Origin of the sequence: Mongoliibacter ruber (assembly GCF_003003005.1) — a bacterium.
GTDB classification, from domain to species: domain Bacteria; phylum Bacteroidota; class Bacteroidia; order Cytophagales; family Cyclobacteriaceae; genus Mongoliibacter; species Mongoliibacter ruber.
This window is the reverse complement of the sequence record NZ_PVTR01000005.1, coordinates 173,015-288,357: the sequence shown is the minus strand read 5'-3', so window position 1 is coordinate 288,357 and position 115,343 is coordinate 173,015. Positions and strand designations below refer to the sequence as shown.

The following is a 115,343-nucleotide window of genomic DNA, read 5'->3' as shown; positions in this document are numbered from 1 at the left end:
TATTTTTCCCTTAAACCCTTCCTTGACTAGTTTAGGTAAATATCCGGAATGGTCAATATGGGCATGAGTAATCACTACAGCGTCTATTTCAGAAGGGCTGAGGGGAAATGGTTCCCAGTTTCTTGTCCTGTAATCCTTTAAACCTTGAAAAAGGCCGCAATCTACCAGGACTTTATAGTATCCAGCATAAATGAGGTACCTGGAGCCGGTCACGGTTTTGGCACCTCCTAAAAATTTGATTTTTACTTGCATAGTAATTTTGGGTTAGACCTAAAAATAGCTTTAAATTATGAAAGGCTTTAAGCAGTTCTGATAAAAAAAATAAAAAAAAGCCCGGCTGGCCGAGCTCTTAGGTAGTTGGTTTAGTTTTCATCCGGATTGTCCATGAGATGTGCTGATAGAAAGCATTTTATTTTTGAGATGATTATTTTTCTTTTTCCTGGTTTTAGAATATTTTTCTTTGCAACTCTTTTGAGGATATAGGTTATAAACATAAAAAATGTAAGATAATGTTTGAATAATAATAATAATAATAATATTGAGGCTAATAAAATTTTAAACCTTAATGTATTAGATTAAGAAAAAGTTTTCTTTCATGCTTGTTTCTCTAATGATTACATCATTCAGTGTATCTGTTTTTGCTAATGAATCATTTTGTGGTCATGATCCAGTCAGTGGTGCATATATCTGTATTGATGATGATGGCTTTGTTGTAAATTCATCACCTACTCCTAGTGGTGCATGTGCTGGGTCACCTACTACTTGCAATGGCCAAGTGATATACTGAATTGTCAAGGTGAGGATTGTGAAAGATAATTGTACTTATAATTAGTTTAGCTACAAATGATAAACTTCCTCACCTTTATAATTTTAATGCTAACAAAGAAGTAACTGAAATCCAATCATTGGACTTCGAAGACAATTATAAAAATTAAAACAATCTTGAAATTTATTGTGGTGCGAGTATTGTCAGTTTGGTTCTTTTTCCTTCTTGGTTGTAGTAATCCTGAAACCAATTTTCCGATTGAAAATGCAAAAAGCTATTTAATAAAAACTGTAAATGTAAAATTGGATTCTGTTTCAACCTATGAGATGTTTGATTTTGAATTAGTTAGAGAAAATGAGAATGATGAATTGTTTTTTGTATTGAATAAAGTAAATAATTCATTAGACGTATACGATTTAGATCTTGGAGGGTTAATTGATAGGTTTTCTCTGAAAAACCAATCTGAAATTAAAAATTTTCGTGCCTATTCCATGGTTGCTCATAATTTAGATTCTATATTCTTTCTTCAGCAATACAATTTAGATCGAATTATTTCATTCAATTATAATAATAAAAAATTTGAATTGATTTCCAACCGAATAAATAAGTCAGCCCCTGAAATTATAAACCATGTATCTAACCCTTCAAGCCCTACTTATTTCTTCAAGAACTCTTTTTTCGTTACCAATTGGACATTTGAATCTGGTATCAAACCGAGTGGACTTCCTTCTAATTTTATTTCACAATACAAATACAATTTAGAAACAGGTGAACTAAATGGTTTTGCCGAAACAGGTTATCCCTATTCAATGGTTGGACTTACCTTTCCTACTCTACTCACCTTAAATTACAGGGTAGCTGATAGTGAAGGCAATTGGATTTTTTCTTGGCCAGCCTCAGATTCAATTTTTGTTTATAATTCAGAATTCAAATTCAAAGAAAAATTCCTAGCAAAAAGTTCATTTTCAAATGGATTCAAACCTATTATTCCAAACGCTTCATATCAAATTGAAATGGATTACTTTATCAAAAACACAAACTATGGAAGGGTTTATTATGATAAATTTAGGAATGTATATTACAGAATCACATTGATTGGAAGAAAGCCAGATGATAAAGAAAGAATTGAAATGAATAGTTTTCAAAAAAATGACTTTTCGATAATTATGTTAGGTGATGATTTTAGTGTTATTAAAGAAATAGTTTTTGAAGGGAAGGTCTACAATCCGTTTTTATTTTTTGTAGGCAGAGAAGGCATATATTTTCCAAAAACCAATATAGATTATCAAAATCTTTCCGATGACAATATTTCTTTAGATTTATATAATTTTTCATGAAAATCGATATTAAATTTCTTTTACTTCTTATCACCTTAAGTTGCAAATTACCCGAAAAGAACGAATTCGATTTATGTAAGAGATTAGGTGTTATTGAAGAAAATTTAAATGTTGAAAAAAGTGGCTTTTACATGTTTGTAGACTTTGATAATTGCCCGAATTGCTCGGAATTACTAAAAAGCCGCATCACTTGGTTTTTAAAGGATTACGATGGTTCTGTTATAGTATCGGTTAGAAACAAAAAGAAAGCTAAACTTATCTTAGGGGATAGTCTGTTCAATAAAGTGAATTTTGATATTGTTGGAATTTCAAAAGATCTCAATCTTATTAATGATACACCTGTAATTTACCAAATGAAGGAGGGAGAATGCGATTCTTTTATCATAAATTTATTTAATTAAAATAAATTTATGATAAAATACACAATTCTTAGCCTTCTAGTTCTTATAATGGTTATCGGCTGTAATCAATCAAAAAATCAGCGTCCGGCTAATTTTAATAAGCCGATTGATATTACCTTGCTGGATAGTTTAATTACAAAAGAGTATGGTAAGTTTGCCAGAAAAAGAGCATATTTTTATGTTGATGTTGATTTTATTTATTTAGTTACTCCTAATTCTGGTCAGGTCTTTAAATTTACTCTAAATGGAAAAGAAGTTTGGAGAAGACAATTGTTTGAACAAAAAAAAATCTCAGCAAAAGAAATTCAATATAGTGGCTTCCTTCAAAGCATAAATCAGATTGGAAATAAACTTATTTTTTATCTAAATTCAGCACAGGGTCCTATATTAAAATTCATGGGGACAGACGGGGAAACCTCCGAAAGCATTCCTCTTAAAATACCATTTTCATTGCCTGGAGCTGAAATATTCCCTTTGGATAAAAAAAAAATTGGGGTTACTTGGATAGAAAGAATTGGAGATAAAAAAAATATTGTAATATATCTTTTGGAATTAGAAACAAAAAAAATTATGGAATTGACTAGCTTCCATATAAGTACGCATGTTAACAAACCTGTACTATTAAGTTCTCATGACGAGAATATTTACATTTTTAATCAGGAAAGCCAAATTTTGTATTGTTATACTGTGGATCAAAAATTGATAAAAAAATGGAATCTTGTTTATGATTTAGTTCATTCTAATAATAACTTATCTGAAAAGGAATCTTTGCTTAATGAAAACTATATTCCTATGAATGATCCGAATGCATCTTATTTTGATTATTTAAAAGTATATAAAAATCAATTTCTACTTGTATTGAAAATGAATAGTGATGAAAATCCACGCAACATAATTTTCAAATTTAATAATAAAGGGGAAATTATTGATCAAACTGATCAACCAGTAGTACTAAATATCGCTAATCAAGAATACTTTTATGAGTTATTAGAAATAGGTAATAGGAAAATAATAACATTTAAATCAACTAATGACTTATTTTGATTTTCAATTAAAAAGGAACTGTCGCCAAAAATCTATGATAAACTTTGAGCGATAGTTCGGATGATTTGTTAATAATTCTTATACTTAATACCAATAATTTTTTGTGGGTAAAGCAATTATTCTTCCACCGGACTGCCCATTAAATGTTCAGATTCAAATTTACTTAGGGAGAGGCTGTCAGCTTTCGAAAGATCTTTTGTTGCTGTGCAATTCAGACAGAATAAGCCATCCTCATTAAATACCCAGTGATTCTTGGTGTTGACATCCCTGGTCCTGTAACCGTTTCTGTAGAGGGTATTGCGGATGATAGGCAGGATCGACTTGTCCATAATAAATGGCCTGTCATAAGGTATCTCCAAAGTAAGTTTGAGATTTTGGCCTCTAAATCTGTCCAACTTATTGAGATCGATGCCTCTGTCTAATGTCAGGATGCTGTCCAAGACTGAATAGTTGTAAGTGATCTGCTTAGCATTGTTGATTGCATCATCATAACTTTTGCCCTTGGATTTGAAATCCTGAATCAAGACTACTTTATTTCCATCCGTACCGTTGAGCTGCAGATTGACCATTTCGAAGATGCCCCTGTCAGAAGTATAGCCTTCAGACTTGAGTACCAAAGTGCCCTCACTCAGTTCCAGTGGACTATCCATTGTGAAAGTAGCTTCATTCTTGAACTGTGAGATTGTGCTTGGCAACTGGAACGCCGCTATACCTATACTCAATAGCCATATGCCCAATACGATCAATCCAAATCTACCTTCGATCAGGCTTTTCTTGATGATGACGCTGATGCCAAGAAGCAATATTACTATCCCAGGGATCATGATGGCAAAACCTGTGGATATTGCCAACCAAACCGGCAGTATGTCAGTAATCCATTGGGCAGGAATATCATCCAATACGATTTGATTGCCGGCAAAAGGCAGTAGGTCGAAATAAACACCCAATAAGACCAAAGGTGTGATCGTTATTGACATTCCTATCAGGAATATGATCAAGCCAAATATCACTCGCACTACGGAAAGTAAAAACTTCCCAAAAGGCCCTAAAGCCATACCTATGCCTTCGATTATTTTACCCAAAACCCGAAATGGTGTCAAGAGAATTCTCCTTCCTTGGCTTTCTTCCTTTGGGGGCAAAGGGTTCATATTTTCCTTGATAGTTGTTTCTATATTGTCCAAAGTAATGGCACCGCCTTTCATCTGAATGCGCTCAGTGATTGACTTGGCTTGAGGAGTAATGATCCACAAGATAAGGTAGATGACAAAGCCTGATCCTCCGGCAAATATCAAACCCACAAAGAGTAACCTTACCCAGAGGACTTCTATTTTGAAATAGGCAGCTAAGCCACTGGCAACCCCACCTATTGTCCTGTCATCTGGGTTTCGATATAATTTTTTGATGTGTTTGTCTTCTGGTTCTTCATAAGACACAGGTAAAATCACCCACAATACAATATAAGCTACCAAAGCCCATGCTCCCATGGAGAAGTGGAATTTGAAATCCCATGGCATAAAATCCCAGCCTGGTCTTCCAAAATTGATTCTACCACTAAACAAAAGCAGAATGGCCACGAGCCTGGTCCATAAGGGATCGATGGCCAGATAGTTTGCCATACCGGCACATACACCTCCAAGGATTTTCCGGTTTTCAAGACGGGTAAGTTTTTTATAACCTTTTGGATTTTCCCCTGGAGGAGTGATGTATTTATAGAAGTCATTGTTTTCCTCCGAAGATTTTTTCTCCTCTTCTTTTACAAACTCTTCCTCTTCTATGGCTTTGAAATCAGCAATAGTCCCCATTTTTTCAATCAGGGAACTGACGTTCTCAGCTGTAATGACCTGCTTATTGTTTTTCAGATTGCTTAAGAAAATTTCTGCAATACGGTTTTCTATATCAGAAATGATCTCCTGATTGTCTTCGTAATGGGAAAAATGCCTGTTGATAGCTTCCAGGTATTTTTTTAAGGTAGCGTAGCCATCCTCTTCGATGTGAAAAAGGATTCCGCTGATGTTGATGCTTATAGTCTTTTTCATTGGATTATTGCTTTGAGGTGATCATTTGGGTGGAACTTACCAGTGAAGACCAAGTGTCGTTGAGGGATTCCAAAAACTCCGTTCCTTCCGCTGTGATGGAATAATATTTTCTTGGAGGGCCCGATTCGGATTCTACCCATTTGTAAGTAACCAGCGAAGCTTTTTTCAGTCTTTGGAGAAGTGGATAGAGTGTGCCTTCTACAACTATCATTTTGGCTCCAGTCAATTCTTCCAACATATCAGAGGCATACACTTCGCCTCTTGCAATGATGTGGAGAATGCAGAATTCCAAAATTCCCTTTCTCATTTGTATTTGGGTGTTTGAAGCATTCATTTCTTTCTAGATATTATGGTTTGCGAGCGGTGATTATCATGTGATAAATTACCTCTTGTGCCAGTAATAGAGAAAAATTGTACCAAAGTAGAGAAGATCTTTTAGGGAATACCTACTACTTGGTTATAAAAGGTACTGTTTTTTGTATTGAGAGTAAAAAAATCCTCTTTTAATTTAAAATAAAGCGGTTTTGGATTTTTTTGGACAAAGTTGAAAAATCTAAGAGTGAGTTACAGATTTTGCTTTTGGAAAAAGAGAATGTCAGCTAACTGGACAGAAAAGTGTACGGAAATGTACATTTCGGCAAGGTTTGGAAGCTTTTGATTTTTTGAGATTTACCTTTTTACTAAAGTATTTATTTTTACTTTGCACTGGTAATTCCCACAAAAAACATGAGTGTTTTGCGACCCTTCGTTTGTATTCTCCTTTTTGCATTCTGTACTGAGATAAGTGCACAGTCGATTGCACCCAAATACTCCAACGAGTTCATGAACATCGGGATAGGAGCGCGGGCTTTGGCGATGGGTGGCGCACAAGTGTCCTCAGTAAGGGATGTGACAGCGGCTTATTGGAATCCTGCTGGGCTGATCGGTATCAAGCATGAACATGAGTTCTCTTTGATGCATGCTGAATACTTTGCAGGGATTGCCAAGTTTGATTATATGGGGTATAGCACAGCGATAGATGCGGATAATCAGATAGCTATTTCAGTGATAAGGTTTGGTGTGGATGACATACCGGATACCAGGTTTTTGTATGATGCCAACGGAGCCTTAAACTACAACAATATACAGTTTTTCAATGCTGCGGATTATGCCTTATTGCTTTCTTATGCCCGAGATGTCAGTGATAACTTCAAAATAGGAGGAAATGCCAAGATCATACATAGAAATGTTGGCAAATTTGCTCAAGCATGGGGTTTTGGGTTGGATTTAGGGGGGATTTACCTCATGGATAAGTGGAGGTTCGGTGTCATGCTTCGTGATGTTACCTCTACATTTAATGCGTGGTTTCATAATGCTGATATGGTCAGGGACATCTATTCTCAGACCAATAATGAAATTCCAGTCAACAGTTTGGAGCTAACCTTGCCGAGGGCAATTTTCAGTGTTACAAGAGACGTAGAAATCAATGATGATTTTAAAGTCCAAGGGGTTTTGGATCTTGACTTTACTTTTGATGGAATGAGAAATACGGTCTTGCGGACCAACCTGGTAAGTTTTGATCCTAGGGCAGGAGTAGAGGCAAGTTACAGAAATATGGTGTTTTTGAGAGCTGGCGGTAGCAATGTGCAGAGGATAAAGGATTTTGACGAGACTTTTTATACCTCCTGGAAACCGAGCTTTGGACTGGGGTTATTTCTCAATGAAAAGTTTTATATTGACTATGCATTGACTGATATTGGCGGAATCTCCCAAACACCCTACTCTCATATAATCAGTGTAAAAGTGAGCTTAAAAGAACATGGCAATAGGTTTAGATTGCATAAAGGTTGGAATGATTGATGCGTAAATTATTCGTTTTTATAGCGTTATGTGTGTTGCTTTCGGCGGTGGGCTTTGCCCAATCCAGCTGGATCAACTATGGGCAGACGTATTACAAAATTGCCACTTCAGAAGATGGCATCCATAGAATTACCTTTACGTCTTTATCCGCTTCTGGAATTAATCCAAGCAATATAGATCCTAGAAATATCAGCTTGTATCATAGAGGGCAAGAGGTTGCCATCTACGTGCAGGGTGAACAAAATGGACGCTTTGATCCAAATGATTTCATAGATTTCTATGGGAAAAGAAATGATGGGGAATTGGACAAAAATCTTTTTTCCAATCCTGCACATTTGGGAAATGTGATGTACAACCAACACAATGACTCTACAGCCTTTTTTCTTACAATAGGAAATACTCCGGGGAAAAGGATGGCAAGCAGGCCAAATCCTACTGCATCTAATCCTGATTTGGTTACTTATCAGACCAGTAAAATGGAGATTTTTGCCAATCAGTATAACTTGGGCCGGACGTATAATCCTGGTGTGAGATTGGCGGCGTTTGAAGAAGGACAAGGCTGGATGAGTGCTCCTATCCCTAAAAACACACCCTTCAATTTTACTTTCAATGAACTTGGAAGGATAGCAAGTTCGGGAGCTGCCACATTGGAGATAGGCTTGGCAGGGCGCTCAGAAACCCAGCATTTGACAGCTATATCCGTAGGGCCAACCATTGGAACTGTTAGAGAAATTGGAAGGATTGAATACGAGGGCTTTAATGTCAGAAATGAAAGTTTAAGCCTAAATGCTTCTGATTTCAATCCAGACGGAACGCTAAGTGTGCGCATTACTTCATTGGGAAGTGGTAATGTGGACAATGTATCTGTAGCTTATATCAGAATTACATACCCCAAGGAAGTCCAAAATGGGGACTTTGATTCTGAAGTGATTGTGCCTGAGCCCATAAATTCTGTTTTTAGGATAGGAGATGCACTTTCCAATTACGTGGCTTATGATATCCTTGACCACCTAAATCCAGTAAGAATCCCTGTAAGTAAGACTGGCAATCAAATCAGTTTATCAGCTGGAATTCAAGGGCAATCTTCTAAGGTATTGGTGCAGAATCAGCTCGAGGTAAGGGAAATCAATATCATGCCTAGGGTGAATTTTAGGGATTTGTTAAACAGAAAAGCCGACTACATCATCCTTACCCATAAGGCATTGAGGAGACCAACTTCCTCTTATGCAGATCCTGTCAGGGCTTATGCCGCCCACCGTGCCTCCCCGGATGGTGGAGGGTATGATACTTTGGTGGTCAATATGGATGAGTTGTATGACCAATTCACTTTTGGAGAAAAAACTCCTTTGGCTGTTTATGAATTTTTGAGGGAGTATTACCCTAGGCATAAACCAGAATATATGTTCCTCATAGGTCGTGCCATGGGGATGTTTACTACTGCGAGGCAAAATAACGTCACTTATTTCTATAGGCAAAGACCTTCAATTTTCAATTTTCAAGACCTGGTGCCGCCTGCCGGATATCCATATGCAGACAATAATTTCTCCATAGGTTTAGATCCGGAGAATCCATTTGTACAAGCAGTGCCCACAGGTCGGATTCCGGCGAGGGTTCCTGAGGACGTTGCCAATTACCTGGAAAAAGTAAAAGAAAAAGATGCTTTAGGGACTTCTGAAGACTGGATGAAAGAAATCATTCACCTCAGTGGGGGAGTTTCTGCTTTTGAACTGACGAGATATTTTAATTTTCTCAATGGCTTCAAGACCATCGCTGAAGGGCCATTTTTGGGTGGTAATGTCACCACCTACAGAAAAAGATCCAACTCCACTATTGAATTAATTGACATTTCAAAAGATTTAAATCGAGGCACCAATCTGATTACCTTCTTCGGCCATGGAGCTCCTTCTGTAATTGATATTGAAATTGGGTTTGCATCTGATCCTACAATGGGGTATAACAACAGAGGCAAGTACCCCATGCTTTTGCTCAATGGTTGCGACGCAGGGAATGCTTTTGGGAATGCCTACACCTTTGGAGAGGATTGGGTATTGACGCCGTCTAAAGGAGCTACCAATTTTATGGCCCATGCAAGTATTGGAGTTGATGTCTATTTGAGGAGATATTCGGAGTCATTTTACACCATAGCTTTTTCTGATTCTTCCAATATCTACAAGCCAGTGGGAACAGTGATCAAGGAAACAGAAAAATTGTTTTTCCAGCGTTTTGGGACTTCAGCTGTCAATAGGGCGCATGCGGAACAATTGATCATGCTGGGTGATCCAGCAATAAGGCTTTTCCCTGCCGATAAAGCTGATTATTCCATTGAATCTTCTGATGTGACTTTAGAGGGTTTTGAAGGAGAGACTTTCAACGCTCTTTCTGATTCTTTGAAATTGTCCTTTGTGGTGAAAAACCTGGGTAGGGTAGACATGGACTCAGTTAGCCTGAGGGTTGGCAGAAGGCTTCCAGATGGTACAAGTGTGACATACCCTATTAAAACATTGGCACCTATTTCCAGAAAGGACACATTGGTTTTTTCTGTCCCCAATACTGGGATAGCTGCATTTGGTGAAAATATATTCACAATAGAAGTCAACCACGACAGGTCAGTTCCAGAGATGACCTTTGCCAACAATGCAGTCACGGTTACTACTTTTGTCCCTTTAAGTGGCACCATGCATATACTTCCTGCCGAGTTTGGTATAGTCAATACCAGGGAAGTGGAACTTTTAGGTCAAATACCAGGAAAAAATGTCGAGCCTAGAAATGTAATTCTACAAGTGGATACCTCCCCTAATTTCTCTTCTGCAAACAGAAGAGAAAGCAGGATAACTACTTCTAACCTGATCAGGTGGAATCTTGATTTATTCCAAAATACCAGCCCAAGAGATTCTGTGACCTTTTACTGGAGGTCAAGATTTTCAGAGCCAAGAGAAGGGGAATCTGATGATTGGACGGTGACATCTTTCAGTTACATCAATGATGGACCTGAGGGCTGGACGCAGCGAACCTTATCTCAATTGGAAAGCAACCTTCTGAATAACCTGGAAATCGATCAATCCCAGCGGGTGTGGAAATATCCGGACACGAACCTAAATGTTGAAGTTTTTACTTTTGGGAACCAAACAGATAGTCTCACATTCAGAAATACACAGTTCTACTTAGATGGTGTTCCTTACATTATTGACAATGTCAACAATGTCAACAGCCGACTCTGTCCTGATGGGTCTTTGGGTTTGGTAGCTTTCGAACAACGATCTCTGACCCCCTATCTAGTCATACCAGTCCCTGGTTTTGATATTTTGGATGGAAGGAGTTGTGGAAGAGTGCCTCAAGTGATTCAGAGTATCAGAAATCCTTGGATAACCCAGCCTGGGCAGTCTATTTTGATCGATTATATAGATGGATTGAAGGATGGTGATTATGTTGTTATTTTCTCTGTTGGGAATGTGACTTTTGAGCAATGGCCTGATTTGGCCTTTGAAAAAATGAAAGAAGTAGGTGCGAATGAAGCTTTACTTCGTAATCTTAAGTCTGGTGACCCTTATATTCTTTACGGAAGGAAGGGGATGAGGCCAGGAGAAGCTATCGAGATAGTGGCCCAAAAGGATTTGGAACTGGAGAGCAATCAGCAAATTGTGCAATTTGAAACAGACCTTGAAGGGTATTTCACTTCTGGAAGTATCGTAACACCTAGAATTGGACCAGCTTCAGAGTGGAAGCTCTTTTTCAACAAAGTAAATGAAAGGGATTGGTTCAATGAAGAATTGGCAGCCTTTGACATCATAGGGGTAAGGCCAAACGGAGAGGAGCAGGTGCTGTTTACGAATCTCAGAGATCAAAATTTCAATTTGGAAACGGTAAACCCAAATGCATACCCTTATATCAGGCTCAGGTACGCAATGAACGACCAAGAATCCACCGCGCCTTCTCAATTGGATAAGTGGCAAGTCAATTATACCGGAGTTCCAGAGGGTGTGCTGGTTTTTAAAAACAGAGAAGATAAAGTCACCCTTCAGGAAGGAGAGGATGCAGTGCTGAATTTTGAGTTTGTAAACCTCTCGAAATATGATTTCTTGGATTCCATTACCGTGGAATGGTCTTTCAACAATACCACCCAGCGAAGGAGTGAGACATTTTCCAAGAAAATACCTGCCCTGCCTGCCGGTGAAAGTCATGAATTCCAGATAGATTTCACCTCTATAGGTAGAGGTGGGAACGTAGAAGTGGAAGTCTTTGCCAATCCAAGAATTCAGATGGAGCAGACTTTCAGGAATAACCTGATAGATTTGGGTCAGTATTTTATTGTGATTCCTGACAACAGTACAGCTATATTGGATGTCAACTTTGATGGGATTTACATCATGGATGGCGATATCGTATCTCCTTCTGTGATGATCAACAGTTTACTCAAAAATGAGCAAACCCTGATTTTCAAGAAGGACACCATAGGCATCGACTTATTCTTGAAAAAACAATGTGAAGGCTGTCAGTTTGAGCGTGTGAGTTTCAGTAGTCAAAAGGTGAATTGGACTGAGGCCACTGAAGATTCTGACTTCAAAATAGAATTGAAGCCAGGTCCACTTGAAGACGGCATGTATACTTTCCGAGTAGTGACTGAGGATTTGGGTGTAGATAAGCCTTATGAGATCAACTTTGAAGTGATCAATGAAGCTACGATCACTAATTTTTATCCCTATCCCAACCCCTTCAGCAGTTCGGTGAGGTTTGTCTTTACGGTGACCGGATCGGAAATTCCCGATCAGATCAAAATACAGATCATGACAGTGACCGGTCGCGTGGTCCGTGAAATCCTTCAGGATGAATTGGGCCCAATAAGAATCGGAAATAACATTTCAGAATACGCATGGGATGGTAGGGACGAATTCGGAGATCAATTGGCCAATGGCGTTTATATCTATCGTACATTAGTACGTAAAAACGGTGTCTTTGTAGAGCCTAGAGCCACAGCTGGTGATAAGGCATTCAAACAAGGGTACGGGAAAATGTATTTGCTTAGGTAGCATCATGGATAATTTGTTAGAAACAGAAAGGCTGAGCATCAGGCTGCTCAATTTGCAGGATAGTCCGTTTATTCTGGAACTACTGACTTCAAAAACATGGCTGGAATATATTGGGGACAGGGGGGTGAAAGACGAAACTACAGCTGCTGACTATATTTTGAACGGTCCTATGGCCAGTTATTCTTCCAATGGCTATGGGCTGTTTTTGGTTGTCGAAAAATCAAGCCAGGAAAAAGTTGGCTTGGCAGGCTTCCTGAAAAGAGATGAGTTGCCTTTGGCCGATTTAGGTTTTGCAATGCTCGAGCGATTTGAAGGGAAGGGTTTAGCAAAAGAAGCCTCAAAGGCCCTTTTGGCTTTTGGAAAAGAAAAATGGGGTTTTGAAAAAGTATGTGCCATTACGACCAAGACGAATCAACGCTCAAACAAACTGTTAAGCAGTTTGGGATTTCAACACGTGGGCAATTTTTCTTTTTATGGCAGATTAGAAATGATGGACTTGTATGAATATGAATATTAGTCTTTAAGTATTGGTGGGATCAGTAGAATTGAAATAAAGACCTGCTCAATTTGTTACTACGATATCAATTGCCATTAGATATTTGCTGATACTTTTATCAAACAACCATTGAATTTAACATACAGCCATAATTGGCATTGCAGCATTAAATCATTTTAATTTTTCTTGGTGAAAAATCTCCAAATCCCCCAAATGCTTAAAAGCAATAAAAAGATAAAAATAACATAATTAGAAATACCTTCACCCTGACGTATAGCACCGTAAATGCTTGAAGCCAAAGTACCTGACACAAACACCAAAGTAGTCCTTGGCAGCATTCCCAATGTACCGAAAACCACCAGCTTCCAGTAGCCAGAACGCATCAGGGCGAATAATAAGTTGGATAAAGCAAAAGGAATTACAGGGCTAATTCTGACAAAGAATATCAACTCACCAAGTTGACCTTGTTTTTTTCTGATGAGGTTTTCTGCCTTGGGATACCTTGCCAAAATCAACGGAAGACTGTCACCACCAACCTTTTTGCCCCAAGCATATCCAAGGACCGTAGCCAAAGTGTAGCCCAAGACCAACCAAGGGAAAACAGTCCAGCCTAGGAAGAAACCAGATAAGCCTGCGAGCATGGTGGTAGGCATAAGTGCTAGACCCATTAGAAGAATGGAAACCAAAAGAGCTCCGGAAATGGTTATAGGATTGTGAAAGTTTAATTGCATCAACCAATCAGCGCGGGAAATTGTCCATGGGACCAAAACAAGACTTCCGATGGAAGGCATAAAAGTCACCCAAAGCATGGCAGAAGCCACATAAGGATTAATCCTTGCTGCTTGTCTGAAATCCTTGAAAATGCTTCCCTTTTTTGTCATCTTTGGTCTGCTCGTTCACAAAGGAAAAAAATAAACTAAAGAAACCCATTTAATTTTAGAATTAGATTTTATGAAATTCGGAACAAAAGCAATCCACGCAGGTATAGAGCCTGACCCATCCACAGGCGCCATCATGACGCCGATTTTTCAGACTTCTACCTATGTGCAAAAATCCCCGGGAGACCACAAAGGCTTTGAGTATTCCAGGACACATAACCCCACCAGAACGGCACTTCAAAACAATTTGGCAGCTTTGGAAAATGGCAAGCACGGGCTTTGTTTTTCTTCCGGACTTGGCGCAATAGACGCCATCATCAAGTTGCTCCACCCAGGAGATGAAGTGATCAGCACCAATGACATTTATGGAGGTTCTTACAGGATATTCACCAAAGTTTTTGAGAAATATGGCATCAAATTCCATTTCATCTCCATGGAAGAGCCTCAGAATATTGAAAAATATATCAATGAGAAGACCAAGTTGATTTGGGCGGAAACTCCAACCAATCCCATGATGAACATCATTGATATAGAAGAAATTGGAAAAGTGGCTAAAAAGCATAAAATCCTTTTTGGAGTGGACAATACCTTTGCCACTCCTTTTCTTCAAAATCCGCTTGACTTGGGTGCTGACCTAGTGATGCACTCCGTCACCAAATACCTTGGAGGACATTCTGACGTGGTGATGGGTGCCCTTGTGGTGAATGATGACCAACTAGCCGGTCAGCTGGCATTTATTCAAAATGCCTGTGGTGCCACCCCAGGACCACAAGACTGTTTTCTGGTACTCAGAGGTATCAAGACTTTACACATCAGAATGGAGAGGCATTGCCAAAACGGTAAAGCAATCGCTGAATTTTTGAAAACTCAGGAAAAAGTGGATAAAGTCTTTTGGCCTGGCTTTGAAGACCACCCCAACCATGACATTGCCAAAAAGCAAATGAGAGATTTCGGCGGCATGATTTCTTTTACTATCAAAGGAAACAAAATAGAAGATGCTACCAAGGTATTGGAAAACCTTCATTACTTCTCCCTTGCGGAGTCACTTGGTGGGGTAGAATCACTCTGTGGTCATCCCGCTTCGATGACACATGCCAGTATTCCAAAGGAAGAAAGGGAAAAAGTAGGCTTGGTCGATTCTTTGATCCGGTTAAGTGTGGGTATTGAGGACGTGGAAGATCTTAAATCAGATTTGGCTGCAGCTTTGAGCAAAATCAAGTAAGCTATAATTTTCATGATGAAATCTAATGATGCTGGAATACAGCATAGGCCTATTGTAGATGTGCTTATTCCTGCATTTAACGAAGAGAACTCCGTGGGGCTGGTTGTCAAAGATATACCTGACTTTGTACGGAATATTATTGTGGTCAATAACAACTCCAATGACGACACTGTAAAAGTAGCTAAAGCTGCCGGTGCGATTGTACTTGATGAACCCCAGAAAGGGTATGGGAAAGCCTGTTTGACTGGTATGGCATTTATTGCTTCATTGCCTATTCCTCCTGATATCCTTGTGTTTTTAGACGCTGATTACAGCGACTATCCCGAACAGTTGACTGACTTGATCACTCCAATCGAAAATAATCAAATAGACATGGTCATTGGTTCCAGGGCCAAAGGGGAGAAAGAATCCGGTTCAATGACCATTCCTCAGGTATTCGGTAATTGGTTGGCTACAAGCTTGATGCGGTGGATCTATAAGACTGACTATTCTGATTTGGGACCCTTTAGAGCAATTAAATGGGATAAATTGAGCGCTTTGGAAATGGTGGATGAGGATTATGGGTGGACCATTGAGATGCAGATCAAAGCTGCAAAAAATAATTACAAGACCACCGAAATTCCAGTCAATTACCGCAAGCGTATAGGAGTGTCCAAAGTAAGTGGTACGGTAAAGGGTGTCTTTGGTGCCGGGTACAAGATTCTTTGGACCATTTGGAAATATTGGTAATTAGTGAGGCTCTTTTTGTGTGAATGAGGATGGGTTCTGTATTTTTGAACCAACAATCAACCCCAACACAAATGACCAAAAAAGCCCTAAGCCTCATTGCTTTTTTCCTTTTTGCATCACAGATAAGCCTTTTTGCACAAACCAAGTTTGTGATGGCAGGTCTTACCCACGGACATTCCCACTGGATTTTTCAAAAATCATTTCAGGGAAACTTCGAATTGGCTGGGATCTATGAAGAAAATCAGGATGTTGTTCGACAATTCATAAAGTCCTATAATCTTGATGAAAGCCTATTTTATAAAGATTATGAAGAGATGCTTGATGAAGTTCAACCTGATGGTGTCCTCGCTTTTGGGCCTGTGTCACAGCACTTGGATATTGTGAAAAAAGCTGCTCCTAGAGGAATTCATGTCATGGTGGAAAAACCACTGGCTTTTAGTGCCAAAGAAGCTGCTGAAATGGAGAAATTAGCAGCAGATAACAGCATCCATTTATTGGTCAATTACGAAACTTCCTGGTATCCAAGTACAGATGCCTTGATTCACAAATCAAAAGTAGAGGAGGATAATTTTGGAAAACTTAGAAAAGCTGTGTTCCATCATGGGCACAAAGGCCCCAAGGAAATTGGGGTCGGAAACGAGTTTTTGGACTGGTTGACAGATCCTGAGCAAAATGGTGCAGGAGCATTGGTAGATTTTGGTTGCTATGGTGTCAATATTATGACACTATTGACAGATGGAGAGATGCCTGAGTCTGTTACCGCAGTCACCCAGACACACAAACCTGATATTTATACCGAGGTGGAGGACGAAGCAACGATCATTCTGACCTATTCAGGCGCTCAAGCCATTATCCAAGCCTCTTGGAATTGGCCTTTCGACAGAAAAGACATGGATGTTTACATGGAAAAAGGTTATCTTAAAGCTCCTGAAAAAGAAAGGTTGGATTTTAGATACGGAAATCAATCCGATGATACAGTCCAATTTGTAGACAAGGAAATGACAGGGACCTATGCTAACCCATTTCAATATTTTTCAGATGTAATCGAGGGCAGAATCAATTTGCCACCATATGGGTTATATACTTTGGAGAACAATGTCATTGTAGCAAAAATACTTGATGCTGCGATAGAATCTTCTAAAACAGGAAAGACTGTTGCACTGCAACCTTAACCATAAAGACATGTTGAAACAAACAATTTTTGGAATTTTAGTCCTGGCAATTGCTGCAAGTTGTAGTCAGCCTCAAAGGGAGAATATAGATTTTGATGCCTGGGGAAAGTACTGGTTTCAAGGCAAAGCGGAGCTCAGTAGTTTTGAGCTGACACAATACAGATATGGGGAAGCAAGAGAGGGTGAGGCAGTATTGATTTTTGTGACAGAGGATTTTTCCAGAAAAAATCAGGTCAAGCTTGACAATCCCAACGAAGCGGGTAGAGACAAACTTTCGGTCATCAAAATGAATCAGACCAGAGATTTTGTCACAGGAATTTATCCCTACCACATGATGCTTTCTGCTTTTACCCCCACCAAAGAACAATCTAATGGCGTCAAGTTCACCTCTTCTGTTCAAGAATGGTGCGGCCAATCATTTTCACAGCTGAATCTGAAAAGCGGAAACAGCTATTCTGGCAAGCTATTCAGCTATTTTGAAAAAGAAGGAGATCAAAGTTTTTCGGTCAGCGGTCTGGCTGAAGATGATATTTGGAACCTGATCCGTATCAATCCCAATCAGGTGCCTACGGGAAGTGTACAGATGTTGCCTTCCTTATTCTATCAGAGATTTACCCACAAGGCATTAGAAAGTCAGGAAGCTTTTGTAAGGGTTCAGTCCATAAGCGAAAATAGAAGTCAGGTGGAAGTGACCTACAGTACGGGAAGCCGGGTTTTGAAAATTGATTATGAAAATGAGTTTCCACACCAAATTATGGGTTGGGAAGAAACAGATACCCGCTCTGACGGTACCCAAGAAGTCACCAAAGCTACGCGCAAAGGCCTAAAAGTAGTAGATTACTGGACCAAGAATAAGGTAGAGGATGAATTCCTGAGAAGGGAATTGAATTTGAAATACTGATGCTGCTTTTTGATTCAAGGTGAAAAAAGTCCTATTGCTCATACCTGTTTTCATGGCGCTTGCTATGATGAACTATACCTTCGAAAGGAGTGATTTTGTTTGGCAGTTGGGCCTTTACATCTTTTTGTTTGCGCTCTACTATATCAGCATTTACCAAGGAAAAATAAAATTTGGCCTAAAAGAAGGTTTAATTGCGGCAATTGCGTTGCGATTATTGCTTTTGCCAGCGGTTCCTGTTCTTTCTGACGATTTTTACCGCTTTATTTTTGATGGACAGTTGATTGCAAATGGCCTGAATCCTTATGCATTTCTGCCAGTAGATGCGGTGGACAAAATTCAGGGGCAGCAAGTGCACGAGTACTGGGGCCATTTACTTTCTCAAATGAATTCACCGGAGTATTACTCGGTCTATCCCCCCCTGCATCAATTGTTTTTTTGGATTTCTGCTTTGGTAGGAGAGCGCTTGATTTGGAATGTTGTGTTGTTGAGGCTTGCCATCCTTTTCTCAGAATCACTCAATTTTTTATTATTATATAAGATTATCAAGTTAAAGAATCTTCCTATAAAACCACTCTGGCTTTATGCCTTTAACCCATTGGTGATTTTGGAGCTGACAGGCAACCTACATTTTGAAGGTTTTGTACTTACCGGACTCCTTTTTGGGTTTTATTTTTGGGAGAAAAAAAAGGTTTACCCATCTGCTTTGGGTTGGTCTTTGGCTTCGGGGCTTAAATTGACACCCTTGATTTTGGGTCCTCTATGGTTGAAAGTATGGCCAGAAAATAAAGTAGTTAAGTTTCTATTGGTTTCAGCAATACTGATTGCTATATTTTTGATGCCATTGTTTTTCGGAAATGGTTATCTGGGGTTTTTAGAAAGTTTCCGTCTTTATCAGAGTAAGTTTGAGTTCAATGCCTCCATTTATTTTGTGATAAGGGAGATCTGGGCAGGCATGGTAGGGTATAATCCGCTCATCTACTTAGGGCCAATATTGAGTATGGTGACTTTGGTGTCCATTGTGGTTTTTTCCTATTTCTGGAAAACGGAGTCTTTTTCCCGGTTGGTGCAGGGAGCGGTCTGGATTTACCTGATTTACCTTCTATTACAGCCGGTAGTTCATCCATGGTACTTGATTCCTGCTTTCGGTATTGGTGTTTTGATTCAAAACAGAATTTTCCTATTCTGGACGGGTTTGGTGTTCTTGTCCTATGGTGCTTATAGCGGAGTGGAAGTGGAGGAGAATTTTGTTTTGATTATGATTGAGTATTTTATTCTGTTTTTTGTTATAATTTCGGCTTTCAAAAACTTAAAACCCTTTTCAGTCTCACCAAATGCGTAAACTTAACTTCCTCTTCATAAGTGTTTTGGCACTTCTTTTTTCCTGCTCCAAAGAGGATAAAAAGGCAGTTGAGCTGATCCAAAAGTCTATAGAGGCCCATGGAGGACAAAAGACCTGGGACTCAGCTGAGGAGCTTTCTTTTCAAAAACAAACTAGCCTTTTTTTAGAAAATGGAGATGAAGAAAGCGAGTCCACACAACAGATTTCATTTAGGCTTAAACCCTATTTTGAAGCGAAGATTTCTTACGAAAAGGATGGGTTGGTACATAGAATATACTTTGACGGTGCCAACACCAAGTATCATATGGGAGAGAATGAAATCAAGAATGAGGGCTTTCTTCAAAGCAAAAAGAAAGAAATTGATGCGGCTTTTTATGTTATCAATAAGCCTTTTGATCTTTTGACAGGAGCTAAACTGGTAACCTATCAGGGATTACAGACTTTGCCCGATGGCTCAGAAGTAGAGACCATTCAAGTAATTGATGGCGATCCGAATGATCCAAAAACCGATATTTGGTGGTATTACTTTGACTTAGAGACCTTCCTTATTGTGGCATATAAGACAAAAACTTCAGATCATTTCAGCTTGGTTTATAATTTGAGCTGGGACCAAAGAAGTGCAATGGTTTTTCCTGCCACGAGAGAAAGTTACAGGGTAGATAGTCTGGGAAACCACCTTTACCTCAGAGCCAAATACCATTATTCTGATTTTCAGATCAGCAAGTAATGCCAACACTTTCAAGTTATCCCTTTACGCTACTTATGAATTATATTTCTAAAAATATTCTTGTTGCCTCTTTAATCTGTGGCTTGTTCCTTATCATGGCAGCTTGTCAAACTGAGTCTGAAGCCCAGAAAATCATCAATAGGGCTATTGATGCCCATGGAGGCGAGCAATTTCAAAAAGCTAAGATCAGTTTTGATTTCAGGGACAAGCATTATAAGATTTTTAAATCGCCGGATGCATTTGAATATGTAAGAGAATTCACTGACTCGCTTGGATTTGTGAGAGATGTTCTAATCAATGAGGGTTTTGAGAGGTCTATAGATGGGAACCCTGTATCACTTGAGGAAAAATGGATCAGGGCCTACTCCAACTCTGTCAATTCGGTTGCTTATTTTGCGTTTTTGCCCTATGGTCTCAACGATGCAGCTGTTCAGAAAACACTTTTGGAAGAAACACAGCTTGAAGGTCAAAAATACCACTTGGTCAAAGTCACTTTTGAAGAAGATGGAGGAGGTGAAGATTTTGATGATGAGTTTTTGTATTGGATCAATCAAGAAACTAATCTGATAGATTATTTAGCGTATTCTTATCACACCGATGGTGGAGGTGTTCGCTTCAGAAAAGCAACCAAAAGGCATCTTTTGGAAGGATTGACACTACAAGATTATGAAAATTACCAACCAAAAGAGAAGGAGACCTCATTGATGGATCTTGAGTCTTTATTTGTAGCGGGTGAATTGGAGTTGCTATCTGAGATTGAGTTGGAGAATGTAGAGGTGACGTTTAAATAATATCATTCCAAGGTCTTCTTATTGATAATCCGATAAAGCTGTATCAATTCTTCTTCGAGGACTTCCCTTTCTTTTAAGTTCTTATCCAATTTCTTTTTGAGGGTTTTCATTTGGTAGTTTTTTAAAGTAAGTATCCTGTAGAAAAACCCAGCAAAGAATAATCCTTGTCTGGCTTTCATCAGCAAACCACGAAGTTTGTAACCTCTTGCCAATTGAGAAAGTCGCGCTACTTTGATGATCCTCATCGTCCGTACAAATGCGATAAAAGGCAATAAGATGATCAAAAGGTCAATCCAGTTTTTTTGAATGTACTCTATTTTTTCCCTGCTTACCGAAACCATCAGAATAAATTCAAAAGCAAATGCCAGCCAGATAAAGCCCTGAGTCAGGTCAAGCACAAAGGACAAATCGGTTTGCAGGTAATTTTCCACCTCTTCATAAAACTTCCATTCAATAATCAAAACAGGTAGTATCAAAAGAGCGATCACTACCATAGGAATGGAGAATTTTTCTTTAAGGAATTTCAACATCCCTTCATTTCTGTAAGACCATCCTAAAAACGGGATCCACTGCAGATCAGGCGCAAGTAAATTTCTGGCCCCCATTCTTACGGGAGGAAAAAGCAAAGCTTGTGCCCTTCCCAATAGCAGCGTTTTACTGATACTGACTTTGCTTCTTTTTTTCACAATTAGCATCAATACAAATTCCAGCAAAAATATGATCCACAGTATGAGGTAAAGGGCAGCAACCTTACTTTGAAATATTGCAACAGTGATATTTTCGCCTTCATTGGCCATAAGGTTGATCAAGGCTGCTGCCAACACCAGCATAAATAGTCCCAAGCCATACATGATTGGCGTCATTATATTTTCGTACTTGGCCAATATAGAATCAGCTGGAGTTCGTTCCTTGGTATTGATGCTCATGTCTCTGGGGACATCATCTTCCAGAAACATAGGGAAGTCCTTTGCTATGGCATTCATCTCTTCCAAATGCTTCTCCCTCTGAAGGATTTTATTCACCTGAAACAGGATATAAGGATTGGAACAGCTCTTTAAGCTTTCAAGCAGTTTGTTTTTATCTGTAGGGATGGTGTCTATCATTTGAGTTCACTTTATAAAAAAGTAACTGGGCTCTATTGAGAATACGAAGTTAGATAAATTCAAAGCAACTGATAATAATTTCAGGAAAACCAAAAATAATGTTGAATAAAAAAGGATATATGAATCATTTTTCTGTTTTATGGGGTTCTCTTTAAGAAGTAAAACAAACAGCATGAATTTCAGGAAACCCAGAAAAATCATCAAACGTTTTCTCAAACAGGGGCTTAAACCTAGAGAATTGGCTTTATGCCTGGCCTTGACTATATACATCAGTGTTTTTCCAATTCTGGGGACCATTACAGCGCTTTTGACCTTTGTGATGCTACAGCTAAGGTTAAACCTTCCCTTGGCCATCAGTGTAAGTTACCTACTTACTCCTGTGCAATTGCTTTGCATGATTCCGTTTCTGCGCATAGGAGAGACCATTTATGGCGTTGATCCTTATCCATTGGACATAGATCAATTGCAGGCTTCGTTTTCAGAAGGTATTCTGGAAATGCTATCACTCTTTTCCGGTAGGATGCTATTGGCAATCTTGGGTTGGCTTATTGTGGCCACGCCGATCTGTCTGATATTGTATGTCATACTGTTTAAATTGGCGAAAATCAGAAAACGCAACAAACTGCGAGAGGAAAGAAAATCTTTTAATCTTAAAAATAATTAAAATGAAAGCAATCTGGAACAATCAAATTATCGCTGAAAGTGATAAAACCATCCAAATCGAAGGAAATCACTACTTCCCTGCGGATACTATCAAAAAGGAGTTTTTCAAGTCCTCAGAAACCCATACCACCTGCCCTTGGAAAGGTGTGGCTTCTTATTATCATGTGGAAGTGGATGGTGAAGTGAATAAAGATGCAGCATGGTTCTATCCTGAGCCCAAACCTGCTGCTAAAGAAATCAAGGACTGTGTAGCCTTTTGGAGAGGTGTGAAAGTGGAAAACTAAGCATAACGAAAAAGGACTTACCTTAGGACATGATTTTTAGACCGCTAAAAAATTCGGTACAAGCCACCAACTCAATAGTTGGGGGCTTTTGCCTTTTGTTTTTGGTCATTTCATTTTTGTTTTCAGATAAATTTGACAGTTTATTGGGGTATTGGACTTTTCAATTGCTAAATACATTTGGATATTTTTACTTGATTTTAGGGCTGTTCTCTGTGGTTTTGCTTTTGTTTTTGGCATTTTCCAGATGGGGAAAAATAAAGCTTGGTGAAGGTGAAGTGGAATATGGCTGGTTTTCTTGGATTGCCATGTTGTATAGTACAGGGATGGGGGCTGGCTTGTTGCTCAGGGCTGTGCAGGAGCCTGTTTATTTCTTTCAGTATGCCCCTAGAACTTCCACACTTTCCCCTGCTGGATTTGCACTGGAGTACACTTTTTTTCACTGGGGGCTTACCCCATGGGCTTTTTATGGACTTTTTGGATTAGTCATAGGTTATGTCATTTACGTAAAAAAAGAGAAGGTCTCAAGTGCCTCTCTCTTACCCAAAGGCATTCAGAAATCCATTCTAGGGGTTCTGATGAATGTGTTGACGATAATCTGTACCCTCCTGGGAGTGGTAGCTGCATTAGGATTGGGAGGGAGACAATTTCTTGAGGCCTTGGGCTTTTTGACAAATAGCAATTTTATCCCTATTCAAGTTATTATAGTAGTTGTGGTTATTTCAATCACCGCGACAGGTTCAGCCTTGTTTGGTTTAAAAAGGGGAATTCGAAACCTATCCAATTTCAATATTGGAGTAGCGACTGCTTTACTTTTGGTTGTAGCATGTTTTGGGGTTCTAAATGGAATACCATTCAGTTTTTTTGATGTTTTAGGAACATATATTTTAGAGTTTGTTCCAATGAGTCTCAATCTTGGGAAATATCAGGTTTCAGATGATTTCCTAAAAGATTGGACCTATTTCTATTGGGCGTTTTGGTTGGCTTGGGCTCCCTTTACAGGAGTATTTATTGCGAGAATTTCTAAAGGAAGAAGTATAAGAGAATTTACATTGGCAGTATTGATCATTCCTGCATTTGGCACATTTATTTGGTTTAGCACTTTCGGGCAGAATGCTTTTTTTCTTTTGGAAAAAGGTCTGGTTGAAGGAGATGCTTTTGAGTCTATTTACACTGGGATTTTTATGTTTTTGGAACAATATCCATTTTCGATAGTCACCCAAACTATGACGCTGCTTTTGGTGTTTACATTTTTGATTACTTCTGTGGATTCGGCGATTTTTGTGTTGAGCATGTTTAGTGACAATGGAGAATCAGAACCTCGAAGGAGGTTTAGATGGATTTGGGGGCTTTTAATTGCCCTTTTTACGATTGCTGTAATTGTCATAGGAAAGGAATCATTATTGGAGTCAGTATCTCAGTTATTGATCGTTTTTGCTTTTCCTTTTAGCCTTATGTTTTTGGGTATGGCAATATATTTTATTAGATTATTGTTTTTACATCATGTTACCAATGGAGAGAATCACATTACTAAAAGATAAATTTGAGCAGACCCGAAAGCGATCAGAAGCGATCTGTGCACCACTAGAGATAGAGGATTACGTGCCTCAGCCCATTATAGATGTTTCTCCTCCCAAATGGCATTTGGGACATACCACGTGGTTTTTTGAAGCATTTGTTTTGCAACCACACGCAAGAGACTATCAAGTCTATGATGAGGATTTCGCCTTTTTATTCAATAGCTATTACAACAATGCCGGAGAAAGGGTGCTGCGTCCAAACCGTGGATTGATGAGTAGGCCTCCTGTAAGGGATGTGATTTCTTACAGAGAATATGTTACAGAAAAGTGCTTGGAATTTTTGGAGACTGAGCTTTCTAAAGAGGTACTTGATGTTTTGGAAATAGGGATCAACCATGAGCAACAGCATCAGGAATTGTTGGTCTATGATATCAAATACATTTTGGGCAACCAACCGACTTTCCCCGTCTATGGGCCTGAGTTTTTGGTAAGGGAAGAGAAATCCACTGGATTTTCATCCATCAAAGGAGGTATTTTTGAAATTGGAGCAGATGGGAAAAGCTTTTGTTACGACAATGAACTCAACAGGCATCAAGTGTACCTTCAGGATTTTGAGATCTCAGAAAATCTCGTCACAAACGGAGAATACCTCGAATTTATGGAAGATGGTGGATATACTGATTTTAACCTATGGCTCTCAGAAGGTTGGGATTTTGTGCAAAAGGAACAGCTCAATGCACCTTTGTATTGGTATGAGAAAAATGGTGAGTGGTACAATTATAGCCTCAAGGGGTTTGAAAAAGTAGATATGTCATTGCCGGTGCAGCATGTGAGTTTCTATGAGGCATATGCCTATGCAGAATGGAAAGGAATGCGCTTGCCCACAGAGTTTGAATGGGAAGTAGCATCGGATACATTCAAGTGGGGGCAGTTGTGGGAGTGGACCTACAGTGCCTACCTTCCCTATCCCGGGTTTCAAAAAGCTCCCGGTGCACTGGGAGAATACAATGGCAAATTTATGAGCAACCAAAATGTGCTCAGAGGTGCTTCAGTAGCCAGCCCAAAAGGGCATAGCCGCAAAACATACCGAAACTTCTTTCATGCCTCCTCAAGGTGGCTTTTTTCAGGAATAAGACTAGCTAAGTAAAAAATGAATCAATTTCTTAAGGATGTTATCAAGGGCTTAACATCAGACCAAAAAACGTTGCCTTCTAAATATTTTTACGATGAAAAAGGGTCTAGAATATTTCAGGAAATCATGGCTGCAGAAGAGTATTATCTTCCTGAATGTGAAGTGGAGATACTGCAAAATAGCTCTAAGGCAATCTTGTCAGAAATATCTGCTCATGAATTGGATATCGTTGAACTAGGCGCTGGAGATGGATCGAAGACGGTTATTTTTCTAAAAGAGGCATTTAAGACAGGAAAGTCCTTGACCTATATCCCTATGGATATTTCTCCTGAGATATTGGACGTCAATCAGAATTTGGTTCATGCCCAAATCCCTGATTTGCTGATCAACCCAATTCCCGGTGATTATTCGGTAACCTCAGAATTGCTCAAGGAGAGGAATAAGCCAAAGCTCATACTTTTTATGGGGAGCAACATAGGGAATTTTCCCGGTGAAAAGGCTGTCGAGTTTATTCAGTTTGTCAATGGGCTGATGCAAGAAGGAGATTTCTTTCTGATGGGAGTGGACTTGAAAAAAAATCCACATGTCATCCGAGCAGCATACAATGATAAGGAGGGTGTGACCAAAAGGTTCAATCTCAATCTTTTAGAAAGGATCAATAGGGAGCTTTCAGGTGATTTCGATCTTTCTGCTTTTGAGCATTATGGTGTGTACAATCCTCTGACAGGATCCGCGTTGAGTTTTTTGGTGAGTATAAAAGCGCAAACCGTACATATCAGCGGTCAAGAAATAGAATTTGAAAAATTCGAAACCATCCATACAGAAATTTCTCAGAAATACAGTTTGAAAGAGTTAGACAAAATAGGATCTCAAACCGGATTCATTTGGGATAAGCATTTTACGGATAGCAGGGAGTTTTTTAGCTTGAGTTTGTTTAGGAAGTGAAATACCGGGAAATAGTACTTTGGTAGTATTTTTTAAGCTCAGTCGTTAATTTATTTTTATGAAAGTGCTTTCAAAAGGGTAACAATATCGCTTTTTAAGTATCTGTAGAAAAGTAACTTTCAACTTAAACACTTTAATTATGTCAGTTTTTAAATTATCAAATCATAAAGGGAATTGGTTTCCTATGGCTATGTCCCTTTTATTGATGGTGTTTTCATGCCAGGAAGTCGATGTAGATAGTCCTCAAATAGGAGAGGAAGTGGATTATAATAGTTTATCCTCGAATGTGGTTCCGGGAAGGTATATTGTTACCCTTCATGATAATGCCACTAACTTTCGGAGAAGCGATCGATATGAGGATGTACAAATAGGTGTGAGAAACCTAGGTCATGAGATGTTGAGCAGAAACAACATTTCCAGAGAAAAATTGAAAGCTGTTTACGGGCATGTTATTACTGGCTTTACATTGGAATTGACATCTGAAGAACTTAGTGTATTAAGAAGAGACTCAAGAGTGAGAAGGATAGAGCCGGACGTTTTTATACCTAATGAATACAACTTAAGAAAGACACCTCCAGGCCAGGACAAACCAAAAGAGGACGAAGGAGGGAATGAAGAACCAGAAGTTAAAGATCCGGAACCAGGAACAGGAGGTACAGTTCAAAATGAAGCACCTAAATACCTGGACAGGATAGATCAGAGACAATTACCGCTAAATGAAACCTATATCTTTACTGCTACTGGAAAAGGGGTAAATGCTTATTTTCCTCCAGGTTTGATTTGGGAGGATTACCCTGAAGAATTTGAAGATAGAGTATTTAACATTGATTCTATTGGTATTGAGGATCATAGGATTAGTACTTCAACCACAATGGCGCTAGTAGCAGGAGGGAGGACATTTGGGTCTGCAAAGGATCTTAACTTATTTGGAGTCAGGACTTACCACTCAAAGACTGATTTGGATAATGAAATTTATATTTCCTCTTTGATAGAAGCATACGATTGGATTGTTGCAAATGGAGTAAGGCCTGGAATTGTTCAGATTAATCTTGTGGGACCGATCGAAAATCAGGCCTATTTTTCGGCACTTGAAAATCTATATCATGCAGGGTTTTCATTGTTTTCTAGTTCAGGCGCCTGGATGGAAAATGCTTGTACATGGAGTAACAACTACAAACCTTACGTTTTTACTGTAGGAATGGCAGATCTTGAGGATAGAAAACAAAGGGAAAGTAATTATGGGAAATGTATAGATTTATTTGCCCCGAGTACATCTTGGCAGAGAGAACCATATGGGTATCAAGAAGAGTGGGAGAATGGCTTTACAATGAACCCCAATTTTGTTGCTTCCGGGCTTGTTGTGGGTGTTGCCGCCAAGTTTTTGGAAAACAACCCTTTGGCTTCACCAGATGAAGTATATCATTTTCTAAGAAGTACTTCTACAAAAAACATTGTCCAATTATCCAATAGCGTAAATAACCATTTGTTGTTTAGCGGCATGACTGTGAATGGAGCGGGAAATATTGATCCTGAAAGGGCGAATTTTTACTTGGACCTAATTGGAAGCAGTACAAAATTAAGAGGAAGTAATTACCAGGTTTATTTAAAATGGAATCCAGCCAAGCATCCCTCTGGAGAAGTGGATATTTATGAAAATGGTCAAAAAATCGCCACCTCATATGGAGGAGATTCTCATAATGGAGGTAATTGGTTGTATGAAGTTAGCGGTCGAAATCTTCCACCTAAGACTTATAAAATCTGTCTTTCTGGAACAAACAAATGTTCCAACGAGGTTACTATCACTTTTTAAGCAACAAAAATTTTTTTCGACACCCTGATCCTAAAAGGTAAGGGTGTTTTTTTACTTATATAAAATCAGCGGGATGAATAGTTTATTTTTCACTCCGATTTTTAATCATTTTTTGACTTTTTATAAGCCTGAATTGATAGCAATGGAATGAGAATGGAATTTTGCCTTATATTGAAATCACAATTGTAAACCCCAAATGTATTTCTATGAGCAATAATAGAAGAGACTTTATAAAATTGGCAGGCCTAGGATTGGTAGGATCTGCCATTCCACAATTTGCCAAGGCTGAATCTCAGGAACTTTTGTATCAAAGGAGCCAGAAGCAATACCAACAAATATTTAATATGAGCGGCTATGCTGCCCCTAAATTGGAAACGGTCAGGGTGGGTGTGATAGGATTAGGTCAAAGAGGGCCTGGAGCAGTGGATCGTTTGAGTAAAATTGAAGGAGTAGAGATCAAAGCCCTTTGTGATTTGATTCCTGAAAGGGTAGACAAAATGCAGGAAAAGCTCAAAGGTACCAAACATAATCCTGAAGGATTTTCTGGTTCTGTATATGCATGGAAAAAGCTTGTAGATCGAAATGATCTAGACCTGATTTATATTGTGACTCCTTGGGATTGGCACACTCCGATGGCAGTATATGCTATGGAAAACGGGAAACATGCCGCAGTAGAAGTGCCGGCCGCCAAGACATTGGAAGAATGCTGGCAATTGGTAGAAACGTCGGAAAAAACCAAAAAGCATTGTATGATGCTGGAAAACTGCTGTTATGACTTCTTTGAATTGATGACTTTGAGCATGGCAAGGGATGGCTTTTTTGGAGAAATCATTCATACAGAAGGTGCTTACATTCACGACCTGCTTTGGTTGAATTTTATGAAAGAAGGCGATGGAGGCTATCAGGATATGTGGAGGTTGAAGGAGAACTACAGAGATGGAAATCTATATGCTACACATGGCTTGGGGCCAATATGTCAAATCATGGACATCAATCGTGGTGATCAAATGGATTACCTGACTTCCCTTTCCAGTGCAGATTTTCATATGGCTGACAAAGCAAGAGAGTTGGCTGAACAAGATAATTTCTTTGGGTCATTTGCAGAGAAACAGTTTGGAGGCAATATGAACACTACCATAGTCAAGACCAAAAAAGGCAGGTCTATGATGATTCAGCATGATGTGACTTCGCCTAGACCATACAGTAGGCTGCATGCCATCAGTGGTACAAAGGCATTTGCACAAAAATATCCGGTTCAGAAAATTTCAAAGGAACACAGTTGGTTAAAGGAAGATGAAATCAAAGTCATTGAGGAAAAGTACACACCGGAAATTGTCAAAAAAGTCGGTGAACTGGCCAAGCAGATTGGAGGACATGGAGGTATGGATTTTATGATGGACTGGAGGTTGATCGATTGTCTGAGAAATGGCTTGCCTTTAGATCAGGATGTGTATGATGCAGCATTGTGGTCAGCGATTTCTCCTTTGAGCGAATGGTCTGTGGCCCATAGATCCAATTCCATTGATGTGCCTGATTTTACGGGAGGAAGCTGGAAGGAAAATAAGCCTGTGGAGATTACATTGAAAGGTGGGGGAACGACTAAGGTGATTGTGTAAGGTGGAGGAAAAACCATCGAGGTCAAAAGAAAGACCTCAAAGGTTTAGGAAGTTGACCTTTGGGGTTTTGAAAACCCCAAAGGTTTTCTTTTTTTTAGTAAGATTTAATGCGTTTTTTGAGATAGCAGTCTGAAGACTGCAAAGGTTGGAGTCCAGGACTAAGTCTTGAACTAGACGAGGCTGTGGATTATGGTCCAAGACTAAGTCTTGAACCAACTGAGTTTAAAAATCCTCAAATGCAGGTTTGATATTAGACCAAAAAGCGTCCAATGCGATAATTCTGGGTTTAAGGAAACTGATGATCTTAGGCCAGTCATTTTTGTCCATCACATTTACTGGCTGGAGTACAATTTGGACTCTGGAAATAATGGCACCTGATTCATCAAATTGGTGCAGCTCCCAATCCCAGGATTCTTCAAGCTCTATTTCCAATAATTTCCTGAATTCCACAAACTGACCAAATACCAACTCCTGTAGTTCTTCATCCTTATGGTTCAATTCAATTCCAATGGAAGCAAAGCCACGCTCTGCTTTCATTCGAAAAAATATATTCTTGACCCCTGTTTTGTAGTTTTGCCAGTTGGTTCTATAGCCTTCTGCACTGGGTATAGGTTTCATATAGAGTCCAAATGCTGTCCAAAAATCTTTTCGGATTTTAGCTGTTTCGGCTCGGGAATACATCTCAGTAACTTTTTGGACTATCAGCTGGAACTACAATTATAAAATCAGCTGATTTCAGTTGTTTTTCATCTAGGGTTTGATCGTCTTCCAATTCTACTGTATTGATAGTAAGGAGATTAATATCTGGATAAGCTTGCTTGATATACCAAACAATTCCCTCGTAATTGTTGGAATGGTAAGAACCGTTGATATGGAGGATGTTGTGTCCTTCACCAATATACTCAAAAAGTGAATAGGCCATCGTTGCATCTTTCAAAGCCTGTGCTTCTATCATGAAATCCACATTCATACTTGAGCCATGCATCATCTCCTTCATCCCCACATATCCAGGTAATTCTTTGTCTACATGAATCGGAAGAGGAGGGAAGTTGGATTTTGCTTCGATACTTAATGAATCCAAAGCTTTCAAACCCTCTCGGCTGACCAAAGAGGCGTATTTACGGGGTACATTGCTGGCTATAAATGGGAGGTCATTTTTTTTGGCATAAAGCATCAAAGGCTTATAATCTGTACTGTAATTATTCCACAGTTTGGCTTCAGCTTCAAAGTTTTTATCCGTGATTTTTCCGGAAAACCACTCATCTATATTCAATTGATCATCTCGCTCAAAAAACTCTCCCGCCAAGATTATAGACTGCTCGGTTTGGTGTAAGCCTTTCAACAGTCTTAGCTGTAGCCAATGCGCAATACTGTTGTTGTGCAACTCACCGAAAAAAACTATTTCGGCCTGAGAAGACTCTTCTGCAAGTTGCTCAAAACTCACCTCTTCACCGTTTTTATCAAAAATTTTGAATGCTTTTACTTGTGCATGACTTATGGTAAATACAAGAAGCAAAACTATTGTAATAAGAAATCCTTTATGCATAATCTTCTGGGTAATTGACTGTTACTACCGAATAATTGACTACTCCTCCCAGTGCAGGATTGTGTTTTTTGATCGTGATACTTACTGATATCAATTCTGGGTATACTTTTAGAATATCAGTAATCATCAAATGTCCCAAATGCTCCAGAAGTTTAACTGGTTCTAACATGTGGGATTTTGCGATATTATAAAGTTTGCCATAATCAACAGTATTCTTGAGACTGTCTTCAAGCATTGCTTTTTTGAAATCGGTATCCACATGGATATCTACCGTAAATCGGTTGCCTAATTTTGTTTCTTCCTTGAATACACCGTGGTACGCATGAAACTCAATACCTTCTAACGCTACTTTTCCCATCAGTCAAATTGGTCAAAGAAAGAACCTCCTTTATCCTCTGCCTTTTTCTTTTGTTCCGATTCAGGGTTTTCAATTTTCCATTCTACTGATTTCTGATTTTCAGTATTGACATGTTCACTTTCTTTGATCTCCTCCTTGGCTTCAGGCTCTTTGATCTCGGAAATTTCTTGCTCATTTACAGCCGAAGACTTTTTATTTTCTTCTTCTAGTTGAGACCTTTCTGCTTCAATGTCTTCGGGTTGTTCTTGCTTCTTGGCTTCTGGCTTTGATTCATGTTGCTCTACTTCAGCAATTTTGGGTTTTGAAAATGCATCGGACTTGCTCAGCTTCTCAATCATTTGAGCATGGACGTCTACATTGATTTTTTTGAAGGCCTCAAGAGATACTGAAATATTGTCGTTGATGTCTTCTGATAATGCTTTTAAATTTTTGAGAACGACATCTCTTTGGGCCAAAAGGGATGAATAATCTTCTACCAGCCCGATGACATCAGACTTCAAACCCTCCATTATTTGCTGGCTTTTTTGCTCAGCACTTAAAAGTATACTTTGTGCTTGCCTTTCTGCATCTTCCACAATGGCAGTCGCATTTTTATTGGCTTCATTCATGATTTCTTCGGAGGATTTTGAAGCTTCCTCAATCATCGCGGCACCTGTGTCTTCCGCTGTCTTCAAGGTCCTGAAGAGTGATTCTTCAACCTGCCTTAATTTATTAGATTCTTTTTCGGAAGTTTCTAACCTTCTGGCCAATTCCTCTTTTTCCTTGGTCAAGGCTTCAAATTCGAGACTTATGAATTTCAAAAAATCATTAACTTCATCTTTATCATAGCCTCTAAAGTTTTTTTCGAAGTCTTTATCACGTATTTCTGAAGGAGTTATTCTCATGGTTTTTATAGTTGAAGTTCCCAAATGGATATTTTTCTGTCGTCGCTGACAGAGACAATTTGATGGTTGTAGCTACTCCACAACACCTTGTTGATGGAGGTGCCGTGTCCGGCATAGCGGGATTTGTCAATTACCTTTAGAAGTTTGTAGGTTTCGCTGTCCCAAACTTTGATGGACTTGTCCATACTACAAGTAACAAAGTACTTGCCATCTTCTCTGAAAGAGAGGTAATTGATAGCAAACATATGTGCTACGATAGATTCTTGTAGGGAATAGGCATTCGAATCCCAAATATTGAGGTAAGCATCTCTTCCACCGCTTACCAAGATAGGCTTATTAGGAGCGTAACCTAAGGCAAAGACAGAATTATTGTGCGCTTCCAGATTGTGTATAGGGCTGTGATCACTCAAATTAAAGATTTTGATGGAATTGTCACTGAGACCAATGGCAAGCTGCCTTTTGCTTGGATCAATAGACAGTACCCTTACGCTCTTTTTACCGATTTTGATATGTTTTTTGATCGTCTTGTTTTCAATGTCAATGATGATAATGACGCCATCTCCGGTACCAACATACAGTTCATTTCCTATTGCTTTGATATCAAAAATTGACTGATCGGTAACTTTTATGGACCATAATTCCTTACTGTTTTCAAGGTCAATTACATGTATTCCTTCAAAATTGTGACCAATAAAAAGTAGGTTTCTCTCTTTGTCGACCTCAAGTGCATAGACAGAGTGGGCGACTTTGGCCATTAACTTCCCGTCTTTTGGATTATCCATATCCCACTCTACAACCATGCCATCCCCAGAAGCTGTGTAAAAAAACCTTGGATCCGGCCCTTCCACTAATGCGTAGATACAATCATTGTGACCTGTTAGAGTGTGAAGTTTATTGACTTGGATTTTTATCATATATTGCGTGGATTAGCAAACAAACCCGTAAAGGGCCTATGCAAACAAAAATAGAAAAAATTAGTCCTTTATCAGCCTTGGCTGTAAATATTATTGAAGAGGTTCCTGAATCTGTCATTGATTTTTTGAGCTTCAGAGAAAAACTTTCCTTTTCGAATATTTCCAGACCTGAAAAGAGAGTGGAATGGATTAGTGCAAGGTTGGCGATCAAAAAAGCTTTGGATTGTATTTCATTGCCTTACCCAGGGTTTTTTAAGGATGAAAACGGGAAATCTCATCCTATGGACGGTTATGGGCACGTTTCTTTGACACATACTAGAGGGATAGCTGCAGCTATTTTTCATAAGGATATGGCGGTAGGAATAGACTTGGATTATATCAGGGAAAAGGTAGTTCGCTTAGGTCCCAAATTTCTGGATGTTTCTGAAATGGATTTTTTGGACAATGATCCCGAACTGCACACAACCGCTTGGTCTGCCAAGGAATCCATATTTAAATGTCAGGGAAAAAGAGGGGTGAGTTTAAAGGACAATATCATTCTTGAGCCTTTTTCCGTCAATGACAAGGTGATCAAAGGGAGGATATATGGGACTGAATTTTCAGATCACCACTATACGGTGAAAGTAGAAAAGGAAAAGGATATAGTAATGACCTATACGATTTGGTAAACTCTTTGCTATATTGATTTAACCTTAAAAAAATACCAGATATATGAAAAAATTGCTCTTCTCAATTTTTGTTCTTGTTGGTTTTTCACACACTCTTTTCGCCCAGAGAGTCGAAAATTTCAAGCTTCAGGATATCATCACAGGGAAGGAGTTTGAGCTTAATTCAAAGTCAAATCAAAAGGCTGTGATCATTATTTTCAGTAGCCTGAACTGTCCTTTTTCAAGACTTTATGAAGAGAGAATTGTGGATCTTCACAAAACCTATTCCGATCAAGGATATACCTTTGTCATGGTCAATCCTCATTTTAATATGGAAGAAGGAGAGTCTAAAGATGACCACATAGCAAGATCAAAATCCCGTGGAATAATCTTCCCGATTTTAGATGATTCCCAACAAGTGGTCGCAAGGTTGTTCCAGGCGAGTAAATTACCGGAGGTGGTTGTCATTACCCCAAGTCAGACTGGTTTTTCTGTAGTCTACAAAGGTGCCATTGATAACAACCCTCAAGTGGCAGCCAATGCCAATATCAAATACTTGGACAGTGCATTACAGGCCATTCAAAACAGGCGGAACCCAAGCCCTTCTTCAAGCAGACCCGTAGGTTGTAATATCAGGTTGACTAAAAATAACTAGCTCAATCGCCTTCGAGGATCTCCAGAAGCTCTTTGACTTCATTTACCTTTTCTACTTCTCCTAATTTTTCAAAAGCTACAATCAGGTTTCGCATTGACCGAATGACAATGTCTTTGTGAGAGCAAGGTTGGAAAAATGCATCTCTGGATTCAATTTTTAAATGTTCAAGGTAATTGTTGATGTCCTGCTTGCTGAAAATAAGCCCTTTGTTAAATGCATTGATGTAAAACGAAACATCCTTTGTTTTATAGGTCAAAACAAAAAGATTAGGAAGGTTTACTCCGTAAATCGGAAGTCCCAGCTTCTGTCCTACCAATAAATAAATACCACAAAGGCTAATGGGGTTTCCTTTTTTTGTTTCCAATACACTGCTGAGCATGGAATTGGCAGGAGAGTGAAAATTTTTGGTATTTGCCGAAAACTTCAACTGGTTGAACAGTACACTATTGATGATCCTTACTTGTTCGTATGGCATCAGGTCATTTTTGAAAGCAGTCCAGACATCAAAGTATATCTGATGCATATCTGCATTCAGCTTTTCAAAATCAAGATCAGGATACTGATAAGTATTCAATATCCATAAACCGGTCAACAAGTCTTGTTCCTCACTGTTTTTCCATTCCTTAAGTCTCTCTTTTAGCTGAGAAAATTGAAGGGTATGCACAAGCTCTTCGATTTCTTTTTGAATCTCAGGATTGAAACTTTCTTCCCATTTTTTTTCTAAGAAAGGTATCACTTCATGACCAAAAGAAGCAAGTTTTTCCCATACATGATTTTTCACCTCTTGGTCAGTGTCGTCGAGGAGTGATACCAGGGCATGAAGTTCTTTGTCTGTAAGTTTTTCCTTTGTCATGTCAATATCAAGATAGTGATAAATCCCCTTATTCAAAACCTCAAAATTTGCTGATTTAATTTAGCTTTAAAACAAAAAAGGCTTTGTTGATCTACCAGCAAAGCCTTTTTGTTTTTTAGGTTTGAATGACACCCACATTGAATCGTTCTGTGATGGGAGCATGGTTGGCAGCTTCTATCCCCATGCTGATCACTTTACGGGTTTCCAATGGATCTATGACCCCATCCACCCATAGCCGTGCAGCAGCATAATAAGGGCTCAATTCCTCATTGTATTTGTCAGTAATTTCTTTGAGAAGCTTTGCTTCATCCTCAGGTGTGATTTCCTTTCCGGATTTTTTGAGCGATGCCACTTTTATTTGAAGCAAGGTCTTGGCCGCTGAGGCGCCACTCATGACAGCCATCTGCGCAGAAGGCCAAGAATATATCAATCTGGGATCGTAGGCTTTGCCACACATGGCATAATTGCCCGCTCCGTAAGAATTCCCCATGACGATAGTAAACTTTGGTACCACGGAATTGGCCATGGTATTGACCATTTTTGCACCATCTTTGATGATGCCACCATGTTCTGCTTTAGAACCCACCATAAATCCACTTACATCTTGAAGAAAAACCAACGGGATTTTGCGCTGGTTGCAGTTCATGATAAATCTTGCAGCCTTGTCTGCAGAATCCGAGTAGATCACGCCGCCCATCTGCATTTCACCTTTTTTGTTCTTGACTACTTTACGCTGATTAGCGACGATACCCACAGCCCAGCCATCGATTCTGGCAGTCCCGCATAGTAGGGTTTTGCCATAGTCTTTTTTGTATTCCTCAAAATCAGAATCATCGACCAGGTGCTTGATGACCTCTCCCATATCATAAGGTTTTACCCTGTCGTATGGAAACACGCCGTAGAGGTCCTCCATATTCAATTTTGGAAGCTTTGGCTCTTTGCGGTCAAAGCCTGCTTTATCACTTTCTCCTATTTTGTCGAAGATTTTTCTGATGGCATCCAGACATTCTTGGTCGTTATCGTATTTGTTATCGGTTACCCCTGAAATTTCGCAATGGGTGGTGGCTCCTCCCAAAGTTTCATTGTCCACGCTTTCTCCTATTGCAGCTTTGACCAAATAAGATCCTGCAAGAAAAATAGAACCAGTCTTGTCAACAATCATTGCCTCATCAGACATGATGGGAAGGTAAGCTCCTCCTGCAACACAGCTGCCCATAATGGCTGCCACTTGGATAATACCCATGGCAGACATTTTGGCGTTGTTACGGAATTGACGTCCAAAGTGCTCCTTATCAGGGAAGATTTCATTTTGTTTGGGTAAAAACACACCGGCACTATCTACCAGATAGATCACAGGAAGATGGTTTTCCATGGCAATTTCCTGTGCCCTAAGATTTTTCTTTGCGGTCATTGGAAACCATGCGCCCGCCTTGACCGTGGCATCATTGGCCACAATCATACACATCCTGCCGTGAACGTAACCCATACCGGTGATCACTCCGGCAGAAGGACATCCGCCTTCCTCTTCATACATGCCATCTGCTGCCAGTGCGCCTACTTCCAGGAATTCAGAGTCATTATCTATGAGGTAATCTATTCTTTCCCTAGCGGTGAGTTTTCCTTTTTGGTGTTCTTTTTCTATTCTGGCTTTCCCACCACCAAGTTTGACGGTTTCCAGTCTTTTTTTTAATTGAAAAAGTAATTGTTTGTTCTGGTCTTCATTCTTGTTGAACTCAATATCCATAAAGTCTTTTGGGTTTAGTATTCTAAAAGCTAAAATAACCTCTTTTAGGAGTAAGTATCAAATGTAGGGGGAGGTAAATGCATTAAATCTTCGTTTCCGATTTTTATTCAGTAGGGTTTAAATCTATAGTCTGGATAAAGTTTGGCAGGTAGACTGAATGTAACACTTCTAAGGTGAGAAATTCTTTAGTAGTTAAAAAGAAGTCATATCTTAATAATTAGTATCGATTTGAATTAAAAAGCAGGCATCTCATTTACATTTCATCTATCTCCTCTTTGTAAGCCTTGATGGCTCTGTAGATAGCAGATGCCAAGTACGTCTGTCCTTCTTTACTGTTGAGAAAACGCTCTTCGTTGGCATTGGAAATAAAGCCTAATTCCACCAAAACAGAAGGCATGTAGGTGGTCCACAGCACATACAAAGGTGCTTGCTTTACGCCGCGGCTGTGTCTGTTGACCCGTGTCCTGAAATCATCTTCTACCTTTGCAGCCAGTGAAATGCTATTGGACAAATAAGCCTTTTGGGTCAGGTTGAACATCATGTAAGACTCTGGTGAACTGGGGTCGAAGCCTTCATAGTTTTCCTCATAATTGTCTTCGAGTAAGATTACAGCATTTTCTCTCTTGACAATGTCAAAGTTGGCTTCAAAGTTTTTGGTTCCCATGACAAAAGTTTCAGTACCATAGGCAGACCTATTGCCTGCCGCGTTGCAGTGAATGGAAATAAAAAGATCAGCTTTGTTTCTGTTGGCGATGTTGGATCTTTCCTTCAATTCCAAAAAAGTATCGGTTTTACGTGTATAAATAACCTCCACACCAGGCAGTAATTCTTCCACATATTTACCCACTTGCAGCGCTACGATGAGGGCTATGTCTTTTTCTTTGGAATAAGAACCTACTGCTCCGGGATCCTTGCCACCATGACCGGCGTCAATAACTACCCTTTTCACCCTTTCGGAGCGAATTTCTTTGGGGCCGGCTGATGAATATCCACCAAGTAGAAAGAAGAATGTTAAAAATGGTATAATCAGAATATTTTTCACTTTGAATCGTTTCATGCGTAATGAATCCTATTAACTTTGCTCGGGCAAAATTTATACATTTTTAATTAAATTTGAATCAATTAGTGCGGAATTACTGGTTTTATTTGCTCGGAATGATTCTTCTTTGGGTTTTGCCCGAATCAGGATTTTCGCAGCAGCGTGATCCTGAGAGGACTGTTTCCGCACCAGACTCTATACTCAATCCCAACGCGCTTCAGTTTCCTGATATTGATAATTTGCTGGACTCCCTTCATATGTCCTTAAGTGACACAATTCCTGATCCAGATGCTGTGGATCCTGACGAGCCACAAGGAGATATTCAGACCACTATCAATTATTACGCCGAAGATAGTATCATAACGGATTTCACTCAAAATAAGGTATACCTGTACAATGATGCCTGGTTTGAGTACGGAAATATCAGGTTGGATGCAGACCTGATCATCATCGATTGGGATAAAAGTGAGCTATTTGCTTCGGGAATCACCGATTCTCTCGGTAACGTGCAGGGGAATCCCATTTTTAAAGAAGGGCAGACAACTTATGAAATCCGCAAAGAAATGCGGTATAATTTCAAAAGCCAGAAAGCCATTATCAAAGATGTGGTTACTGAACAGCAAGATGGTCTACTGAGGGGTCAAACTATCAAAAAAGATCAGGATGGAAGTATTTATATGGACAAGGGTTTCTACACTACCTGTAACCTTGCCGAACCACATTGGCATATCAATGCTGCGAAAATCAAATCTATAAGAGGCAATAAAGTAGTGACAGGGCCTTTCAACCTGTATTTCAACAATATTCCCACACCGGCAGGACTTCCTTTTGGGATCATTCCTGATACTCCAGATGAAAAAGCCTCAGGTATTGTATTTCCTTCTTATGGACAGGAACAAGTAAGGGGCTTTTTCCTTAGAAATTTTGGCTATTACTTTGCCTTCAACGATTACATTCATACCCGTGTCACAGGCGATGTCTACACACAAGGAGGTTATGGAGCCAAAGCGGCTACGGTTTACAAGAAGCGCTACCGGTACAGCGGAGCATTCAACCTTGACTACCAAAGGTTCCAAAGTCCAGAAACTGAACTCCCTGAAAGAGCACAGGATTATAATACCATCTGGATCAATTGGAACCATGCGCCAGAAACCAGAGGTACATCGAGGTTCTCAGCATCCGTGAATGCAGGTACCACCAATTACAACAATGTAGTAATTCAACAAGGGAATTTTGCAAATAATGTCAACTCCGAATTTTCATCCAATGTCTCTTTCAGTAAAACATTTGCAGGGACTCCTTTCAGTATGTCTGCCAATTTGAGGCATTCGCAAAATATTCAGACGGATGAAGTGAATTTGATATTGCCTGATGTGGCCATCAACATGAACCGACAGAACCCATTCCAGAATGTTAGGTTTGAGCCTTTGAAGACATTAAATATTGCCTGGAATTTCAACTTGCAGAATTCCATCAACAACAGGATCACACCAACATTTGGAGTACCAAACCAGGCATTACAGCAATCTCAAGGTAATTTGGATATTCCAGAGCAGGATGTGTTGGCCTTTACATTTGCCAATTTGCCTCAATTATTAAGGGACGCTGACAATGGGGCAAGGAATACGATTCCGATTACTTCAAACTTCACTCTTTTCAAATATTTCACAGGTACCGCTTCTGTAAACTACACAGAACTGTGGTACACCGAGAGCATTAATTTCTTCTATAATCCTGTAGAAAATAGGGTAGATAGAATTTTGGAGAGTGGTTTTGACAGGGTAAGTTTTTATAACACTTCCTTTGCTTTGAATACCAACGTTTATGGCTTCTATAATTTTAAGAATAATAAAAAAATCGAAGCCATTCGTCATCACATGCAGCCTTCATTTGGTTTCAATTTGACACCTGATTTCTCAGATCCAAAATTTGGATTTTATCAACAAGTTCAGGTTGATGAAGAGGGTAGAACACAGTTGTTTTCCCGTCACCAAGGGTTTTTGTTTGGGGGGGCACCACTCGGCGAACAACGTTCTTTGAGTATGAATATCCGGAATGTGGTGGAGGCGAAGCTGAAAACCAATTCAGACGATGAGGAAGCGACAACCAAAAAAATTCCACTACTTCAATCATTGAATATTTCTTCGAATTATAATTTCGCAGCGGATTCTTTTAACCTATCGCCGATCAACTTCAATACCAGGACTTCATTTTTTGACAATAAACTATCTGTCAACCTTTCGGGTAACTTGGATCCCTATGCAACCCGCACCACTAACAATCTTCAGACAGGTCAAGAAATCACTAGGAGGATCAATCAGTTTGCTTGGCAGGCTGGACAGGGTGTGGGAACCCTGAGATCTGCGCAGATGAATATCAATGGGAACATCAATCCCAGCGGTCAAAGATCACCTGGTGAAATGAGGGAGGATATGACCAATGATTTCTTGCAGCAAGGTGGACAAATGAACGAATTTGTAGAAGAGGAGATCAATAGGGTGGTCAATGATCCTTCAAGGTATATTGACTGGGATATTCCATGGAACCTTGGCTTTGGTTACAATATCGCTTACAATAGAAGGCAAGATGGTCAGGTTAACGTCACCTCAGCATTGAACATCAACGGGAATGTAAGTATTTCTGAAAAATGGAAAATCAATTTCAGTGGGGGATATGATTTTATGACTGCGCAAATTACCCAAACCATGCTCGGTATAGACAGGGATTTACACTGTTGGCAGATGGGAGTCAACTGGATTCCTTTTGGGAGATTTACTTCCTACAACGTAGATATCAGGGTGAAATCCTCAATCCTTCAGGACCTTAAAGTCAGTAGAAGAAGGTCGTTCTTTGATAGATAGAAAAGAGACAAGAACAAAGATGCAAGAGAGGGCAGAAATGAGGTTTAGGTGATGGCTAGGTCCTCCTAATTCGTCCTTCGTAAATCGTGAATTTTAAAGAATCAAGATCCAAGAGATCCGGCGAAATCTAAATTCTACAATCTAAAATCTACAATCCTAAATCTTCGACCTACTGATAGGCATGGTCATACACCTAGGTCCGCCAAGGCCTCTAGATAATTCGGATGAAGGAATTTCCAACACTTCCACGCCCATATTCCTTAAGGCATTGTTGGTGTGTTTGTTTCGGTTGTAGGAGATTACCCTTCTTGGACCGATTGCAAATACATTTGCCCCGTCAAACCACTGTTCGCGCATAGAATAATCAGGGTTTCCGTCGGCGGTATGTAAAATTTCCAAATGCGGAATTTCCCGCTCAAGCACAGTAAGCAGAGATTCTTGAAGAACCTGTCTTTTGATATGGACTTTGTCTTCCTGTATTTCTTTTAAAGTGTAAAGAGAAGTTTGCAGCACTGAATTAAGTGCATCTGGATAAGTCAATACCAGATTTTCGTCAAGGATGGTGAAAACTGTGTCCAGGTGCATATAGTTTCTCCTTTCGGGGAGATGCACCTCGTAAACCCTTTCTACAGTACCTTCTGCCAATAGCGCTTTTGCCACCTGATAAATGGCTTTTGCATCTGTGCGCTCAGAATTCCCAATTGCCACCGCTTTTTTTGATAGGATGATGATATCTCCACCTTCAATATTAGGAGGTGTTGATTGACCATTTAAAGGAAACAACTGATTGACTTGACTCTTAAAATCAGGGTGGTTTTCAAAAATGGCTTTCAGAATATTGGCTTCCCTTTGCCTACCCTCCATTTTCATACTCGAGAAAATTATCCCACCAGGCGTGATGGCCATGGGGTCTCTTTGAAAATATAGATTTGGACTTGGTGGGATGATAAAGGCATAGTCCATCAACTCATTGGTCGATAAGTTTGGAATTTTTCTTTTCAACTCATGTACTTTTATTCCAGCAGTAAGGGCAATAGCACATTCTGCAGTGGATAGCCTGTCAAGAATTTGATCTTTGTAATGCGTCAGGTTGTTGAGCTGCAATGCCTGAAACATGAGTTTTTCCAAAATATCCCGATCAGTAAGTGTTTGGATCAAGAGTTCATTCAACCTGTAAACTGTAGCCCCTGTAGTTTCTTTGATCAAATTGGTAAACACATCATGTTCTTTTTGCATAGCTTCTAAATAGGGGACATCTTCAAAAAGAAGGAGCTCTTTATTGTATGGCGTAAGCCTGTCTATTTCCTTTCCAGGTCTATGCATTAAAACAGCTTTCAGTGTGCCAAATTCAGAATTTAATCTCAGGTTCATGGTTTAAAAATTTACCGTAATATTTATGAATACTGTAAAGTATTAATTTTATGGTTTAAAAAATAACATTGTAATCATATATTTTTTATAAAAAGAGTAATTAGGGGCTTGGATTGGATATAAAAAAACCGGAATGCCATTCGACATTCCGGTCTTTACTATTTTGATGTTGTCTCCTTAAGACAACCAGCTTTCCACTTCTTCTTTTGTAGGATTCGGAACCTGTAGTTTTAGCTTTTTACGTTTTCCGCAGACATCATTGAAAAGCTTATTTGCTTCCATTTCCTTCAATTGCTCGATGGTATGGATATTCAAGTCTCGGATGACCGGGATAAGACCTTCAGGAATTCCTTCGCTGATAAAATCTTCATCAGAGGCAATTTTCACCTTTTTCTCCGGTCTCATTTGTGGGAAAAATAAGACCTCCTGAATAGTGAAGTTGTTGGTCAATAGCATGGTCAACCTGTCTATGCCTATCCCCAAACCTGAGGTGGGAGGCATGCCATATTCCAAAGCCCTCAAGAAATCATCATCCATGGCCATGGCCTCATCATCTCCTCTTGCAGCTAGTTTCAGTTGCTCTTCAAATCTCTCTCTTTGATCTATAGGATCATTAAGCTCGGTATAGGCATTGGCTATCTCTTTTCCATTGACAAAAAGCTCAAATCGCTCTACCAAGCCTTTTTTAGTTCTGTGCTTTTTCGCCAGAGGAGTCATTTCTATAGGATAGTCAGTGATGTAGGTCGGCTGAATGAGGTTGGCTTCTACTTTTTCACCGAAAATCTCATCAATCAGCTTTCCTTTGCCCATGCTGTCGTCAACATCAATACCCATGTCTGCACAGACTTTTCTCAAGCCAGCTTCATCCATTTCACTGACATCAATGCCTGCATATTCATGGATGGAGTCATACATGCTGAGTCTTCGGTAAGGACCGGCAAAATCAATTTGTTTATCGCCTACTGTTACTTTGGTCTTCCCGTGGATAGAGGCTGTGACTTTTTCCAAAAGCTGCTCCACCATTTCCATCATCCAGATATAATCCTTGTAGGCTACGTAGATTTCCATTGAGGTAAACTCAGGATTATGGGTACGGTCCATACCTTCATTTCTGAACATTTTACCAAATTCGTAAACCCCGTCAAATCCACCTACAATCAGTCTTTTCAGGTAAAGCTCATTGGCAATCCTCAAATATAGAGGCATGTCCAAAGTATTGTGGTGTGTCTGGAATGGACGTGCCGCTGCCCCTCCATGCACTTGCTGGAGAATTGGAGTTTCTACTTCAAGCCAGCCGTGGTCGTCAAAATACCTGCGCATATTGCTGATGATTTTGGACCTGGTGATAAACACATTTTTGACTTCAGGATTGACGGTGAGGTCCACATAACGCTGTCTGTACCTCAGTTCTGGATCTGTAAACCCATCGTAAACATTGCCGTCATCATCTCTTTTGACAACAGGAAGTGGTTTCACTGCTTTAGAGAGTACTGTCAATTCAGTGACATGCAATGAAATTTCACCTGTCTGAGTGGTGAATATATATCCTTTGATACCGATAAAATCCCCTATGCCGAGTAATTTCTTGAATACTGTATTATAGAGTGTTTTATCTTCACCTTCACAGATATCATCTCTTCGGACATAAATCTGCAACCTTCCAGTAGAATCCTGGATTTCTGCAAAGGAGGCCGAACCCATGATACGTCTACTCATCAACCTTCCGGCAATGGATATATTCTTGTAGTCGTTTTTTCTGTTTTCGTAATTTTTATGAATATCTTCCGCAGTGACATTGATTGGAAAAGATTCTGCCGGATAGGGGTTTATACCCAATTTCATCAGCTCTTCTCTGTCTTTTCTTCTCTCTAACTCCTGTTCGCTTAGTAGTTGCATTTTTTGCTTTTTATTAAAATTTATTATGGAGATGGTTACACCGCCACATTAAGTCAATAGTTTTTGGGTTATTGAGCTTTGATTTTTTTTCTTCTGGCCATTTCTCTTTTCACCAAATCAAACTCCCGGCTACTTTGGCCAGCTACTGAAGTGTTTTCTTCAGCCCTTCTTGAGAGATATGGCATTACTTTTTCGACTGGTCCATAAGGCACATATTTGACTACATTGTACCCTGCATCTGCCAGGTTGAATGAAATATTGTCACTCATTCCATAAAGCTGTGCGAAATATACACGATCATCCTTGGGGTCAATACCATGCTCCGATATCAATTCTGCCAAGAAGTCATTACTCTTCTCGTTGTGTGAACCGGATACCAAGCCGAGGGTCTTAATATTGTCCATGCAAAATTGTAGTGCTTCATTGTAGTCTCTGTCAGAAGAAGCCTTATCTGGCTGGATCGGACTTTTATAACCTTTTTCTTCAGCCCTATCTCTTTCTTTCTCCATATAAGCACCTCTTACCAGTTTAGCACCCAACCAATAGCCTTTGCTTTCAGCTTCCTTATGAGCCTTTTTTAACCTGGCCAGCATGTCATGCCTGTACATTTGATATGTATTGTATATGATGCAGGAGTTTTTATTATATTTCTCCATCGCTTCATAGATCATTTCGTCAATGACATCCTGAAACCAAGACTCTTCGGCATCAGCAAGAATTTTAGTATTGGCATCAAAAGCTGCCCTGCACAACTCATCAACCCTTCCTTTTAACTTTTCGAAGCTCGCTTTTTCCTTGTCATTGAGCTGCTTTCCCGCCTGGATTTTGGTCATGATCTTGTAATCTCCAAGTCCAGTAACCTTAAATACTGCAAAAGGAATCCTGTCATCACCGGCTGACCTTGCGATAGTTTTGAGGATTTCGTGTTTGGTCGCCTCATAACTTTCTTCATTACCTTTACCCTCTACAGAATAATCCAAGATCGTATGGATATTATAGTTGGCAAGTTCCTCCACAGTCTTTTGACAATCTTCTATGTCCTCACCGCCACAAAAATGGCCAAACATGGTCATTTTCATAAGGCCTTTGATTGGTAGACCCAAGGCAAAAGACCAATTGGCTAATTTTGTCCCTACACTTACAGCAAGGTTGCTGTTGACTGTAGCGAAAATGAGGTACATTTTTTTGAGATCAGCATCAGACTTGGATGCAAAAGCTACTTCTAGATTCTCGAAAGAAATTTTGGGTTTTACGGGCATAATGCGTCATTTCAGGCTGCAAATATATCAAAAAAACTCCATGTGGATAAGTTATGTTTGGCTATTTCAGGCCGTTGACATAAATATTTGCTTAATTTTCCCCTACTTCAAGACCGTCTTTTTTCAGTTTGTCAGATTTCATTTCAAAAGTAGGTATTTGGCATTTTGCAATGCTTCCATGATATATTGTTTTAACTTAACATTCAAAACTAATAGTATTTTTAAGGGTTAAATGACTAATGGAAGCAGTAAATAATTTTGAATTATCGGCCATGGATAGGTGGGAGATTGGAAATTCCTCCCCATTGATAATAGCAGGGCCCTGTAGTGTGGAGACCCCGCAACAGTTGGATGAAACAGTAAGAGGTTTGGTGGCGAATGGAGTCAAGGTTATAAGGGGAGGGGTTTGGAAACCGAGGACTAGGCCGAATAGCTTTGAAGGTGTAGGTCATATAGCCTTGCCTTGGATAAAAGAGATAAAAGAAAAGTATCAGGTTAAATTTGCGATTGAGGTAGCGAGCCCTTATCATGTAGAAAAAGCATTTGAGTTCGGCATTGACCTTTTTTGGATAGGAGCAAGGACATCAGTAAATCCTTTTGCAGTGCAGGAAATTGCCGATAGTCTAAAGGGAGTGGATATTCCTGTTTTGGTAAAAAATCCCGTCAACCCAGACCTTGCGCTTTGGATAGGAGCATTGGAAAGAATAAATCAGGCAGGTATCAAAAAGCTTGGGGCCATTCACCGCGGTTTTTCCAATTTCAATGACCAAGTGTATAGAAATAGCCCTACCTGGCAGATTCCTTTGGAGCTTAAAACCCGGTATCCAAATCTTCCGATACTCAATGACCCCAGCCACATCTGCGGCAGAAGAGACTTGCTCAATTCTGTCGCTCAAATGGCCATGGACTTAAATTTTGATGGATTAATCATTGAATCACATGTCAATCCAGATCAGGCATGGTCCGATGCAGCCCAGCAGGTTACACCCGAAGTGTTGGGCAAAATGATAGCGGGATTGCATATCAGAAAAGTAGCCATAGAAAATCCCGTTTTCCAATCACAGCTTGATCAGATCAGGGAGCAGATTGACCAAGTAGACAGGGAGCTTTTGGAAGTAATAAGTAGAAGGGTCAGGTTAGTAGAAAAGGCCGGAGAATATAAAAAGCTGAATAATGTGGCGATTTTTCAGATAGAGCGCTGGAAAAAAGTATTTGAGTCCAGACCAGAATGGGGTAAGGCTTTGCAGTTAAACCATGAATTTGTAAAAGAACTTTATCAACTTATCCATACCGAATCCATCAAAAAACAAGAGGAGATTATGGAACAGAAGATGAGTGAGGAAGAAAAGTAAAATTTAACCCAAATTTTATTCTGCCTTCTGCTGTTTTTTTGAGGTATTTTCCTGATTCAGCAATAAAATGAACGCTGTTTGCATAAAATTTAAAAAAATGTTTAAAAATTGATTTGTTTTTAAAAAATGTGCCTTTACATTTGAGACATGTTAATCGCAGCCTTCGCATATTTTACATTCTTTTACTTTTACTTTCGAATGAAAAATCGAATCGGAGCCGCCTATTGTCTTGTAAAAAAATAAAACATCATAAATCAAGAGAGAGCCCGATTCGAAAGAGTCGGGCTTTTTTCTTTTAAACCTAATACCATTATGGAAAACCACTTACAAACCAAAGATTGGGGCCTTGGCCTTAAAGGTCACACAATTATTGCCGGGCCTTGCAGTGCAGAAACACCAGAGCAGATCGAAGCTGTCTGTTTGGCGATGAAGAATGAAAACATGATCCCTGATATTTTCAGGGCTGGAATCTGGAAACCAAGGACAAGACCGGGAAGCTTTGAAGGTATTGGAGAAGATGGCTTGAAGTGGATGGAGATCGTGAGGCATCACCTCAATATTCCAATTACCACTGAAGTGGGCAATACCGCTCATGTTGAATTGGCACTTAAGCATAAAGTAGACGTGCTATGGATCGGTGCTAGAACAACCGTAAATCCATTTGCGGTACAGGAAATCGCAGAAGCTTTGAAAGGTGTGGATATTCCCGTAATGGTAAAAAACCCTATGAATCCAGACTTACAATTATGGTTGGGAGCACTGGAAAGACTGCAGGCTGTAGGTATCAACAAACTTGCAGCAATCCATAGAGGATTCTCTGACTCATACGATAAAAGATTCAGAAACAAACCAAACTGGTCAATGCCTATTCACCTCAAAAGAGAATGGAAAGGCATGGAAGTAATCAACGATCCAAGCCATATTGTAGGTAATAGGGAAGGGATTTTAGAAACGGCTCAGCGCGCAATCAACTTTGGTTTGGATGGTTTGATGATAGAAACACACCATGACCCAGACAATGCCTGGTCGGATGCCAAACAACAAGTTACTCCAGGCAAGCTCAAGGAAATTCTTGCAAAAATTGACTTCAGAGATACGATAGGTTCTGAAAATCCAAGTGAAAGGCTCAATGACCTTAGAAACGCAGTTGATCATTTGGATGATCAATTGATGGACATACTTCAAGAGAGATTTTCAATGATCGATCAGATTGGGGCTTACAAAAGAGAGCATCATTTGACAGTATTCCAGTCTGATAGATGGAAATATGTAATGGAGTCAAGAACCAAAAAAGGTGTGGATAAAAACCTAAGTGAAAAGTTCATGAAAGAATTGCTTTACTGTATACACGAGGAATCTGTGAAGCGTCAGGAAAAACAACTAAGGGAAGCCGATCCTGTAAAAAAATAGATTAATATGGACCGAAGGGGAATTTTTCTCTTCGGTCCTTTAAGAATTGCCTATTTTTGGTAGAAATTCAATCGCTTTGGAAACCATTATTTATACCCACAAAATAGCCCAGGACTTGGGCAACTACATCAGTACTTTGAATTTTTCCAAGCTTGGTGTTATCACAGACACCAATACAGAAAAGTTCTGTTACCCTTTAATCAAAGACGGATTACCTGAGTCACATTTGCACTTCAGCTTTATGGCAGGAGAAGCAAACAAGAACCTTGATACTTGCAGTGCTATTTGGCAGTGGATGACCGATGAGGGTTTTGATAGAAAAACGCTTATTATCAATCTTGGTGGAGGCGTCACGGGTGACATGGGTGGTTTTTGTGCTGCCACCTACAAGCGTGGAGTCAATTTCATTAATGTCCCTACTACCTTACTGTCGCAAGTAGACGCAAGTGTTGGCGGTAAATTGGGGATTGATTTTAATGGTTTCAAAAACCATATAGGTGTCTTTACCCAACCAAAGGCCGTCATTATTTCCGACGAGTTTCTTGAGACACTTCCAGAGCAAGAACTCAGGTCTGGATATGCAGAAGTGATCAAGCACGGCCTCATCAGGAGCGAAGGATATTTCAATTGTCTTAAGACTGAAGGATGGCAAAATCAAAACTGGCGAGACATTATCGAAAGGTCTGTATCAATCAAAAAAGAAGTGGTCGAAAAAGACCCTAAGGAATCAGGCCTGAGAAAAATCCTCAACTTTGGTCATACGATCGGTCATGCTTTTGAATCTTTCTACCTCGACTCTGAAAAGCATCTTCTTCATGGAGAGGCCATTGCGATAGGGATGGTTTGCGAAGCATTCCTTTCTCATCAAAAATCAGGGCTTTCTGCATCAGAGCTGCAAACCATCCAAAAGATCGTAATCTCTATTTACGGGAAATTTGACTTTCCTCAAGAAGATATTGCTGAGATTGTGGGCTTGTGTGCTCATGATAAAAAGAATGAAGGTGTAGAAATGAAATTTTCTTTGCTCAATCAAATAGGAAAATGTGATTTCAATATACCTGTCAACAAAGAGGAAATTACCCAAGCAATACAGCTTTATAAAACCATCTAAACCTCAATACCTCCCCCTTGAAAACGCTTACATTACAACAAATCAGCTCTTTTTCACCAGTCAAAATTCCACTTCCTGCTTCTAAGAGCGAAAGCAACAGGGCCTTGATCATTGATGCACTTACAAGTGGCCAAAATCAGATCACCAATCTTGCAGAAGCAAGGGATACCCAGACGATGATTCGTTTGTTGAAAGAAAATCCTCCTGTTTTTGATGTGCTGGATGCTGGGACTACGATGCGTTTTTTGACAGCTTACGCAGCCGTTACAGATCAGAATAAGGTTATGACAGGTACTGCTAGGATGTGCGAAAGGCCAATAGGGATTCTTGTAGATGCTTTGATTGAGCTTGGAGCTGAGATTCATTATATGAATATTGAAGGTTATCCCCCTTTGGCCATACATGGATTGAAAAATCAGCTGGCCAATAAAATCAGCATCCGAGGTGATGTAAGTAGTCAATATATTTCAGCATTGTTGATGATTGCTCCAGTTTTGCCTTTGGGCATTGAATTGGAATTGACAGGAAAAGTGGGATCCAAAACCTATATTGAAATGACGTTGCAATTGATGAGGTCATTTGGAATTGAGTACACTTGGGAAGGTAATGTGATCAAAGTAGATCCGCAAGATTATCAGCCCACCACTTTTGCAGTGGAAAGTGATTGGTCGGGAGCCAGTTACTGGTTTAGCTTGCTGGCATGTGCTGACCAAGGAGAATTGTTTTTAGAAGGTTTGAAGTCGGATAGTCTTCAAGGAGACGCAATGATTGTGGATATCATGGATTACTTAGGCGTCAAAAGCGAGTTTAAAGATGGAGGTGTTTACCTGACCAAGCAAGCGGTAAAGGGTTTGGATCATTGGGATTTTACGCATTGCCCCGACATTGCCCAGACTGTAGCAGTTACTTGTGCCATCATAGGACAAAAGATGGATTTCACTGGATTGGAAAGTTTAAGGATAAAGGAAACAGACAGGATTTTTGCACTTCAGGAAGAGTTAGCGAAGTTTAACGCACAGTTTGTAGAAGAAGATAATGGAATATTTACTCTGATTCCATCAGTAACCATGCCCGCTGATGTCCATATCAAGACGTATGACGACCATAGGATGGCCATGGCTTTTATGCCTTTAATGACAAAAACCCGTGTCGTAATTGATGACTTGGAGGTGGTGAACAAATCCTATCCTAGTTTTTGGAAGCATGTTGATTTGATTCAGTAGAAATAGGGACATAAAGTTAAAAGTTGGATTTTGTGGTGAGTGGGAGCTCTGTCACGCTGTTTCCAAAATATTTTGAATGAAAATATGGTGTGAGGAAGTGGCGGAAAGTTTTTTATTGGATAAGATCAAATTTATTTTTTTAGGATTAAATTGGGACAATAAAGCCCAACATTATGCGCCTATTGATATTATGTTTGCTGACCGTGGCCTCCATACAAATTTTTTCATGTTCCTCATCGGAAGAAAAAATATATCCCAGCAGGGAAAATATCACAGAGTCAGTGTATGCCTCAGGTTCAATAAGAGCGAGGTATCAATACCAAGCGTATCTCAATGCTATAGGTACGGTTCAAGAGGTTTTTTTGGAGGAAGGTGACTCTGTAGAAGTGGGTACGCCCATTTTGGTTATTGCCAATGAATCCACTAGAGTCAATAGAGAATTGGCTGAGCTCAACCGTACATATGCAGACAGACAGGCCAATCAGAATCGTCTCAAAGACCTGGAAATGAATATTTCCTACACAAAAAATAAGTTGACAAATGATTCTTTGCTTTTGGCAAGACAAGAGCGCTTGAGGAGTCAAGGGATTGGTTCGTCCATAGAGCTGGAACAAAGACAGTTGGCCTACGAAAATTCGCTTACAGCCTATGAGACAGCTCTTTTGAAGTTTGAAGACCTCAAAAGAGAGATTGATTTTAATGAAAGAAGTGCGGCAAAAAACCTCTCGATCAGTAAAGCCCTTGAAAGTGATTTGGTGTTAAAAAGTGAGGTGAAAGGTATATTGTATTCTCTTCTTAAAGAAAAAGGCGAAATGGTTAATAACCAAACACCTTTGGCAATCATTGGAAGTGGTGAAGAATACACCCTCGAAATGTTGGTGGATGAATATGATATCGCCAAGATCAAAGGAGGGCAAAAAATCTTGGTCAACATGGATAGCTATAGAGGGGAGGTATTTGAGGCGGTAGTGTCTAAAATCAACCCAATTATGGATGAGAGAAATAAGACTTTTTTGGTAGAAGGAGTATTTGTTTCAGGTCCTTCTGTTCTTTACCCAAACCTTTCTTTGGAAGCCAACATAATTATTGAGTCCAAGGAAAACACCTTGCTTATTCCCAGGTCCTATATTTTGAATGAACGATTTGTGATTACCTCTTCCGGTGACACTGTGGAGGTAGTGCTGGGTATGAAAGATTTCCAAAAGGCTGAAATTCTTGAAGGAGTAGACCCGAAAACAGCTCTAGTCAAACCCTAACTATGAAAACAAGTCTCATTCTCAATATGGCTAGGGCGCTGATGTTGGCACGATTCAAACAGACGGTTGTTGCAGGTGTCGGTGTGGTTTTCAGTATCACCATGTTTGTGACCTTATTGAGTTTTATGAACGGCTTAAACCAGCTTCTAGATGGGTTGATCCTTAACCGTACCCCACATATTAGGTTTTACAACGAAATCAAAGCATCCACTTCACAACCTATAGAAGCGAGTGAGGCTTTTTCTGATCATTATCATATCATCAGATCTATCAAACCTGCAGCCAGTAGGACTAGTATTTATAACAATGAGGCCATCATCAGGACTTTCAAAGACGATTTAAGAGTAAAAGGTGTGGCTCGAAAAATTGCAGCACAGGTTTTTTTTAATGTTGGGGCGCTGGATGTCAGTGGTGTGATCAATGGGATTGACGTAGAGGAAGAGAGCAGGTTATTTGCCTTTGAAGATTATGTCATCGCGGGGGATTTCCTGGATTTAAAATACACCGCAAATTCGATTATTTTGGGCAAAGGAGCTGCGGACAGGATGCTGGCTGAAATTGGAGATGTGGTTCAGGTGACTACTGCACAAGGCAATAGGATTCAGTTGAAAGTGGTAGGATATTACCAGTCAGGATTGGGTGAGCTGGATAATGTGCAGTCTTATGCTTCGATCGGCACCGTACAGAAAATGTTGAGCGAAACACCATCTTATGTAACTGATATACAGGTTAAGTTGCACGATTTTGATTTGGCCCCCGAAATGGCACGGGAATATAAGGAGATATTTGGCATAGATGCAGATGACATTCAGACCGTCAATGCCCAATTTGAAGCGGGCACGGGCATCAGATCAATGATTAGCTACGCTGTTGGAATAACTTTGCTTATCGTGTCTGGATTTGGGATTTACAATATCCTGAATATGATGATCTATGAGAAAATGGATACAATTGCCATTTTAAAAGCAATTGGGTTTTCAGGAAGAGATGTAAATATGATCTTTATTACCATAGCACTAGCCATTGGTTTTTTTGGAGGCATAATAGGGCTCTTTTTTGGGTTTTTGGCAGGCTTAGGTATAGAACAAGTGCCCTTTGAGTTAGAAGCATTGCCTACTATCAAAACCTTGCCCGTTGATTTTAATCCTAAGTATTACATAATCGCAGGGGTGTTCAGCCTTGTAACCACATATTTTGCGGGGTATTTTCCTGCGAGAAAAGCCAGCAGTATAGACCCAGTAGATATTATAAGAGGGAAATAATCCATAACTGATGAGAGGGAAACCTGTAATTGAAGCTCAAAAAATCAACAAATACTTCTATAGTCCTGAAAAAACAAGGGTACTCAAGGATGTTACCTTTCAAGTGACTAGAGGTGAATTCGTGTCTATCATGGGTAAGTCAGGCTGTGGAAAGTCTACTTTACTATACATTTTGTCTACCATGGACACAGATTACGAAGGGAGCTTGTTGATCGATGAAGAGGAGGTTTCAGGTAAAAAGGCGAATCGGCTATCTGAAATCAGGAATGAAAAAATAGGCTTTGTTTTCCAGTTTCACTATTTGCTCAATGAGTTTTCGGTGTTGGAAAACGTAATGATCCCTGGGCTCAAACTTGGAAAAAAATCCAAGGAAGAACTGGAACATGTGGCCATGGAAAAACTTCGGATTTTTGATATGCAGGACCATGCATTGAAAAAAGCCAATCAACTCTCAGGTGGTCAGAAGCAGCGGGTGGCAATAGCCAGGTCATTGATGAATGATCCTTTGATCATTATGGGAGATGAGCCAACAGGGAATTTGGACAAGAAAAACTCTGATATTGTTTTCAATATTTTTAAAGAGCTTGCCCAAGAATTTCATCAGACTATGTTGATTGTAACCCATGACCCGGAATTTGCAGCCGGTACAGATAGAATTATAGAAATGGAGGATGGGAGAGTGCTAAATAGTTAATATTCAGGTACTGGCAAACATTTTTTAGAATTAAGGGTTTGATTTTTACTTAATTCAATTATTTACAAACTAAACTCAAAAAACATGTTACAAAAAGTCAACACCCGTTGTTATCGGCTTATAATGCCGTTTTTTGCTTTGCTTTTTCTGGCCTGCTCCTCAATGGAAGAAAGCCAGCCAGCGTATGAATCGCCGGACAATCAATTGTCTGATATTCCAACCACCCTGCAGTCCATGGAAAACGGTCTTGAAGCAGATGGTTTAAATGAATTTGAAAGGAGAGGTCCAAAACCAACTTTTGCAACCTTCAATGCTGCTCTAGGTAGCACCGGACTTGCTTCGGTATTTGCCAGAAATGAATTGACTGTTTTTGCTCCAACGGATGCTGCCTTTGCTGCATTGGGACTCAATCCCGGTAATGTAAGAAGACAAGAGGGCTTGCGTGAAATACTGCTTTACCATGTGGTGGCTGGTACGGTGCTATCGACAGATTTAAGTGAGGGGTTTGTGCCTACATTGAATGGTGCAGCTGTAGAAATTGGACTTTCCGAAGGAGCGAAAGTGAATGATGCCGATATTATTTTGGTGGATAAAAGAGCAAGAAATGGAGTCATACATGGGATAGATGAAGTGCTTCTTCCTCCTACTCAGAATATTGTGGAAATAGCTGATAGTGTGGATGATTTTTCCATTTTGGTGACAGCTGTAACTATAGCTGGATATGGAGATTTACTGGCTACAACGGAAAACCTTACTGTATTTGCACCAACGAATCAGGCTTTTATGGATTTAGTAGAAGAACTTGATGGAATTAATAACCTGGAAGAATTGATAGATTTTCTCGGAGTTGAAGGTTTGCAAAAAGTTTTAGCTTATCATGTTTTTGCAGATGGAAGAGTTTATTCCAGTGATCTTGCCAATACAAGTATTACTATGTTTTCAGGAGATGAATTAACTATTGATGTAAGTGGGCCAAAGTTAATTGATACAGAAAATAGAGAAGTAGGTTTTATTGCTACTGATATCCAGGCAACTAATGGTGTTATTCATATAATAGACAGAGTTATTTTACCAGACTTGAACTAATAAATATTTTATCAAAACAAAAAAAGGCTACCGCTTAAAAGGGTAGCCTTATTTAGCTTTTTTGGACAAAGGTTTAATTATTTTTATTGAGTAAAGTAGGTTTATTGATACCATACTTGATTAAGGTTTGCTGTGTCATTATTATATTTTTTGTTCAGAAAACAAATTCAGGATTTAGGTCTTACAGAACTTTATTTCCCGGTTGTGACAGGTAATACTTGGGAAACCGATTCTCTTTCTTCCTCGGATTGTATCTCATCTCAAATGGGAAAGCCTATGACCTTATTGAACGACAATGGAACTTGTGTCTTTATTCTCCTGATAGATTGCGAAAATTCATTGGAAAGACTTCTTTTACAGGTGATGTTTCAAAGTTTTTTAGCCCTGAAATTCCCGAAAGGCACGATTTGAGGATTTGGCAGGGATGATCAATGTATCAGCTTGATTCCTTTATAAAGGATTGTTATGGTCAGGAAGGAATGATTCTGACCAAGCTATTTGCTTTTGACTTTTGTAGACGATATCTGAGGAGTATTGAACAATATCATAGCTCCTTATTAGGCAGTTCCCTTGAAAGATTTGTATCTTGTGGTATTCACCAAAATATAATTTTTATGAGTAAAAAAGTAGAATATAGTTTGTTTAATGATGTCTGTGGCTTTGTGGATGACGCAGCTAAGCATATGGATTTGCATCCGGGACTTCTCGATCAGATCAAGCAATGCAACAGTATTTATAAGTTCAATTTTCCACTCAGGAATGAGGATGGAACTTATGAAACCATGACCGGTTACAGGGTGCAGCATTCGCACCATAAGCTACCTGTCAAAGGTGGTATTCGGTACAGTGACCATGTGGATGAAGAAGAGGTCAAAGGTCTTGCTGCCTTGATGACATACAAATGTGCCCTCGTCAATGTTCCATTTGGTGGAGCAAAGGGAGGTGTGAGTATAGATCCATTGAAGTACAATGAAAGACAGCTGGAAAAAATCACCAGAAGGTATACGGCTGAACTTATTAAAAAGAAATTTATTGGTCCAGCTATCGATGTGCCTGCGCCGGATTATGGAACAGGAGCAAGGGAGATGGCTTGGATTGTGGATACTTTTGAGGCTTTCAATCCAGAATTGATCAATGCCAAAGGAGCTGTTACTGGGAAGCCACTTTCTCAACATGGAATTGATGGGAGAGCTGAGGCCACAGGACAGGGTGTTTTTTACGGAATAAGAGAGGCAGTCAGTGTGGAAGAAGATATGGCGTCTCTTGGCCTTACTGTAGGTTTAAAGGGTAAAAAAGTCATCATTCAAGGTCTTGGTAACGTAGGTTACTATTCTGCCAAGTATCTGAGTGAGGCTGGAGCCAAGATTGTAGGTATCGCAGAATGGAATGGCGGTATTTGGGATGAGTCGGGAATAGATGTAGAAGCGATCAAGAATTTTCAGATCGAAAACAAGGGTTTCAAAGGCTATAGTAGAGGCGAATTCATTAAAAACAGCAAAGAGTTATTGACCTACCCTTGTGATATCTTGGTGCCTGCAGCTTTGGAAAACCAAATCACAAATGTAAATGCTGATAAAGTTCAGGCCAAGATCATAGGAGAAGCGGCAAATGGTCCCGTAACCAATGAGGCTGAAAAAATTCTATTAGAAAAAGGCGTGATGGTCATTCCTGACATGTATTTGAATGCAGGTGGTGTTACAGTTTCTTATTTCGAATGGCTCAAAAATTTGTCAAGGGTTTCTTTTGGAAAGCTTGAAAAAAGATATGACATGGAAAAATACAGAAAACTTTTGGGAACCATCGAAAATGCCACTGGAGAGCGATTCACTGATGATGAAAAAGATGGTCTGATCAAAGGAGCTTCCGAAAGAGATCTGGTTTTGTCAGGGCTTGAAGAGACCATGGTCACTGCTTATCACGACATGAATAAGAAAAGAAAGGAAAAAGGAATCCAAAGTTTAAGAACAGCAGGATTTATCCTTGCCTTGGAAAGAATCTCGATCAGTTATATGGACTTGGGAATTTTCCCTTAAGGAAATTATTTTTAAAGGCCAGCCACTAGAGGCTGGCCTTTATGATTTTATGTTTTTTCAATTTTCTGATAAGAAGCTAACACCCCTCTGACCATTGCAGCGGAGAAGCCTTGATGCTCCATTTCGTTAAGACCTACGATGGTACAGCCTTTAGGAGTGGTTACTTTATCAATGGCCTCTTCAGGATGGATGTTTTTTTGAATCATTAGCTCTGCAGCGCCTTTTACAGTTTGATTGACAATTTGACTTGCTGTTTTAGCGTCAAAGCCTATCTGTATGCCTCCTTGAATCATGGCTCTCATAAACCTGAGTACATAGGCAATCCCACATGCGCCTAACACTGTGGCAGCTTCCATTAGATTCTCATCAATGGTAATCGTTGTGCCAATGCTGTCAAACAGTTCTTTGATTAGAATTTCTTGTTCGGGTCTGAAATTCTTTCCGCATACACATGTGACAGATTCTTGGATATCTGCCGCAATATTGGGCATAGCCCTAAAAATAATCGTATTAGGATCAACTACCTGATACATTTCCTCCAATGTAATCCCGGTAGCGAGAGAAACGATAATTTGTTTTTGCGGATTTAAAACAGGCTTGATCTCCTGCAGAATTGATGTCACATTGAAAGGTTTGACTCCTAAAATAATCAAATCAGCATCAGTTGCGGCTATTACATTGTCAGAATGTACACGCACACCTTTGTCCTGAAATGGCAACAAGTTTTTTGGATTTCTTTTTGTGACATGAATATGGTCAGCTGATATTTCGGTCAACTGAAGTAAGCCATTTAGAATAGAGCCACCGAGATTGCCGCAGCCTATAATGGCAATTTTTGTATCCCTTAACATGGTATTTATCGATAGAAGATTTTTGTTTAATCCTAAAGGTAAAAAGTAATCCTTGTTTAGGTAGTTTTTTGTCGAAAATTCAATTTAAGTATAAAAGGGCTAGTTTTTAATTTGTAAGGTAATGTGTGTCATTTTTTTGTATTTAACCTGATTGAAAAGTAATAAAAAGTTAACTTTGACTTTTTAAATAAAAAGCTGAATGCCAAAATTAATTCGAATTACTACAGTACCTCTTTCCCTCAAACTTTTATTGGCAGGACAAATGAAATTCATGAAAGATGCTGGATGGGAAGTCTTGATGGTGAGCGCTGATGGGAGGGAGATTGGAGAAGTAACACGGAGGGAAGGGTGTGCACATCATGTCATACCTTTTACTAGAAAAATAACCCCATTTCATGATCTTTACTGTCTTTGGCTTTTGTTTTTACTTTTCAGAAAGGAAAAGCCTGACATTGTTCATTCGCATACGCCCAAGGCTGGTTTACTGGCCATGATAGCAGCGAAATTGGCTGGGGTAAAAATCAAAATACATACAGTGGCAGGCATGCCTTATATGGTAGCGGACAAGGGTAAGAAAAAGCTTTTGATCGCGATGGAAAAGCTTACTTTCAGGTGGGCTGATGAAGTTTGGCCAAACTCTTATTCCTTGAAGGAATTCATGCAAAAAGAAGGGCTTTTGGATGATTCCAAAGTAAAAGTTATAGGGAATGGTTCTTCTAATGGGGTTGATTTGGAGAGATTCAATAGGAATGCATTGGCTGAAAATCATCTGATAGCCGCTACCATTAGAATTACACCTTCAGAAAATGATTTTTTAATTTTGGCGGTAGGACGATTAGTTCGTGACAAAGGAGTAGAAGAACTTGTGGAGGCATTCTTAAAATCCAAAGTTTCAAAATACGGGAAGCTTGTTTTGTTAGGTTCATTTGAGCAAAAGCTCAATCCGATCAAAGATGATATCATTCGCAAAATTCAGGATCATCCTAGAATTGTTCAAGTGGAATGGACAGATCACGTTGCGCACTATTTTGCATTGGCAGATGTATTGGTTCATGCCTCTCATAGGGAAGGATTCCCTAATGTGATTTTAGAGGCGGGAGCTATGCAAGTTCCTGTAATTTGTTCTGATATTATCGGTAATATAGACCTGATTACCAATAGAGAGACAGGATTGGTTTATCCAGTCAAAAATGTGGAAATATTAAAAGACGCATTGGAGTTTGCCTTTGTCAAAAGGGACTATATGCAGCAACTCGCTGATAATTTGTACCATAAGGTCAAAGAAAAGTTTGGAAGAGAAAATATGCATCATTTGATATTGGAAAATTATTCAAGGCTATTGGAAGTAAATAGTAAAAATGAAAACCTTTAAGCTTAATTATTGAAAATACTTGCGTTTATTTGTTTTAGTGTGTTAAGTAGGGAAATTTCTATAACATGAAATATTTGATTACCGGCACAGCCGGATTTATTGGTTTCCACCTTGCTAATTTACTTTTAGAAAGAGGTGATACAGTAATTGGAATTGACAACATCAACGATTATTACGATGTGAACCTGAAATTTGCTCGGTTAAAGGAGAGTGGGATTTCCAGAGAGGAAATCAGACTCCACGAATCTGTGAGGTCAAGCAAATTTGAGAAATACTCCTTTGTCAAAATGGACTTGGCAGATAAGGAAGCTTTGATGTCGTTGTTTGAAAAAGAAAAGTTTGATATTGTAGTCAATCTTGCAGCCCAAGCTGGGGTTAGATATTCATTAGTTAATCCAGGGGCGTATATCCAAACCAATATCACTGGTTTTGTAAATATTTTGGAGGCCTGTAGGGCTTTTCCTGTCAAACATTTGGTGTATGCATCTTCAAGCTCAGTTTATGGAGCCAATACCCAAATGCCTTTTTCTACTTCTGATAATGTAGATCATCCATTGAGTCTGTATGCCGCCTCTAAGAAGTCAAATGAGTTGATGGCGCATACCTACAGTCACTTGTTTAACATACCTACTACAGGGCTGAGGTTTTTTACAGTATATGGTCCTTGGGGAAGACCAGATATGGCTTTGTTTCTGTTTATAGATGCCATTACCAAAGGAGAATCCATTCAGGTGTTTAATCATGGCAAAATGAAGCGTGATTTTACTTATGTAGGAGATATAGTGGAGGGTATAAAAAGGGTGGCAGACAAAATACCTGCAGGGGATCCAGACTGGAATGGAGATGATCCAGATCCGGGAAGTTCATATGCACCATACAAGGTATACAACATTGGGAATTCTAGTCCGGTAGAACTAATGGATTATATTGGTGCCTTGGAAAAGGCTTTGGGTAAAGAAGCCAAAAAGGACATGTTACCCCTACAACCAGGGGATGTTCCAGCTACTTTTGCTGATGTCAGTGACCTGATCAGGGATACGGGTTATAAGCCGGATACTCCAGTAGCTGAGGGAGTTGCAAAATTTGTAGAATGGTACAATTCATTTTATAAAAAATAAACCTTTCGTATTTTTAAAGGATATCAAATAACCATCTGAGTTTATGAAAAAAAATATATTAATCACAGGAGGAGCTGGATTTATAGGTAGCCATGTGGTGGCACTTTTTGTGAAAAAATACCCTGAATACCAAATTATCAACCTGGATTCACTTACCTACGCAGGCAATCTGGAAAATCTGAAAGAAATTGAAGGTGCTTCAAATTATGCTTTTGAAAAAGTAGATATTTTGGATGAGAGCGGGTTGAAAAGGGTGTTTGAGGCACATCAGGTAACGGATGTGATTCATTTGGCGGCAGAATCGCATGTTGATAGATCCATTACTGACCCTTTGGCTTTTGTCCGCACAAATGTCATAGGAACAGTTAACCTCCTAAATGCAGCCAAGACATACTGGAAGGAGTATGACAATCATCTTTTTTATCATATATCCACCGATGAAGTTTATGGCTCACTCGATGATGGTGGTTTCTTCTTGGAGACTACCCCTTATGACCCACAATCTCCTTATTCTGCGTCTAAAGCTTCCTCAGATCATTTTGTAAGGGCATATAACAATACCTACAAGCTGAAAACTGTGATTTCCAATTGTAGCAATAATTATGGTCCCAATCAATTTCCTGAAAAATTGATCCCTCTTTGTATCAATAACATCAAAAACAACAAGCCTCTGCCTGTTTATGGGAAAGGAGAAAACATCAGAGATTGGCTCTATGTAGTAGACCATGCAAGGGCTATTGATGTGGTGTTTCATTCAGGTAAAAATGGAGAAACCTATAATATCGGAGGATTCAATGAATGGAAAAATATCGATATCGTCTATTTGCTTTGCAAGATAATGGACAAGAAATTGAATAGGGAAGTCGGTACATCAGAAAAGCTCATCACTTTTGTCAAAGACAGGGCTGGCCATGACCTTAGGTATGCTATTGATGCAGGTAAAATCCAAAAAGAATTGGGCTGGGAGCCAAGCTTGCAATTTGAAGAAGGGATAGAAAAAACGATTGATTGGTACCTTGCCAATGAAACTTGGTTGACTAATGTGACCTCAGGTAATTACCAGAAATATTATGAGAAGCATTACGAAGAATAGTAATCCTGATTCTTTATACAAGGTGAAAAGCCCATGATTTTTTATAAAATCATGGGCTTTAATTTTTTTTAAATAGGTTCTAATTTGGGTTTAGTCTACCCTTACACCTTGCCAAGATGCTGGGTCTTTTCTCCATCCAACAAGAGAGGCTAGCGTTTCGTCATCTATATAATCATTTGCTAAGGCTTGAGGTAACATAGAAGAATAATCACTCAAGCAAATCAGTTTCACATTTGCTTCTGCAAAATTTTTCTTGGCAACATCAAAACCGTAAGTGAAAATACTCACCATTCCCAATACCTCAAATCCGGCAGCTTTCAGGTCTTCTACAGCTTTGAGTGAGCTGCCTCCGGTCGAAACCAAATCCTCCACAACCACTACTTTTTGGCCTGGAGTGATTTTTCCTTCAATCATATTTTCCATTCCATGACCTTTAGGTTTTGACCTTACGTACAAGAATGGAAGCTCCATTTGGTCAGCAATCAAAGCCCCCTGAGGTATTCCTGCGGTAGCTACCCCAGCTATCGATTCAGCTTGAGGGAAATTTTGTTCAATGGCTTTCACTAGACTTTTTCTGATAAATGTCCGCACCTCTGGAAAAGAGAGTGATAACCTGTTGTCACAATATATTGGTGATTTCCATCCTGATGCCCAAGTAAAAGGTTTTTCAGGTTGAAGTCTAATAGCTTTCACTTCCAGTAGCAAAGAGGCAACTTCAGCGGCAGTCTTTTTGTCGAATATTTCCATATCTCAAAATTAAAAGATAAAATAGAAGTGTCGGTTGTACAGGCTGAAAATTTTATGCAATTTTGATTTTTACAGAAAGGGTCACAGCCCTTAAAAATACCCACTATGAAGATTTTTATCAACGATAAGCCATTGGATATTCTTACTCCTGATCAACTTTCAAAAGAAAAGACTTTTGAATGTATCTATGATCACCCTGTGGAATTGCCAGGTACCTCAGATTTTCATGATGATGTGTTGATTATAGAACCATCTCAAGACGTGATTATCAAATTACTTTATGTTTTGAGGACACGGAAACTCAAGGATCTAGATTCTGTGACTGTTGTCGCTGAAGATAAAAACGGGGTAAAGGATTTCATAAAAAGTCGCTTTTCAGTAATCAAGGCTGCGGGTGGTGTGGTTACCAAAGGGAAAAATATTCTGTTTATCCACCGTCTTGGAAAATGGGATCTGCCCAAGGGTAAATTTGACAAAGGGGAAACACCTTCTCAATGCGCAGTGCGTGAGGTGGAAGAAGAGTGCAATATTCAGGTGAAATTAGGTCCTGAAATCTGCAAGACTTGGCATACCTATACTCATAACCGTAAAAGTATCCTTAAGAAAACGTATTGGTATGTAATGGAAAATGTAGATGATTCGGAAATGAGTCCCCAAAAAGAAGAGGGAATTGAAGACCTCAGGTGGCTGAATCATCATGAAGCAAAAACAGCTTTGGTGAACTCTTACCCTTCTATGAGGTACTTGTATAAGAGATTTCTCAGGATGGCGCCTAAGGTCTATACCTTATAAGGAAGGTAATCGCTTACATCAGCACCAAATTTGTGAACTTCTCTGATCACTGTAGAGCTTACAGCTGCAAAATGAGGTGAGGTTATCAAAAATACTGTTTCCAATTCTGGATTAAGCTTCCGGTTCATTTGGCTGATGGTATTTTCGTATTCAAAATCAGTCGTATTTCTCAATCCTCTGATCAAAAAATTGGCCTTATGTTTTTTTGCCAAATTAGAGGTAAGTTCATTGTACACAACAACTTTAACCCGAGGTTCGTGTTGATATAGCGTTTTTATTTTTTCAACCATATCGTCAATTTCAAAGTACCTGGTTTTCTTGGCTACATTATAACCAATACCAATAATCAGTTCATCAAAGATATTGAGACCTCTCAGTACGATATCGTGATGTCCTTTGGTGAATGGATCGAATGACCCAGGGAAAATGGCTACTTTTTTCATGGATGATTTTAGATAAATTCCCAACGTGATTCAAAAGCAGGGCTTTGAAGAATTTTATCAGGACCCTCATGGTAATGGATATTGGATTGGGGAATCGAAATCTTAAAGTTTTTGAAATAATTTTCTCCCCAGACTTTGTCGATTTCCATAGATTCAGCATCACCAAAGAAATTGATTCTACAGAGTTTTCTGTTGAAATTCAGCTGTTGAATTACACCAAAGATATATTTCAAAATATCTTCTTTGTCAAACGCATCGAACCTATTGAAGACCATCAATTCCTGATTTGAAAAAGCAGCCAGGTAAAAGTGACTGTCAAAATAATAAATCAGGATTTCTTGGTTGAGTAAGTTTGGCTTTTCATTGAGGCAGTAAGAAAGGAAAGAAACAGCTCCATGATAAAACTGCACTGAGCCCTTGCCTTGTACGAGTTTGTTATAAGAATCTGTCGAAATCCCCCCGACTAAGTGTATTGCATTACTTTGGAGAGCGGATTCATATGTAGATACATTGGTATTGTCTCCAGCAAATGCTATGTAGGTATTCAGGAAGGCTGTATTGAACAGCGCTCCAGGTACCAAGCTGAAAGTTGAATTATGCACAAATACCTTGGTAGGCAGGTCTAATTGGTAAAGGTCATCATTTTGTAACAGGTCGGTTAATTCTTCCAAATCAGAAAATGTCTGTACGTTTACAGCCAGCACTTTTCCGTTTTGATCCTTTGCTGTCAAAAAAGAATAATGATCATATAAGAAAAGCGATAAACTTGACACCGAATTGATGTCAAATTTATCGCATAAGAATTTTTCCTGAGTATAGATTGCTGAGCTAGCCAAAATTACTCCCAGTTACCTGAAGTAGAAGAATCTGTTCTTGATCCCACTCTAAGGGCTTTTTCGTTGTTGTTTTCTCTTCTTTTTGGATTGATAGGTGCAGGATCTCTGATTTCAAATACAGGGATTTCTCTACCACTTCTTTCAATTTTATCCGTGAAAAATTCAAACTCAGTGCCACCTGATCCTGGGATTACATGAAGATTTTCAAGGTTAAAGTTAGGATGTCTTCTTTCATTGAAAAGAGAATCCATTACACCAACTGAACCTAAGGTGTCAAATGTAACAGTGGTTTCTTCTTTGCCATATTCAAGAAGCTTGGTCGTTTCTTTACGTTGAACAAGCCAAATTTCGCCACCTTGAATGAAGTTTTTAAGATCATTCCAATTGTCAGCGTATTCTCCATTGGTTGCATTATAGGCTACCTGAGCATCCCTCAACATTTGAAGTTTTTCAATAATTCTGGATTCGATGGCAGCAATTTTCTTTTCTTCTTGCATGACATCGTCCACGCTTTTGTAAAGCATGAAGCCCAAACCAAGAGCGCCTAGAAGGAATACTACGGATAATATTTTGCTTAGTGTCATTTTTGAGATGATTTAATCTTTTATAAAGGTTGATGGTTTTTAATCAAGTTGCTATTTTATGGATTTATTTTCAAAATTAAAATATCCATTCCACTTTCGCACATCATTCAATGATTTTATTCGGTCAAAAATAGGATGTTTTTCATCTTTTTGGATCAAATGAAGGTTTTCGATTGTAAGATATTTAATTTCTGTGATCAATTGGTTGTCCTTGTCAAGTTCAGGATCTGTACCGAGCTGCAATGCCCCCCCCGTTCGCTCTACTAGGAAAAACAATTCTATTGCGTGTAAAGGTGTTTCTAAATATTCGTGGGCACAAACAAATTTACATATGCGGATATCGAGTCCTGTTTCCTCTTTAAATTCTCGTTTTAAATTTTCTTCTACAGAACTCCCATATTTCATTCCACCTCCAGGGACATTCCAGAAATCTCTGGTCGGACTCATTTTATGTTTTATCATGAGGATTGCGTTTTCCTCTATCAGAATTCCGTTTACCCTTGTCCTGAGTCTTCCGCCAAATTTATCGGTCAATTCTTTTTCCAGTGTAGTCATTAAAAGCTAGCTTCGTCATTGCATGACAGGTAAAGATAATCAGGGCACAATCAAGCCATCAATTTTATTAAGAAAAAATTTTCAGTTTGAACCGACTAGGGGTCAAAATGATTTTTTTGTTCATATGGATAAGTTTCTGCCTGAAACCGATCCGTCAGGTGATACCTTTATATTAAGAGGATATGCCGGTACTGGTAAGACTTCCTTGGTTTCTGCTTTGGTAAAGGTATTGCCAAGATTAAAGCTAAAATCAATGTTGCTTGCTCCGACGGGGAGAGCGGCTAAGGTGATGGGGAATTATAGTAACAAGGCTGCATTTACTATTCATAAGATAATATATAAGCCAAAAGACCAAACTGGAGACATGGGGTCAGGTTTTGAAGTTGTAAAAAACTATTATCAAAACACAGTATTTATTGTGGATGAGGCTTCAATGCTGGCCGACGAACAAATGGGTGGAAGGAGTTTGCTCAGAGATTTGATTGAATATGTGTTTCAAATCAGTAGCAATAGGTTGATACTTGTGGGTGATACCGCACAGCTTCCCCCTGTGGGCAGTAGCTTAAGTCCTGGCCTTGACAGGGACTACCTAACCAGGCATTTCAGGCTTAAGGTGTCCATGATTGAATTAACCGAAGTGATGCGTCAGCAATTAGAATCAGGGATTTTGTACAATGCTACCTATTTGCGAGATCAAGTGATTGCTAAGGATCCTGTAATATTTTTTCAGACAAAAGGTTTCAAAGATTTCTTTAAAATGACAGGGGAGAGGTTGGAAGATGGGTTGAGGTATGCCTATGATAAATATGGGATTGAGAACACAGCCATAGTTACCAGGTCAAATAAGTCAGCGGTACAGTATAACCAATACATCAGGAGGACAATCCATTTTTATGATGACGAAATCAGTGCGGGAGACTTGCTTATGATAGTCAAAAACAACTACACCTATATGGCAGAGTCAGAGAAGGTGAATTTTCTTGCAAATGGTGATTTTGCAGAGGTTACTAAAATCAGGTCTTTTGAAGAAATGTATGGCTTAAGATTTGCAACACTTGAATTGAGGTTGATAGATTATCCTGATGAGCCTTATTTTGAGGCTAAGGTGATCATGGATACCTTATATAGTCCTAACCCCTCACTCACTGTTACAGAGTATAGGGAGCTATATAGGCAGGTGTCAGAAGACTATATGGATGTTGTTAATAAAAGTGAAAGAATGGAACTGATAAAAAAAGATCCTTATCTTTCCGCATTGCAGGTTAAGTTTGCTTATGCACTTACTTGCCATAAGTCGCAAGGTGGACAATGGGACGCTGTATTCGTAGATCAAGGGTACCTTACTGACGAGCAGGTCAATCATGAGTACATCAGGTGGCTATACACTGCGGTGACACGCGCAAAGAAAGAATTATTTATGGTGAACTTTAATCCAAAGTTTTACCTTTACAGTTCAGAAAGAGAATCCAATTAAAATAAATAATAAGACCATGAAAAAGTTGTTTTTGTTAGTAGTGTTTGCTTTTGCCGTAATAGCAGTTCAGGCGCAAAGTGACAACAAGGGAGCTGTTATTGACTTCAAAGAAAAATCCATTGACTTTGGTGACATCTCTCAGGGAGATAAAGTAGAACATACTTTTGTTTTTACCAATTCAGGTGAAACTCCGTTGGTGATTTCCAATGTTGCCGTTTCCTGTGGATGTACTGCACCAGCTTGGCCAAAAGAACCAGTTGCTCCAGGTGCTACGGGTGAACTTAAAGTAGTCTTCAATTCTGCGGGGAAAATGGGTAAACAAAATTCAGTGGTGAGGATATATTCAAATGCCTCTGAACCTATTGAGAAAGTATCATTAATCTCAAATGTATTGCCAAGAGGCAAGTGATTGGGATGATAAAATAAAACCAAAAAGGGATGGTGTATGGCACACTATCCCTTTTTTATTTTCCTTACGGAATAGACCTTCGGCTAAAGGTTAAAAAGTGTATTTAGTGGAATTTCATTTCTGACTTAATCACTTGTTCGATTTTTTTGGCCCAGTCTGTATACACCAATCCACTCGGGTGTAATTTGTCCTCGACTACCATTTCCGGCCTGGCTCCAATTTCACGGTAATCTTCCGTGATATCGATATAGTGAGCCCCTAGAGTTAATGTGATTTCTTTTTTTGCCTGATTGTATCTGTCAATCTCTGTCTTTACTTTTTCCTGATCCACTTTTCTTGCCTCAGCAAATGGCGTTATTCCCCAATCAGGTATGGAAAGCACCACAACCTTATTTGGATCACCTTTCGCAAAACCTATAGCCTGATGCAATTGAGCACGGAACTCTGTGCGGTAATTCTCCACATCTCTGCCTCTGTACTGATTATTCACACCAACAAGAAGTGTGACTAGATCATAAGTGTTTTTAGATATCTCAGCTTCCTCAATACCTTTTGCCAATTCATCCGTGGTCCATCCTGTGACTGCGATTATGCGAGGTTTTTCGAACGTCAAACCTTGGGTATTCAATAAATCAATCAGCTGATTTGGATATCTTTCATCTTCAGACACGCCTTCTCCGATGGTATATGAGTCACCGAGAGCAAGGTAATTTAAGGTCTTTTTGTTTTTAGTTGGAGTTGGTTTTTGTGACATACAACCGACAAATAAAAGGAATGAGAAAAGAGAAAGAAGGGTGATTTTTTTCATTTTACGCGATTAAGCTTGGAAGATAGCATGGAGCATTTTGAAGGTTCCCGCCTCAGCATCCATTTCCACCTCGGCTCCTACAGGTATGATAAATTGTTTTGGCACATGGCCAATCATGGCTCCTTTATAGGCGGGGATGTTCAAAGGAAGAATGTAGTCGTCCAGTATGTCATCAAGTGTCAAGGAGCCATACCCACCACCTGGAGTACAATTGGTGCATTGACCGAATATAAAACCTTTGATTTTGGATAAAGTACCATTCAGTAGAAGTGTACTCATCATACGGTCAATTTTATAAGGGTCCTCGCTGATGTCTTCAATAAAGAGAATGCTGTCAGCGAAATCCGGTAGGTAAGGAGTACCCGACAGTGCAGTAAGTACTGTAAGGTTTCCACCTAATATTTTCCCTTTTGCTAAGCCTGGCCGAATCGTTTGAATCCGGTTTTGTTTGACGATTAACTCGTCTCCTTTGGCGTGCTCATTTTCAAAAGTCACCATTCCTTGATTAAAAAACACCTGCTGGAATTGATTGACGTTGAAACTGTTCCAACTTCCTGAGCCGTTTGGTCCGTGAAAGGTGATCAAACCTGTCTTTGCATGAATTGCGTTGTGCAGAGCGGTGATATCAGAATACCCCAACAATGGTTTGGGATTCTTTTTTATTATCTCATAATTGATTAAGGGTAGAATTCTTGCAGCTCCTGAACCTCCTCTGATACAGATTATAGCTTTGATATGCTTGTTTTCAAACATATAATTGAGATCTGAAGCCCTTTCTTCATCTGTGCCTGCAAGATGGCCTCTGCGTTTTTTGAGGTTTTCTCCGAGTTCGACTTCAAGCCCAAGTGCTTCTAAGGCCTCTTTGGCAAACTCAAATTCGATTCTCTCTCCAGTGGCTGCTGATGGACTTACCAATCCTACCTTATCACCCGGGTTGATTGGGAATGGAAGTATAAGGTTATCATTGACTGGCAAAGCTGGTAAAAATGAAGTCAGAGGCAATGCTCCTATACCCAATCCCAATGATTTTATAAAAGTCCTTTTATTCATAGTTACTTTTCGTCTTTATCCAAAAATAGCGCAATAATTCACAAATAGCTTGGGAGCTTTCATAATTTGTTTCTCTTCAGATGACACATAAATCAGTAATTTGCTTTGATATAAAGCAATACTTTTTCCATTTCTCTTCGTATTTCAGATGCTTTGTTGAGGTAATTGTTGTTCAAAAAAGCAAAAGCATGGTGTCTTCCACTATCTGTCTTGATGATTCCAACTAAGGCATGATTGTTACTTATGGTGCCTGTTTTGGCAAATATATAAGGTCTTGGTGCTTTATAGTTGTTTTTCAAAGTGCCGTTTATTCCACCTTGAGGCAGAAGCTGCAACAATTGATCGCGAGGCATTGCCTTGTCGATTTTTTCCATTAAGGTGATCATGCTCCTTGGAGTGACGAGATTGTGTCTTGAAAGACCGGAACCATCCACCCACTTCGGATCATCGGGAAGGTCTCGAAGGTAAGTTTTTTTGACATAATCAATTGCCCTTTCTGAATTCAATTCTCCAAATAATTGGTCAGAGACCATCAAGAGTATTTGTTCAGCAATGAAATTGTCACTTTCCTGCATCATTTCTTTCCAAAGTGGCTTTATGTCACCTCCATTGAAGATTTTGGCTGTTGAGGGAAGTTCTAAGTCGACCAGTTCGACCGGTTTTTTTAACACATCCCGAAGAAGCTGTGCGGTGAGTTCTGCTGAGGTCACAAAAGGTAACATCGGGCCAGGATTGGTGTAAGTCCTAGGGTTGTAGTAAAAGGTATTGCTATGGAAATCCCTCCGAACTGTTGGACTGTTTATTTCGAAAGTTTTGACACTATTGGCAAAGGCTGGAATAGTAGCTTGAGGAGTGCGGTTGACATTTCTGAACATGACAATATTGCCATACATGGGGAAAGGAGAGCGTTCGGCAGAGTAGGCATAGTAATAGTCATCCCATTGCCAGCCATAGCCGAAGGCTTCATCTTTCCAATTGGAAGAAGAAAAATTGACTTTCTTGTACTTGGAAAGGAAATCTTCAATTTTCGGTTGGGGAAGTATATTGTACTTCCATGATGGATCTCCAGAGCCCCAGATTGTAATTTCATCTCCTTTTTCTACATATCTAAATGTGTTGGTCCTATCCCTCAAAACCATCAAAGAAGCATAAAAAGTAAACAGTTTGGTAGTGGAAGCCGGGATGAAGTTCATATGGCTGTTTTTTTCGAAATGCACCCATCCTGAATCCAACTCATAGAGTATAAATCCGGTAAGGTGATTGTCAAAAAAGGTGTTTGGTCCCACCAATGCATTGAGACCTTCATACCGTTCACGGACATCTATCTCTTGTGCTGATGCAGCAAGAAGTGAAACTGAAAATATCAGTACACCAAAACTTATTTTTTTGATCATGAATTTACTTTTTGGGCTGTTTGGCGGAGATCATCATCATCACCCATCCTGCGATAAAGGCTACGCCGCCTATTGGGGTAATCGCTCCCAGCCATGAAACGCCTGTAAGCGATAATGTGTATAAGGTTCCGGAAAAAATAATTATTCCAATAGCAAACAGCCAGAATGCAGCGGACAGTTTCTTATTGCTTGGATAGAGTTCCAATAAAAATGCGCAGGCTAAAAGGGCCAAGGTGTGGTAAAAGTGATACTTAACAGCAGTTTCGAATGTGTCACTTGTTCCCTTGCTTTCCAATATAGGTTCTAATCCATGGGCTCCAAAGGCACCAATTCCAACGGCCAAGGCTCCAAACAATGCGGCAATTTGTATGTATTTAGCTTTATTCATGTTAATTATAATCTCTTTCCCCAAAGATAGCCGTTCCGATTCTTACCATTGTACTGTCTTGTTTTTGGGCCAGAAGGTAATCTCCAGTCATCCCCATGGAAAGCTCCTGAAGGTCAAAGTTTTCGGGGAGATCCATTTGCTGGAGTTTGTTTTTCAGGTTTTTTAAGCCCTCAAATTCTTTTTCTACCTGTTCCTCATTTTCTGTAAAAGTGGCCATACCCATCAAGCCGATTACTTTGACATTTTGAAGTTCATGAATAGTTTTACCTTCCAATAGTTCGAACAACTCTTTTTCATCAAATCCAAATTTACTTTCCTCCTCAGCAATATGCACCTGAAGTAGACAATTGATGGTTCTGCTTACTTTGGCGGCCTGTTTGTTTATTTCTTTTAATAACTTAAGTGAATCCACTCCATGAACGAGATAGATGAACTCGGCCATGTACTTTACCTTATTTCTTTGGAGGTGACCTATCATGTGCCACCTTATATCCTTGGGTAGTTTTTCAGCTTTTTCGACTAATTCCTGAACTTTATTTTCTCCAAAGTCTCTCACACCGAGATCATAGGCTTCTTGAATTGATTCCGAAGGGTGGGTTTTGGAAACAGCAATCAATTTGCAATTGGGATTGATGAACGTATTTTTTATCTTATGAAGGTTTTCTTTAATACTCATTCTTTTAATTTTGGTCTGTAACAGGTACATCTAAAGTAAGCAAAGATATGGCGATATTGGGTACATTGCTAAAAAAAGGCATCAGATTAAGGGTGTCTTTGGAGCAAGAATACAGCTCACCTGCAGAATTGCAGAAGCAGGAGTTGAAAAAATTGATGATTAAATCTGCCAATACGGCATTTGGGAAAAAATTTGAGTTCAAATTGATTTTGAAGGAGTTCAAAAAGGCTAACAAGGATTTTTACAGGGCTTTTTCCAGCATGGTCCCTATTTATGATTATGAAAAAATCTATCAGGAATGGTGGTACAGGTTAAAAAACGGTGAAAAGAATATCACTTGGCCAGGGGCTATCCGGTACTTTGCGCTTACTTCAGGGACTTCCGGTGCTTCTTCCAAGTATATACCCATTTCAACGGATATGGTGAAGGCTATCAGAAAAACAGGTGTGAGGCAGATTTTGTCTTTGTCCAAATATGACTTGCCTGATGAATTGTTTACCAAAGGTATAATAATGCTTGGGGGCAGTACTGATTTGGATTTTAATGGGACTTTTTTCTCTGGTGATCTCAGTGGCATCACCACAGGAAGGTTACCTATTTGGTTTCAGCGTTTTTACAAACCAGGGAAACAAATTTCAAGGAATAAAAACTGGGGAGAAAAACTAGATCAGATTGTGGAAATGGCGCCAAAATGGGATATAGGTATCATTGTGGGGGTTCCGGCATGGTTGCAGATTCTTTTGGAAAAAATCATAGAAAGGTATCAGTTGAAAACCATTCACGATATTTGGCCGAATTTAAAAATATTTGTTCACGGTGGAGTTTCATTCGAACCCTACAAAAAGGGTTTTGAAAAGTTATTAAGCCAGCCATTGATCTACATGGAGACATACCTTGCTTCCGAAGGTTTTTTGGCCTTTCAGGCACTTCCGGACAGAAGGAGCATGCGCCTTGTGCTCAATAATGGAATTTTCTATGAATTCATCCCCTTCAACGATGATAATTTTGATGAAAATGGAGAAGTGATAGAAGGAGCAAGGACCTTAAAAATAGATGAAATTGAAGAGAATGCGGATTATGCCTTGCTGATAAGTACTTGTTCGGGGGCTTGGAGATACCTGATAGGAGATGTCATAAGATTTGTATCATTGGAAGAAAGTGAAATCATCATCACTGGCAGAACTAAACATTTCCTGAGTCTCTGTGGGGAACATTTGTCTATGGACAATATGAACAAGGCGATAGAATCCGTTGCTGAGGAGTTTAACCTGAACATCAAAGAGTTTACAGTGATTGGCCTGCCACATGGAAACTTGTTCAAGCATCATTGGTTTGTAGGGACAGATGATGAGATAGATCAGGAGGTGCTGATTAAAGAGATCGATGAAAAACTCAAAACCTTGAATGATGACTATATTGTAGAACGTCAACATGCCTTGAAGGAGATAAATTGTACTGTCTTGCCAGCCAAACACTTTTATGAATGGTTGAGACTGCAAGGAAAGGAAGGCGGTCAGAATAAGTTTCCCAGAGTGCTGAAGAAAGAGAAAATGACTCAGTGGTTAGAGTATTTGAAGACTAATAATATCGAAATATGATAGAGGCCCTTCTCGAGGGGATTGGAATGGGACTGGTGCTGTCAGCGATGATTGGGCCGGTCTTTTTTGCTTTGATCACCAATAGTATCGAAAATGGTTTTAGGCATACGGTCATCCTTGCACTCGGCATCCTGTGCAGTGACTTGATTTATGTAATGATCACATATTTTGGAGTGAGCATTTTTTCCCAAAACCCCAATTTTGAAATTGTGCTAGGCTATGCAGGAGGTTTGATTCTAATGGCTTTTGGGGCAACTTCTTTTGTCAAAAAAAACAATGTAAGGCCTAACTCTGGTGGTATGCCATTACCCAAGACAGGAAAGGCGAAGGGATTTTTCAAAGGCTTTGGCATCAATGGAGTCAATCCTTTTGTGTTGCTTTTTTGGATTTCCATTGCAGGTTTAGTGAGTCTCAAAGATCATTTTGATAAGGTAGATGTGACAATTTACTATGCAGGTATTTTGGTGACGGTATTTTCGATTGATTTGTTAAAGGCTTTTGTGGCCAAACAGTTGCGCTCGTTTATTACCCCCAGATTCATGAAGCTCCTGAATAGGGTAGTGGGCATTTTATTGGTGTTGTTTGGGTTGCGTTTGATTTATTTTGCGATGGAAAGGCAAGGGTTGATGTGAAAAAAATGAAGGATTTCCCCTTCTGCTTCAGTCAGTGCTTGCCTAGGTTGGTATTTGCCTCGGTTGGTGTCTCCACTAACCGAAACCGAGACCGAGAATAACCTCAAACCTTCCAAAATTCAGTAATTATCTCCCGCAGATTACGCGGACTTTCGCAGATGGAATAAGTCTTTTTAGCCTCAGTTGATGTCTCCACTAACCGAAACCGGCGCCGAGAATAACTTTAAACCTTCCAGAACTCAGTAATTATCTCCCGCAGACTACGCAGATTTCCGCAGATGGGATAAGTCTTTTTAGCCTCGGTTGGTGTCTCCACTAACCGAAACCGAGACCGAGAATAACTTTAAACCTTCCAGAACTCAGTAATTATCTCCCGCAGACTACGCGGACTTTCGCAGATGGAATAAGTCTTTTTAGCCTCGGTTAGTGTCTCCACTAACCGAAACCGAGGCCGAGAATAACCTCAAACCTTCCAAAATTCAGTAATTATCTCCCGCAGATTACGCGGACTTTCGCAAATGGAATAAGTCTTTACACCTTGCCTTGGTTGGTGTCTCCACTAACCGAAACCGAGACCGAGAATAACTTTAAACCTTCCAGAACTCAGTAATTATCTCCCGCAGACTACGCGGACTTTCGCAGATGGAATAAGTCTTTTTAGCCTCGGTTGGTGTCTCCACTAACCGAAACCGAGGCCGAGAATAACTTCAAACCTTCCAGAACTCAGTAATGATCTCCCGCAGACTACGCGGATTTTAGCAAATGGAATAAGTCTTTACACCTTGCCTTGGTTGGTGTCTCCACTAACCGAAACCGAGGCCGAGAATAACTTCAAACCTTCCAGAACTCAGTAATTATCTCCCGTAGATTACGCGGACTTTCGCAAATGGAATAAGTCTTTACACCTTGCCTTGGTTGGTGTCTTCACTAACCGAAACCGAGATCGAGAATAACTTCAAACCTTCCAGAACTCAGTAATTATCTCTCGCAGATTACGCGGACTTTCGCAAATGGAATAAGTCTTTTTAGCCTCGGTTAGTGTCTCCACTAACCGAAACCGAGACCGAGAATAACCTCAAACCTTCCAGAACTCAGTAATTTTCTCCCGCAGATTACACGAACTTTCGCAGATGGAATAAGTCTTTACACCTTGCCTCGATTAGTGTCTCCACTAGCCGAAACCGAGACCGAGGGTGAAAATAGCTTCAAACACTCTAAAACCCTGCTTTTGTTTACCATAGATGACACAGATTTTCACAGATAGAATAAGGCTATTTATTGTTTTTAGTCCTGTCGATGGTTTCTCGGAGAGAATTGAGTGCGCAGCCCAAAGAGTATAGGCACACCAAAATGCTACGCCTGAAATACTGTTTGTCAAATTAGCATCAATCACCTTTTCGGCTTCAGAGGAGTTTCGTTCTCATTCCTGCGCTCCAGTATGAATTACTACCTGATAAGCTTTAACCTGAAACCTAAAAGTAAAGAGGTCTCTGTGCGTGAGTTCATCTTAAAAAATCATCAAATAAACATATTTATCACCATCAGAACTTAAATTAGCCCAATCTTGATAGTTCAAGTTCTTATCCCAAATCACTTTATATTTATTCAGTTCAAATAAAGAAAAAGATAGTGTGGTATGGTTGTAAAATGGCGTATGGACTAATGCTAGATAATAATTTGGATTGGAGAATTTATCTCGATAAACCCTCATCTCTGTTTTTGGCAAAGCGTTTTCTACTCCGAAGGTTCTTTCTCTAAAGGATATTTCAGTGTTTAAAGCCTTTCTATTTACTACAATTACAATTGTATCATTAACACTTTTCGAAAGACTCATAGAATAAGCTGAAAATTGAATGAGTAAGGTGAAAACTACAAGTAAAAAATAGTTAAGTTTCATTTTAGTTACAGTTTTTTTAGTCCATATCTTGCAAACTCTTTAGCTTCTTTCACTTTTTTTAAGGGAGATTTCAATGGAGGCTGAACGGTTATTTTTTCCGTATCTCTGTCAGCCCTGGTCTCTTTTAACCCCTCCCAAGCCAGTGATTTATAAAAGCTTTTCGGGATCCCATTGGGGTAAACATCTTTCATGACTTGGGCAAATGCCACATAATCTAATTTCTTGTGAATATCGGCAAGAATATCAGCCATTTCATCCAAATATCTGTCTGCCATCAGGTTATGGTGCTGATCAGCTGTTCCCATATATATATATATTGGTCAAATGTATCCCGGAATAATACATCATCAGAGGAAGGCATGGTTGTTTTGACATCTCTATAAAATTCAGCATGGAACACTTGATGAATAACCATCTATATTATTAAAAATACAGGTGCATTTAAATTATCAAATTTCTATTTAATTTATGTTTTATTTCATTCGTAAAGCAAAATTTTTTGAACCTTTTCATCACTCCCAAAAATGATTTCAATTCCAGATGAAGCTCCAAAAGGAGGTTGATAGAAATATAAGGAATCAATTTCATTAAAATATGAGATTCGTTTACTGTCCGGTTTCCCCATAATTTTTAAAACTTCATCCTTTCCCATTCCCAATTTAATTTCTTTTGAATTCTTAACATTTTTTTGTGATCGATAAATTTTTGGAACTAAGACAAGAATGCTTAGGAGAATGCATAGCGATATAAATATTAAACTTCTTTTCATTATTTACATCTTTCTGGTGATGATACAGAGTTTCTAAATTTAGGGTTGTTCAGAAATGAAATTAAATAATCTGCAATTGCATTAGGGTTATATTTAATAGCTTCTCCATAATGTTGAAAGAAAGAATAACCAAGTTCATTTGAATAAAAATCTTGATCATCATATCCTGATGGATCATTTTTAATCCATTGCACTATCTCTATGCTTTCACCCGCAGCTCTTCCTAATTTTCCAACGATTAATAAATGCCTAAGATCTATGATAATTTTAGGGTTAAGAGGGTCAGATATATACCTAATATTAGGTCCTCCTTGTTGAGAATTCATAAATGACCAGCTTCTATTTTCCCTTTGCGAAATTATTTCATTATATGTTAATCCATAATTAGAATTCCTGAATGACCATTGGTCATTTGAAGGTTCATTGTGATTATTACTTAAATCAGAACATTTCATTTTTTTCAAAATCAATGGTGCTTTTACCTTTGGCGGAGTATAAGGCTGCCCATTAGGTGTCGAAGTACCTCCACCACCTCTGTCATCACCGGAATTAAAAGGATAGGTGATGCCTGTATTGCCATTCGATCCGTGGTTATTGCCAAGAGAACCTTCGCTGCATACCATATGAACGGATGTTTCATTTTCATAAGAAATATGTGAACTACCTCCTGCAGAGACTATGGTTACTACCGTGGTGATGGATACGACATGCTTACAGGTAGTGTCGAGATTTTCCCCGTTAAGGCCGATTTTTCTGGCATTCTGATTGAAGTCATAACCTTCGGGATGCTTGGTGGCGGTAAGCTGACCGTCCTCAATGATAAATCCCACAAAATAACGCTCATCATAAGTCCAGATATCCACAGTTCCGGACCATCCCGCTCCGATTTTATTGTATGAAATTTCCTTAAAACCGGATCTTTCTATAATTAAGTTCGCAAATAGAGATCAATTTTTAGTAGAAGGCTTTCCATTCCTTTTGACTTTTTCCAAAACTCAAAGTGTTATCTCACTTTAAACGGTACTGCCATAGCCATTTTTTTCAATTATAGTCAGGAAAAATTTCTTGAATAACAAGAATACAAGCGATATCCCAAGCTTGATTAGGATCCTTTTTCATTAAGTATATATAATCTCCAATGGTATTATAGTAAGAATCAAAACTTTTAATTCTTACAATAACTATCTTTTTTTCCTTGATCGGAATACTATATTGATAGGTAAGGCCTCTCTGCGCAACCTTTTTTTGTAATTTGAAGCTTGAATTTAGTTTCCGCTTTTGCCAAGTAAAATCTGACGTATTTTCGATTGTCTCTCTGGCTTTTATAAGATCTATCTGCTTGATCAGATCACCAACGCTTTCCTTATTACAACTATATCTGAGAGTCTTACTAACAAATACTGAATCTTCTAAGTAATCTATCCAATCAGAAGAAAGATCAACTTTGTCCAATAAATTATTCTTTTCTTTTATTTCAGATTTAAAGATTTCATTAAGGATATTATGATACTGGTCAATGTCTTGGCCATTCGAAATCGAAAGAACAAAAAATATGGATATGCTTAAAATTATTTTTTTTAATTTAGTTACATTTCTTGCCTTTTGCATTACTATTGCCCTTTCTCAATTCAATCTAGGAGATGCCATCATTCCGAGTGGATTCAACTAAGTAAAATTCGCAGAATGTACTCCAGTCCCCATTTACATTTTGCTTAAAAAAGATGATTTTTTCATTCCATAGCAACTTATAATATATTACAGCGTGCTTTCCTTCTATTACAGGAGGAGATAAATAAAGTAAATTATTAGATGTAAAATCTTTTACCAATTTCACATCCTTGGAATGGATTTTATTTTTTTCAAGCAAAAAAGATCCGGAAATATTAGAAATTTTTTCCCTCATCGCAGAAAGTGTTCTGTTGTCAATATGATCTGAAATTTCTCTTTTTTCAAAACCATTTTTTTGAGAGATACAAAATCCTGGATCTTTGCTTAACCAATCTGTATTCAAATAATTTCCCCAATGATAGAGAAAGCTGGTATGCATTGATAATCTAACCGTTGAATCAGTCCCAAGGAGGGAATTTACTATTTTGTATTGGTCATTTGAAAGTTTTAATAAAGGCTTTCTTTCTCCAATTGATACATCATTGAATGATAAAAAACCAAAAAGGATTATTAAAATTAAATTTTTCATGATCAGCACGGTTTACTTTTAGCGTTTCTGTTAGTTGCTTCATATTTTTCAAAAAGATTAATTTTCCCCATCATGGTATTTACATGATTAACACAAGAACTACTAATTTAATCTTCAAAAATTATAAATAATGTGAATTTACAAATCCATTCCCAATTTCCAGATTGGTCTTTTTTTAAATAGAAAATTGATTCTTCAAATGGATCCTCGAAATAAACCAAAGCTTTGTCTTCGAAAATAAATGGTGCAGAAACTCTGGGAACGGTCCCTGAAATATCTTTTTTTATGAGTTTAATTCCACTGTTCTTCGACTTTAATTCTTCTATTTGTGAGGGAATTGTTTGATTAGAAATGTGGGATTTAAGATTTGACTGAAAATTACTAATCATGAGTTCTTTTACAATCTTTTTTCTATCATTTTCATTTTCCAAGAGACATAAATCCATTTTCTCCAATAGCCAATCTTCAGTATGGTAATATCCCCAGCTTTTATTAGTGGAAGTTTTTTGAAAAAGAATTGTTTCCCTCTTAAAGAGACTATTCAGTACATTATACTGTTCATCATTAAGTTTTCTGTCTGATTTGGACTGCCATCCTCCAAATAGCGTGATGCTTATCAAAAGACAGAAAATATTGAATTTTTTCCTAAGAGCATTTTTTACCTTTTGCTGACCAATTTCCATCGATTTCATTATTTATGTTTCTTTCAATCCGGTTCCTATCATTTGAATTCGGAAATCTTTCCTTAAAACTATCATAATATTTAATAACCCCATTTTTATCCTTGTATGAAGTCATACCTCCCCAAGCTAAATCTTTCATATAAGATAGTGGTATTTGTCCTTTGGAACCATAAGCCATATCCCAAGACCAAAGGGAATAGGCAATGGCATCAATAAATTGTGGCATAAATTCATGATGAAGTCTATTAGGATCAGTAATTCCTGATTTAAAAATATATCTGGATACTCCTGAATAAAGGTCTCCATGCGGATTTGTATATTGCTCATGTAGTAAATAGGCATGAATGCTTTCATGGATAATTGTTCTTACAATAGATAACTGGGTGGCTTTACTTAAATAATCATTTGATAATTCAATCATGATGTCAAACTTCCCAGTTGTTTCATTGAAGGATCTTGGTTTTGTTCTGCCATTTTCTTTAAAGTTTGAGTTTGTAATTATCACATTGTATTTATCTGAAGCATTTAAAAGATCTCCATTTTTGATCAAATAAGGGTATTTAGTAGTTTGTTGAAACAAACTGATAATTGCAGGATTGAGATTTCCAATCTGCGCTGGGACAGTAAAATTAAAGTTATTGTTTTTTGTGGATTGAATAAACAATCGACTGGCACAAGGATTCGTAATAGCATTGAAAATAGAGGGTAGTTTAATTACAGGCGGCGTATAAGGCTGCTCATTAGGTGCCGAAGTACCTCCTCCACCTCCACCACCAGAGTTATACTCATAAGTTGGCCAGGAATTTCCTTCAGATCCAGATGATCCTCCCGTACTGCAGATGGTTGCATAATGCTGGGTGGCAGTTACCGTGGTTTCATAATAACCCGTAGTGGTATATGTATAAGTAGTGGTGGTGGGAACCCTGAAGCAGTCCACTGTATCATTTGTCAAATAATTTTGGCCATGACTTGTTCTGGCCCCTTCAGCTGGGCCAGTATCATATTTTACAGTAGAAACCATTTGACCGTCTTTGATATTAAAGCCAATAAAGTGACGCTCATCATAAGTCCAGATATCCACTGTTCCCGACCAGCCTGCTCCGATCTTATTGTATGAAATCTCATGAAACCCTGAAACGGAATACTCATCCGCAGGATAATACCGAGCAATCACCGGATCATACCTGCCGTTTTCCCTGTTTTCGACAAACATGATATTTTGTATCACTGTTTCCTGTGGGTTGGCTTGAGGCATGTTTTCTTTGAATTCGCTAGAGAGAACCATCTCTTTATTTGCCAAATTAATTTCATAGACAATTCTTCCATCTGGCCATTCGTATATATGGAATTTGTCCCAATCGGGTTCTTTTTCAAAGAATGGTAAAATCAGCTCCTGACTTTCTGTCCTGAAGTTGATTCCGGAGTCATTTATTCTTAATTCCTTTTTTTTAACTGACATTCCAGTAAGTAATGACCAAAGGTCTTACTATATGCAAACAATCAAAGGTTTGGCCTTTAGGAAAAAGCCATTCAATTACTTCCTCTATATTATTGGTATGTTCTGTAGGTTCCTTCCAGACCTTAAGCACGGGGACATAGATTTTACAATCCTTCTCAAAGCGGATTTCTTCTTTGGAAATTCTTTCTCTTAGATCTTCCAGATAGCTTTCATTATATCTTTCCAAGTATCTTGGATGTATGTTATCTGAAAATTCAACAGAAGCTACTTTACCATCTTCTATGTGAAAAATCAAATAATAGCATTCATAATTTCTTTCCCCTTTTATTCTTTCTTGGGTTATTGAACTGAAAATCCCCAAGAATTTTGGCATTAATAAATTAGAAAAATCCACCTCCTTATTAAATAATTCTTGGGAAAGAACGACCTGAATAGAAAAGAAAGACAGCAATATAATTATAACAAATCTTTTCATTATGAATTGAATAGTTAGACAGTTACCAATTGTACAAAAGCTCGAAATGGACCAGGATTAGTTTAATTCAAACAAATGTTCTTTAGTTACTACAGGTTTAAAATTATAGAAGGAATCAATGTCCAAAATCCACTAAATCCAATTTTATATATACTTCACATAATATATCCCAATCACCATTTTCATCTTTTTCAAAAAAAATAATTTTTTCAATGAAAGAATGAACATGATGAATAATGGAAAACCTTCCTTTAATTATTGGGGCTGATATTAAATGAATATGATTATTTAAATAAAGGTCCACAAGTTGAACATTTGGATAGATTAGTTTTCCCTGTTCTAATTCATAAGCCTCTCCAAGCAAGGAAATATTATCCTTTATATATTCAAAGTCTTCAGAATCTAAATGATCCCAAAGATCAGATTTTTCAAATGGATCATTAGTTAGTCTGCAAAAACCTCCATCCATTTCAAAGTGCTCTTTGGTTAAAAAATAATCTAAATGTAAAGGAAAGCTAGTATATCTCAAAAGAGTAAATGAAGCTTCTTTAGGGAAAAGCTTATTGAGGATTTCATATTGCTCAACTGATAATTTGGGTAGTTCTTTTTCTTGTATAAATGCTGTTAATGGAAAAAGAATAATTAGAAATATAAGCTTTTTCATAAGACTATTGGTTACATTTTTTGCCTTTTGCATTACTGTTTCCACTTGATTCGTTTTCAATTATCTTTAGATAATCAGCTACTTTAGTTCCTGCAAGTGTTTGGAATGCTTGATTAGGTTTTTTCGTATCATAATCTAGCAATCCACCAAAAGCCATCGCATAATAATATTCAAAGTCCAACGCACCTTTCGTTTCTCCAAAATTTTTGTCCCAATTCCAAAGAGAGATTGCCATTCCTAAAACATATTGCCCCATTAGTTCATGATGTGTATTTGGTAAATTGTTGAGATTATTTTGTTTTGCAAAATTATTTAACCCCACTGCAAATTCGACATTTGTTTTTGATTGATGTAATAAATACGCATGAACATTTTCATGGATTATTGTTCTTACTATGGATAATTCAGTTGCTTGATTCAAATAACTGTCATTTATTTCTACAGTAATTATTCCACTATTTAATGTTGTTCTCGCATTGATCATTTGTCTATTTATATTCATAACACTCCCATTTTTGATCAAATAAGGATATTTGGTAGTTTGTTGAAACAAATTGATAATTGCAGGATTGAGATTTCCAATCTGCGCTGGGACAGTAAAATTAAAGTTATTGTTTTTTGTGGATTGAATAAACAATCGACTGGCACATGGATTATTTAAAGCATTTAAAACCGATGGCATTCTAATAACTGGCGGAGTATAAGTACTCCCACTTACCGTCCCAGAGCTGCCAGAGCCACCACCACCGCTCCAGCTTTCTGAAGGCCATTCATAAGTAGATCCACCTCCCACAGTGTAAGATGAGCCGATGCTATCTCCTCCGCCTCCAGAAGGGCAATACCATATAGAGCTTTCTACATGATAGGTAGTAGTGCTTCCTGTTGAAGTGGAAACAGTGGTTGCAATTACTGTTTGTCTAAGAACACAAGTGGTAAGGGTTATTTCCTCTGAATTCGGTAGTTTTCTTGCATTTTGGTCATCCATATACCAGTGGGGGTGCGCTGTACTTACAATTACACCATCCTCTATTACAAATCCGATGAAATACCTTTCGTCATATGTCCAGAGATCTACTTTTCCAGACCATCCAGCTCCGATTTGGTTATAGGATATGTCGTCAAAATCCGATATTGAATACTCATCAGCTGGATAATATCTAGCGATAACTGGGTCATACCTGCCGTTTTCCCTGTTTTCAACAAACATGATATTTTGTATCACTGTTTCCTGAGGGTTGGCTTGAGGCATGTTTTCTTTGAATTCGCTAGAGAGAACCATCTCTTTATTTGCCAAATTAATTTCATAGACAATTCGCCCATCTGGCCATTCGTATATATGGAATTTGTCCCAATCGGGTTCTTTTTCGAAAAATGGAAGTATTAGCTCTTGTCCCCCTAGGCTGAAATTCTCCCTTGAGTCATCTATTCTTAATTGTTCTTTGTTGGTTTCAAACCAGTCTTTGACAATTGCTAATTTGGGGTGTTGCTGAGGGATTTCAAACTTCTCCGTGGGTTCTTCAATGCAAGATATGAACAGAATCAAAACCAAACCTAGAGAGAGGAGTGAGGTTAAAGAGGAGTTAAAACAAAAGATTAGTTTGTGGGGGGGTAAAAAGATTTTTCATAGTAAAATACTAAAGTTTAAAGAAGGAAAATACAAAGATCAGTCGGAGGACTATTCCTCACTTATGAAAAGTAAAAAATCAAAAAAACACCGACAATTTTTTGTTAAAATATTTGGAATATGAGTAGATATGCGTAGGAATTAATGGTTTTTAGCCTCGGTTAGTGTCTCCACTAACCGAAACTGAAACCACTTATTGTTGCAAAACCTAGTGTTTAAGTTTTAAATGAGGTTCTTTTTAATGAAACTTTTTGATTTTTTCCTGGGCTGCACTTGTAGAAAAACCACTCGACAACCTTTCTGCATAATCGTCCAAAAGCTCGCGTACTTTTTCGTGCTTCTTGGATTTGACAATCAATCCCGCATGGTAATCGAGTGGCACTTTGAAACAGACTTCAGGGTCATTGAATGAGGAGAGGTCTGGATGTTGGTATTTAGAAAGGGTAAGCACGATGCCTGCATAGCCTTTTTGGACTTTGGGGAGTTTGTATTTAATATCTTTTACTTTTGCATCTTCAATATTGGCCCATTCTGTCCACATGTTGATGCCGGAAGCTGCCTCTACCATTTCTGCAAGGTGTGCTCCACCTACCCGAGAGGAGGTTTCGAGAAAATATATTTTCCCGTCTTTTTTTCCTTTTATAAATTCAGTATGGGCTGCACCGCTCTTCATTCCAAATGCTTTCAATACCTCTTTGTTGGCCTCTTTGATAGCTTTGTCATCATCTGAACCATAAGTGATATTGGCACTGCGAAATATTCCACCCCCAAGCGATATTTCCATAGGGGTAGCCAAGTATTGAGAGACGATACAGGCTATCGGCTTTCCGTCAATGTTCAAACTGTCAGCATGATACACATCTCCGGGTTCGAATTTTTCCACCAAATACCTGACGCGGTTATCACCGAGTTCGTGGATATTTTGCCAAAGTTCATCTTTGGTATGCACCTTTATGATGCCATTTGCAGAAGCTTCTGACCTAGGTTTGAGTACCCAAGGAGCGGGGACGGTATCGGCAAAATGATTGATTTCTTCATCGTTGAACAGGGCAGAAAAGTCAGGCACAAGCACGCCTGCATATTTTGCACGCATACGCATGGCTAGTTTGTCCCGAAAAAACCTACCTGTAGTCTGACCCATGCCTGGTATGCGCAGGTTCTCTCTGAGGTAAGTTGCTTTTTCGACGTCATAGTCATCAAGTGCGATGATGGCGTCAATTTTATTGGCTTTCATGATACCTGCAACTCCGAAAAGTAACTTTTCCAGGTCCCAGTCCAAGTCTTGACCAGGCATATAAAATATCTCATCTATATGGTCATGGGGCCAAGCACTATCTTTGAGTTTTTCAGTAGTGATTAAAAAAACTTTATTCCCCGCTTTTTTGAGCGCAATCAGGAATGCGGCTCCTTTGAAAAAGTTGGAAATGCATAAAAAGGTTTTTGATTTATGATTCATGGTTTAATGATTTTCCAGTAATTTAACCAATAAATGAACACCAAAAGCAGTTCCATGTTTGGTTTTTGCAAATTCAGAATCACCAAATGCAGTCCCTGCAATATCTACATGCGCCCATGAGGGATGTTTCTCTGTAAAAAACTCCAAAAATTTAGCGGCAGTAATTGCTCCTGCGAAAGGTTTGCCATGGAAGTTTTTGATGTCAGCAATTTCGCTATCCATTTCGGATTTGTAACATTCCCACAAGGGAAGTTGCCAGACTCTTTCTCCTATCTTTTGACCTTCATTTTGTAGATTTTTGGAGAGTTCTTGGTCATTGGTAAACAAAGCAGCGCACTCATACCCGAATGTGCCAACTGTGCTTCCCGTCAAAGTCGCAAAGTCAATGATGGTATCTGGTTTGAAATTTTTGACCAAGTAGCTCAGGCCATCTGCAAGTATGAGTCTGCCCTCTGCGTCTGTGTCTATGATTTCTATGGTCTTTCCACTGTAACTTCCAATTACATCTGAAGGGAGAAATGAATGGCTGTCAACAGCATTTTCTACGCATGGCACAATGGCTGTGACTTGTACAGCTAACTTCAGGTCTGCGATAAGCTGCATAGCTCCTAAGACCGCCGCTGCACCACCCATATCACATTTCATGTGTACCATGCCCTGCGTTTTGATGTTGAGACCACCTGTATCAAAGGTCACTCCTTTACCCACCAATCCAATATGTTTGTTGGCTTTTTTAGGCTTGTAGGTCATGATGATAAACTGTGGCTCTCTTATGGATCCTTGGCTTACCGCTAAAAAAGCTTCTAATTTTTCTTTTTGAGCCTTTTTTCGGTCTAGCACTTTTACCGAAAATCCATATTGTTTACCACTGTTTTTGGCCCAATCGGCCAAGTATTCTGGAGTGGCAGTATTTGGAGGCAAATCGACCAGTTTGAATGTTTCAAGCTGGGCGATAGCTATTTTTTGAGCCTTTTCAACATCTTTGCTTACTTGGTTGAGTTTGCTATGTATGTAAAGTTTTAGGTCAGAAAAGTCCTTTTTATCATCTGTTTTGAAATGAGCCAACCGGTATGTGCCTAAGACAAAACCTGAAACTGCGGCTTCTACAAAGGCACTGTCCATTTCTTCATTGAAAAAAATATGGGCTTCGGAGTCAATAAGGCTTTCCTGCTTGGCCGTAATCCTCCTGAAAGCCGTCTTGATCGTTTTGTATTCAGGGTCTTTCCCCAATCCCAATAAAAGAAAGATAGTTTTCTTTTCTGCTGATTCAAATAAAAATGTACTGTCCTTTTTGCCTGAAAAAACCTTCGTTGAGATGTCTCTGGCCTCTACTTCTGCAGGCAGTTTGATGGAATCATCAGTTTCCTTAAAGGGTATGATGACCAACCCGGTTAGTTTTTTTTTCGTAGGATTGACTAAGACTTTCATTGTTTTTTATGTTTTATCGGTAAAAATTGAGTTAAATATCACCCTCTTTGTCTGAAAAAAAGAGCCATTCTATTGCTTTGGGAAATTCATCTGACCAATAGGTTTCGCTGTGTTTTCCTTCCTCATTGATACTGAGTTTTACTTTCATTTTCTCTCTGATACGCTCTCTTTTGAGGAGCCTTTTTTTAAACTTCTTGGTGTGTTTTACCATGGTTTCACTTTCATCACCCCCAGCGTAGAGGTAGATTTTGGTTTCCATCGGTTCGAAAAAATCCAAAAAGGAGAATTTTATTTTGGGAATCACCCATAGGGAAGGGGAGAAGATCATCAATTTTCCATATACCTCGGGGTATATCAATCCTGAGAAAATACTGACCAGGCCTCCCATAGAGCTTCCACCTATGCCGGTAAATTCCCGCTCTGGTTTGGTTCGGAAATTTTTGTCCACAAAAGGTTTCAAAGTGTCAGTGACAAACCTGATATACTTTTTGCCTTGACCTTGTCCCAAGAGTGTTTTTCCAAAGTTATACTCCAAGACCCTTTCTTTTTCTCCGTGTTCAATGGCTATGATGATGATTTTCCCGATACCGTAGTCTGACATTACAGCCAGTTTTTTGTCTATCTGCCAATTACCATAGGGAGCATTTTCATTGAAGAGGTTTTGGGCATCTTGAAGATAAAGAACAGGGTATTGCTCATCTGAGGTTTCGTAATCATGTGGCAAAAGCGCCCAGATTTTTCGGGTCTTGTTCAGTTGAGGGATTTCAAATTCTTCTGAAATCAGATGCACTTTTGGCAATTGGCTGGGTCTATAGGGTAGCCAGTTTTTTCTCCACTTTGGTACATGCTCTTCCTGAATGCCTGATTTAAGATCAGAAAACCTGTTTAGTGTTTTGTTTCCGTACCTGTCTATTTCTACTTCGGACCAATCACCTTTGGTGAATTTGTATACCAATTGTTCAGGGAAGTCAAAATCTTTAGGGAAACTAAAGCGGTAGATCCCTTCTTCTTCTTTCAACAGTTGAAACCGCCTGTCCTGCGTTACCCAGTCGTTGAAATTTCCAGCTAAATATACGGGTCTGTCATCGTCCTCATCTGTCGTGAGTAGGATGCTTAAATTGTCTGTTGACTCTTTTTCTGATTTATCTTCTTCCACTACTGTCTTTTCTTCACTTTCCATCCGGGAGATTCAATTGTTTTACAAAAATATGAGCTATAAAAATAAATGCTTCACTTTTCCAAATGAAGCACTCAAAGTTATTTTTTTCAGAATCTGACTGGAGAAGTTCGGTTCTCTGGCGTTTGAATCATAATGAAAGACTCGCCTTCTTTTGCATGACAAGCATTACAAGCCGAAGTAAACATTTGAAAACCCTTTATGAATTCTTCCTTATTTTCTTTTTTGATGATTTCTTCCATCATAGGCAGGGTCTCTTCCATAAAAGTTTTTGAAGATTCAGCTCTTACGGGCCTTCTTTTTAGCCCATCTTCCATTGCTTCTATGATGTGCTCTACCTGATGGTCAGCATATCCCCAGTTTTCATCCATGCCAGCCCAGTACAATTCGGAGTACCTGTAAGATACTTCTACCATAGTCCTACTGAATCCACCCAACTGATGGGCTACTTCATCGAGTTTTTCTTCAGTGTTGCCTTCCAGCCAACCTTCTGGGCCTACAGCTGTTGTGTTTTCCTGTGGTTGACATGAGTAAATCAAAATTGAGGATAAAAGAATGACTCCTAGTTTTTTCATAAGTTTTGTAAGTTATTAACCAATTGAATAGTGTGTACAGCTGCCACTCCTGCGGTCTCGGATCGTAGTCTGCTTTTCCCAAGTGAGCATGGGTGGAATAGGTGATCAAATGCCAATTGAAGCTCCTGCTGCGAAAAGTCTCCTTCAGGGCCTATCAAAATCAGGTAAGCCCTGTCTTTTTCTATTTTCTCGAAGAGGTGTTGATCATTTTCTTTATCTACATAAGCGATAAAACGCTGGTAATCGTCAAACTTCTTATCCTGAACCAAATCCACCATTGGAGTGACAGGGTTCAATTTTGGAACTCTAGTTTTGAGACTTTGTTTACATGCTGCAATGATCTTTTTCTCCAGCCTGTCCAACTTGAGTTTGCTGCGTTCAGAATATTCAGATTCCATAAAAGTTATCTCATGTACTCCTATTTCTGTAAGTTTTTCCACCATCCACTCCATTCGTTCAGAATTTTTGGTCGGGCTGATGGCAAGGTGGATATAGAAATCATCATCCGGTGTGTAGAGTCTCTGGTCGATCTGAATGCTTGCCTTCCTTGGATTAGGGTCAATGATAGTACATTCAAAAAGACAGCCTTTGCCATCAGTGAAATTTACACGGTCTCCTTGTTGTTTTCGTAAGACCTTAATCAGATGTTTAGATTCTTCCATATCCAAGTGGAATGTGGAATCTTGTATGTTTTGGTGAAAGAAAAGCTGCATAGTATTTTCGTTTCCTTAAAAATAGCACATATCAAAGTTAACAAAAATGATTTAAGTCATAAGACTCTCAGTTTTTTGAAAGGTGGTGAAGCTAAAAAAAGCGTAATCCCTGAGGGACTACGCTTTTCAAAAACCACTAACCTTTATAATCTAATGAATTTTAGGCTTTGGAGATCTCCATATTGACAGATTTTCCTTTGATTGTATTGTTCTTCATGACGCTGATTACGTGATCTGCATCTTTTTGAGGAACATCTACGAAGGAGAAGTTGTCGAAAATGTCGATTCCGCCGATGTTTTTTCCAGGTACTCCAGTTTCTCCGGCAATAGCACCTACGATATCGTTAGGACGAATTCTATCTTTTTTTCCAAGGTTAAGAAAAAGTCTAGCCATTCCAGGCTCTCTTACTCCTTTTTCACGAGTGGATCTTTTTCTATCGCCTCTTTCTCCTCTATCACTACTTCTTTCACCTCTCTCGCTTCTTTCACCTCTACCACTTCTTTCAGAACGGCCACCTCTATCTCGGTCTCTTCCGCCTCTTTCAAAACGGCTGCCTCTATCTCTTTCTCTTCCACCTCTGTCTCTATCTCTGCTGAGATCTAGATCGAAGTTTTGATCCTGCATTTCGGAAACTGCATCTGCCAATTGCATTTTGGTAAGTCCCAGTACTACTTGTTCCATAGTAAGTCCTTCCGCAAGCATTTGACCGATTGTTTCTTCATAGAAACTATTGTCCTCTTCTTTGCTTAAGAATCTATTTACGTCTTTTACCAACTGTTGCTTTTTGAGGTCAATCAAATCAGCTACTGAAGGAGGAGACATTTTGTTGATGCTGGTTTTGATGAACTTCTCTATATCTCTCACCCTGAACATATCTTTTCTGCCAGTGATAAAGTTGATAGCGGTTCCTGATTTCCCAGCTCTACCTGTTCTTCCGATTCTATGTACGTAATTTTCTTCGTCTAATGGAAGGTCAAAATTAAATACTGCCTCTACATTATCCACATCAATACCTCTAGCGGCAACATCTGTTGCTACCAATACAGATACATGTCCTTTACGGAACTTGTTCATTACTTTGGTACGCTGAGCTTGTGACAGGTCACCGTGAAGTGCCTCAGCACTGATGCCTCTGGCTACTAATTCTTCAGTTACCTCATCAGTTACCCTTTTGGTATTACAGAAAACAACGCTTAATGTGTATTGATTGATGTTCATCAACCTACTCATCAATTCCATTTTCAAAGAAGGTTTTACTTCGTAATACTCCTGAGTGATGTTTTCGACAGTAAGTTCTTTTCTTAGTACCCTTACAATTTCAGGATTATCCTGGAATTTTTTGGTCAGGTCTAATATTGGTTTTGGCATTGTCGCTGAGAAGAAAACAGTTTGTCTTTCTTCTGGACAATCGCTAAGGATGTTTTCAATATCCTCTCTGAAACCCATGTCAAGCATTTCGTCTGCCTCATCTAATACGATGATACGAACAAGGTCCAATTTGAGTGTGCCCCTGTCCATGTGATCCATGATCCTTCCAGGAGTTCCCACTACGATTTGCACACCTTTTTTCAAGCTTCTGATCTGACGATCTATCGCTTCACCACCATAAATACAAGTGGAGGATATGCCTCTTTTAAATTTTGACAATTTTACAATTTCACCTTCTACCTGTACAGCCAATTCTCTAGTAGGACAAAGAATCAAGGCTTGTGGCTTGTTGATGTCTGGGTCTACGTTGTCGATGATTGGAATACCAAAGGCAGCTGTCTTACCGGTTCCAGTCTGTGCCTGTCCGATGACATCCTTGCCTTCCAGCATAAAAGGAATAGATTGTGATTGAATAGTTGAAGGTTGGGTATAGCCCATTTCCTCCACTGCCCTTAAGATTTCGCTTGAAATCCCAAGGTCTGAGAATGTTAATTCTTTTTCCATGAAATGTTTCCTTACTTCTTCAAACCATGATTTCCTAGAAGTATCCCAATTCAAGCGACAGTAAGGAAACCCACGGTGTGAAAAATGTTCTTAATTAATTCGGGTACAAAAGTAAGATAAATAATTTTGAATACCAATATAAATCACAAAGTATTTAGAATATTTTGTAGAAAATAACCCGATACAAAGAAAATTATTTTGTCAGATGTATTTTTCTGAAAGCTTATTTACCAAATCAATGTATTCAGATTCAGCTTCTTCTTTGGTTTTTCCTTTTAAGGATAGCCAGGCATTGTATTTGGCTGCAGCGACGAAATCAAATCCAGTAGGTCTTTCTTCTTCGTTGTCGCCGACAGTCGCTTGTTTGTAGTGGCTGTAAATTTTCAATAGCTCATCATTGCTAGGCTTGGATGTGAATTTTTTTGTAAGGGCTACAGCTTCTTCTAAGGTATTTGCTTTCATAGGTAAACTCGTTTTAAATTTTGAGTTTCCAAATATAAAGAAAGTATATTTATGGGATGACTTGTGGATCGAAAATTTCAGGATTGGACTCCTGATTATTTGAGTGGAGGAAAATAAATTGATAGCACAAAAAAAGCCCCTGAGATTCTCAGAGGCTTGTAGTTTTGTGGCATAATTGAGGATTAACCTCTTTTATTCATAGAAACGTAGTCTCTTTCGGTCTCTCCAGTATATACCTGACGAGGTCTACCGATTGGCTCTCCGTTTTCTCTCATTTCTTTCCACTGTGCTATCCAACCTGGAAGTCTACCCATTGCGAATAGAACGGTAAACATATCAGTTGGAATACCTAAAGCTCTGTAGATAATACCTGAGTAGAAATCTACGTTTGGATATAATTTTCTATCAACGAAGTATTGGTCATTTAAGGCTGCATGTTCCAATTCTTTGGCAATTTCCAATACTGGGTCATTTACACCTAATTTAGCCAATACGTCATCCGCTGCCTTTTTGATGATTTTAGCTCTTGGATCAAAGTTTTTGTAAACCCTGTGTCCAAATCCCATCAATCTGAAAGGATCATCTTTGTCTTTGGCTTTATTAAGGAATTTCTTAGTATCACCACCATCGGCTTTTATAGCTTCTAGCATCTCAATCACAGCTTGGTTTGCACCTCCATGAAGTGGTCCCCATAGGGCATTGATACCAGCAGAGATGGAAGCATAGATACTTGCTTGAGAAGAACCTACTACCCTTACTGTAGAAGTAGAGCAATTTTGTTCATGATCAGCATGCAAAATCAGCAATTGATCCAAAGCCTTGGCCACTACTGGGTCAGCGTCATATCTTTCGGCTGGTAGGGCAAACATCATTTTTAAGAAGTTTGAGCAATAGTCTAAACTATTGTCAGGGTAGTTTACGGGGTGCCCTACTTCATTTTTGTATGCCCAGGCTGCAAATGTTGGCATTTTTGCCAATAACCTGATGATGCTCAAATTAACCGCGTCTTCGTTGCGGGTAGGATCAAGTGACTCAGGATAGAATGCAGTAAGAGAGCAGATCAAAGATGACAATACGCCCATAGGGTGCGAATTGGATGGGAAGCCGTCAAGAATTTTCTTGATGTCTTCATGTACCAACGTGTGAGTAGTGATATCTCTTGTGAACTTCTGGTATTCAGCCTGTGTAGGAAGATGTCCATAGATCAATAAAAAAGCAACTTCAAGGAAAGTGGACTTTTCTGCAAGATCTTCAATCCTGTATCCTCGATATCTTAAAATTCCCGTTTCTCCATCTAAAAAAGTAATAGAGCTTGTTGTGGATCCTGTGTTTTTAAAGCCTGGATCAATCGTGATCAGACCTGATTGTCCTCTCAGTTTTCCAATGTCAATTGCTTTTTCATTCTCAGTACCTTCAACAATCGGAAGTTCATATTCCTTTCCTCCGTATGATAACTTAGCTATTTCGGCCATAAGTATATATTATTTATTTTTCAGTTTATTGTTTCAAAATAGTAACTCCATTCAAAGCGCTTAAGTTAATAAAATCAGGTGTTTTTTAAACCATTTATTATTTCAATAACTTAAATAACGGTATAAGTGTATATGTAAAGATAATAGAACAAATGTCCTTGTCTATCAGTCGTTTCACTTTTTGCAGTTTATTACTGCAAATTATTTATGATGACAAAAAAAGATTATCAAAATAATATTCGGAACTAATGTTACGAAGCTACTATATTTTTTTAGCAATAAAAAAGCCCCGAAGGGCATTTTTTTTATTTACAGAAGTGATCGAAAACCTCAACTAAATGGTCGCCGATCATTTGGGCATTTCTGCCTTCTATATGATGTCTCTCTATAAAATGGACTAACTCCCCATCTTTGAACAGCGCCATTGCTGGTGAAGATGGAGGATAGGGCAGGTGATGTTTCCTTACTGTATCAACAGCATCTTTGTCATTACCTGCAAAAACTGTCGCCAATACTGTTGGTTTGGCATCACTTTTTTCCAATGCATACCTAACTCCTGGCCTGGCTGCACCTGCAGCACAACCACACACTGAGTTGATCACTATCAAGGAAGTTCCTTTGTGGTCCTTAAGATGATTCTCCACTTCTTCAGATGTTCTGAATTCCTGGAAACCGGCATTCGTCAATTCTGCACGCATGGGTGCTATCAATTCTTCTGGGTACATATCTGTCTTGATTTATTTTATTTTTAAAGAAAACCTAATTCTAATTTTGCGGCCTCTGACATCATATCTTGAGAATATGGTGGATCAAAGGTGAGTTCTAGTTCCACGTGATTGATTCCTTGAATCTGCTGGATTTTGTCTTTTACCTCGGAAGGTATGAATTCAGCTGATGGACAATTAGGAGAAGTAAGTGTCATCAGAATAAAAACATTATTGACTGGATAGACGCTTATTTCATATATTAATCCAAGTTCATATACGTCAACCGGAATCTCTGGATCATAGACTTGCTTTATGGCATTGACTACTTTTTCTTTCAACTCCTGTTGAGGGATTTCTTTTAATTGCTCAGTGTTTTCCGACATGGTATCAGGCGTTTTGCTTGGCTTGATAAGCCAATGCGTATAGTTTCATTTGTTTGATCATCGCAGCAAGACCATTTGATCTCTGAGATCCAATGATATTGCCCATTCCTATTTTATCTATAAATTGAAGCTGTGCGTCAATTATTTCTTTAGGGCTTCTTTCTGAAAGCACTCTGATCAAAAGACTGATCAGCCCCTTGGTAATATCTGTATTGGAATCTGCCAAGAAATGAATTTTATCATCCTCCATTTTTGCAGTCAACCACACTTTTGATTGACATCCTTTGATGATATTGACATCTACTCTTTCTTTTTCAGGAAAGGAAGGCAGGTTATTTCCCAATTCCATGATGTAAAAGATTGTGGACTCTTTATCGTCTCCCAAAATCTCAAACTCTTCGATTATTTCCTTTTGTACATCCTGGATACTGCTCATTTATTTTTAATTTTTGCAATTCTGGCGATAGATGCCACCATTTGATCTATTTCTGATTTGGTATTATAAACAGAAAACGAAGCACGGACGGTTCCCTCCAGACCAAGTCTCTTCATCAAGGGCTGCGTACAATGATGGCCTGTCCGCACAGCAATGCCATTGGCATCTAGCATCATCCCTACATCAAATGGATGCATTCCATTAATATTGAAGGATATGACGCTGACTTTTTCTTTTGCGGTGCCTACTGGGATAAATCCTTTAATGTCTTTTAAGGCATCGCTGGCATATTCCAACAAATCATCCTCATGCTTTTTGATTTCTTTTTTACCCAAGTCGTCAATGAACTTGATTGCTTTGGAAAAAGCAATCACATCAGCAATATTGGGTGTTCCTGCCTCAAATTTAAAGGGAATTTCATTATAGGTTGTTTTCTCAAAACTCACCTCTTTGATCATTTCTCCTCCCCCTTGATATGGAGGCATACTTTCCAAAATCTCTCTTTTCCCGTACAAAATACCTAGTCCTGTTGGACCGTATAGTTTATGCGCTGAAAAGGCTAAGAAATCACAGTCTAACTCCTGTACATCTACTTCCAAATGGTTGGTAGATTGTGCCCCGTCTAAGAGTACTTTAGCCCCGAATTTATGGGCGAGTTCAATTACACGTTTGACAGGATTGATGGTGCCAAGAGCGTTTGATACATGCACCAAGCTGACCAATTTGGTTTTTGCTGAAAGAAGTTTTTCAAACTCTTCCAAATCAATTTCTCCCGCATCATTGATAGGGATAATTTTCAGGATGGCACCCTTTTCCTCACAAAGCATCTGCCACGGCACTATGTTGGAGTGATGTTCTAGGGTAGAAATGATGATTTCATCACCTTTACCTATAAACTTTCTTCCGAAAGTAGATGCTACCAAGTTGATACTTTCAGTTGTGCCCTTGGTGAAGATGATTTCTTCCTCTTCTTTGGCATTTATGAATTTCTGAATAGCCGATCTCGTGTTTTCATAGTAGCGCGTTGCCCTGTCAGCCAGCGTGTGCGCGCCTCTATGGATATTCGAGTTATCCATTTCATAGTATTGCTGCAGCGCCTCCAATACCTGTTTAGGCTTTTGGGTAGTGGCTGCATTGTCGAAGTACACCAATGGTTTGCCATTCACCTCTTGGTGAAGGACTGGGAATTGATTTCGGATTTCTTCGATATTGATTGGCATAATTAGATATTGCTTCCCAGACGTTCTTTCACCAAGTTGGTGATGTGATTTTTAAATGGCTCGTCTGAAATATGTTCCAAAATTTCTCCTGCAAAGGCAAATAATAATAATCCCTTTGCTTGGTCTTTTGCTATGCCTCTTGCTTGGAGGTAAAATAAGGCTTCTTCGTCCAACTGACCTGTAGTGCATCCGTGAGAACACTTCACATCGTCAGCCCAGATTTCCAATTGTGGTTTGGTATTGATCGTTGCATCTTCTGAGAGGAGGATGTTATTGTTCTGTTGAAAAGCGTTGGTCTTTTGAGCATCCTGCCTTACAAAGATTTTTCCATTGAACACGCCTCTAGAACTGTCTGCCAATATTCCTTTATACAACTCATTGGAATCGGAATTCGGCTTGGTATGGTCTACGTTGGTATGGTTGTCCACATGCGTCTTTCCATTGAGTAGGTACAGACCGTACATGTTGCCTTCTACACCTGAATCCAACAAGTTGAGGCTCAGGTTATTTCTTACCATGTCTCCATTAAGAGAGATAACAGTATGTGAAAAAACCGCATCTCTGTAAATATTCGTTTCAAAATTGCTTACAGAGACCGCTTGTCTGCTTTCATTCTGAAGCTTGGCATAATGCGATTTGGAATTTTGAGCTGCTTTCACTTCTACTACTTGATTGAAGAAATAAGGAGTTTCGTCCAGGGAAATACTGTTTTCCAAGAAGGATGCTTCTGCATTTTCTTCTATTTCTATCAAAACGCGAGTAGGTATTACCTGTCCCTCATTGGTCTGATTGAAGAATAAAAGGTGGATTGGCTTTTCTACTTTCTGGTTTTTCTTTACTTGAATATGAATGCCATCTTCAAATCCAGAAGTGTTGATTGCGGTGAAAACATCCTTTTCATTTTTGGCAATTGTGCCAAATAAGTCTGATGCTGAGGATGAAAGAAGTGTAGCCTCGTATCCCTGTTTGGATAATTTGGATAGTTCCAAATCTACTCTTCCGTTGTTGAATACTAAGAAATCACCTTCATAGCCTTCTGGGAGGGCATCCTGAATATGAGCAGTAGTCAAGGATATATTTTTTGCAGTAGAGAAGTCAGTAATTGACTTTTCCAATTTCCTTTGAATAGCTGTAAATTTATATTCTTCTTCTTTGATCTCGGGAAGTCCTTTTTCCAAAGCCAATGTTTTGGCTTTTTCGCGAATAGCGGGGAAAGAAGTAGTATTTGAAGATTTTAGAAGTGTTTCTAATATATCTGTTATGATAGCTGTTGCCATTACAATTTGAGTTTGATTAAAAGAGGATGGAAATTAAACAGATGCTGCGTCAGCTTCTTCTTTGATCCAGTCGTATCCTTTTTCTTCAAGTTCCAATGCCAAATCCTTTGTTCCTGATTTTACAATCCTTCCGTTGTACAATACATGCACAAAATCAGGCACAATGTAATCCAACAACCTTTGGTAATGGGTTACTACAATAGTGGCAGTTTCCGATGTTTTGAGTTTGTTGACTCCATTTGATACGATTTTCAATGCATCAATATCCAGACCTGAATCAGTTTCATCCAAAATAGAAAGCGTAGGCTCTAACATCGCCATTTGGAAAATCTCGTTTCTTTTCTTCTCTCCACCTGAGAATCCTTCGTTCAAAGATCTGCTCAACAATTTTTGATCAATTTCTACCAGTTTCATTTTTTCTTTCATCACAGAAAGAAATTTTACGGCATCAAGAGGATCTTGGCCTCTGTATTCTCTTACTTGGTTGACAGCAGTCCTAAGAAAATTAGTGGTGCTGACACCTGGGATTTCAACAGGATACTGAAAAGCCAAAAAGACGCCTTCTCTTGCCCTGTCTTCAGGAGCCAGGTCAAGCAAGTCTTTTCCTTTGAAATTTACTTCACCTTCAGTGACTTCATACTCTTCCCTACCTGCCAATACGGAAGCCAAGGTTGATTTTCCGGAGCCATTTGGTCCCATGATGGCATGTATCTCACCGGCTTTTATTTCCAGATTGATTCCTTTCAAAATAGGTGTGCCTTCTATAGATGCGTGTAGATTTTTTATGGTAAGCATATCGTAAATTCTATTGATTCTTATTGTGAATGTTTAATTATCCAACCGAGCCTTCAAGGGTAAGTGCCAGTAGTTTCTGTGCCTCTACAGCAAATTCCATTGGTAGTTGGTTCAATACCTCCTTGGCATAACCGTTGACGATCAATGCGACTGCATCCTCAGAACTGATACCTCTTTGGTTACAGTAGAAGAGTTGGTCTTCTCCGATTTTGGAAGTGGTAGCCTCATGCTCTACCATTGCCGAAGAGTTTTGGATATCGATATATGGGAAAGTATGTGCACCACATTTACTACCCATTAATAAAGAGTCACACTGCGAAAAATTCCGAGCGTTGGTAGCTCTTTTCATCACTTGGACCTGACCTCTGTAGGAATTTTGAGAATGACCCGCTGAAATACCTTTGGATACAATCCTTGATTTGGTGTTTTTACCGATGTGGATCATTTTAGTTCCAGTATCAGCTTGTTGGTAATTATTGGTTACAGCAACTGAATAAAATTCACCTACTGAATTGTCTCCTTTCAATATACAAGAAGGATATTTCCAAGTAACAGCCGAACCGGTTTCTACTTGAGTCCATGAAATCTTGGAGTTGTCACCAGCACATATACCTCTTTTGGTGACAAAGTTGTAAATACCACCTTTACCGTTTTTGTCACCAGGGAACCAGTTTTGAACGGTGGAGTATTTTACTTCTGCATTTTTAGCGGCATAGATTTCTACCACAGCTGCATGAAGTTGGTTTTCGTCTCTTTGAGGTGCTGTACAGCCTTCAAGATAGGATACATAGGAATCATCTTCAGCTACTATCAGGGTTCTTTCGAATTGACCTGTATTTGCTGCATTGATTCTAAAATATGTAGACAGCTCCATAGGGCACCTTACACCTGAGGGAATGTAGCAAAATGATCCATCCGAAAAAACGGCTGAATTCAAGGCTGCATAGTAGTTGTCAGTCATTGGTACTACTGATCCCAAATATTTTTTGATCAATTCAGGGTGTTCTTGTACCGCTTCACTGAAGGAGCAGAAAACTATTCCAAGTTTGGATAGCGTCTCTTTAAAAGTAGTCCCAACAGACACTGAGTCCAAGACTGCATCTACAGCAATCCCCTGTAACCTCTTCTGTTCATTGAGAGAAATTCCCAATCTTTCGTAAATCTGAAGTAACTCAGGATCTATCTCGTCGAGGTTTTTAGGTTTTTTACTCTGCTTTGGCGCGGAATAATACCTCAAAGCTTGAAGATCAATTTTTGGATAAGTGACATTTGCCCATTCAGGCTCTTTCATGTCAAGCCATGCCTTGAAAGCTTTCAATCTCCAATCCAGCAGCCATTGAGGCTCTTCCTTTTTGGCAGAAATCCACCTTATAATATCTTCATTGAGTCCAATAGGAGCTTCGTCAGCTTCATAATTCACTGACCATCCGTGTTCGTACTCCTTTGATGTAAATTCTTCTAAAATCTGATTGTCTTTGCTCATGAGGTGAGTTATTTAGACTAATTATAGTTTGTGATGCGAAGATACAACATAATGGAAAAAATAATTGTTCGATGTGATGCTAAATTATTCCAAATACCTATTGATTTTATCAATAAGTGATTGATAAACAATATGATGAAAAAAAATACGGGAAGATCTTAAAGATTTTCCCGTATTGGTATAGTTATATTTTTTAAAAGAATAATCAGGAAATTTATTTATTTAGATTTAATCTAAATTGTATTTTATACAAAATTACCTGAAAACAGAAAATGATTTAAATCATACTATTTGTCAAAAAACTGAATAGGTCTGTTGATACTTTCTTCCAAAACAATGAGTGTCTCAGTCCTGTCTATTCCTTCTACCCTTTGGATATTATCCAATACTGTTCTTAGGTGATTGGTGTCTTTACAGATTATTTTGGCAAAAATACTGTAGTTCCCTGTGGTGTAATAAGCATTGATTACTTCTGTGATCTGCTTTAGCTTCTCAATTACATTGTCATAAAGAGAGCTTTTTTCAAGATAAATTCCCAAGAATGCCGAGATGTCATATCCCAACTTAGAAAAATCAATGTTCAGTGTAGCACTCTTCACGATTCCCATGTCTTCAAGTTTCCTCATTCGAACGTGAACTGTACCTGAAGAGACGAACACTTTTTTTGCAATTTCTGTGTAAGGTGTCTTGGCATCATCATTTAATAAGGAAATGATCTTTAGGTCTACATTATCAATATCTAAAATTTTGTCCATTTTCAAAGGGTTGTTTTGAATCTATGTTAATAATACTGGCGTTAAATTATGAAATACTTAAAAAATACCAAAATATATTTTTCAATTTGTAAATATCACATGAATCTATTTATTTTGGGACTTAACTTGATCGCTTATATAATATTTTGACTTGTTGTAATATTGAAATATATTTGATTGCATTCAGAGTAAAATATTTAGTATCAAGTAGTTTAAACTAGAAACTTTTAATCTCTAAAGTTATATTTGGGTTTATATTCTGAAAAGAGTCTTGCTTTTGGCAAGACTTTTTTATTTTATATGAATATCCGCTTTCAAACCAGTAGAATCTAATTAATTGAATTAACCTCTGATTTAAAACCAATATCAAAATATCCAATATCTATTAGTATCCTTTTGCCAAAAAAGCCTCATTTAATTGATTAGAGGCATGGTTGCGGATAATCATATTTTCGATTAATAGAGAAGACTGTATTCTGAGAAAATTGCGTGCATTTCAAGCTTCCTATTGATTAGTAAGACCCTCGACATAATCTAGGTGACATTTTTTTTGAGCGGTTAGGAAGAAGGGAATAACTCCTTTACTTTTATTCCAAACCAATCTTTAATAATATGAACAAAATTATACTCTCTTCGCTAGGAGTGTTTCTGCTTGGTTCAGGAATGGCCCTGGCGCAGGAAAAAGTCCTACACGAAAAAAAATGGCCCGAGCAGGATGAAAAGGCCAAATTTTACACCGTGTCCGGTGAAAGACATGGGCAGTCATTCTTCAAAAAGTATGAGTTTCCTGAGGTTGAGTATAAGCCTGGGGACAAACTTACTTTCGATATTTACCATACTCCAGATGTCATGTACCATTGGTACAGGTTATGGGCAGAAAAGTATCCTGAAATCACAGAATTGTATGAAGTCGATAAGTCCTATGAAGGCAGGCCTATTCTACAAATGACCATTACCAATAAAAAGACAGGGAAGCACACAGATAAACCTGCTGCATATTTTGAAGGTGGTAGACATGGCGGTGAAGTCACCGCAAGTGAGGCTGTCCTATGGTTGACCCAGCACTTATTGGAGAATTATGGCAAAGATCCTGAAATCACCAAACTGATAGATACCAAGACCATTTATGTAAGGCCTCAGAATAACCCCGATGGATCTAACATGTACTTGTTTTCAGAACAAAGAAATAGAAGTACTGTGCGACCTTACGATGTAGATGGTGATGGCTTGTTTGACGAAGATCCAGAGGAAGACCTCAATGGTGATGGTGTCATCCATATGATGCGTAAAAAAGCTCTTACTGATGAGGAAAAAGAGGAGGCCAATTACATCCTTGATCCAAGAGATCCAAGTGGAAGGTTGATGAAAAGGGTTTTTGATGGCCAAGGTGAGTACTTAATGTACTCAGAAGGTATCGATAATGATGGAGATGGCAAATTCAATGAAGATGGAATTGGAGGACTTGATTTGCATAGAAATTATCCTGAAAACTGGAGACCTGATAGGAGAGGAGACATGACTGGAAGAGGCTATACTCAGTTTGGTGCCGGGGAATACCCGCTGAGTGAAATTGAGACAAGGTCTACAGTTCTTTGGCTTCTTTCACATCCCAATATTTCTGTGGTAAACTCATTGGATACAAGAGTGCCAATGCATTTGAGGCCACCTTCTACTTCATCTTCTGAAGAGTCGATGTTTGAAAAAGACAGGGAAATATATGAATACTATGACAGTTTGGGGATGACTATTACTGGTTACCCTTGGGCAGGCGATGTTTATGAGACTTATGCCACACGCTGGAAAGTGAACAGGCTGACCGGAGATCCACTGAAGCCTACACCGCTGTTTGGACATGGGCCTGATTTCGGCTATTTCTATTATGGTGCTGTTTGGTACGGTGATGAGCTTTGGAACAATGGAGCGATGAAAGATTATGATGGAGATGGAATTCTTGATGATTATGATGCACTGATGTGGGATGATGAAGAAAATGAGTCTAGGGGATTCAAACCTTGGGAAAAATTCGACCACCCACAATTGGGAGAAGTAGAGATTGGAGGGTTTCATCCTAAGTTCTTTGCGCAAAACGGGCCTCCTTGGCAGTTGGAAGGGTGGATCAAAAAGCAATCGCTCTTTAACCTTGCCATGGCAAAAGATCTTCCTCAGATAGAAATCAATGATGTGCAGGTAAGCAAGTCAGGAGACGAATACGAAATCAAGGTGAAATGGAGCAATTCAGGTAAGCTTCCTGTGGCTTTGGATCAGGCCAAAAGGGTGAAAATCGTTCAGGAAGACCGTTTGATGCTTGAATTTGACAAAGAGCTGATGAAAGGCTTCGAAAATGCAAAAGTTCAGATTACCGGGCCGGAATTATACGATAAGACCATTTATGCCGGATATACAGATGCAGGAGAAAGCAAAGAATCGGTGTTTAAAGTCAAAGTCAATCACAATGAACCTGTAAAAGGTAAAATCAAATTGCTTTCTACCAGGGGTGGTTATGCAGAAAGAGAGATTACTTTGGGTAATTAATAACTAAACCACAAAAGCAAAAGGGTAACCCTCACTGCTTTTGTGGTTTTTATTTTTTTGTTTGAAACAAAAAACTCCCCACTAAAATAATTTTAGCTGTGGCAACGAAATACAATTCTTATTTTTCCGAAAATAGAATGTCCTAATATGAATTTGATAAAAATTAAGCATTTATTAACATTTTTACTTTTCTTCTCCCTCACCCTAGCATTTGCTCAAGAAAAACGGTCTCTTAATCATGGAGACTATGACGGTTGGGAGTCTATCAGTGCAGAAAAAATAGCCAAAAACGGTATATGGCTGGGTTATGAAGTGAATCCACAGGAAGGGGATGGCAGATTAGAACTCGCAGAGACTAAAAAACCCGAAAACAAGATTATCGTGCCGCGTGGAGGGAATTGGGCTTTTTCCCATGATGGTAAATTTGCAGTTGGTAAAATTGTGCCTGAGCGAGATTCTGTCAGGTACTTGAAGTTAACGAAAGCCAAGTCTGATGATATGCCAAAGGACAGCTTGTTCATTTTTAACTTGGATAAGGCTGAGGTCGAAAAATTCGCAAGGATCAAGTCTTACGGACAACCAAAGAAAAAAGGAGATTGGTTGGCCATACATTTTGAAAAAGAAAAGAGGTCAAAACCTGAGATAAAAGATGAAAATGATTCTACTCAAATAGGGTCTGAAAAAATCGAGCCTCCAAGAAACTCAGAGGGAACTAAGTTACTTGTCCGCAATTTTGGAGGGGACAAGAAATTTGAATTTCACAGGGTGATTAACTATGGTTTCTCAGAAAATGGAGATTTCCTCTACTACATAAAAGCAGAAGAGGATACTTTAAAAAATACCGGACTATTTTTATTGAACCTGCAAACCGGGATTTCGAAAATTATAGATGTAAGAAAAACGGAATATATGACCCCGGCATTTTCGGCGAGCAACAAGTATTTGGCATACCTGACTACCGAAGATTCACTCAAATCCAAGACACCTTATTATGATCTCTACCTTTATGATATTGGCAAGGAGTCCAATCAAAAGGTGCTTCAAAAGGATGCTGAGGGTCTAGAAGGTATGATTTCGAAAAATGGAAGGGTATTTTTCTCCAAAGATGAACAAAGGTTGTTTTTTGGTACAGCACCTGATTATAAGTTTTTTGAATATGAGGAGGATACGACAATTCTTGATGAGGATAGGGTCAAGTTGGATATTTGGGGATGGCAGGATGCTGATATTCAGCCAATGCAATTGAGGAATAGGAACAGAGATGAAAAGAAATCTTTTTTGGCAGTTTATGACCTGAGAAATGGCAAAGTTTTGCAATTGGCTGATGAGAAAATCCCTGATGTTAGCGTGGATAAAAACGCAAAGTTCAAGGTAGGTATTGGCGTTGACAATAGCCCTTACCGTAGGAATTACAGTTGGGATATTCAGGTTGGCAAAGATGTGTACATTGTCAATCTTGAAAATGGACATAGGTACCTGATGAAAGAAAACTTGTCCGGCAATCTTTTGCTTTCTCCGGAAGGTAAATTTGTGTATTGGTATTCTTATCAAGACAGTTCTTGGATTTCTTTTGACTTGGCCAATAGGGCTTTTGTTAATATGACAAAAAGCATTGGGGTCAATTTCTACGATGAACAGCATGATTCTCCGGCGATGCCTTCAAGCTATGGCTCAGCGGGATGGCTCAAGGGCGATGCCTCATTTTTGGTATACGATCAATATGATGTGTGGAAAGTGGACCCATCTGGTAATGCAGCGCCGGTTAACCTTACTGCCGGAGAGGGAAGAAACAGGAAAATAGTCTTCAGGAGGCAAAAGTTGGATGTTGAGGAAGAGTCGATTGATCCAAGCAAACCTTTTTTCTTGACAGGTTTCCATGAGTTAGATAAAAGGGATGGTTATTTTACAGCGAATTATCAGCAAGCTTCAGAGCCAAATGAGCTTGTCTTTAGCGATCACAGGTACTTCGGTTTTGCAAAAGCCAAAGACTCAGATAATGTCATTTTGAGAAGGTCTACCTACAAGGATAATCCTGATATTTATGTAAGTGATCTCACACTGAAGGGACTTTCAAGAGTGTCTTCAATCAACCCACAGCAATCGCAGGTGAAATGGGGATCTGTGGAATTAGTAAGTTTTATGGCCAATGATGGTACACCTCTCCAGGGACTTTTGTTCAAGCCTGAAAACTTCGATGAGCGACGCAAATATCCGATGATGACGTACTTTTATGAGCGAAATTCAGATGGTCTGCATAGTTATAGAGCGCCGGTACCTAGCGCTTCTATCATCAATATTCCGTTTTTTGTGAGCAACGACTACTTGGTTTTTGTACCGGATATCAAATATGAGCTGGGTCTACCGGGACCAAGTGCATTCAATTGCATTATTCCGGGTGTGCAGAATATAGTTAGTAGAGGCTATGTGGATGCCAAAAATATGGCCATACAAGGACAAAGCTGGGGAGGATATCAAGTCGCACACCTGATCACCCGTACCAATATGTTTAAGGCAGCTGGGGCTGGTGCTCCTGTGGTTAATATGACATCCGCCTATGGCGGGATCCGATGGGGTACCGGGATGAGCAGGATGTTCCAATACGAACAGACACAGTCTAGAATTGGTGGCACGCTGTGGGAAAAACCAATGTATTACCTACAGAATTCACCGCTTTTCTATATGGACAGGGTAGAAACCCCCGTTCTGATCATGCACAATGATGCAGATGGAGCTGTGCCTTGGTATCAAGGTATTGAGATGTTTATGGCTTTGAAAAGGCTAAACAAACCAGCTTGGCTGTTGCAATATAATGATGAGGACCATAATCTCAGGTTGAGGAAAAATAGAAAAGACCTGTCAATCAGGCTTTCCCAATTCTTTGACTATTATCTGAAAGGTGCTCCGGCCCCTCTTTGGATGACAGAAGGATTGCCGGCAGTAGAAAAAGGCAGAACACTTAAATATGAGCTTTCTGAGGAGGAATTGGATTGGTAATAATTTTCAGCTTTTCCAGAATTCTCTATTCATAGTCACGATATGCGCTACAGAAATCCCCTGTGGACATACTTTCTCACAGGCTCCTGTAAATGTGCAGGAGCCAAAACCTTCTTCGTCCATTTGGGCGACCATTTGCTGAACTCTTGTTTTACTTTCCAATTTCCCCTGTGGCAACATCGATAGATGGCTGATTTTTGCACCGGTAAAGAGTGCAGCACTGGCATTTTTGCAGACAGCCACACAAGCACCGCAGCCTATACATGCGGCGGCATCAAATGCAGCTTCTGCAGTTTCATGACCTATAAGGATACTATTGGCCTCCGGAGCTTGGCCTGTATTTACTCCAATAAAACCACCCTTGGAAATGATTCTGTCCAATGCTGTCCGGTCTATGCAAAGGTCTTTTTTGATAGGAAATGCTGCGGCCCTGAAGGGTTCTAAGTGAATCTCGTCACCATCACGGAAACTCCTTAGGTGAGTTTGGCAGGTAGTTGCTCTTTTTTCAGGGCTCTGTACATGACCGTTGATGGCAATGCCACACTGACCACAAATTCCCTCTCTGCAGTCTGACTCAAAAGCAACAGGATCCTTACCTTCTTTGATGAGTTTTTCATTTAGAAAATCCAGCATTTCGGGAACAGACATGTTTTCGTCCAGTCCTTCCAATGCATACTTTTCAAATCCCCCCTTCGCTTTGGCACTTGCCTGTCTCCAAACTTGTAATGTCAGTTTCATATTATTTATAACTCCTTTCACTCACTTTAATATATTCAAACTCTAATTGTTCTTTGTGCAACTTAAACACGTTCTTTTCTATTGATTCCCAAACGGATACATACTGATATTCTTCGTCATTTCTTTTGGCTTCACCTTCTGTGGTTTGATACTCTTTTCTGAAATGTGCACCACATGATTCTTCCCTCTGCAAGGCATCTTCCACTATCAAGAGTGCCAGTTCCAGGTAATCTTCTACACGTGCGGCTTTTTCCAATTCAAAGTTGATTTGCTGTCCTTCCGGTACCAATAGGTCTTTGTAGAAACTTTTTTGCAAAGCAAGAATCTGCGATTTGGCTTCTAGCAAGATTGGTTTTTCACGGATCAGTCCACATTTGGTATAGAGTAAGATACCCAATTCCTTATGGAATTCTTCTGCGGTTTTGTTTCCTTTGATTGCCAGTAATTTTGCAAGCCTGTTTTCGGTTTCCTTTTTCAGATTTGAGACAATGGCTTGATCAATTTTCACATTTGGAGTTTCACCTGCCAGATAGTTCATAATGGTATGTGTAGAAATAAAATAACCGTCTACACAAGCCTGAAGTAGTGAGTTTGCTCCGAGTCTATTGGCTCCATGGTCTGCAAAATTGGCTTCTCCCAGCACAAATAATCCTTGGACATTGCTCATCAACTCATAATCGACCCAAAGCCCACCCATGGAAAAGTGAGCTGCTGGAGAAATCAGCATGGGTTGTTCATATGCATTCATGCCGGTGATTTTTTTGTACATGTCAAATAGGTTGCCGTATCTTTTTTCAATCGCGGCTTTTCCGTCTCTGGCAATGGCATCTTTGAAGTCCAGGTAAACGGCATTTTTCATCGGTCCGACACCGTGATTGCTATCGATTTGTTCTTTGGCAGCTCTTGAGGAAATATCTCTTGGCGCTAAGTTGCCATACGAAGGATATTTCCTCTCCAAATAATAATCCCTTTCCTCTTCGGGGATATCTTTTGGAGCTCTCGGATCATGCTCTTTTTTGGGTACCCATATCCTGCCATCGTTTCTGAGGGATTCTGACATCAGCGTGAGTTTGGATTGATAGTCGCCCATTTGAGGGAGAGAAGTTGGATGGAATTGTGTCCAACTGGGTGCTGCGAAATGTGCGCCTCTTTTGTGTGCTCTCCAGATTGCGGAAGCATTGCAGTTCATGGCCAAGGTGGATAAATAGTAGATTTTGCCATATCCTCCTGTCGCCAAAACGACAGCATCTGCTTCCTGAATACTGATTTCGCCTGTGTCTAGGTTACGGGCTACAATGCCTTTAGCTTTATTTTCCACTACCACGAGATCCATCATTTCGTACCTGGTGTGGAGGGAAACGTTTCCAACAGCAGATTGCCTTATCAATGCCTGATATGCTCCTTGCAATAATTGCTGACCAGTCTGTCCCCTTGCATAAAAAGTCCGGCTTACCTGCACACCACCAAATGAGCGATTGCTGAGGTAGCCACTGTATTCTCTGGCAAATGGTACGCCCTGAGCTACAGCTTGGTCTATCAAGGCCAGCGAACACTCCGCCATTCGATATACGTTGGCTTCCCTTGACCTGAAGTCACCGCCTTTGACCGTGTCATAAAACATTCTCCAAATGCTGTCTCCATCATTTTTGTAATCTTTGGCTGCATTGATTCCACCTTGAGCAGCTACGCTGTGCGCCCTTCTAGGGGACTCATGAAAGGTGAAGACATCTACCTGAAAACCCAGCTCAGAAAGACTTGCCGCACATGAGGAGCCAGCGAGACCAGTGCCTACCACTATGACTTTATATTTTCTTCTGTTAGCAGGATTGATCAGTTTGGAGGTAGCCTTATATTGGGTCCATTTTTCCTGAATAGGCCCATTTGGAATTTTAGTAGCAATCATCCCTGAATATACTCAAGGTTGGGTGAATGCGCGAGCCGATGGGCCTAAAAAATCTTTTTTTTAATCAATTACTCAACATTGATGTAAGGTGTCGTGATTTTCTGTATTTCCGATGGCATACAAAAATTATGGTAAAACATACCCTTGATTTGTGACGGAGTTGATACTGATTGACACTGATTTGAGTTTTCTTCAAAAGATCAGCTTAAATGCTTTTTGGCGGAATAGCATATGCTCACAGTCGATTTTTATCAATCCTGATCAAATGTCCATGTTCCTCGATGAGTTATACGTCTTGGCTGAGATTTCTCTGATCGTAAGGTCCAGCTCTTTACAGGAATTGACTATTTCACGAAGGATATCCAAGGTGTTCATTTCATCAAAATCAGGTTCCTCAAGGAGCATCACCAAACCCATGATTCTGGCGACAGGAGCCCGCACTATATGCGACTGAATGAAGCCGATTTCTTTCAAGGCTTTGTTTTGATCTTCTATTGTGTTGATGTATTTCCTGATTTCCATCATATCATTGGCAAATACAGCCACTCCAAGGACCTTTTCCCTCATCTTGATAGGGTTCATGGTGATGTCAAAATTGTAGTTTTTTTCTGCAGACATTTCTGTGAATTTGATACTTTTTCCTTGGAGAGCTTGATCGTATCTTTTCTGCCAGACTGCTTTCTGTATTTCAGGAAGGAGGTCAATGATGTTTTTGCCGTCGTTTAGCTTTGAGCCATACATCATTCTGATTTGTTCTTTGGATACTTTATTGCTGAAATTCAATGAAAGTTTCTTGTCTACGGCCCATATACCTTCGCTAGAACTGTCAATGATGGCTTTTAGATTGGCCTGACTTTCTTCAATTTTAAGCCTTGTCTTTTTGAGTTCGGTGATGTCTGTAAAAGAATTGAGCACCCTGAAAGGCTTCTTTTCATTGTTTCTAAATTCGGGTTCTGAATCAATGATGATCCATTTAGGTATGTTTTTGCCGGGGTGAAAAACCCCCATAATTTGATTCTTGACCGGTTTTCCAGTTTTAAGAGCAACCATAGCTGGATGGAGCTCTCCCGGAAATGGGCTGCCATCTTCCAGTATAGCTCTCCACCTTGGGTCCATGGAAGTTCTCCCGACAATTTCATCCATACTCAGTCCTAATATCTTTGAGGCAGCATTATTGGCTTTGATAATATGTCCTTCCTTAGCTTGATAGACTATGCCTTGAGCCATTACATCAAACAGTTTTTTGTACTCCATATCACTTGCCTCTTTGGATAATTGGGCTTCTTTTTTCTCTGTAATATCCTGAAAAGTCCCATAAATCCTCATGCAGGTGTTGTTTTCATATTCTGCCTGCCCCAATACCCGCACCCATTTTTTATTACCTTTTGCTGTATTGATTTCAAATTCATCGTCAAAAGGTCTGCCCGAAGAAATGGCATATTGGAGCAATTCATTGATTTTCTCCTGTGAATTTTTAGTGAAATACAAGGAAAATGCATCCTCTATGGTCGGGGTAAAATCCTCTTCTAATTCATGGATTGCTTTGGTAGTTTTTGACCATTCTATCGTTTTGTCTATTAAATTAAATCCCCAAGCACCGATTTGGGCAAGACTTGATGAAATCTCCAATAGTTCTCTGGTTTTCCTCAGTTCTCTTTCCGCTATAGCTTTTTGGGTGATATTCCGAACCAAAGAAATCACCTTATCATTTCCGAAAAGGGAGATTCTGATCTCGTATTCTTGAAGACCTTTCTGTGTTTCTAAAGTGTAATGCAATGGCTGAGGTTCAATGCCATTTGCAATCTTTTCAATAGCATCAAAAAAATACATCACTCGAGCTTCGTTCTGAATTTCTATGATATTTCGTCCTAGAAATTCACTTGGATTTAACATGAGATCATCTTCATTACCTCCCAGTACTTCCAAATAATTACCTTCTTTATCTTGGATAAAGATCAAATCCGGAATGGATGTTAAAATGGAGTTTCGGAATTTAAGTCCAGATGTGAGGATTGCATTTTTTGCCTTTTTTTTCACAATATCATGCCTCAAATTCAGGGTGTTCCCAAGTTGTTGGGCAAGGAGTATCAGTGCATTTTTTGTTTGGTCATTGAACTTGGGATTTTCTTTGAAAAGGAGCGATATGGCACCGAGATTAATCCCTTTGTTGCTTGGAATAGGGATACAGCAGCAATAGTTTAGAGATGGGTTTTCCTGTAAAAGGGCATTTTTTGAAAATTTTTTGTTTTGCCGAATTGATTCAGCTTCATAGAAAAATTCTTTTGCCTGAACAGCCAATGTGCAAATTGAATGTTCTACTGGGATTTTTTGGATTTTTGTACCCAGGGAAGCTTTGAGGACTGATGATTCCCCACAAATGACAGAAATATAAGCTGTGCCGCATTGGCTAAGGGCAGCCGCAATATTTAATATTTCTGTAAAATCTTTATCTTTCTTCTCACTGAGGAGATCGATACTTCTGAGGAAATTTTCTCTCAGGCTTTGTTCTGTTATATCGCTATTTTTTTCCACAAGTTCCTTTTGTCACATAGCTATGAATTTAATGGCGCTTATGCGCCGAGTTATTTTTTTACTCGCATCACTAAATTGTAAGTCAAATGCTTTTAATTAAAAAAAATCGGTTAAATTTTAAGTATAACTGTAAAATAAGACTAAAGTTCATGAAATAAAATAGATGTGCTAAACTATCATATTTATTCTTTGATTTTTTTGATCAAGTCCCCCTTTCCAGGAAAGTTCTTGGTACTTTAGAATTATAAATCTGGTTTCATATTCAAGATTAATTGTTTAGCTAGTTGTGACATTTTGCATTTCATTATGATTCAATGAAAGTATTAGGTTCCACACTTATGTATTAATGTGTAAAAAAACTTAGTCAATTCTACCAAAACATTATATTTGAAAATAATTCTGTTCGAAAAGAGATTCTTTCGAACCAAATTCATTCCTATCTCAAACCATACACAATAATCCAAACCTATGTTATTAGAACCTTTAGACCTCATTGTTTTTATCGGGTATTGTTGCCTGATAGTGGGCATGGGGCTTTTTGTTTCCAGAGAAAAAAAAGGCCATGTCAAAAATTCACAGGATTACTTTCTTGCATCAAAAGCCCTGCCTTGGTGGGCCGTTGGGGCCAGTTTGATTGCATCAAACATATCTGCCGAGCAATTTATCGGCATGTCAGGATCAGGTTTTGCACTTGGTCTGGCAATTTCTACCTATGAATGGATGGCTGCGATTACCTTATTGGTTGTGGCTATTTTCTTTTTGCCGGTTTATATCAAAAAAGGGATATACACCATGCCCGGTTTCCTTCTGGATAGGTATGATGCCAGGGTAAGAACTACCATGGCTATTTTCTGGCTATTGCTCTATGTATTCGTCAACCTTACCTCAGTATTGTATCTGGGAGCTTTGAGTTTGAATACCATATTGGATATCCCATTGGGGTATGGTATCGCTGGATTGGCGGTTTTTGCAATGATTTATTCCATATATGGAGGCTTGAAGGCTGTAGCCTGGACGGATGTAGTACAAGTGTTTTTCTTGGTTTTGGGTGGTCTTGCAACTACCTATATTGCCCTACAGATGGTAGGTGAGGGCAGTGCCTGGGAAGGTCTCGGATTGTTGAGACAAGAGGTGCCCGGACACTTCTCCATGATATTGGAGCGTGGAGAAATGATGATTCCTGATGGAAAAGGGGGTACTTACGATGCCTATCAAGATCTTCCTGGTATATCAGTACTGGTAGGCGGTATGTGGATTACCAACCTTAGCTACTGGGGATTTAACCAATACATTACCCAAAGGGCATTGGCAGCCAAGAGTTTGGACGAAGCCCAGAAAGGGATGATTTTCGCAGGTTTCCTGAAGTTGTTGATGCCATTGATCGTGGTGATTCCTGGAATTGCTGCCTTGGTAATCGTCAAAAATGGCATTGATACAGGTTTTATACAGTCTATGCAAGATCCTGTTACCGGTATTATCAAATCAGATAGGGCTTATCCTACCTTGCTTCAGTTGCTGCCTGTCGGTCTCAAAGGTTTGGCTTTTGCAGCCTTGACAGCCGCCATTGTTTCCTCACTTGCGTCAATGGCCAACAGTACCTCGACTATTTTTACCATGGATATTTACAAAAAATATATAGGTCAAGATGCTTCTGAGACCAAACAAGTAACCGTAGGCAGGATCACCGCTGTTGTAGCTTTTGTGATTGCAGCCATAGTTGCCCCGGCTTTGGGACAATTGGATCAGGCATTTCAGTTTATTCAGGAATATACAGGCTTCATTAGCCCGGGAGTTTTTGCGATTTTCTTCTTTGGTGTGTTCTGGAAAAAAACCACTTCCAATGCAGCCTTAACGGGTGCTGCGATCAGTATTCCACTTTCAGTAGTATTGAAATGGTTGGTGCCTGGATTGCCTTTCCTAGACAGAATGGGTATTGTATTCTTGGTTATTGCGGCCTTGATGATCCTGATCAGCCTTTATGAAGGAAAAGGAAAAGACCATCCAAATAGCATCGAAATCAATAGTGAGCTGTTTAAAACCAGCGCTGCTTTCAAAATCGGTGCGTTTTTGATTGTAGGCATCACGTCTGCATTATATATAATTTTCTGGTAAAATGAGAAGACTCTTAATTGGATATGACATTGGTAGTTCGTCAGTAAAAGCTACCCTATTGGATGCAGATACAGGGAAAGTAGTAGCCTCAGAAGGCCTCCCTAAAGTAGAAATGCCAATCAATGCTCCACAAAAGGACTGGGCTGAACAGGATCCTGATATGTGGTGGAAATATATTGTAGACACCACCAAAGCCATTGTTGCAGGTGCTGATGTCAAAAAAGGAGAACTTAAAGCGATAGGGATTTCCTATCAGATGCATGGCCTTGTCTGTGTAGATAAAAATAAGGAAGTCATCAGACCTGCTATCATCTGGTGCGATAGTAGGGCTGTGGGAATAGGTAATAAGGCCTTCAAAGAATTGGGGGAAGAATATTGTCTTCCAAACCTCTTGAACTCCCCGGGGAATTTTACAGCTTCCAAATTGAAGTGGGTCAAGGAAAATGAACCCGATCTATATGCCAAAATCCATAAAATCATGCTTCCTGGTGATTACGTTGCCATGAAGCTGAGTGGTGAGATCAAGACGTCAGAAACAGGACTCTCAGAAGGTATTTTTTGGGATTTCAAAGAGAATGGCCTCTCCGAAAAACTCCTAGGAAATTATGGTATTGATAAGGGCTTGATTGCTGATGTGGTACCTTCTTTCTCTGAACAAGGAAAAGTTACTCCAGAGGCGGCCTCGGTTTTGGGGATTGAAGCGGGTATTCCGATTACATATAGGGCAGGAGATCAGCCCAACAATGCTTTTTCCCTCAATGTCTTGAAGGAAGGTGAGTTGGCAACCACTGCGGGTACTTCGGGAACGGTGTATGGAGTCAGTACCAAGCCAGTATACGATCCACAATCGAGGGTCAACACTTTTGTCCATGTCAATCATTCTCAAAATGATCCACATTATGGGGTTTTGCTGTGCATCAATGGTACGGGAATATTGAATTCTTGGGTAAAAAGATTGCTTGGAGGGGAGGCAGTTTCTTATCCTCAGATGAATGACTTGGCGGCAGAAACCAAAATCGGAGCTGAAGGCCTTTCTTTTATTCCATTTGGAAATGGGGTAGAGCGTATCATGCAAAACAAAGCTGTGGGAGCGCATATGATGGGACTGAACTTGTTGCAACATGACCGTAGACACGTACTGCGCGCGGTGCAGGAAGGGATAGTGTCTTCTTTGAAGTATGGTTTTGACATCATGAAGGATATGGGGCTTAACCTGAACACAGTGAAGGCGGGAAAAGCCAATATGTTTTTGAGTCCACTATTCAGAGAGGCATTTGTCAATATGAATGAGATAGTCTTGGAATTGTATGATACTGATGGTGCGCAGGGAGCTGCGAGAGGTGCAGGAATTGGTGCCGGTATCTATGCCAATGCCGACGAAGCATTTTCAGGTTTGGAAAAACTTGCCTCCTTTGAGCCAGAAACTTCTAAAATTGAAGCATATAAAGAGGTGTATGGCAATTGGCATAAAGCCTTAGAAAAAGTCGTGTAAGCTGATTTATTTCAAATAAAAAGCCTGTGATTCTTTTATGAATTACAGGCTTTTTTCTTTTCAAAGATGAATTACCTTGGAGGTCCGGCCAGATCTTCCTCTCGGCCAAACCAAACTGTCGCATACCGGCCTTTTATGCCGATTCCTATAGCTTTCCACTGAGTGGACCACGGACCAGCATTGCGGATCACGGCATCATGACCGGGGCTGTTTTTCCAGCTACTCAATGCGCCCGGTGGATTGATATTTACAGTGCTGTAAGAAGCGATTTCAAAGCCATTACCAGTATAATCGGTGAGTTCTCTTGGTTTGTTCCACATGCACGCAGCTTGGGCGTGGTCAGCGGTATAGCAGCAGGGGGTCCAGTCCCCAAATTCCGACCAACTGTGGCTATTGCAGGAGTCGGTCATGGGATTATTTTCATGTAAATCATGAGCATGCATTTGAGCGACGAGACTTAACGACGATGATAAGGGAATGTCACTCAAGCCAAATTCAGCCCTGTAGCTCATGAGGAGGGTGTAGAGTTCCATTTCAGCAGCTGAGAGAGTCACAGCGTCATCATCAATTTCCGGTTTAGGATCACAGCCCTGTAGCATGGGTATGATTGCCACAAGCATTAGGGCAAAAGCTACTTTAAAACAACTATTTTTCATTGTCAAATCACTTAGGTGGAGGTGCTTATGTCTTTATAGGCAATGGGGTTCACTTGGCATGAAGGGTGAATATAGTTCAATTATTCAAGTGTTTATTTCTTTATTTTTAAAAATTGTATTTTAAGAATTTATGGTCAGGCTATTTAAAAACTATGGATATGATTCTAGGTTTGTAGAAGTTTTGCTATGCAATAAAAAAAGCCTGCTTTCGAGCAGGCTTTTAAGAATTTTAAAAAGAAGGGAAATCTTATTTTGGCAACAACACAGCATCTATAATGTGTACTACACCATTGCTTCC

104 protein-coding genes (2 of these 104 running past the window's edge) are annotated in these 115,343 nt (G+C 39.2%); 45 read left to right on the top strand and 59 right to left on the bottom strand.

What is annotated here, in order from left to right; all coding sequences use genetic code 11:
* A protein-coding gene (locus CLW00_RS10340) for an MBL fold metallo-hydrolase RNA specificity domain-containing protein (protein ID WP_106133608.1) crosses the window boundary here: on the bottom strand, positions 1-252 show its 5' end (the start). 1,149 nt of this gene lie to the left of the window's left edge; 252 of the gene's 1,401 nt are visible here — the first part of the coding sequence; its start codon is at positions 250-252; its stop codon lies off the left edge, out of view.
* Between the two features lie 343 nt (positions 253-595).
* Here CLW00_RS10340 and CLW00_RS21260 point away from each other — a divergent pair, with 343 nt between their 5' ends.
* From CLW00_RS21260 to CLW00_RS10325, 4 genes are all read left to right on the top strand, one after another.
* Positions 596-787, top strand: coding sequence for a hypothetical protein (locus CLW00_RS21260; RefSeq protein WP_146131406.1), 192 nt, complete (start codon positions 596-598; stop codon positions 785-787).
* A 155-nt stretch (positions 788-942) separates the two neighbouring features.
* On the top strand, positions 943-2,103 hold the full coding sequence (locus CLW00_RS10335; RefSeq protein WP_170073206.1) for a DUF4221 family protein: 1,161 nt from the start codon (positions 943-945) through the stop codon (positions 2,101-2,103).
* Entirely contained in the window at positions 2,100-2,504 is a 405-nt protein-coding gene (locus tag CLW00_RS10330; RefSeq protein WP_106133606.1) for a hypothetical protein, read from the top strand. Before CLW00_RS10335 ends, CLW00_RS10330 begins: the two co-directional genes overlap by 4 nt.
* Before the next feature lie 9 nt (positions 2,505-2,513).
* Complete coding sequence (locus CLW00_RS10325) at positions 2,514-3,548, top strand: hypothetical protein (RefSeq protein WP_106133605.1); 1,035 nt, start codon at positions 2,514-2,516, stop codon at positions 3,546-3,548.
* A gap of 116 nt (positions 3,549-3,664) precedes the next feature.
* Here CLW00_RS10325 and CLW00_RS10320 read toward each other — a convergent pair whose 3' ends face one another.
* Complete coding sequence (locus tag CLW00_RS10320) at positions 3,665-5,584, bottom strand: PspC domain-containing protein (RefSeq protein ID WP_106133604.1); 1,920 nt, start codon at positions 5,582-5,584, stop codon at positions 3,665-3,667.
* A gap of 4 nt (positions 5,585-5,588) precedes the next feature.
* Positions 5,589-5,918, bottom strand: coding sequence for a PadR family transcriptional regulator (locus CLW00_RS10315; protein ID WP_106133603.1), 330 nt, complete (start codon positions 5,916-5,918; stop codon positions 5,589-5,591).
* 392 nt (positions 5,919-6,310) lie between these two features.
* Here CLW00_RS10315 and CLW00_RS10310 point away from each other — a divergent pair, with 392 nt between their 5' ends.
* Genes CLW00_RS10310 through CLW00_RS10300 form a run of 3 tightly spaced genes read left to right on the top strand, consistent with a single transcriptional unit; the run spans position 6,311 to position 12,964 of the window.
* Positions 6,311-7,423, top strand: a complete 1,113-nt coding sequence (locus CLW00_RS10310; RefSeq protein ID WP_106133602.1) for a putative type IX sorting system protein PorV2 — start codon at positions 6,311-6,313, stop codon at positions 7,421-7,423.
* Complete coding sequence (gene porU2 / locus CLW00_RS10305) at positions 7,423-12,447, top strand: putative type IX secretion system sortase PorU2 (protein ID WP_106133601.1); 5,025 nt, start codon at positions 7,423-7,425, stop codon at positions 12,445-12,447. Before CLW00_RS10310 ends, porU2 begins: the two co-directional genes overlap by 1 nt.
* A 4-nt stretch (positions 12,448-12,451) precedes the next feature.
* Positions 12,452-12,964, top strand: a complete 513-nt coding sequence (locus tag CLW00_RS10300) for a GNAT family N-acetyltransferase (RefSeq protein WP_106133600.1) — start codon at positions 12,452-12,454, stop codon at positions 12,962-12,964.
* 155 nt (positions 12,965-13,119) lie between these two features.
* On the opposite strand, the gene CLW00_RS10295 is transcribed toward CLW00_RS10300, so the two are convergent.
* Positions 13,120-13,824, bottom strand: coding sequence for a TVP38/TMEM64 family protein (locus tag CLW00_RS10295; RefSeq protein WP_106133599.1), 705 nt, complete (start codon positions 13,822-13,824; stop codon positions 13,120-13,122).
* A gap of 70 nt (positions 13,825-13,894) precedes the next feature.
* On the opposite strand from CLW00_RS10295, the gene CLW00_RS10290 reads away from it, so the two are divergent.
* The 7 genes from CLW00_RS10290 (at position 13,895) to CLW00_RS10260 (ending at position 20,702) form a co-directional block, all read left to right on the top strand.
* Complete coding sequence (locus CLW00_RS10290) at positions 13,895-15,043, top strand: trans-sulfuration enzyme family protein (protein ID WP_106133598.1); 1,149 nt, start codon at positions 13,895-13,897, stop codon at positions 15,041-15,043.
* A 12-nt stretch (positions 15,044-15,055) separates the two neighbouring features.
* A complete protein-coding gene (locus tag CLW00_RS10285; RefSeq protein WP_425437957.1) occupies positions 15,056-15,772 on the top strand; it encodes a glycosyltransferase family 2 protein in 717 nt (238 codons plus the stop codon).
* Between the two features lie 71 nt (positions 15,773-15,843).
* The gene (locus CLW00_RS10280; RefSeq protein WP_170073205.1) at positions 15,844-16,944 is read left to right on the top strand and encodes a Gfo/Idh/MocA family protein; all 1,101 of its coding nucleotides are present in this window, start codon (positions 15,844-15,846) and stop codon (positions 16,942-16,944) included.
* A gap of 10 nt (positions 16,945-16,954) precedes the next feature.
* Positions 16,955-17,845 carry a hypothetical protein gene (locus CLW00_RS10275; protein WP_106133596.1) on the top strand — a complete coding sequence of 297 codons (891 nt, stop codon included), beginning with the start codon at positions 16,955-16,957 and terminating at the stop codon, positions 17,843-17,845.
* A gap of 19 nt (positions 17,846-17,864) precedes the next feature.
* Positions 17,865-19,184, top strand: a complete 1,320-nt coding sequence (locus CLW00_RS10270) for an MptA/MptB family glycosyltransferase (RefSeq protein ID WP_245917223.1) — start codon at positions 17,865-17,867, stop codon at positions 19,182-19,184.
* The gene (locus tag CLW00_RS10265) at positions 19,177-19,911 is read left to right on the top strand and encodes a hypothetical protein (RefSeq protein WP_106133595.1); all 735 of its coding nucleotides are present in this window, start codon (positions 19,177-19,179) and stop codon (positions 19,909-19,911) included. Before CLW00_RS10270 ends, CLW00_RS10265 begins: the two co-directional genes overlap by 8 nt.
* A 35-nt stretch (positions 19,912-19,946) precedes the next feature.
* Positions 19,947-20,702 carry a DUF6503 family protein gene (locus CLW00_RS10260; RefSeq protein ID WP_106133594.1) on the top strand — a complete coding sequence of 252 codons (756 nt, stop codon included), beginning with the start codon at positions 19,947-19,949 and terminating at the stop codon, positions 20,700-20,702.
* A gap of 2 nt (positions 20,703-20,704) precedes the next feature.
* Here CLW00_RS10260 and CLW00_RS10255 read toward each other — a convergent pair whose 3' ends face one another.
* Positions 20,705-21,805 carry a hypothetical protein gene (locus CLW00_RS10255; RefSeq protein ID WP_106133593.1) on the bottom strand — a complete coding sequence of 367 codons (1,101 nt, stop codon included), beginning with the start codon at positions 21,803-21,805 and terminating at the stop codon, positions 20,705-20,707.
* A gap of 172 nt (positions 21,806-21,977) precedes the next feature.
* Here CLW00_RS10255 and CLW00_RS10250 point away from each other — a divergent pair, with 172 nt between their 5' ends.
* The 7 genes from CLW00_RS10250 to CLW00_RS10220 all read left to right on the top strand — a co-directional run bounded on the left by CLW00_RS10250 (position 21,978) and on the right by CLW00_RS10220 (position 29,772).
* Positions 21,978-22,469 (top strand): DUF2062 domain-containing protein, encoded by a 492-nt coding sequence (locus CLW00_RS10250; protein ID WP_170073204.1) that lies wholly within the window; start codon positions 21,978-21,980, stop codon positions 22,467-22,469.
* 1 nt (position 22,470) lies between these two features.
* Positions 22,471-22,752: a DUF427 domain-containing protein gene (locus CLW00_RS10245; protein WP_106133591.1), complete on the top strand. Its 282-nt coding sequence runs from the start codon at positions 22,471-22,473 to the stop codon at positions 22,750-22,752.
* Positions 22,753-22,781: 29 nt separating this feature from the next.
* Entirely contained in the window at positions 22,782-24,290 is a 1,509-nt protein-coding gene (locus CLW00_RS10240) for a BCCT family transporter (protein WP_106133590.1), read from the top strand.
* The gene (gene egtB, locus CLW00_RS10235) at positions 24,262-25,416 is read left to right on the top strand and encodes an ergothioneine biosynthesis protein EgtB (RefSeq protein WP_106133589.1); all 1,155 of its coding nucleotides are present in this window, start codon (positions 24,262-24,264) and stop codon (positions 25,414-25,416) included. Before CLW00_RS10240 ends, egtB begins: the two co-directional genes overlap by 29 nt.
* A 3-nt stretch (positions 25,417-25,419) precedes the next feature.
* Positions 25,420-26,346: an L-histidine N(alpha)-methyltransferase gene (egtD, locus tag CLW00_RS10230; RefSeq protein WP_106133588.1), complete on the top strand. Its 927-nt coding sequence runs from the start codon at positions 25,420-25,422 to the stop codon at positions 26,344-26,346.
* Between the two features lie 139 nt (positions 26,347-26,485).
* Positions 26,486-28,156: a S8 family serine peptidase gene (locus tag CLW00_RS10225; protein ID WP_106133587.1), complete on the top strand. Its 1,671-nt coding sequence runs from the start codon at positions 26,486-26,488 to the stop codon at positions 28,154-28,156.
* A gap of 206 nt (positions 28,157-28,362) precedes the next feature.
* Positions 28,363-29,772, top strand: coding sequence for a Gfo/Idh/MocA family protein (locus CLW00_RS10220; RefSeq protein ID WP_106133586.1), 1,410 nt, complete (start codon positions 28,363-28,365; stop codon positions 29,770-29,772).
* Positions 29,773-29,994: 222 nt separating this feature from the next.
* Here the strand turns inward: CLW00_RS10220 and CLW00_RS10215 are convergent, their stop codons facing one another.
* The 5 genes from CLW00_RS10215 to CLW00_RS10195 are packed head-to-tail and all read right to left on the bottom strand — an operon-like array spanning position 29,995 to position 33,474.
* On the bottom strand, positions 29,995-30,453 hold the full coding sequence (locus CLW00_RS10215; protein WP_106133585.1) for a DUF4268 domain-containing protein: 459 nt from the start codon (positions 30,451-30,453) through the stop codon (positions 29,995-29,997).
* 1 nt (position 30,454) lies between these two features.
* Positions 30,455-31,318 (bottom strand): ChaN family lipoprotein, encoded by an 864-nt coding sequence (locus CLW00_RS10210; RefSeq protein ID WP_106133584.1) that lies wholly within the window; start codon positions 31,316-31,318, stop codon positions 30,455-30,457.
* Positions 31,311-31,676, bottom strand: a complete 366-nt coding sequence (folB, locus tag CLW00_RS10205; RefSeq protein ID WP_106133583.1) for a dihydroneopterin aldolase — start codon at positions 31,674-31,676, stop codon at positions 31,311-31,313. The genes CLW00_RS10210 and folB overlap by 8 nt, the downstream gene beginning before the upstream one ends.
* Positions 31,676-32,560 carry a DivIVA domain-containing protein gene (locus CLW00_RS10200; protein ID WP_106133582.1) on the bottom strand — a complete coding sequence of 295 codons (885 nt, stop codon included), beginning with the start codon at positions 32,558-32,560 and terminating at the stop codon, positions 31,676-31,678. Before CLW00_RS10200 ends, folB begins: the two co-directional genes overlap by 1 nt.
* A gap of 5 nt (positions 32,561-32,565) precedes the next feature.
* Entirely contained in the window at positions 32,566-33,474 is a 909-nt protein-coding gene (locus tag CLW00_RS10195) for a WD40 repeat domain-containing protein (protein WP_106133581.1), read from the bottom strand.
* A 38-nt stretch (positions 33,475-33,512) separates the two neighbouring features.
* Here CLW00_RS10195 and CLW00_RS10190 point away from each other — a divergent pair, with 38 nt between their 5' ends.
* Together CLW00_RS10190 and CLW00_RS10185 are read left to right on the top strand one after the other, a co-directional pair.
* A complete protein-coding gene (locus CLW00_RS10190; RefSeq protein ID WP_106133580.1) occupies positions 33,513-34,142 on the top strand; it encodes a 4'-phosphopantetheinyl transferase family protein in 630 nt (209 codons plus the stop codon).
* A gap of 43 nt (positions 34,143-34,185) precedes the next feature.
* Positions 34,186-34,776, top strand: a complete 591-nt coding sequence (locus tag CLW00_RS10185) for a redoxin domain-containing protein (protein WP_106133579.1) — start codon at positions 34,186-34,188, stop codon at positions 34,774-34,776.
* 1 nt (position 34,777) lies between these two features.
* Here the strand turns inward: CLW00_RS10185 and CLW00_RS10180 are convergent, their stop codons facing one another.
* The 3 genes from CLW00_RS10180 to CLW00_RS10170 all read right to left on the bottom strand — a co-directional run bounded on the left by CLW00_RS10180 (position 34,778) and on the right by CLW00_RS10170 (position 38,430).
* On the bottom strand, positions 34,778-35,629 hold the full coding sequence (locus CLW00_RS10180) for a transglutaminase-like domain-containing protein (RefSeq protein ID WP_106133578.1): 852 nt from the start codon (positions 35,627-35,629) through the stop codon (positions 34,778-34,780).
* A gap of 115 nt (positions 35,630-35,744) precedes the next feature.
* Positions 35,745-37,373, bottom strand: coding sequence for an acyl-CoA carboxylase subunit beta (locus CLW00_RS10175; RefSeq protein ID WP_106133577.1), 1,629 nt, complete (start codon positions 37,371-37,373; stop codon positions 35,745-35,747).
* A gap of 253 nt (positions 37,374-37,626) precedes the next feature.
* Positions 37,627-38,430 carry an N-acetylmuramoyl-L-alanine amidase family protein gene (locus CLW00_RS10170; protein WP_106133576.1) on the bottom strand — a complete coding sequence of 268 codons (804 nt, stop codon included), beginning with the start codon at positions 38,428-38,430 and terminating at the stop codon, positions 37,627-37,629.
* A gap of 98 nt (positions 38,431-38,528) precedes the next feature.
* Between CLW00_RS10170 and CLW00_RS10165 the strand changes: the two genes are divergently transcribed.
* On the top strand, positions 38,529-41,273 hold the full coding sequence (locus CLW00_RS10165) for a putative LPS assembly protein LptD (protein WP_106133575.1): 2,745 nt from the start codon (positions 38,529-38,531) through the stop codon (positions 41,271-41,273).
* 156 nt (positions 41,274-41,429) lie between these two features.
* Here CLW00_RS10165 and CLW00_RS10160 read toward each other — a convergent pair whose 3' ends face one another.
* The 3 genes from CLW00_RS10160 to CLW00_RS10150 form a co-directional block, all read right to left on the bottom strand.
* Positions 41,430-42,644, bottom strand: coding sequence for an arginine deiminase (locus tag CLW00_RS10160; protein ID WP_106133574.1), 1,215 nt, complete (start codon positions 42,642-42,644; stop codon positions 41,430-41,432).
* Between the two features lie 177 nt (positions 42,645-42,821).
* On the bottom strand, positions 42,822-44,540 hold the full coding sequence (lysS, locus tag CLW00_RS10155) for a lysine--tRNA ligase (protein ID WP_106133573.1): 1,719 nt from the start codon (positions 44,538-44,540) through the stop codon (positions 42,822-42,824).
* Between the two features lie 68 nt (positions 44,541-44,608).
* Complete coding sequence (locus CLW00_RS10150; RefSeq protein WP_106133572.1) at positions 44,609-45,799, bottom strand: proline dehydrogenase family protein; 1,191 nt, start codon at positions 45,797-45,799, stop codon at positions 44,609-44,611.
* Between the two features lie 239 nt (positions 45,800-46,038).
* Here CLW00_RS10150 and CLW00_RS10145 point away from each other — a divergent pair, with 239 nt between their 5' ends.
* The 9 genes from CLW00_RS10145 (at position 46,039) to CLW00_RS10100 (ending at position 57,226) form a co-directional block, all read left to right on the top strand.
* Positions 46,039-47,151 (top strand): bifunctional 3-deoxy-7-phosphoheptulonate synthase/chorismate mutase type II, encoded by a 1,113-nt coding sequence (locus CLW00_RS10145; RefSeq protein ID WP_106133571.1) that lies wholly within the window; start codon positions 46,039-46,041, stop codon positions 47,149-47,151.
* Positions 47,152-47,463: 312 nt separating this feature from the next.
* Positions 47,464-48,561 (top strand): chorismate mutase, encoded by a 1,098-nt coding sequence (locus CLW00_RS10140; RefSeq protein ID WP_106133570.1) that lies wholly within the window; start codon positions 47,464-47,466, stop codon positions 48,559-48,561.
* Positions 48,562-48,637: 76 nt separating this feature from the next.
* Positions 48,638-49,672 carry a 3-dehydroquinate synthase gene (gene aroB / locus CLW00_RS10135; RefSeq protein WP_106133680.1) on the top strand — a complete coding sequence of 345 codons (1,035 nt, stop codon included), beginning with the start codon at positions 48,638-48,640 and terminating at the stop codon, positions 49,670-49,672.
* 17 nt (positions 49,673-49,689) lie between these two features.
* Positions 49,690-50,895 (top strand): 3-phosphoshikimate 1-carboxyvinyltransferase, encoded by a 1,206-nt coding sequence (locus tag CLW00_RS10130; RefSeq protein ID WP_106133569.1) that lies wholly within the window; start codon positions 49,690-49,692, stop codon positions 50,893-50,895.
* A gap of 173 nt (positions 50,896-51,068) precedes the next feature.
* A complete protein-coding gene (locus tag CLW00_RS10125; protein WP_106133568.1) occupies positions 51,069-52,151 on the top strand; it encodes an efflux RND transporter periplasmic adaptor subunit in 1,083 nt (360 codons plus the stop codon).
* Positions 52,152-52,153: 2 nt separating this feature from the next.
* Positions 52,154-53,413 (top strand): ABC transporter permease, encoded by a 1,260-nt coding sequence (locus CLW00_RS10120; protein WP_106133567.1) that lies wholly within the window; start codon positions 52,154-52,156, stop codon positions 53,411-53,413.
* Between the two features lie 10 nt (positions 53,414-53,423).
* Positions 53,424-54,107 carry an ABC transporter ATP-binding protein gene (locus CLW00_RS10115; protein ID WP_106133566.1) on the top strand — a complete coding sequence of 228 codons (684 nt, stop codon included), beginning with the start codon at positions 53,424-53,426 and terminating at the stop codon, positions 54,105-54,107.
* Between the two features lie 84 nt (positions 54,108-54,191).
* Positions 54,192-55,193 carry a fasciclin domain-containing protein gene (locus CLW00_RS10110; protein WP_106133565.1) on the top strand — a complete coding sequence of 334 codons (1,002 nt, stop codon included), beginning with the start codon at positions 54,192-54,194 and terminating at the stop codon, positions 55,191-55,193.
* Between the two features lie 614 nt (positions 55,194-55,807).
* The gene (locus tag CLW00_RS10100; protein ID WP_106133679.1) at positions 55,808-57,226 is read left to right on the top strand and encodes a Glu/Leu/Phe/Val family dehydrogenase; all 1,419 of its coding nucleotides are present in this window, start codon (positions 55,808-55,810) and stop codon (positions 57,224-57,226) included.
* Between the two features lie 47 nt (positions 57,227-57,273).
* Here the strand turns inward: CLW00_RS10100 and proC are convergent, their stop codons facing one another.
* Positions 57,274-58,077, bottom strand: a complete 804-nt coding sequence (gene proC, locus CLW00_RS10095) for a pyrroline-5-carboxylate reductase (RefSeq protein WP_106133563.1) — start codon at positions 58,075-58,077, stop codon at positions 57,274-57,276.
* 199 nt (positions 58,078-58,276) lie between these two features.
* On the opposite strand from proC, the gene CLW00_RS10090 reads away from it, so the two are divergent.
* The 3 genes from CLW00_RS10090 (at position 58,277) to rfbB (ending at position 61,660) form a co-directional block, all read left to right on the top strand.
* Positions 58,277-59,449: a glycosyltransferase family 4 protein gene (locus CLW00_RS10090; RefSeq protein ID WP_106133562.1), complete on the top strand. Its 1,173-nt coding sequence runs from the start codon at positions 58,277-58,279 to the stop codon at positions 59,447-59,449.
* A gap of 65 nt (positions 59,450-59,514) precedes the next feature.
* The gene (locus CLW00_RS10085) at positions 59,515-60,567 is read left to right on the top strand and encodes an NAD-dependent epimerase (protein WP_106133561.1); all 1,053 of its coding nucleotides are present in this window, start codon (positions 59,515-59,517) and stop codon (positions 60,565-60,567) included.
* A 43-nt stretch (positions 60,568-60,610) separates the two neighbouring features.
* Entirely contained in the window at positions 60,611-61,660 is a 1,050-nt protein-coding gene (rfbB, locus tag CLW00_RS10080; protein WP_106133560.1) for a dTDP-glucose 4,6-dehydratase, read from the top strand.
* Positions 61,661-61,750: 90 nt separating this feature from the next.
* On the opposite strand, the gene pyrE is transcribed toward rfbB, so the two are convergent.
* Entirely contained in the window at positions 61,751-62,407 is a 657-nt protein-coding gene (pyrE, locus tag CLW00_RS10075) for an orotate phosphoribosyltransferase (protein WP_106133559.1), read from the bottom strand.
* A 105-nt stretch (positions 62,408-62,512) separates the two neighbouring features.
* Here pyrE and CLW00_RS10070 point away from each other — a divergent pair, with 105 nt between their 5' ends.
* On the top strand, positions 62,513-63,199 hold the full coding sequence (locus CLW00_RS10070; RefSeq protein WP_106133558.1) for an NUDIX hydrolase: 687 nt from the start codon (positions 62,513-62,515) through the stop codon (positions 63,197-63,199).
* Here the strand turns inward: CLW00_RS10070 and coaD are convergent.
* From coaD to CLW00_RS10050, 4 genes are read right to left on the bottom strand one after another with little or no spacing between them, the layout of a single operon-like run.
* Positions 63,187-63,642 (bottom strand): pantetheine-phosphate adenylyltransferase, encoded by a 456-nt coding sequence (coaD, locus tag CLW00_RS10065; protein WP_106133557.1) that lies wholly within the window; start codon positions 63,640-63,642, stop codon positions 63,187-63,189. The two genes, CLW00_RS10070 and coaD, sit on opposite strands and share 13 nt — an antisense overlap.
* 8 nt (positions 63,643-63,650) lie before the next feature.
* Positions 63,651-64,478, bottom strand: coding sequence for a DUF3822 family protein (locus CLW00_RS10060; protein WP_170073203.1), 828 nt, complete (start codon positions 64,476-64,478; stop codon positions 63,651-63,653).
* Positions 64,479-64,480: 2 nt separating this feature from the next.
* The gene (locus CLW00_RS10055) at positions 64,481-65,062 is read right to left on the bottom strand and encodes a hypothetical protein (RefSeq protein ID WP_106133555.1); all 582 of its coding nucleotides are present in this window, start codon (positions 65,060-65,062) and stop codon (positions 64,481-64,483) included.
* 51 nt (positions 65,063-65,113) lie between these two features.
* Positions 65,114-65,617, bottom strand: a complete 504-nt coding sequence (locus CLW00_RS10050; RefSeq protein WP_106133554.1) for an NUDIX domain-containing protein — start codon at positions 65,615-65,617, stop codon at positions 65,114-65,116.
* Between the two features lie 22 nt (positions 65,618-65,639).
* Here CLW00_RS10050 and CLW00_RS10045 point away from each other — a divergent pair, with 22 nt between their 5' ends.
* Positions 65,640-67,091, top strand: a complete 1,452-nt coding sequence (locus CLW00_RS10045) for an ATP-dependent DNA helicase (RefSeq protein ID WP_106133553.1) — start codon at positions 65,640-65,642, stop codon at positions 67,089-67,091.
* 16 nt (positions 67,092-67,107) lie between these two features.
* Positions 67,108-67,500 (top strand): DUF1573 domain-containing protein, encoded by a 393-nt coding sequence (locus CLW00_RS10040; protein WP_106133552.1) that lies wholly within the window; start codon positions 67,108-67,110, stop codon positions 67,498-67,500.
* Between the two features lie 103 nt (positions 67,501-67,603).
* Here the strand turns inward: CLW00_RS10040 and CLW00_RS10035 are convergent, their stop codons facing one another.
* The 5 genes from CLW00_RS10035 to CLW00_RS10015 form a co-directional block, all read right to left on the bottom strand.
* Positions 67,604-68,308 (bottom strand): SGNH/GDSL hydrolase family protein, encoded by a 705-nt coding sequence (locus CLW00_RS10035; RefSeq protein ID WP_106133551.1) that lies wholly within the window; start codon positions 68,306-68,308, stop codon positions 67,604-67,606.
* A gap of 9 nt (positions 68,309-68,317) precedes the next feature.
* Positions 68,318-69,358 carry a S66 peptidase family protein gene (locus CLW00_RS10030; RefSeq protein WP_106133550.1) on the bottom strand — a complete coding sequence of 347 codons (1,041 nt, stop codon included), beginning with the start codon at positions 69,356-69,358 and terminating at the stop codon, positions 68,318-68,320.
* Between the two features lie 92 nt (positions 69,359-69,450).
* Positions 69,451-70,752, bottom strand: a complete 1,302-nt coding sequence (locus tag CLW00_RS10025) for a D-alanyl-D-alanine carboxypeptidase/D-alanyl-D-alanine-endopeptidase (RefSeq protein WP_106133549.1) — start codon at positions 70,750-70,752, stop codon at positions 69,451-69,453.
* Positions 70,753-70,756: 4 nt separating this feature from the next.
* A complete protein-coding gene (locus CLW00_RS10020) occupies positions 70,757-71,140 on the bottom strand; it encodes a DUF423 domain-containing protein (protein WP_106133548.1) in 384 nt (127 codons plus the stop codon).
* Position 71,141: 1 nt separating this feature from the next.
* Positions 71,142-71,816 carry a YggS family pyridoxal phosphate-dependent enzyme gene (locus CLW00_RS10015; RefSeq protein WP_106133678.1) on the bottom strand — a complete coding sequence of 225 codons (675 nt, stop codon included), beginning with the start codon at positions 71,814-71,816 and terminating at the stop codon, positions 71,142-71,144.
* A gap of 47 nt (positions 71,817-71,863) precedes the next feature.
* Between CLW00_RS10015 and CLW00_RS10010 the strand changes: the two genes are divergently transcribed.
* Together CLW00_RS10010 and CLW00_RS10005 are read left to right on the top strand one after the other, a co-directional pair.
* Positions 71,864-73,414: a GH3 family acyl-acid amido synthetase gene (locus CLW00_RS10010; RefSeq protein WP_106133547.1), complete on the top strand. Its 1,551-nt coding sequence runs from the start codon at positions 71,864-71,866 to the stop codon at positions 73,412-73,414.
* On the top strand, positions 73,411-74,046 hold the full coding sequence (locus CLW00_RS10005; protein WP_106133546.1) for a LysE family translocator: 636 nt from the start codon (positions 73,411-73,413) through the stop codon (positions 74,044-74,046). The genes CLW00_RS10010 and CLW00_RS10005 overlap by 4 nt, the downstream gene beginning before the upstream one ends.
* Before the next feature lie 1,507 nt (positions 74,047-75,553).
* Here CLW00_RS10005 and CLW00_RS10000 read toward each other — a convergent pair.
* From CLW00_RS10000 to CLW00_RS09865, 27 genes are all read right to left on the bottom strand, one after another.
* On the bottom strand, positions 75,554-75,943 hold the full coding sequence (locus CLW00_RS10000) for a hypothetical protein (RefSeq protein WP_106133545.1): 390 nt from the start codon (positions 75,941-75,943) through the stop codon (positions 75,554-75,556).
* A gap of 5 nt (positions 75,944-75,948) precedes the next feature.
* The gene (locus tag CLW00_RS09995; protein WP_106133544.1) at positions 75,949-76,248 is read right to left on the bottom strand and encodes a hypothetical protein; all 300 of its coding nucleotides are present in this window, start codon (positions 76,246-76,248) and stop codon (positions 75,949-75,951) included.
* 173 nt (positions 76,249-76,421) lie between these two features.
* Positions 76,422-76,712, bottom strand: coding sequence for a hypothetical protein (locus CLW00_RS09990; protein WP_106133543.1), 291 nt, complete (start codon positions 76,710-76,712; stop codon positions 76,422-76,424).
* On the bottom strand, positions 76,712-77,575 hold the full coding sequence (locus CLW00_RS09985) for a hypothetical protein (RefSeq protein WP_106133542.1): 864 nt from the start codon (positions 77,573-77,575) through the stop codon (positions 76,712-76,714). The genes CLW00_RS09990 and CLW00_RS09985 overlap by 1 nt, the downstream gene beginning before the upstream one ends.
* 178 nt (positions 77,576-77,753) lie before the next feature.
* Complete coding sequence (locus CLW00_RS09980; protein ID WP_106133541.1) at positions 77,754-78,320, bottom strand: hypothetical protein; 567 nt, start codon at positions 78,318-78,320, stop codon at positions 77,754-77,756.
* Positions 78,321-78,345: 25 nt separating this feature from the next.
* Positions 78,346-78,909, bottom strand: a complete 564-nt coding sequence (locus CLW00_RS09975; protein ID WP_146131405.1) for a hypothetical protein — start codon at positions 78,907-78,909, stop codon at positions 78,346-78,348.
* Positions 78,910-79,016: 107 nt separating this feature from the next.
* On the bottom strand, positions 79,017-79,340 hold the full coding sequence (locus tag CLW00_RS21255; protein ID WP_170073202.1) for a hypothetical protein: 324 nt from the start codon (positions 79,338-79,340) through the stop codon (positions 79,017-79,019).
* Positions 79,341-79,554: 214 nt separating this feature from the next.
* Positions 79,555-81,051: a SprT-like domain-containing protein gene (locus CLW00_RS09965; RefSeq protein WP_106133538.1), complete on the bottom strand. Its 1,497-nt coding sequence runs from the start codon at positions 81,049-81,051 to the stop codon at positions 79,555-79,557.
* A complete protein-coding gene (locus CLW00_RS09960; protein WP_211300183.1) occupies positions 81,041-81,424 on the bottom strand; it encodes a hypothetical protein in 384 nt (127 codons plus the stop codon). Before CLW00_RS09960 ends, CLW00_RS09965 begins: the two co-directional genes overlap by 11 nt.
* 217 nt (positions 81,425-81,641) lie before the next feature.
* Positions 81,642-82,190 (bottom strand): hypothetical protein, encoded by a 549-nt coding sequence (locus tag CLW00_RS09955; protein ID WP_146131403.1) that lies wholly within the window; start codon positions 82,188-82,190, stop codon positions 81,642-81,644.
* Between the two features lie 4 nt (positions 82,191-82,194).
* Positions 82,195-83,733, bottom strand: coding sequence for a hypothetical protein (locus CLW00_RS09950; protein WP_146131402.1), 1,539 nt, complete (start codon positions 83,731-83,733; stop codon positions 82,195-82,197).
* A 319-nt stretch (positions 83,734-84,052) separates the two neighbouring features.
* On the bottom strand, positions 84,053-85,270 hold the full coding sequence (locus CLW00_RS09940; protein WP_106133533.1) for an ATP-grasp domain-containing protein: 1,218 nt from the start codon (positions 85,268-85,270) through the stop codon (positions 84,053-84,055).
* 3 nt (positions 85,271-85,273) lie between these two features.
* The gene (locus CLW00_RS09935; protein WP_106133532.1) at positions 85,274-86,698 is read right to left on the bottom strand and encodes a leucyl aminopeptidase family protein; all 1,425 of its coding nucleotides are present in this window, start codon (positions 86,696-86,698) and stop codon (positions 85,274-85,276) included.
* A 31-nt stretch (positions 86,699-86,729) separates the two neighbouring features.
* Entirely contained in the window at positions 86,730-87,878 is a 1,149-nt protein-coding gene (locus CLW00_RS09930; RefSeq protein ID WP_106133531.1) for an alpha/beta hydrolase, read from the bottom strand.
* Between the two features lie 86 nt (positions 87,879-87,964).
* Positions 87,965-88,450, bottom strand: a complete 486-nt coding sequence (locus CLW00_RS09925) for a hypothetical protein (RefSeq protein WP_106133530.1) — start codon at positions 88,448-88,450, stop codon at positions 87,965-87,967.
* Positions 88,447-89,163, bottom strand: coding sequence for a 16S rRNA (uracil(1498)-N(3))-methyltransferase (locus CLW00_RS09920; protein ID WP_106133529.1), 717 nt, complete (start codon positions 89,161-89,163; stop codon positions 88,447-88,449). Before CLW00_RS09920 ends, CLW00_RS09925 begins: the two co-directional genes overlap by 4 nt.
* Before the next feature lie 160 nt (positions 89,164-89,323).
* Entirely contained in the window at positions 89,324-91,096 is a 1,773-nt protein-coding gene (locus CLW00_RS09915) for a DEAD/DEAH box helicase (RefSeq protein WP_106133677.1), read from the bottom strand.
* A gap of 201 nt (positions 91,097-91,297) precedes the next feature.
* Positions 91,298-91,558: an acyl-CoA-binding protein gene (locus CLW00_RS09910; RefSeq protein WP_106133528.1), complete on the bottom strand. Its 261-nt coding sequence runs from the start codon at positions 91,556-91,558 to the stop codon at positions 91,298-91,300.
* Positions 91,559-91,740: 182 nt separating this feature from the next.
* On the bottom strand, positions 91,741-93,030 hold the full coding sequence (locus tag CLW00_RS09905; protein ID WP_106133527.1) for a citrate synthase: 1,290 nt from the start codon (positions 93,028-93,030) through the stop codon (positions 91,741-91,743).
* Positions 93,031-93,335: 305 nt separating this feature from the next.
* Entirely contained in the window at positions 93,336-93,755 is a 420-nt protein-coding gene (locus tag CLW00_RS09900) for a BrxA/BrxB family bacilliredoxin (RefSeq protein WP_106133526.1), read from the bottom strand.
* A 23-nt stretch (positions 93,756-93,778) separates the two neighbouring features.
* Positions 93,779-94,120: a DUF59 domain-containing protein gene (locus CLW00_RS09895; RefSeq protein WP_106133525.1), complete on the bottom strand. Its 342-nt coding sequence runs from the start codon at positions 94,118-94,120 to the stop codon at positions 93,779-93,781.
* A 4-nt stretch (positions 94,121-94,124) separates the two neighbouring features.
* Entirely contained in the window at positions 94,125-94,556 is a 432-nt protein-coding gene (locus CLW00_RS09890; RefSeq protein WP_106133524.1) for a SufE family protein, read from the bottom strand.
* Entirely contained in the window at positions 94,553-95,776 is a 1,224-nt protein-coding gene (locus CLW00_RS09885) for a cysteine desulfurase (RefSeq protein ID WP_106133523.1), read from the bottom strand. Before CLW00_RS09885 ends, CLW00_RS09890 begins: the two co-directional genes overlap by 4 nt.
* Before the next feature lie 2 nt (positions 95,777-95,778).
* The gene (sufD, locus tag CLW00_RS09880) at positions 95,779-97,053 is read right to left on the bottom strand and encodes a Fe-S cluster assembly protein SufD (protein ID WP_106133522.1); all 1,275 of its coding nucleotides are present in this window, start codon (positions 97,051-97,053) and stop codon (positions 95,779-95,781) included.
* Between the two features lie 33 nt (positions 97,054-97,086).
* Positions 97,087-97,848 carry a Fe-S cluster assembly ATPase SufC gene (gene sufC, locus CLW00_RS09875; protein WP_106133521.1) on the bottom strand — a complete coding sequence of 254 codons (762 nt, stop codon included), beginning with the start codon at positions 97,846-97,848 and terminating at the stop codon, positions 97,087-97,089.
* 37 nt (positions 97,849-97,885) lie between these two features.
* Positions 97,886-99,331 (bottom strand): Fe-S cluster assembly protein SufB, encoded by a 1,446-nt coding sequence (sufB, locus tag CLW00_RS09870; RefSeq protein WP_106133520.1) that lies wholly within the window; start codon positions 99,329-99,331, stop codon positions 97,886-97,888.
* A gap of 287 nt (positions 99,332-99,618) precedes the next feature.
* On the bottom strand, positions 99,619-100,086 hold the full coding sequence (locus tag CLW00_RS09865) for an Lrp/AsnC ligand binding domain-containing protein (RefSeq protein ID WP_106133519.1): 468 nt from the start codon (positions 100,084-100,086) through the stop codon (positions 99,619-99,621).
* Positions 100,087-100,698: 612 nt separating this feature from the next.
* Here CLW00_RS09865 and CLW00_RS09860 point away from each other — a divergent pair.
* Both CLW00_RS09860 and CLW00_RS09855 read left to right on the top strand, forming a co-directional pair.
* On the top strand, positions 100,699-102,618 hold the full coding sequence (locus CLW00_RS09860; RefSeq protein WP_106133518.1) for a M14 family metallopeptidase: 1,920 nt from the start codon (positions 100,699-100,701) through the stop codon (positions 102,616-102,618).
* 147 nt (positions 102,619-102,765) lie between these two features.
* A complete protein-coding gene (locus tag CLW00_RS09855) occupies positions 102,766-105,612 on the top strand; it encodes a S9 family peptidase (RefSeq protein WP_106133517.1) in 2,847 nt (948 codons plus the stop codon).
* 6 nt (positions 105,613-105,618) lie between these two features.
* On the opposite strand, the gene CLW00_RS09850 is transcribed toward CLW00_RS09855, so the two are convergent.
* The 3 genes from CLW00_RS09850 to CLW00_RS09840 form a co-directional block, all read right to left on the bottom strand.
* Positions 105,619-106,350 (bottom strand): succinate dehydrogenase/fumarate reductase iron-sulfur subunit, encoded by a 732-nt coding sequence (locus CLW00_RS09850; RefSeq protein ID WP_106133516.1) that lies wholly within the window; start codon positions 106,348-106,350, stop codon positions 105,619-105,621.
* 1 nt (position 106,351) lies between these two features.
* A complete protein-coding gene (locus CLW00_RS09845) occupies positions 106,352-108,253 on the bottom strand; it encodes a fumarate reductase/succinate dehydrogenase flavoprotein subunit (protein ID WP_106133515.1) in 1,902 nt (633 codons plus the stop codon).
* Positions 108,254-108,514: 261 nt separating this feature from the next.
* Positions 108,515-110,785, bottom strand: coding sequence for a PAS domain S-box protein (locus tag CLW00_RS09840; protein WP_106133514.1), 2,271 nt, complete (start codon positions 110,783-110,785; stop codon positions 108,515-108,517).
* A gap of 468 nt (positions 110,786-111,253) precedes the next feature.
* On the opposite strand from CLW00_RS09840, the gene CLW00_RS09835 reads away from it, so the two are divergent.
* On the top strand, positions 111,254-112,897 hold the full coding sequence (locus CLW00_RS09835; protein WP_106133513.1) for a sodium/sugar symporter: 1,644 nt from the start codon (positions 111,254-111,256) through the stop codon (positions 112,895-112,897).
* 1 nt (position 112,898) lies between these two features.
* Positions 112,899-114,389, top strand: a complete 1,491-nt coding sequence (locus tag CLW00_RS09830; protein WP_106133512.1) for a xylulokinase — start codon at positions 112,899-112,901, stop codon at positions 114,387-114,389.
* A gap of 71 nt (positions 114,390-114,460) precedes the next feature.
* Here CLW00_RS09830 and CLW00_RS21250 read toward each other — a convergent pair whose 3' ends face one another.
* Together CLW00_RS21250 and CLW00_RS09820 are read right to left on the bottom strand one after the other, a co-directional pair.
* Positions 114,461-114,799 (bottom strand): spore germination YkwD domain-containing protein, encoded by a 339-nt coding sequence (locus CLW00_RS21250; protein WP_146131401.1) that lies wholly within the window; start codon positions 114,797-114,799, stop codon positions 114,461-114,463.
* Positions 114,800-115,292: 493 nt separating this feature from the next.
* Positions 115,293-115,343: the 3' end of a fasciclin domain-containing protein gene (locus CLW00_RS09820; protein ID WP_106133510.1), read on the bottom strand. It continues 492 nt past the right edge of the window; only the last 51 of its 543 coding nucleotides appear in the window; its start codon lies off the right edge, out of view — the gene reads right to left on this strand; the stop codon is at positions 115,293-115,295.

What these genes read in the sequence shown, in the direction of transcription:
- CLW00_RS10280 (WP_170073205.1), top strand. Translation starts at nt 15,844, where the DNA reads ATGACCAAAAAAGCCCTAAGCCTCATTGCTTTTTTCCTTTTTGCATCA.
- CLW00_RS09960 (WP_211300183.1), bottom strand. Translation starts at nt 81,424, where the DNA reads ATGCCAAAATTCTTGGGGATTTTCAGTTCAATAACCCAAGAAAGAATA.
- CLW00_RS09955 (WP_146131403.1), bottom strand. Translation starts at nt 82,190, where the DNA reads ATGAAAAAGCTTATATTTCTAATTATTCTTTTTCCATTAACAGCATTT.
- CLW00_RS10030 (WP_106133550.1), bottom strand. Translation starts at nt 69,358, where the DNA reads ATGAATAAAAGGACTTTTATAAAATCATTGGGATTGGGTATAGGAGCA.
- CLW00_RS10170 (WP_106133576.1), bottom strand. Translation starts at nt 38,430, where the DNA reads ATGAAACGATTCAAAGTGAAAAATATTCTGATTATACCATTTTTAACA.
- CLW00_RS10300 (WP_106133600.1), top strand. Translation starts at nt 12,452, where the DNA reads ATGGATAATTTGTTAGAAACAGAAAGGCTGAGCATCAGGCTGCTCAAT.
- CLW00_RS10070 (WP_106133558.1), top strand. Translation starts at nt 62,513, where the DNA reads ATGAAGATTTTTATCAACGATAAGCCATTGGATATTCTTACTCCTGAT.
- CLW00_RS10290 (WP_106133598.1), top strand. Translation starts at nt 13,895, where the DNA reads ATGAAATTCGGAACAAAAGCAATCCACGCAGGTATAGAGCCTGACCCA.
- rfbB (WP_106133560.1), top strand. Translation starts at nt 60,611, where the DNA reads ATGAAAAAAAATATATTAATCACAGGAGGAGCTGGATTTATAGGTAGC.
- CLW00_RS10125 (WP_106133568.1), top strand. Translation starts at nt 51,069, where the DNA reads ATGCGCCTATTGATATTATGTTTGCTGACCGTGGCCTCCATACAAATT.
- lysS (WP_106133573.1), bottom strand. Translation starts at nt 44,540, where the DNA reads ATGCAACTACTAAGCGAACAGGAGTTAGAGAGAAGAAAAGACAGAGAA.
- CLW00_RS09835 (WP_106133513.1), top strand. Translation starts at nt 111,254, where the DNA reads ATGTTATTAGAACCTTTAGACCTCATTGTTTTTATCGGGTATTGTTGC.
- CLW00_RS10185 (WP_106133579.1), top strand. Translation starts at nt 34,186, where the DNA reads ATGAAAAAATTGCTCTTCTCAATTTTTGTTCTTGTTGGTTTTTCACAC.
- CLW00_RS10180 (WP_106133578.1), bottom strand. Translation starts at nt 35,629, where the DNA reads ATGACAAAGGAAAAACTTACAGACAAAGAACTTCATGCCCTGGTATCA.
- CLW00_RS10220 (WP_106133586.1), top strand. Translation starts at nt 28,363, where the DNA reads ATGAGCAATAATAGAAGAGACTTTATAAAATTGGCAGGCCTAGGATTG.
- CLW00_RS10005 (WP_106133546.1), top strand. Translation starts at nt 73,411, where the DNA reads ATGATAGAGGCCCTTCTCGAGGGGATTGGAATGGGACTGGTGCTGTCA.
- CLW00_RS10040 (WP_106133552.1), top strand. Translation starts at nt 67,108, where the DNA reads ATGAAAAAGTTGTTTTTGTTAGTAGTGTTTGCTTTTGCCGTAATAGCA.
- CLW00_RS09915 (WP_106133677.1), bottom strand. Translation starts at nt 91,096, where the DNA reads ATGGAAAAAGAATTAACATTCTCAGACCTTGGGATTTCAAGCGAAATC.
- sufB (WP_106133520.1), bottom strand. Translation starts at nt 99,331, where the DNA reads ATGAGCAAAGACAATCAGATTTTAGAAGAATTTACATCAAAGGAGTAC.
- CLW00_RS10120 (WP_106133567.1), top strand. Translation starts at nt 52,154, where the DNA reads ATGAAAACAAGTCTCATTCTCAATATGGCTAGGGCGCTGATGTTGGCA.
- CLW00_RS09890 (WP_106133524.1), bottom strand. Translation starts at nt 94,556, where the DNA reads ATGAGCAGTATCCAGGATGTACAAAAGGAAATAATCGAAGAGTTTGAG.
- CLW00_RS10240 (WP_106133590.1), top strand. Translation starts at nt 22,782, where the DNA reads ATGATTTTTAGACCGCTAAAAAATTCGGTACAAGCCACCAACTCAATA.
- CLW00_RS10215 (WP_106133585.1), bottom strand. Translation starts at nt 30,453, where the DNA reads ATGTATTCCCGAGCCGAAACAGCTAAAATCCGAAAAGATTTTTGGACA.
- CLW00_RS09935 (WP_106133532.1), bottom strand. Translation starts at nt 86,698, where the DNA reads ATGAAAGTCTTAGTCAATCCTACGAAAAAAAAACTAACCGGGTTGGTC.
- CLW00_RS10315 (WP_106133603.1), bottom strand. Translation starts at nt 5,918, where the DNA reads ATGAATGCTTCAAACACCCAAATACAAATGAGAAAGGGAATTTTGGAA.
- CLW00_RS21260 (WP_146131406.1), top strand. Translation starts at nt 596, where the DNA reads ATGCTTGTTTCTCTAATGATTACATCATTCAGTGTATCTGTTTTTGCT.
- CLW00_RS10010 (WP_106133547.1), top strand. Translation starts at nt 71,864, where the DNA reads ATGGCGATATTGGGTACATTGCTAAAAAAAGGCATCAGATTAAGGGTG.
- CLW00_RS09925 (WP_106133530.1), bottom strand. Translation starts at nt 88,450, where the DNA reads ATGAAAAAACTAGGAGTCATTCTTTTATCCTCAATTTTGATTTACTCA.
- CLW00_RS09910 (WP_106133528.1), bottom strand. Translation starts at nt 91,558, where the DNA reads ATGAAAGCAAATACCTTAGAAGAAGCTGTAGCCCTTACAAAAAAATTC.
- CLW00_RS10015 (WP_106133678.1), bottom strand. Translation starts at nt 71,816, where the DNA reads ATGAGTATTAAAGAAAACCTTCATAAGATAAAAAATACGTTCATCAAT.
- CLW00_RS10225 (WP_106133587.1), top strand. Translation starts at nt 26,486, where the DNA reads ATGTCAGTTTTTAAATTATCAAATCATAAAGGGAATTGGTTTCCTATG.
- CLW00_RS10255 (WP_106133593.1), bottom strand. Translation starts at nt 21,805, where the DNA reads ATGATAGACACCATCCCTACAGATAAAAACAAACTGCTTGAAAGCTTA.
- CLW00_RS10035 (WP_106133551.1), bottom strand. Translation starts at nt 68,308, where the DNA reads ATGAAAAAAATCACCCTTCTTTCTCTTTTCTCATTCCTTTTATTTGTC.
- CLW00_RS09995 (WP_106133544.1), bottom strand. Translation starts at nt 76,248, where the DNA reads ATGGGAACAGCTGATCAGCACCATAACCTGATGGCAGACAGATATTTG.
- CLW00_RS10150 (WP_106133572.1), bottom strand. Translation starts at nt 45,799, where the DNA reads ATGCCCGTAAAACCCAAAATTTCTTTCGAGAATCTAGAAGTAGCTTTT.
- CLW00_RS10295 (WP_106133599.1), bottom strand. Translation starts at nt 13,824, where the DNA reads ATGACAAAAAAGGGAAGCATTTTCAAGGATTTCAGACAAGCAGCAAGG.
- CLW00_RS10165 (WP_106133575.1), top strand. Translation starts at nt 38,529, where the DNA reads ATGATTCTTCTTTGGGTTTTGCCCGAATCAGGATTTTCGCAGCAGCGT.
- CLW00_RS09860 (WP_106133518.1), top strand. Translation starts at nt 100,699, where the DNA reads ATGAACAAAATTATACTCTCTTCGCTAGGAGTGTTTCTGCTTGGTTCA.
- sufC (WP_106133521.1), bottom strand. Translation starts at nt 97,848, where the DNA reads ATGCTTACCATAAAAAATCTACACGCATCTATAGAAGGCACACCTATT.
- CLW00_RS10195 (WP_106133581.1), bottom strand. Translation starts at nt 33,474, where the DNA reads ATGATAAAAATCCAAGTCAATAAACTTCACACTCTAACAGGTCACAAT.
- egtB (WP_106133589.1), top strand. Translation starts at nt 24,262, where the DNA reads ATGGAGAGAATCACATTACTAAAAGATAAATTTGAGCAGACCCGAAAG.
- CLW00_RS21250 (WP_146131401.1), bottom strand. Translation starts at nt 114,799, where the DNA reads ATGACCGACTCCTGCAATAGCCACAGTTGGTCGGAATTTGGGGACTGG.
- CLW00_RS10000 (WP_106133545.1), bottom strand. Translation starts at nt 75,943, where the DNA reads ATGAAACTTAACTATTTTTTACTTGTAGTTTTCACCTTACTCATTCAA.
- CLW00_RS10200 (WP_106133582.1), bottom strand. Translation starts at nt 32,560, where the DNA reads ATGAGAATAACTCCTTCAGAAATACGTGATAAAGACTTCGAAAAAAAC.
- CLW00_RS09930 (WP_106133531.1), bottom strand. Translation starts at nt 87,878, where the DNA reads ATGGAAAGTGAAGAAAAGACAGTAGTGGAAGAAGATAAATCAGAAAAA.
- CLW00_RS09980 (WP_106133541.1), bottom strand. Translation starts at nt 78,320, where the DNA reads ATGCAAAAGGCAAGAAATGTAACTAAATTAAAAAAAATAATTTTAAGC.
- CLW00_RS10145 (WP_106133571.1), top strand. Translation starts at nt 46,039, where the DNA reads ATGGAAGCAGTAAATAATTTTGAATTATCGGCCATGGATAGGTGGGAG.
- CLW00_RS09845 (WP_106133515.1), bottom strand. Translation starts at nt 108,253, where the DNA reads ATGATTGCTACTAAAATTCCAAATGGGCCTATTCAGGAAAAATGGACC.
- CLW00_RS10140 (WP_106133570.1), top strand. Translation starts at nt 47,464, where the DNA reads ATGGAAAACCACTTACAAACCAAAGATTGGGGCCTTGGCCTTAAAGGT.
- CLW00_RS09900 (WP_106133526.1), bottom strand. Translation starts at nt 93,755, where the DNA reads ATGTACCCAGAAGAATTGATAGCACCCATGCGTGCAGAATTGACGAAT.
- CLW00_RS09865 (WP_106133519.1), bottom strand. Translation starts at nt 100,086, where the DNA reads ATGGACAAAATTTTAGATATTGATAATGTAGACCTAAAGATCATTTCC.
- egtD (WP_106133588.1), top strand. Translation starts at nt 25,420, where the DNA reads ATGAATCAATTTCTTAAGGATGTTATCAAGGGCTTAACATCAGACCAA.
- CLW00_RS10110 (WP_106133565.1), top strand. Translation starts at nt 54,192, where the DNA reads ATGTTACAAAAAGTCAACACCCGTTGTTATCGGCTTATAATGCCGTTT.
- CLW00_RS10090 (WP_106133562.1), top strand. Translation starts at nt 58,277, where the DNA reads ATGCCAAAATTAATTCGAATTACTACAGTACCTCTTTCCCTCAAACTT.
- CLW00_RS10050 (WP_106133554.1), bottom strand. Translation starts at nt 65,617, where the DNA reads ATGACTACACTGGAAAAAGAATTGACCGATAAATTTGGCGGAAGACTC.
- CLW00_RS09940 (WP_106133533.1), bottom strand. Translation starts at nt 85,270, where the DNA reads ATGAATCATAAATCAAAAACCTTTTTATGCATTTCCAACTTTTTCAAA.
- CLW00_RS10275 (WP_106133596.1), top strand. Translation starts at nt 16,955, where the DNA reads ATGTTGAAACAAACAATTTTTGGAATTTTAGTCCTGGCAATTGCTGCA.
- CLW00_RS10100 (WP_106133679.1), top strand. Translation starts at nt 55,808, where the DNA reads ATGAGTAAAAAAGTAGAATATAGTTTGTTTAATGATGTCTGTGGCTTT.
- CLW00_RS09965 (WP_106133538.1), bottom strand. Translation starts at nt 81,051, where the DNA reads ATGTCAGTTAAAAAAAAGGAATTAAGAATAAATGACTCCGGAATCAAC.
- CLW00_RS10175 (WP_106133577.1), bottom strand. Translation starts at nt 37,373, where the DNA reads ATGGATATTGAGTTCAACAAGAATGAAGACCAGAACAAACAATTACTT.
- CLW00_RS10265 (WP_106133595.1), top strand. Translation starts at nt 19,177, where the DNA reads ATGCGTAAACTTAACTTCCTCTTCATAAGTGTTTTGGCACTTCTTTTT.
- CLW00_RS10285 (WP_425437957.1), top strand. Translation starts at nt 15,056, where the DNA reads ATGATGAAATCTAATGATGCTGGAATACAGCATAGGCCTATTGTAGAT.
- CLW00_RS10325 (WP_106133605.1), top strand. Translation starts at nt 2,514, where the DNA reads ATGATAAAATACACAATTCTTAGCCTTCTAGTTCTTATAATGGTTATC.
- CLW00_RS09905 (WP_106133527.1), bottom strand. Translation starts at nt 93,030, where the DNA reads ATGGCCGAAATAGCTAAGTTATCATACGGAGGAAAGGAATATGAACTT.
- CLW00_RS09990 (WP_106133543.1), bottom strand. Translation starts at nt 76,712, where the DNA reads ATGAAAAGAAGTTTAATATTTATATCGCTATGCATTCTCCTAAGCATT.
- CLW00_RS10115 (WP_106133566.1), top strand. Translation starts at nt 53,424, where the DNA reads ATGAGAGGGAAACCTGTAATTGAAGCTCAAAAAATCAACAAATACTTC.
- folB (WP_106133583.1), bottom strand. Translation starts at nt 31,676, where the DNA reads ATGGGAAAAGTAGCGTTAGAAGGTATTGAGTTTCATGCGTACCACGGT.
- CLW00_RS10020 (WP_106133548.1), bottom strand. Translation starts at nt 71,140, where the DNA reads ATGAATAAAGCTAAATACATACAAATTGCCGCATTGTTTGGAGCCTTG.
- CLW00_RS09975 (WP_146131405.1), bottom strand. Translation starts at nt 78,909, where the DNA reads ATGAAAAATTTAATTTTAATAATCCTTTTTGGTTTTTTATCATTCAAT.
- proC (WP_106133563.1), bottom strand. Translation starts at nt 58,077, where the DNA reads ATGTTAAGGGATACAAAAATTGCCATTATAGGCTGCGGCAATCTCGGT.
- sufD (WP_106133522.1), bottom strand. Translation starts at nt 97,053, where the DNA reads ATGGCAACAGCTATCATAACAGATATATTAGAAACACTTCTAAAATCT.
- CLW00_RS09920 (WP_106133529.1), bottom strand. Translation starts at nt 89,163, where the DNA reads ATGCAGCTTTTCTTTCACCAAAACATACAAGATTCCACATTCCACTTG.
- CLW00_RS10210 (WP_106133584.1), bottom strand. Translation starts at nt 31,318, where the DNA reads ATGCATAAAGGATTTCTTATTACAATAGTTTTGCTTCTTGTATTTACC.
- CLW00_RS09855 (WP_106133517.1), top strand. Translation starts at nt 102,766, where the DNA reads ATGAATTTGATAAAAATTAAGCATTTATTAACATTTTTACTTTTCTTC.
- CLW00_RS10310 (WP_106133602.1), top strand. Translation starts at nt 6,311, where the DNA reads ATGAGTGTTTTGCGACCCTTCGTTTGTATTCTCCTTTTTGCATTCTGT.
- CLW00_RS10025 (WP_106133549.1), bottom strand. Translation starts at nt 70,752, where the DNA reads ATGATCAAAAAAATAAGTTTTGGTGTACTGATATTTTCAGTTTCACTT.
- CLW00_RS10245 (WP_106133591.1), top strand. Translation starts at nt 22,471, where the DNA reads ATGAAAGCAATCTGGAACAATCAAATTATCGCTGAAAGTGATAAAACC.
- CLW00_RS10160 (WP_106133574.1), bottom strand. Translation starts at nt 42,644, where the DNA reads ATGAACCTGAGATTAAATTCTGAATTTGGCACACTGAAAGCTGTTTTA.
- CLW00_RS10190 (WP_106133580.1), top strand. Translation starts at nt 33,513, where the DNA reads ATGCAAACAAAAATAGAAAAAATTAGTCCTTTATCAGCCTTGGCTGTA.
- porU2 (WP_106133601.1), top strand. Translation starts at nt 7,423, where the DNA reads ATGCGTAAATTATTCGTTTTTATAGCGTTATGTGTGTTGCTTTCGGCG.
- CLW00_RS10045 (WP_106133553.1), top strand. Translation starts at nt 65,640, where the DNA reads ATGACAGGTAAAGATAATCAGGGCACAATCAAGCCATCAATTTTATTA.
- CLW00_RS10330 (WP_106133606.1), top strand. Translation starts at nt 2,100, where the DNA reads ATGAAAATCGATATTAAATTTCTTTTACTTCTTATCACCTTAAGTTGC.
- CLW00_RS09885 (WP_106133523.1), bottom strand. Translation starts at nt 95,776, where the DNA reads ATGCCAATCAATATCGAAGAAATCCGAAATCAATTCCCAGTCCTTCAC.
- CLW00_RS10260 (WP_106133594.1), top strand. Translation starts at nt 19,947, where the DNA reads ATGAATTATATTTCTAAAAATATTCTTGTTGCCTCTTTAATCTGTGGC.
- CLW00_RS10250 (WP_170073204.1), top strand. Translation starts at nt 21,978, where the DNA reads ATGAATTTCAGGAAACCCAGAAAAATCATCAAACGTTTTCTCAAACAG.
- CLW00_RS09850 (WP_106133516.1), bottom strand. Translation starts at nt 106,350, where the DNA reads ATGAAACTGACATTACAAGTTTGGAGACAGGCAAGTGCCAAAGCGAAG.
- CLW00_RS09895 (WP_106133525.1), bottom strand. Translation starts at nt 94,120, where the DNA reads ATGTCGGAAAACACTGAGCAATTAAAAGAAATCCCTCAACAGGAGTTG.
- CLW00_RS10055 (WP_106133555.1), bottom strand. Translation starts at nt 65,062, where the DNA reads ATGACACTAAGCAAAATATTATCCGTAGTATTCCTTCTAGGCGCTCTT.
- pyrE (WP_106133559.1), bottom strand. Translation starts at nt 62,407, where the DNA reads ATGGAAATATTCGACAAAAAGACTGCCGCTGAAGTTGCCTCTTTGCTA.
- CLW00_RS09830 (WP_106133512.1), top strand. Translation starts at nt 112,899, where the DNA reads ATGAGAAGACTCTTAATTGGATATGACATTGGTAGTTCGTCAGTAAAA.
- coaD (WP_106133557.1), bottom strand. Translation starts at nt 63,642, where the DNA reads ATGAAAAAAGTAGCCATTTTCCCTGGGTCATTCGATCCATTCACCAAA.
- CLW00_RS10085 (WP_106133561.1), top strand. Translation starts at nt 59,515, where the DNA reads ATGAAATATTTGATTACCGGCACAGCCGGATTTATTGGTTTCCACCTT.
- CLW00_RS10320 (WP_106133604.1), bottom strand. Translation starts at nt 5,584, where the DNA reads ATGAAAAAGACTATAAGCATCAACATCAGCGGAATCCTTTTTCACATC.